110 protein-coding genes and 3 pseudogenes (1 of these 113 cut by a window edge) are annotated in these 113,865 nt (G+C 62.4%); 62 read left to right on the top strand and 51 right to left on the bottom strand.

Translation table 11 applies throughout. From position 1 onward, the window contains the following. The 5 genes from infB to pnp form a co-directional block, all read left to right on the top strand. Positions 1–1,040, top strand: the final stretch of a protein-coding gene (infB, locus tag R3E49_RS13595) for a translation initiation factor IF-2 (protein ID WP_371295537.1). 1,642 nt of this gene lie to the left of the window's left edge; the window shows 1,040 of its 2,682 coding nt (coding positions 1,643–2,682); the start codon falls outside the window, past its left edge; its stop codon occupies positions 1,038–1,040. Between the two features lie 11 nt (positions 1,041–1,051). Continuing rightward, the gene (rbfA, locus tag R3E49_RS13600) at positions 1,052–1,453 is read left to right on the top strand and encodes a 30S ribosome-binding factor RbfA (protein WP_290737776.1); all 402 of its coding nucleotides are present in this window, start codon (positions 1,052–1,054) and stop codon (positions 1,451–1,453) included. A 41-nt stretch (positions 1,454–1,494) separates the two neighbouring features. Then, a complete protein-coding gene (gene truB, locus R3E49_RS13605) occupies positions 1,495–2,382 on the top strand; it encodes a tRNA pseudouridine(55) synthase TruB (RefSeq protein ID WP_371295538.1) in 888 nt (295 codons plus the stop codon). Between the two features lie 104 nt (positions 2,383–2,486). Next, positions 2,487–2,756: a 30S ribosomal protein S15 gene (rpsO, locus tag R3E49_RS13610; protein WP_027950504.1), complete on the top strand. Its 270-nt coding sequence runs from the start codon at positions 2,487–2,489 to the stop codon at positions 2,754–2,756. A 60-nt stretch (positions 2,757–2,816) separates the two neighbouring features. Beyond that, entirely contained in the window at positions 2,817–4,946 is a 2,130-nt protein-coding gene (pnp, locus tag R3E49_RS13615; RefSeq protein ID WP_371295539.1) for a polyribonucleotide nucleotidyltransferase, read from the top strand. Between the two features lie 67 nt (positions 4,947–5,013). Here the strand turns inward: pnp and R3E49_RS13620 are convergent, their stop codons facing one another. From R3E49_RS13620 to dksA, 11 genes are all read right to left on the bottom strand, one after another. After that, positions 5,014–6,396, bottom strand: coding sequence for a GntP family permease (locus R3E49_RS13620; protein WP_371295540.1), 1,383 nt, complete (start codon positions 6,394–6,396; stop codon positions 5,014–5,016). A gap of 93 nt (positions 6,397–6,489) precedes the next feature. Then, entirely contained in the window at positions 6,490–7,374 is an 885-nt protein-coding gene (gene panC / locus R3E49_RS13625; RefSeq protein WP_371295541.1) for a pantoate--beta-alanine ligase, read from the bottom strand. A 229-nt stretch (positions 7,375–7,603) separates the two neighbouring features. Next, the gene (gene panB, locus R3E49_RS13630) at positions 7,604–8,395 is read right to left on the bottom strand and encodes a 3-methyl-2-oxobutanoate hydroxymethyltransferase (RefSeq protein WP_371295542.1); all 792 of its coding nucleotides are present in this window, start codon (positions 8,393–8,395) and stop codon (positions 7,604–7,606) included. 8 nt (positions 8,396–8,403) lie between these two features. Then, entirely contained in the window at positions 8,404–9,087 is a 684-nt protein-coding gene (locus R3E49_RS13635) for a deoxynucleoside kinase (RefSeq protein WP_290737757.1), read from the bottom strand. Next, positions 9,084–9,611: a 2-amino-4-hydroxy-6-hydroxymethyldihydropteridine diphosphokinase gene (folK, locus tag R3E49_RS13640; RefSeq protein WP_371295543.1), complete on the bottom strand. Its 528-nt coding sequence runs from the start codon at positions 9,609–9,611 to the stop codon at positions 9,084–9,086. Before folK ends, R3E49_RS13635 begins: the two co-directional genes overlap by 4 nt. Further along, positions 9,611–10,924 (bottom strand): polynucleotide adenylyltransferase PcnB, encoded by a 1,314-nt coding sequence (gene pcnB / locus R3E49_RS13645; protein ID WP_371295544.1) that lies wholly within the window; start codon positions 10,922–10,924, stop codon positions 9,611–9,613. The genes folK and pcnB overlap by 1 nt, the downstream gene beginning before the upstream one ends. A 427-nt stretch (positions 10,925–11,351) precedes the next feature. Beyond that, positions 11,352–12,779 (bottom strand): sigma-54-dependent transcriptional regulator, encoded by a 1,428-nt coding sequence (locus R3E49_RS13650; protein ID WP_371295545.1) that lies wholly within the window; start codon positions 12,777–12,779, stop codon positions 11,352–11,354. 65 nt (positions 12,780–12,844) lie between these two features. Continuing rightward, positions 12,845–15,844: an ATP-binding protein gene (locus tag R3E49_RS13655; RefSeq protein ID WP_371295546.1), complete on the bottom strand. Its 3,000-nt coding sequence runs from the start codon at positions 15,842–15,844 to the stop codon at positions 12,845–12,847. Beyond that, the gene (locus R3E49_RS13660; RefSeq protein WP_290737743.1) at positions 15,834–16,010 is read right to left on the bottom strand and encodes a hypothetical protein; all 177 of its coding nucleotides are present in this window, start codon (positions 16,008–16,010) and stop codon (positions 15,834–15,836) included. Before R3E49_RS13660 ends, R3E49_RS13655 begins: the two co-directional genes overlap by 11 nt. A 66-nt stretch (positions 16,011–16,076) precedes the next feature. Continuing rightward, complete coding sequence (gluQRS, locus tag R3E49_RS13665; RefSeq protein WP_371295547.1) at positions 16,077–17,009, bottom strand: tRNA glutamyl-Q(34) synthetase GluQRS; 933 nt, start codon at positions 17,007–17,009, stop codon at positions 16,077–16,079. Positions 17,010–17,091: 82 nt separating this feature from the next. Next, positions 17,092–17,565, bottom strand: a complete 474-nt coding sequence (gene dksA, locus R3E49_RS13670; protein ID WP_290737737.1) for an RNA polymerase-binding protein DksA — start codon at positions 17,563–17,565, stop codon at positions 17,092–17,094. A gap of 219 nt (positions 17,566–17,784) precedes the next feature. Here dksA and R3E49_RS13675 point away from each other — a divergent pair, with 219 nt between their 5' ends. From R3E49_RS13675 to R3E49_RS13685, 3 genes are read left to right on the top strand one after another with little or no spacing between them, the layout of a single operon-like run. Then, on the top strand, positions 17,785–18,960 hold the full coding sequence (locus tag R3E49_RS13675) for a pyridoxal phosphate-dependent aminotransferase (protein WP_371295548.1): 1,176 nt from the start codon (positions 17,785–17,787) through the stop codon (positions 18,958–18,960). After that, entirely contained in the window at positions 18,960–19,679 is a 720-nt protein-coding gene (gene sfsA / locus R3E49_RS13680) for a DNA/RNA nuclease SfsA (RefSeq protein ID WP_371295549.1), read from the top strand. Before R3E49_RS13675 ends, sfsA begins: the two co-directional genes overlap by 1 nt. Then, a complete protein-coding gene (locus R3E49_RS13685) occupies positions 19,673–20,368 on the top strand; it encodes a M15 family metallopeptidase (RefSeq protein ID WP_371295550.1) in 696 nt (231 codons plus the stop codon). The genes sfsA and R3E49_RS13685 overlap by 7 nt, the downstream gene beginning before the upstream one ends. A 72-nt stretch (positions 20,369–20,440) precedes the next feature. On the opposite strand, the gene ppa is transcribed toward R3E49_RS13685, so the two are convergent. Both ppa and R3E49_RS13695 read right to left on the bottom strand, forming a co-directional pair. Continuing rightward, on the bottom strand, positions 20,441–20,986 hold the full coding sequence (ppa, locus tag R3E49_RS13690) for an inorganic diphosphatase (protein WP_290737725.1): 546 nt from the start codon (positions 20,984–20,986) through the stop codon (positions 20,441–20,443). Between the two features lie 56 nt (positions 20,987–21,042). Further along, on the bottom strand, positions 21,043–22,305 hold the full coding sequence (locus R3E49_RS13695; protein WP_371295551.1) for a 6-phosphofructokinase: 1,263 nt from the start codon (positions 22,303–22,305) through the stop codon (positions 21,043–21,045). Between the two features lie 217 nt (positions 22,306–22,522). Here R3E49_RS13695 and mpl point away from each other — a divergent pair, with 217 nt between their 5' ends. The 4 genes from mpl to R3E49_RS13715 are packed head-to-tail and all read left to right on the top strand — an operon-like array spanning position 22,523 to position 27,342. Then, the gene (gene mpl, locus R3E49_RS13700) at positions 22,523–23,851 is read left to right on the top strand and encodes a UDP-N-acetylmuramate:L-alanyl-gamma-D-glutamyl-meso-diaminopimelate ligase (protein WP_371295627.1); all 1,329 of its coding nucleotides are present in this window, start codon (positions 22,523–22,525) and stop codon (positions 23,849–23,851) included. Next, positions 23,851–26,472: an RND family transporter gene (locus R3E49_RS13705; protein WP_371295552.1), complete on the top strand. Its 2,622-nt coding sequence runs from the start codon at positions 23,851–23,853 to the stop codon at positions 26,470–26,472. The genes mpl and R3E49_RS13705 overlap by 1 nt, the downstream gene beginning before the upstream one ends. Beyond that, positions 26,472–26,729, top strand: coding sequence for a YkgJ family cysteine cluster protein (locus R3E49_RS13710; RefSeq protein ID WP_371295553.1), 258 nt, complete (start codon positions 26,472–26,474; stop codon positions 26,727–26,729). The genes R3E49_RS13705 and R3E49_RS13710 overlap by 1 nt, the downstream gene beginning before the upstream one ends. 13 nt (positions 26,730–26,742) lie before the next feature. Continuing rightward, positions 26,743–27,342 carry an LON peptidase substrate-binding domain-containing protein gene (locus tag R3E49_RS13715; RefSeq protein ID WP_371295554.1) on the top strand — a complete coding sequence of 200 codons (600 nt, stop codon included), beginning with the start codon at positions 26,743–26,745 and terminating at the stop codon, positions 27,340–27,342. 16 nt (positions 27,343–27,358) lie between these two features. On the opposite strand, the gene R3E49_RS13720 is transcribed toward R3E49_RS13715, so the two are convergent. From R3E49_RS13720 to R3E49_RS13740, 5 genes are all read right to left on the bottom strand, one after another. After that, positions 27,359–28,006, bottom strand: a complete 648-nt coding sequence (locus R3E49_RS13720; protein WP_371295555.1) for a tetratricopeptide repeat protein — start codon at positions 28,004–28,006, stop codon at positions 27,359–27,361. A 56-nt stretch (positions 28,007–28,062) separates the two neighbouring features. Then, positions 28,063–29,748: an alkaline phosphatase gene (locus R3E49_RS13725; protein ID WP_371295556.1), complete on the bottom strand. Its 1,686-nt coding sequence runs from the start codon at positions 29,746–29,748 to the stop codon at positions 28,063–28,065. A gap of 64 nt (positions 29,749–29,812) precedes the next feature. Next, positions 29,813–32,167, bottom strand: a complete 2,355-nt coding sequence (locus R3E49_RS13730; RefSeq protein ID WP_371295557.1) for a TonB-dependent receptor domain-containing protein — start codon at positions 32,165–32,167, stop codon at positions 29,813–29,815. A 150-nt stretch (positions 32,168–32,317) separates the two neighbouring features. After that, complete coding sequence (locus tag R3E49_RS13735) at positions 32,318–33,268, bottom strand: M56 family metallopeptidase (protein ID WP_371295558.1); 951 nt, start codon at positions 33,266–33,268, stop codon at positions 32,318–32,320. Then, positions 33,258–33,692 carry a BlaI/MecI/CopY family transcriptional regulator gene (locus R3E49_RS13740; protein WP_371295559.1) on the bottom strand — a complete coding sequence of 145 codons (435 nt, stop codon included), beginning with the start codon at positions 33,690–33,692 and terminating at the stop codon, positions 33,258–33,260. The genes R3E49_RS13735 and R3E49_RS13740 overlap by 11 nt, the downstream gene beginning before the upstream one ends. A gap of 70 nt (positions 33,693–33,762) precedes the next feature. Between R3E49_RS13740 and R3E49_RS13745 the strand changes: the two genes are divergently transcribed. From R3E49_RS13745 to R3E49_RS13760, 4 genes are all read left to right on the top strand, one after another. Further along, positions 33,763–35,865: a TonB-dependent receptor gene (locus R3E49_RS13745; RefSeq protein WP_371295560.1), complete on the top strand. Its 2,103-nt coding sequence runs from the start codon at positions 33,763–33,765 to the stop codon at positions 35,863–35,865. 93 nt (positions 35,866–35,958) lie between these two features. Continuing rightward, positions 35,959–36,915, top strand: a complete 957-nt coding sequence (locus tag R3E49_RS13750) for an isopenicillin N synthase family dioxygenase (protein WP_371295561.1) — start codon at positions 35,959–35,961, stop codon at positions 36,913–36,915. Beyond that, positions 36,915–37,334, top strand: coding sequence for a hypothetical protein (locus R3E49_RS13755; RefSeq protein ID WP_371295562.1), 420 nt, complete (start codon positions 36,915–36,917; stop codon positions 37,332–37,334). The genes R3E49_RS13750 and R3E49_RS13755 overlap by 1 nt, the downstream gene beginning before the upstream one ends. A gap of 113 nt (positions 37,335–37,447) precedes the next feature. Beyond that, entirely contained in the window at positions 37,448–39,598 is a 2,151-nt protein-coding gene (locus tag R3E49_RS13760; protein WP_371295563.1) for a TonB-dependent siderophore receptor, read from the top strand. Between the two features lie 15 nt (positions 39,599–39,613). Here the strand turns inward: R3E49_RS13760 and R3E49_RS13765 are convergent, their stop codons facing one another. The 4 genes from R3E49_RS13765 to pyrC all read right to left on the bottom strand — a co-directional run bounded on the left by R3E49_RS13765 (position 39,614) and on the right by pyrC (position 46,165). After that, on the bottom strand, positions 39,614–40,627 hold the full coding sequence (locus R3E49_RS13765) for a dihydroorotate dehydrogenase-like protein (RefSeq protein ID WP_371295564.1): 1,014 nt from the start codon (positions 40,625–40,627) through the stop codon (positions 39,614–39,616). Between the two features lie 5 nt (positions 40,628–40,632). Beyond that, positions 40,633–44,283, bottom strand: a complete 3,651-nt coding sequence (gene nifJ, locus R3E49_RS13770; RefSeq protein ID WP_371295565.1) for a pyruvate:ferredoxin (flavodoxin) oxidoreductase — start codon at positions 44,281–44,283, stop codon at positions 40,633–40,635. A 197-nt stretch (positions 44,284–44,480) separates the two neighbouring features. Beyond that, positions 44,481–45,116: a ribonuclease T gene (rnt, locus tag R3E49_RS13775; RefSeq protein WP_290737679.1), complete on the bottom strand. Its 636-nt coding sequence runs from the start codon at positions 45,114–45,116 to the stop codon at positions 44,481–44,483. Then, on the bottom strand, positions 45,113–46,165 hold the full coding sequence (gene pyrC, locus R3E49_RS13780) for a dihydroorotase (RefSeq protein WP_371295566.1): 1,053 nt from the start codon (positions 46,163–46,165) through the stop codon (positions 45,113–45,115). Before pyrC ends, rnt begins: the two co-directional genes overlap by 4 nt. 127 nt (positions 46,166–46,292) lie before the next feature. On the opposite strand from pyrC, the gene R3E49_RS13785 reads away from it, so the two are divergent. Further along, a complete protein-coding gene (locus tag R3E49_RS13785; RefSeq protein ID WP_290737673.1) occupies positions 46,293–47,513 on the top strand; it encodes an argininosuccinate synthase in 1,221 nt (406 codons plus the stop codon). A gap of 177 nt (positions 47,514–47,690) precedes the next feature. After that, positions 47,691–49,340: a mechanosensitive ion channel family protein gene (locus tag R3E49_RS13790; protein ID WP_290737670.1), complete on the top strand. Its 1,650-nt coding sequence runs from the start codon at positions 47,691–47,693 to the stop codon at positions 49,338–49,340. A gap of 24 nt (positions 49,341–49,364) precedes the next feature. Here R3E49_RS13790 and R3E49_RS13795 read toward each other — a convergent pair whose 3' ends face one another. Then, positions 49,365–50,627 carry a cytochrome P450 gene (locus tag R3E49_RS13795; protein ID WP_371295567.1) on the bottom strand — a complete coding sequence of 421 codons (1,263 nt, stop codon included), beginning with the start codon at positions 50,625–50,627 and terminating at the stop codon, positions 49,365–49,367. Positions 50,628–50,642: 15 nt separating this feature from the next. After that, positions 50,643–51,953 (bottom strand): amidohydrolase family protein, encoded by a 1,311-nt coding sequence (locus R3E49_RS13800; protein WP_371295568.1) that lies wholly within the window; start codon positions 51,951–51,953, stop codon positions 50,643–50,645. A gap of 254 nt (positions 51,954–52,207) precedes the next feature. On the opposite strand from R3E49_RS13800, the gene R3E49_RS13805 reads away from it, so the two are divergent. Both R3E49_RS13805 and R3E49_RS13810 read left to right on the top strand, forming a co-directional pair. Next, the gene (locus tag R3E49_RS13805) at positions 52,208–53,014 is read left to right on the top strand and encodes a class III extradiol ring-cleavage dioxygenase (protein ID WP_371295569.1); all 807 of its coding nucleotides are present in this window, start codon (positions 52,208–52,210) and stop codon (positions 53,012–53,014) included. Between the two features lie 38 nt (positions 53,015–53,052). Continuing rightward, the gene (locus tag R3E49_RS13810; RefSeq protein WP_371295570.1) at positions 53,053–53,595 is read left to right on the top strand and encodes a DUF924 family protein; all 543 of its coding nucleotides are present in this window, start codon (positions 53,053–53,055) and stop codon (positions 53,593–53,595) included. 55 nt (positions 53,596–53,650) lie between these two features. On the opposite strand, the gene R3E49_RS13815 is transcribed toward R3E49_RS13810, so the two are convergent. Further along, positions 53,651–56,770, bottom strand: a complete 3,120-nt coding sequence (locus R3E49_RS13815) for an error-prone DNA polymerase (protein WP_371295571.1) — start codon at positions 56,768–56,770, stop codon at positions 53,651–53,653. A gap of 3 nt (positions 56,771–56,773) precedes the next feature. Then, entirely contained in the window at positions 56,774–57,760 is a 987-nt protein-coding gene (locus tag R3E49_RS13820; protein ID WP_371295572.1) for an integron integrase, read from the bottom strand. Positions 57,761–58,097: 337 nt separating this feature from the next. On the opposite strand from R3E49_RS13820, the gene R3E49_RS13825 reads away from it, so the two are divergent. The 23 genes from R3E49_RS13825 to R3E49_RS13935 all read left to right on the top strand — a co-directional run bounded on the left by R3E49_RS13825 (position 58,098) and on the right by R3E49_RS13935 (position 69,507). Beyond that, positions 58,098–58,703, top strand: a complete 606-nt coding sequence (locus R3E49_RS13825) for a PIN domain-containing protein (protein WP_371295573.1) — start codon at positions 58,098–58,100, stop codon at positions 58,701–58,703. A gap of 190 nt (positions 58,704–58,893) precedes the next feature. Continuing rightward, positions 58,894–59,127 carry a CopG family transcriptional regulator gene (locus R3E49_RS13830; RefSeq protein WP_290737629.1) on the top strand — a complete coding sequence of 78 codons (234 nt, stop codon included), beginning with the start codon at positions 58,894–58,896 and terminating at the stop codon, positions 59,125–59,127. After that, positions 59,114–59,377, top strand: a complete 264-nt coding sequence (locus tag R3E49_RS13835) for a type II toxin-antitoxin system RelE/ParE family toxin (protein ID WP_371295574.1) — start codon at positions 59,114–59,116, stop codon at positions 59,375–59,377. Before R3E49_RS13830 ends, R3E49_RS13835 begins: the two co-directional genes overlap by 14 nt. Before the next feature lie 69 nt (positions 59,378–59,446). Then, entirely contained in the window at positions 59,447–59,914 is a 468-nt protein-coding gene (gene arsN2, locus R3E49_RS13840; protein ID WP_290737623.1) for an arsenic resistance N-acetyltransferase ArsN2, read from the top strand. 37 nt (positions 59,915–59,951) lie between these two features. Next, positions 59,952–60,440: an AAA family ATPase gene (locus tag R3E49_RS13845; protein WP_371295575.1), complete on the top strand. Its 489-nt coding sequence runs from the start codon at positions 59,952–59,954 to the stop codon at positions 60,438–60,440. 334 nt (positions 60,441–60,774) lie between these two features. Continuing rightward, positions 60,775–61,188: a hypothetical protein gene (locus R3E49_RS13850; protein ID WP_290737617.1), complete on the top strand. Its 414-nt coding sequence runs from the start codon at positions 60,775–60,777 to the stop codon at positions 61,186–61,188. Positions 61,189–61,290: 102 nt separating this feature from the next. After that, positions 61,291–61,662 carry a hypothetical protein gene (locus tag R3E49_RS13855; RefSeq protein WP_290737614.1) on the top strand — a complete coding sequence of 124 codons (372 nt, stop codon included), beginning with the start codon at positions 61,291–61,293 and terminating at the stop codon, positions 61,660–61,662. 128 nt (positions 61,663–61,790) lie between these two features. Continuing rightward, complete coding sequence (locus R3E49_RS13860; RefSeq protein ID WP_371295576.1) at positions 61,791–62,198, top strand: DUF2784 domain-containing protein; 408 nt, start codon at positions 61,791–61,793, stop codon at positions 62,196–62,198. A gap of 125 nt (positions 62,199–62,323) precedes the next feature. Further along, complete coding sequence (locus R3E49_RS13865) at positions 62,324–62,782, top strand: hypothetical protein (protein WP_371295577.1); 459 nt, start codon at positions 62,324–62,326, stop codon at positions 62,780–62,782. 146 nt (positions 62,783–62,928) lie between these two features. Beyond that, positions 62,929–63,351: a GNAT family N-acetyltransferase gene (locus R3E49_RS13870; RefSeq protein ID WP_371295628.1), complete on the top strand. Its 423-nt coding sequence runs from the start codon at positions 62,929–62,931 to the stop codon at positions 63,349–63,351. Continuing rightward, positions 63,344–63,751 carry a GFA family protein gene (locus R3E49_RS13875; RefSeq protein ID WP_371295578.1) on the top strand — a complete coding sequence of 136 codons (408 nt, stop codon included), beginning with the start codon at positions 63,344–63,346 and terminating at the stop codon, positions 63,749–63,751. Before R3E49_RS13870 ends, R3E49_RS13875 begins: the two co-directional genes overlap by 8 nt. 383 nt (positions 63,752–64,134) lie before the next feature. Next, positions 64,135–64,452 carry an antibiotic biosynthesis monooxygenase gene (locus tag R3E49_RS13880; protein WP_371295579.1) on the top strand — a complete coding sequence of 106 codons (318 nt, stop codon included), beginning with the start codon at positions 64,135–64,137 and terminating at the stop codon, positions 64,450–64,452. A 46-nt stretch (positions 64,453–64,498) separates the two neighbouring features. Continuing rightward, positions 64,499–65,284, top strand: a complete 786-nt coding sequence (locus R3E49_RS13885; protein ID WP_371295580.1) for an N-acyl homoserine lactonase family protein — start codon at positions 64,499–64,501, stop codon at positions 65,282–65,284. A 151-nt stretch (positions 65,285–65,435) separates the two neighbouring features. Continuing rightward, complete coding sequence (locus R3E49_RS13890) at positions 65,436–65,828, top strand: VOC family protein (RefSeq protein ID WP_371295581.1); 393 nt, start codon at positions 65,436–65,438, stop codon at positions 65,826–65,828. Between the two features lie 33 nt (positions 65,829–65,861). Continuing rightward, positions 65,862–66,158, top strand: coding sequence for a 4a-hydroxytetrahydrobiopterin dehydratase (locus R3E49_RS13895; protein WP_371295582.1), 297 nt, complete (start codon positions 65,862–65,864; stop codon positions 66,156–66,158). Next, positions 66,148–66,396 carry a TIGR03643 family protein gene (locus tag R3E49_RS13900; RefSeq protein ID WP_371295583.1) on the top strand — a complete coding sequence of 83 codons (249 nt, stop codon included), beginning with the start codon at positions 66,148–66,150 and terminating at the stop codon, positions 66,394–66,396. The genes R3E49_RS13895 and R3E49_RS13900 overlap by 11 nt, the downstream gene beginning before the upstream one ends. Before the next feature lie 73 nt (positions 66,397–66,469). Further along, positions 66,470–66,724 (top strand): VF530 family DNA-binding protein, encoded by a 255-nt coding sequence (locus tag R3E49_RS13905; protein ID WP_371295584.1) that lies wholly within the window; start codon positions 66,470–66,472, stop codon positions 66,722–66,724. Positions 66,725–66,743: 19 nt separating this feature from the next. Further along, on the top strand, positions 66,744–66,944 hold the full coding sequence (locus R3E49_RS13910; protein WP_371295585.1) for a hypothetical protein: 201 nt from the start codon (positions 66,744–66,746) through the stop codon (positions 66,942–66,944). Between the two features lie 37 nt (positions 66,945–66,981). Then, positions 66,982–67,353, top strand: a complete 372-nt coding sequence (locus R3E49_RS13915) for a hypothetical protein (protein ID WP_371295586.1) — start codon at positions 66,982–66,984, stop codon at positions 67,351–67,353. 68 nt (positions 67,354–67,421) lie between these two features. Further along, complete coding sequence (locus R3E49_RS13920; RefSeq protein WP_290737584.1) at positions 67,422–67,742, top strand: DUF6122 family protein; 321 nt, start codon at positions 67,422–67,424, stop codon at positions 67,740–67,742. Positions 67,743–67,829: 87 nt separating this feature from the next. Further along, positions 67,830–68,723 carry a neutral zinc metallopeptidase gene (locus tag R3E49_RS13925; protein WP_371295587.1) on the top strand — a complete coding sequence of 298 codons (894 nt, stop codon included), beginning with the start codon at positions 67,830–67,832 and terminating at the stop codon, positions 68,721–68,723. A 38-nt stretch (positions 68,724–68,761) separates the two neighbouring features. Beyond that, positions 68,762–68,959 carry a CPXCG motif-containing cysteine-rich protein gene (locus tag R3E49_RS13930; protein ID WP_290737578.1) on the top strand — a complete coding sequence of 66 codons (198 nt, stop codon included), beginning with the start codon at positions 68,762–68,764 and terminating at the stop codon, positions 68,957–68,959. 98 nt (positions 68,960–69,057) lie between these two features. After that, the gene (locus tag R3E49_RS13935) at positions 69,058–69,507 is read left to right on the top strand and encodes an SRPBCC domain-containing protein (RefSeq protein ID WP_371295588.1); all 450 of its coding nucleotides are present in this window, start codon (positions 69,058–69,060) and stop codon (positions 69,505–69,507) included. A 3-nt stretch (positions 69,508–69,510) separates the two neighbouring features. On the opposite strand, the gene R3E49_RS13940 is transcribed toward R3E49_RS13935, so the two are convergent. Continuing rightward, positions 69,511–69,879, bottom strand: a complete 369-nt coding sequence (locus R3E49_RS13940) for a DUF2306 domain-containing protein (protein ID WP_290737573.1) — start codon at positions 69,877–69,879, stop codon at positions 69,511–69,513. A gap of 101 nt (positions 69,880–69,980) precedes the next feature. Here R3E49_RS13940 and R3E49_RS13945 point away from each other — a divergent pair, with 101 nt between their 5' ends. The 10 genes from R3E49_RS13945 (at position 69,981) to R3E49_RS13990 (ending at position 79,050) form a co-directional block, all read left to right on the top strand. Beyond that, positions 69,981–70,784, top strand: a complete 804-nt coding sequence (locus R3E49_RS13945; RefSeq protein WP_371295589.1) for a ZIP family metal transporter — start codon at positions 69,981–69,983, stop codon at positions 70,782–70,784. 11 nt (positions 70,785–70,795) lie between these two features. After that, a complete protein-coding gene (locus R3E49_RS13950) occupies positions 70,796–71,320 on the top strand; it encodes an MliC family protein (RefSeq protein WP_371295590.1) in 525 nt (174 codons plus the stop codon). Next, complete coding sequence (locus tag R3E49_RS13955) at positions 71,317–73,974, top strand: amidohydrolase family protein (protein WP_371295591.1); 2,658 nt, start codon at positions 71,317–71,319, stop codon at positions 73,972–73,974. The genes R3E49_RS13950 and R3E49_RS13955 overlap by 4 nt, the downstream gene beginning before the upstream one ends. Continuing rightward, positions 73,971–74,312: a zinc ribbon domain-containing protein YjdM gene (locus tag R3E49_RS13960; RefSeq protein WP_371295592.1), complete on the top strand. Its 342-nt coding sequence runs from the start codon at positions 73,971–73,973 to the stop codon at positions 74,310–74,312. Before R3E49_RS13955 ends, R3E49_RS13960 begins: the two co-directional genes overlap by 4 nt. Next, complete coding sequence (locus R3E49_RS13965) at positions 74,309–74,791, top strand: nucleoside deaminase (protein WP_371295593.1); 483 nt, start codon at positions 74,309–74,311, stop codon at positions 74,789–74,791. Before R3E49_RS13960 ends, R3E49_RS13965 begins: the two co-directional genes overlap by 4 nt. A gap of 11 nt (positions 74,792–74,802) precedes the next feature. Next, complete coding sequence (locus tag R3E49_RS13970; protein WP_371295594.1) at positions 74,803–75,720, top strand: glutathione S-transferase family protein; 918 nt, start codon at positions 74,803–74,805, stop codon at positions 75,718–75,720. Positions 75,721–75,741: 21 nt separating this feature from the next. After that, the gene (locus R3E49_RS13975; RefSeq protein WP_371295595.1) at positions 75,742–76,203 is read left to right on the top strand and encodes a YkvA family protein; all 462 of its coding nucleotides are present in this window, start codon (positions 75,742–75,744) and stop codon (positions 76,201–76,203) included. Between the two features lie 122 nt (positions 76,204–76,325). After that, positions 76,326–77,423 (top strand): alkene reductase, encoded by a 1,098-nt coding sequence (locus tag R3E49_RS13980; protein WP_371295596.1) that lies wholly within the window; start codon positions 76,326–76,328, stop codon positions 77,421–77,423. A gap of 69 nt (positions 77,424–77,492) precedes the next feature. After that, positions 77,493–78,653, top strand: a complete 1,161-nt coding sequence (gene chrA / locus R3E49_RS13985; protein WP_371295597.1) for a chromate efflux transporter — start codon at positions 77,493–77,495, stop codon at positions 78,651–78,653. A gap of 109 nt (positions 78,654–78,762) precedes the next feature. Next, positions 78,763–79,050, top strand: coding sequence for a ferritin-like domain-containing protein (locus R3E49_RS13990; RefSeq protein ID WP_290737545.1), 288 nt, complete (start codon positions 78,763–78,765; stop codon positions 79,048–79,050). Between the two features lie 32 nt (positions 79,051–79,082). On the opposite strand, the gene R3E49_RS13995 is transcribed toward R3E49_RS13990, so the two are convergent. Both R3E49_RS13995 and R3E49_RS14000 read right to left on the bottom strand, forming a co-directional pair. Beyond that, the gene (locus tag R3E49_RS13995; RefSeq protein ID WP_371295598.1) at positions 79,083–79,418 is read right to left on the bottom strand and encodes a hypothetical protein; all 336 of its coding nucleotides are present in this window, start codon (positions 79,416–79,418) and stop codon (positions 79,083–79,085) included. 181 nt (positions 79,419–79,599) lie between these two features. Continuing rightward, a complete protein-coding gene (locus tag R3E49_RS14000) occupies positions 79,600–81,027 on the bottom strand; it encodes a DNA polymerase Y family protein (protein WP_371295599.1) in 1,428 nt (475 codons plus the stop codon). A 202-nt stretch (positions 81,028–81,229) separates the two neighbouring features. On the opposite strand from R3E49_RS14000, the gene R3E49_RS14005 reads away from it, so the two are divergent. Further along, positions 81,230–83,110, top strand: coding sequence for a DUF885 family protein (locus tag R3E49_RS14005; protein WP_371295600.1), 1,881 nt, complete (start codon positions 81,230–81,232; stop codon positions 83,108–83,110). 27 nt (positions 83,111–83,137) lie between these two features. Here R3E49_RS14005 and R3E49_RS14010 read toward each other — a convergent pair whose 3' ends face one another. The 4 genes from R3E49_RS14010 to R3E49_RS14025 all read right to left on the bottom strand — a co-directional run bounded on the left by R3E49_RS14010 (position 83,138) and on the right by R3E49_RS14025 (position 85,815). Beyond that, complete coding sequence (locus R3E49_RS14010) at positions 83,138–83,344, bottom strand: DUF2788 domain-containing protein (RefSeq protein ID WP_371295601.1); 207 nt, start codon at positions 83,342–83,344, stop codon at positions 83,138–83,140. 47 nt (positions 83,345–83,391) lie between these two features. Beyond that, positions 83,392–83,829, bottom strand: coding sequence for an OsmC family protein (locus tag R3E49_RS14015; protein ID WP_371295602.1), 438 nt, complete (start codon positions 83,827–83,829; stop codon positions 83,392–83,394). A 104-nt stretch (positions 83,830–83,933) separates the two neighbouring features. After that, positions 83,934–84,662 carry a translesion DNA synthesis-associated protein ImuA gene (imuA, locus tag R3E49_RS14020; RefSeq protein WP_371295603.1) on the bottom strand — a complete coding sequence of 243 codons (729 nt, stop codon included), beginning with the start codon at positions 84,660–84,662 and terminating at the stop codon, positions 83,934–83,936. A gap of 139 nt (positions 84,663–84,801) precedes the next feature. Beyond that, the gene (locus R3E49_RS14025; RefSeq protein ID WP_371295604.1) at positions 84,802–85,815 is read right to left on the bottom strand and encodes an AraC family transcriptional regulator ligand-binding domain-containing protein; all 1,014 of its coding nucleotides are present in this window, start codon (positions 85,813–85,815) and stop codon (positions 84,802–84,804) included. A gap of 105 nt (positions 85,816–85,920) precedes the next feature. Here R3E49_RS14025 and R3E49_RS14030 point away from each other — a divergent pair, with 105 nt between their 5' ends. Then, the gene (locus R3E49_RS14030; protein ID WP_371295605.1) at positions 85,921–87,132 is read left to right on the top strand and encodes an alkane 1-monooxygenase; all 1,212 of its coding nucleotides are present in this window, start codon (positions 85,921–85,923) and stop codon (positions 87,130–87,132) included. Here R3E49_RS14030 and R3E49_RS14035 read toward each other — a convergent pair. The 3 genes and pseudogenes from R3E49_RS14035 to R3E49_RS14045 form a co-directional block, all read right to left on the bottom strand. After that, positions 87,087–87,809, bottom strand: a complete 723-nt coding sequence (locus R3E49_RS14035) for an NAD-binding protein (protein WP_371295606.1) — start codon at positions 87,807–87,809, stop codon at positions 87,087–87,089. The two genes, R3E49_RS14030 and R3E49_RS14035, sit on opposite strands and share 46 nt — an antisense overlap. Before the next feature lie 21 nt (positions 87,810–87,830). After that, positions 87,831–88,034 (bottom strand): annotated as a pseudogene (locus R3E49_RS14040) (integrase core domain-containing protein); the annotation flags it as partial. A 12-nt stretch (positions 88,035–88,046) separates the two neighbouring features. After that, positions 88,047–89,087 (bottom strand): IS110 family transposase, encoded by a 1,041-nt coding sequence (locus R3E49_RS14045; protein WP_371295607.1) that lies wholly within the window; start codon positions 89,085–89,087, stop codon positions 88,047–88,049. Between the two features lie 57 nt (positions 89,088–89,144). Between R3E49_RS14045 and R3E49_RS14050 the strand changes: the two are divergent. Then, positions 89,145–90,313 (top strand): annotated as a pseudogene (locus tag R3E49_RS14050) (IS256 family transposase). Positions 90,314–90,382: 69 nt separating this feature from the next. Further along, positions 90,383–91,048 carry an IS30 family transposase gene (locus R3E49_RS14055; protein ID WP_371295608.1) on the top strand — a complete coding sequence of 222 codons (666 nt, stop codon included), beginning with the start codon at positions 90,383–90,385 and terminating at the stop codon, positions 91,046–91,048. A gap of 272 nt (positions 91,049–91,320) precedes the next feature. On the opposite strand, the pseudogene R3E49_RS14060 reads toward R3E49_RS14055, so the two are convergent. The 7 genes and pseudogenes from R3E49_RS14060 to R3E49_RS14090 form a co-directional block, all read right to left on the bottom strand. Beyond that, positions 91,321–92,279: pseudogene (locus tag R3E49_RS14060) on the bottom strand (IS3 family transposase); the annotation flags it as partial. A 51-nt stretch (positions 92,280–92,330) separates the two neighbouring features. Beyond that, positions 92,331–93,200, bottom strand: coding sequence for a cation:proton antiporter (locus R3E49_RS14065; RefSeq protein ID WP_371295609.1), 870 nt, complete (start codon positions 93,198–93,200; stop codon positions 92,331–92,333). A gap of 43 nt (positions 93,201–93,243) precedes the next feature. Then, a complete protein-coding gene (locus R3E49_RS14070) occupies positions 93,244–95,394 on the bottom strand; it encodes an acetyl-CoA hydrolase/transferase C-terminal domain-containing protein (RefSeq protein ID WP_371295610.1) in 2,151 nt (716 codons plus the stop codon). Positions 95,395–95,513: 119 nt separating this feature from the next. Next, complete coding sequence (gene holA, locus R3E49_RS14075) at positions 95,514–96,518, bottom strand: DNA polymerase III subunit delta (RefSeq protein ID WP_371295611.1); 1,005 nt, start codon at positions 96,516–96,518, stop codon at positions 95,514–95,516. After that, the gene (lptE, locus tag R3E49_RS14080) at positions 96,518–97,018 is read right to left on the bottom strand and encodes an LPS assembly lipoprotein LptE (RefSeq protein ID WP_371295612.1); all 501 of its coding nucleotides are present in this window, start codon (positions 97,016–97,018) and stop codon (positions 96,518–96,520) included. Before lptE ends, holA begins: the two co-directional genes overlap by 1 nt. Before the next feature lie 17 nt (positions 97,019–97,035). Next, positions 97,036–99,630 carry a leucine--tRNA ligase gene (leuS, locus tag R3E49_RS14085; RefSeq protein WP_371295613.1) on the bottom strand — a complete coding sequence of 865 codons (2,595 nt, stop codon included), beginning with the start codon at positions 99,628–99,630 and terminating at the stop codon, positions 97,036–97,038. A 149-nt stretch (positions 99,631–99,779) separates the two neighbouring features. After that, a complete protein-coding gene (locus R3E49_RS14090; RefSeq protein WP_371295629.1) occupies positions 99,780–100,247 on the bottom strand; it encodes an Rrf2 family transcriptional regulator in 468 nt (155 codons plus the stop codon). Positions 100,248–100,323: 76 nt separating this feature from the next. Here R3E49_RS14090 and R3E49_RS14095 point away from each other — a divergent pair, with 76 nt between their 5' ends. From R3E49_RS14095 to R3E49_RS14110, 4 genes are read left to right on the top strand one after another with little or no spacing between them, the layout of a single operon-like run. Further along, the gene (locus R3E49_RS14095; RefSeq protein WP_371295614.1) at positions 100,324–101,730 is read left to right on the top strand and encodes a cytochrome ubiquinol oxidase subunit I; all 1,407 of its coding nucleotides are present in this window, start codon (positions 100,324–100,326) and stop codon (positions 101,728–101,730) included. Position 101,731: 1 nt separating this feature from the next. Continuing rightward, positions 101,732–102,736, top strand: a complete 1,005-nt coding sequence (cydB, locus tag R3E49_RS14100) for a cytochrome d ubiquinol oxidase subunit II (RefSeq protein ID WP_371295615.1) — start codon at positions 101,732–101,734, stop codon at positions 102,734–102,736. Then, positions 102,736–102,870 carry a hypothetical protein gene (locus R3E49_RS14105; RefSeq protein ID WP_339638142.1) on the top strand — a complete coding sequence of 45 codons (135 nt, stop codon included), beginning with the start codon at positions 102,736–102,738 and terminating at the stop codon, positions 102,868–102,870. Before cydB ends, R3E49_RS14105 begins: the two co-directional genes overlap by 1 nt. 28 nt (positions 102,871–102,898) lie before the next feature. After that, positions 102,899–103,879, top strand: coding sequence for a DUF3365 domain-containing protein (locus tag R3E49_RS14110; RefSeq protein ID WP_371295630.1), 981 nt, complete (start codon positions 102,899–102,901; stop codon positions 103,877–103,879). Between the two features lie 50 nt (positions 103,880–103,929). Here R3E49_RS14110 and R3E49_RS14115 read toward each other — a convergent pair whose 3' ends face one another. From R3E49_RS14115 to miaB, 7 genes are all read right to left on the bottom strand, one after another. Next, positions 103,930–105,177, bottom strand: a complete 1,248-nt coding sequence (locus R3E49_RS14115) for an amidohydrolase family protein (RefSeq protein ID WP_371295616.1) — start codon at positions 105,175–105,177, stop codon at positions 103,930–103,932. Continuing rightward, entirely contained in the window at positions 105,174–106,535 is a 1,362-nt protein-coding gene (locus R3E49_RS14120; RefSeq protein ID WP_371295617.1) for an amidohydrolase, read from the bottom strand. The genes R3E49_RS14115 and R3E49_RS14120 overlap by 4 nt, the downstream gene beginning before the upstream one ends. Before the next feature lie 90 nt (positions 106,536–106,625). Next, the gene (gene lnt, locus R3E49_RS14125; protein ID WP_371295618.1) at positions 106,626–108,137 is read right to left on the bottom strand and encodes an apolipoprotein N-acyltransferase; all 1,512 of its coding nucleotides are present in this window, start codon (positions 108,135–108,137) and stop codon (positions 106,626–106,628) included. Positions 108,138–108,140: 3 nt separating this feature from the next. Further along, positions 108,141–108,986, bottom strand: coding sequence for an HlyC/CorC family transporter (locus R3E49_RS14130; RefSeq protein WP_371295619.1), 846 nt, complete (start codon positions 108,984–108,986; stop codon positions 108,141–108,143). Further along, positions 108,983–109,465 carry an rRNA maturation RNase YbeY gene (gene ybeY, locus R3E49_RS14135; protein ID WP_371295620.1) on the bottom strand — a complete coding sequence of 161 codons (483 nt, stop codon included), beginning with the start codon at positions 109,463–109,465 and terminating at the stop codon, positions 108,983–108,985. The genes R3E49_RS14130 and ybeY overlap by 4 nt, the downstream gene beginning before the upstream one ends. Continuing rightward, positions 109,462–110,403, bottom strand: a complete 942-nt coding sequence (locus tag R3E49_RS14140) for a PhoH family protein (protein ID WP_371295631.1) — start codon at positions 110,401–110,403, stop codon at positions 109,462–109,464. The genes ybeY and R3E49_RS14140 overlap by 4 nt, the downstream gene beginning before the upstream one ends. Positions 110,404–110,540: 137 nt before the next feature. Then, positions 110,541–111,893: a tRNA (N6-isopentenyl adenosine(37)-C2)-methylthiotransferase MiaB gene (gene miaB / locus R3E49_RS14145; protein ID WP_290737483.1), complete on the bottom strand. Its 1,353-nt coding sequence runs from the start codon at positions 111,891–111,893 to the stop codon at positions 110,541–110,543. A 201-nt stretch (positions 111,894–112,094) separates the two neighbouring features. On the opposite strand from miaB, the gene R3E49_RS14150 reads away from it, so the two are divergent. Continuing rightward, the gene (locus R3E49_RS14150) at positions 112,095–112,439 is read left to right on the top strand and encodes a DUF1820 family protein (RefSeq protein WP_371295621.1); all 345 of its coding nucleotides are present in this window, start codon (positions 112,095–112,097) and stop codon (positions 112,437–112,439) included. A 58-nt stretch (positions 112,440–112,497) separates the two neighbouring features. Here R3E49_RS14150 and R3E49_RS14155 read toward each other — a convergent pair whose 3' ends face one another. Then, positions 112,498–113,775 (bottom strand): aminotransferase class I/II-fold pyridoxal phosphate-dependent enzyme, encoded by a 1,278-nt coding sequence (locus R3E49_RS14155; protein WP_371295622.1) that lies wholly within the window; start codon positions 113,773–113,775, stop codon positions 112,498–112,500. Positions 113,776–113,865 lie beyond the last annotated feature (90 nt).

Consider the following 113,865-nt stretch of genomic DNA (forward strand, 5'->3'; position numbering starts at 1 on the left):
TGCTTGACGCGATCCTGTTGCAGGCTGAGGTGCTCGAGTTGCAGGCGCCGCGTGACGTACCGGCGCAGGGCATCGTGATCGAATCGCGGCTGGACAAGGGCCGTGGGCCCGTGGCGTCGCTGCTGATCCAGAGCGGCACCCTGCGCCAGGGTGATATCGTGCTGGCAGGCCTGCAGTACGGCCGGGTGCGCGCCATGCTGGACGAGAATGGCAAGAACATCACCGAGGCCGGGCCGAGTATTCCGGTCGAAATCCTCGGTCTCGACGGTACCCCGGATGCCGGTGACCTGTTCGCCGTGGTGGAGAGCGAGAAGCGCGCCCGTGAAGTGGCGCAGTTCCGTCAGGAAAAGACGCGCGACAGCAAGCTGCAGCGTCAGCAGGCCGCCAAGCTCGATAACATGTTCGAGAGCATGACGGCTGGCGAGAAGAAGACGCTGAACGTCGTGGTCAAGGCCGATGTGCGCGGCTCCCTGGAAGCGATCCAGACCGCCCTGCTGGATCTCGGCAACGACGAAGTACAGGTGAACATTGTGTCAGGCGGCGTCGGCGGCCTCGCGGAAACCGACATCACCCTGGCGATCACGTCGGGCGCCGTGGTGTTTGGCTTCAACGTGCGCGCCGATGCGTCCGCCCGTCGTCTGGTGGAAAACGAGGGCGTGGATCTGCGTTACTACAACGTCATCTACGATCTTATCGACGATGTGAAGCAGGCCCTCACCGGGATGCTGGCGCCGGAAATGCGCGAGGAAATCCTCGGTATTGCCGAAGTGCGCGATGTATTCCGCTCGCCGAAATTCGGTGCGATCGCCGGCTGCATGGTCATCGAGGGCACGGTCTACCGTTCACGCCCGATTCGCGTGCTGCGTGACAACGTGGTCATCTACCAGGGCGAGCTGGAGTCATTGCGTCGCTTCAAGGACGATGCCAGTGAAGTGCGCAACGGCATGGAGTGCGGTATCGGCGTCAAGAACTACAACGACGTCAAGCCCGGCGACCTGATCGAAGTGTATGAAGTCAAGGAGTTTGCCCGCACTCTGTAGGCGGCCCTGTTATGGCGAAGGAATACAGTCGGACCCAGCGGGTTGCAGATTACCTGCAGCGCGAACTGGCACAGCAGATCCAGCAGGAACTGCGCGATCCGCGGATCGGGATGGTGAGCATCACGGGCGTGGACGTGAGCCGCGACCTGGGGCACGCGAAAGTGTATTTCACGCGCCTGGGTAGCGACTGTGCCGACGAGGCGCGTGAAGCCGCGGAGGTGCTGAACAAGGCGGCGGGGTATCTGCGCAGCCAACTGTCCCGCGACAGCAATATGCGCAGCGTTCCGCAGCTGCGCTTCTATTTCGACAGCAGCGTGGGTCGCGGACGGGATATGGAAGACCTCATTCGGCGTGCGGAGCAGGCGGACCGGGCCCTGGGTCTGCGCGACGACGAGCCGGGCGACGCATCCTAGTGGGCCGTCAGCGTAAAGGTCGCCCGCTGGATGGAATACTGTTGCTGGACAAGCCTGCGGGGCTGAGCTCCAACCAGGCATTGCAGCGTGCCAAGCGCCTGTACTTCGCCGCCAAGGCGGGGCACACCGGCAGCCTGGACCCGCTGGCGACCGGGGTACTGCCCCTGTGCTTTGGCGAGGCGACGAAGTTCTCCCAGTACCTGCTGGACGCCGACAAGGCCTATGCCAGCACGTTTGTGCTCGGGGAGCAGCGCAGTACCGGCGATGCCGAGGGCGAGGTGCTGGCCGCGGCCGACGCCAGTGCCCTCACGCGTGAGCAGGTGGAGGAGGCGCTGGGCGCCTTTCGCGGCGCGATTGAGCAGGTGCCGTCGATGTATTCGGCGCTGAAGCACGGCGGACAGCCGCTCTACAAACTGGCGCGCAAAGGCCAGGAAGTGGAGCGCGCAGCGCGGCCGGTGGTGATACACCGGCTGGAATTACTGGATTTCCGCCCGGGCGAACGGGCGGAGGTCGATGTGGCCCTCGAGTGCAGTAAAGGCACCTATGTGCGCTCGATTGCCGAGGACCTGGGCACCGCCCTGGGCTGCGGTGGCTATGTGAGTGCGCTGCGGCGCACCCGGGCAGGCCCGTTCGGGCTGGACCGATGCGTCACGCTGGCCGCGCTGGAGGCATTGAAAGACGCCGAGCGCCTGGCGGATATGGACGCGTTATTGCTGCCCGCGGATACGGCACTGGACGCGTTGCCGACGGTGCGGCTGACCGAGTCAGGCGGGTATTACCTGCGCCAGGGGCAACCGGTCATGGTGCCAAATGCGCCCCACAATGGTATGGTGCGCGTCGCTCTGGAAACCGGCGAGTTTCTGGGGGTAGGCGAGATATTGGACGATGGGCGCGTTGCGCCGCGTCGCCTGATAGTCACCGGGAGGTGACGCGAACCTGTCTGTAAATCTGCACGGACAGGCTCTTTTTATTGATCTCCACCGGGCTGTGTAAAAGCGGGTGGAACACGCAGATTACTTGAGAGGAAACAGACATGGCTTTAGAAGCTGCAAAAAAAGCAGAAATCGTAAAAGAGTACCAGACGAGCGAGAGTGATACCGGATCGCCCGAAGTTCAGGTCGCGTTGCTGACAGCCAACATTATCCAGCTGCAGGACCACTTCCAGGCGCACAAGCACGATCACCACTCACGCCGCGGCCTGATCCGCATGGTAAACCAGCGTCGCAAGCTGCTGGATTACCTGAAGCGCAAGGATGTGACGCGCTACGCCGAGCTGATCAAGCGACTGGGTCTGCGTCGATAAGCGGTACCACATACCGGGGCCCTGTGCCCCGGTTGTCATATTCAGCATTGGAGAAATAATGTGAATCCAGTTAGAAAGACCTTCCAGTACGGTGGCCAGACAGTCACCCTGGAAACGGGTCGTATTGCCAGGCAGGCAACCGGCGCGGTTCTGGTTACCGTCGAAAACACCTCGGTTCTGGTTACGGTTGTGGCGGAAAAAAGCGCCAAGCCGGGCCAGCCCTTCTTCCCCCTTGCCGTGCACTACACGGAAAAGGCTTACGCGGTCGGCAAGATCCCCGGCGGCTTCTTCAAGCGCGAAGCACGCCCCAGCGAAAAGGAAACCCTTACCTCACGACTCATCGACCGCCCCATCCGGCCGCTGTTTCCCGATGGCTTCATGAATGAAGTGCAGGTGATCTGCACGGTGATGTCTGCGGACAAGCACATCGATCCCGATATACCTGCGATGATCGGTACCTCGGCGGCGCTGGCCATTTCCGGCTGCCCGTTCAATGGCCCGATTGGCGGCGCGCGCGTCGGCTTCAACGAGAGCACCGGCTACATGCTCAACCCCACCTATGACCAGCTGAAGGACAGCAAGCTGGACATGGTTGTGGCAGGCACCGAGCATGCGGTACTGATGGTCGAGTCTGAAGCGAAGGAGCTGTCGGAAGACCAGATGCTGGGTGCCGTACTGTTTGCCCACCAGGAAATGCAGGTGGTGATCCAGGCCATTCGCGATCTGGCTGCCGAAGCCGGCAAGCCGCGTTGGGACTGGCAGCCGCCGGCGGTGAATGAAGAGCTCACCGCTGCCGTTGAGGCACAGGTCAAGGCGGAGCTGGGCGAGGCCTACCGTATCACCGAAAAAGCGCTGCGTTACGAGCGCGTTGCCGAGGTGCGCAAGGCCTGTGTGGCGGCCCTGGCCGTTGAGGGCGGGCCGTCCGAGGACGACATCAAGGACGTCTTCAAGGCCGTCGAGAAGAACCTGGTGCGCAAGCGTATCCTCGCTGGCGAACCGCGTATTGACGGTCGTGATACACGCACCGTGCGGGCCATTGCCTGCGAAACCGATATCCTGCCCAAGGTGCACGGCTCTGCGCTGTTCACCCGTGGCGAGACCCAGGCTATTGGTGCGGTTACCCTGGGCTCGACCCGGGACTCACAGATCATCGACGCACTGGAAGGCGAGCGCCGTGATCCCTTCATGCTGCACTATAACTTCCCTCCCTACTCGGTAGGTGAAGCGGGCCGCGTGGGCTTCACCAGCCGTCGCGAAATAGGCCACGGACGCCTGGCGCGCCGCGGCCTGGCCGCTGTGCTGCCGAACAGCGAGGACTTCCCCTACACCATCCGTGTGGTGTCGGAGATTACCGAATCCAACGGCTCCAGCTCGATGGCCTCGGTGTGTGTGGGCTCCATGGCCATGATGGCGGCTGGTGTGCCACTGAGCGCGCCGGTGGCCGGTATCGCCATGGGCCTGGTCAAGGACGGCAACCAGTTCGCGGTACTGACCGATATCCTGGGTGACGAAGATCACCTGGGCGATATGGATTTCAAGGTTGCCGGTACGGCAGCGGGTATCACCGCCCTGCAAATGGATATCAAGATCGAAGGTATCAATGAGCAGATCATGGAGATTGCCCTGCAGCAGGCGCAACAGGCTCGCCTGCATATCCTTGGCCAGATGAACGCTGTGCTGGCCGAGCCACGTCAGGTGCTCTCGGACAACGCGCCGAGCATGCTCACCCTGAAAGTCGATTCCGACAAGATCCGCGACATTATCGGCAAGGGCGGTGCGACCATTCGCGCCATCACCGAGGCCTCGGGTGCTACCGTTGATATCGACGATGACGGCACGGTCCGCGTCTTCGGTCAGGACAAGGCGGCCCGCGACAAGGCGGTGGCCATGATTGAAGAGATCACGGCCGAAGCCGAAGTGGGTGCAGTCTACAAGGGCACCGTCGCGCGCATTGTTGATTTCGGTGCCTTCGTCAACATCCTGCCGGGCAAGGATGGTTTGGTACACATCTCGCAGATCGCCCACCAGCGCGTCGAGAACGTGTCCGACTACCTGAAGGAAGGCCAGGAAGTGGAAGTGAAGGTGCTGGATGTCGACCAGCGCGGCCGTATCAAGCTGTCCATCAAGGAATTGCTTGAAGACGATGCCGGCGCCGATGCTGAAAGCGGCACCTCCTCCGACGAGGGCTGACCCGCAAGCACCGGGACAAGGGCGCTTCGGCGCCCTTTTTTGTGCCCAACAGTTTGCCTGGCCACGTCTACCAGAGGCTGGCGACGGCCATACAGGTGAGCACCGCCAGCACCGGTATCACGACCGTGACAACACCCATGTCGCGGTAGGCTTCGCGGTGCGTCAGCCCGGTGATGGTCAGCGTGGCGACCACGGCTCCCGAGTGGGGCAGGGAGTCGAAGCCACCGGCGGCGATCGTGGCGAGGCGGTGCAGTGTCGCCGGCGCGATGCCCATGTTCAGGTAGCCCTCTGCCATGGTGGACATGAATATCTGCAGGCCGCCCGAGGCAGACCCCGTGATGGCTGAAATCACACTGATGGAGGTGAACATGGACAGCAGCGGAGGCAGGCTGGAGTCCAGCATGACGCCAGTGAACTGGGCAAAGCCCTGGGTTTGCGTGACCACGCCGGCGAAACCGATCACGGCGGCGGTATTGATGAGCGGGATGATGGCATCCTGCGTGCCCTCGCCGATACTGTGCAGGGCGTGGCGACGTACTGCCGGGAACATGAGCACGGTCAGCAGGGTGCCGGCAAACAGCGCCAGGCTGGGCCAGATCACGGGCTGTGCATTGGCGAAAGCCAGCAGCGTGTAGGCGCTGCTGTCGCCCTCCCCCAGGAATGCGGTGAGCATCCGCGGGAGCAGGATTGCCCCCAGGACCAGAACCGGTGGCAGCAGTGCCAGTGTCCAGTGCGGGTAGCTCGCTTCGCCGGGGTCCTCGGCGAGGTGCCGGTCACGCGGCCCGGCGACAAAGCCCTCGCCATTCGCGGTGGCCCGCAGGCGCTGACTTTCCAGATACCACATGCCCAGGCCGAACATCAGGGCGCTGGCCAGAATGCCGAGCCAGCCGCCAGCGAACAGGTCGGTGCCCAATGCAACAGAGGAGATGACGTTGTGGATGGACGGGGTGCCAGGCAGTGCGGTCAGTGTGAATGTCCCCGCGCCGAGTGCGAGGGCGGCACAGAACAGTCTCTTGGGAATATTGGCCTGCTGCAGCAGTTTGATGCCCAGTGGATACATGGCGAAAATCACGACAAACACCACCACACCGCCGTAGGTGAGCAGTGCCGTTGCCAGCACCGTAATCCACAGCGCACGGCTTGGTCCCAGTTTACGGACCATGGCGAGGGCGATACTGGACGCTGCGTGACTGTCTCCCATGACCCGGCCGAACATGGCACCAGCAGCGAACAGCAGGAAAAACCTGCCCGCAAAGGTAAACGCGCCCAGTGGGCCGAAGGCGAAGTATTCCCCCAGGCCCTCCGCCAGAGGCAGGCCATTGCTGACAATTACTACACCCGCGCTGAGCAACGCGGCGAAAACGATATTGATACCGCGCAGAGCCAGCCAGATGAGCAGTGACAGTGCGACGAGAAGCCCGGCGTAGCCGAGAGTGCTGCTGAGAGCCATGCGAGAGGTCCCTTGTTATTATCGTCCGTGTCGCAGTATATCCCCAGGCCCGCGCGGGGTAGGAATGTCGGCGTCAGTGGTTCGCGCAGGTGTTCAGGGTGAGGCGAGCATGCCCCAGTCGGAGACGGGGTTCAGGGTGAGCCTGACGTTGTCGATCAGGCGTGTGGAACCCAGCCGCGCGGCCGCGAGAATAGCGATCTCTTCGGTGTTTTCGTTCACCGCACGCAGTGTGCGAGCATCGCGAATGGCGAAGTAATCCGGTTCGAACCCGGCCTGCAACAGTTGCATGCGGGCGTGGGATTCAAGCTGCAGGAAATTGTCGAAGCCGCAGGCAACCGCGTCGCGGCAGCTGACCAGCGTGGCGTGGATCAACGGTGCCAGCTTGCGCTGCTCCTCCGACAGGTAGCCATTGCGCGAACTCTTCGCCAGGCCATCGGTATCCCGCGCGGTGGCAACACCTTCAATCTGGATCGGCATGCACAGGTCGGTGACCATCTTGCGGATGATGGTGAGTTGCTGGAAATCCTTTTCGCCGAACACCGCCACATCCGGCTGTACGATGTTGAACAGTTTGCTGACCACGGTGGTCACGCCGGTAAAGTGGCCCGGCCGGCTGCTGCCACACAGGGTTTCCGACAGGTCCGGTACCTGCACCTGGGTTTGCAGTGCCATGCCCTCGGGATACATTTCCTCGACGTCGGGCAGAAACAGGTGTTGCACGCCCTCGCTGAAGAGCTTTTCCTTGTCGGCAGCCAGTGTGCGCGGGTAAGCGTCGAGGTCCTCGTTGGGGCCAAACTGCAGCGGATTGACGAATATGCTGACGACAACGACATCGGCGAGCGTGCGCGCCCGGCGCACCAGTTCAAGGTGGCCCTCATGCAGATTGCCCATGGTGGGCACGAAGGCAATGCGCTGGCCCTGTTGGCGGCAGCTCCGCAGGGCGGATTGCAGCGGTGCTATGGCAGTGTACGTTCGCATATCTACATGACCCCCGAAACACGGTAAAGGGTGACGCAAGACCGGAACTAGCTGGTCGTTATGGGCCGCAGATGGTTACCCATCGACGAGCGGACGGGCAGTATGCCCCAAGCGCACACACCCGGCAATGGATCGAAATCAAAAGTCTGGACGATTTTGTTACCTGCGGAAGCAGGTTGAGGTGAGGGTAACACCGCTGTTACACAGGCCTGTGGTGGCGCGGCATGGCTCAGCTGTAGCTGTGTTCTTCACGTGGGTAGGCACCGGATTTGACGGCCTGCACAAAGGCGGCGAGCGCTTCCTGTATGCTGTTGCTGCCGGCCATGAAATTCTGCACGAAGCGCGCGCTGTGGCTGGAAAGTCCAAGCATATCGTGCATGACCAGCACCTGCGCGTCCGTGCCTGCGCCGGCCCCGATACCGATGACCGGGATATCCAGCTTGTCGCTGATGTCCGTGGCCAGGTGGGAGGGCACGCATTCCAGCACCAGCAGGCTGGCGCCCGCGTCCTGGATTTCGACCGCATCGGCGAGAATGGACTTGGCTTCCTTGGGCGTGCGCCCCTGCACGCGGAAGCCGCCCAGCGCATTGACTGACTGTGGCGTCAGCCCCAGGTGAGCACAGACCGGTATGCCGCGCTCCACGAGCATGGAAATGGTGTCGGAAAGCCAGGTACCGCCCTCCAGCTTCACCATCTGCGCGCCAGCCTGCATCAGCCGGGTGGCATTGGCCATTGCCTGCTCGGGCGTGCTGTAGCTCATGAAGGGCATGTCCGCGATCACCAGAGACTCCGGTGCACCACGCACCACACATTCCGTGTGGTAGACCATATGATCCACGGATACCGGAATGGTGCTGTCGTGGCCCTGCAGCACCATGCCCAGCGAATCGCCTACCAGAATGGTTTCAGCGCCCGCCTCGGATACCAGCCGGGAGAAGGTGGCATCGTACGCGGTGATGCACACAAACTTTTCCCCGGCGGCCTTCATTTTGTCGAGGGTGCTGATGGTGATCTTGCCCATGCGCTGCACTATCCAAAGAACGTGGGATTGAAGTAATGGCGGCCGCTGCGGATGTCCAGCAGGTAGTCGACCAGGTGCCGGTAATCATCCTCGCCCTGGGCGAGGTCGATTTCGCTGGCGTTGACGATAAGTAAAGGAGCTTCATCGTAATACAGAAAAAACTCACTGTACACTTCGTTCAGGCGCTCCAGATAGTCGCGTTCGATCGCTCTTTCATGCTCGATACCGCGTTGGTGAATGCGGTCGAGAAGGATGTCCGTGGGTGCCTGCAGGTAGATGACGAGGTCCGGCGTGGGTGGCTCGATACGCAGTTGCTCGTAGACTCGCTGGTACAGCTGGAACTCGTCACTGTCGAGATTGACCCGCGCGAACAGCGGGTCCTTCTCGATCAGGAAATCAGACACCCGGGATTCGGCGAAAATGTCGCCCTGTCGCAGGTCGTTGATTTTCTGCGCGCGCTGAAACAGGAAGAAGAGCTGGGTGGCGAGCGCCGCGTGGCGCTGGTTGCCATAGAAACGTTCGAGGAACGGATTCTGGTGCGCCTCTTCCAGCAGCATGGGATAGCCAAAGGTTGCCGCCAGGCGGCTCGCCAGGGTGGTTTTACCAACGCCGATCGGCCCCTCAACGGCAATGTAGCCCGGTGGCGTGCGGCCCTTCAGGTCGACGCCAGTGGTGGGGGTGTCTGTACTCAAGGTCCGGGCTCCCGTGTGTCCTGCAAATGATAGTCCAGCGTGACCGCGCTGCGCGTCAGGCCGGTGGCCGGGCACTGGGCCAGCAGGGTTGCCAGCGAGCCGAGTCCGGGTACCACAAGGCCGTCCGGGTAAATATCGAGGAGAGGATAAAGGACGAAGTGACGTTCCGCCATGCCCGGGTGGGGAACCTGTAGCCTCGGCAGGCGGATCTGCTCTGCGCCGTACAGCAGGATATCGAGGTCCAGTGTGCGTGGCCCCCAGCGCACGGTGCGCTCGCGGCCCTGTGCCCGTTCAATGTCCTGCAGCGCATTGAGCAGGGGGAGTGGGCCCAGCGCTGTGCGCACCATGAGTACGGCGTTCAGGTAGTCGGGCTGCTGCCCCGGGCCCACGGCGGCACTGGCATAGACGCCGGAGCCGGCAGTGATGTGCGTTCCAGGCAGCCTGCGAATGGCATCGACCGCTATTTGCAGCTGCCGCGCGGGGTCGCCGAGGTTGCTGCCCAGCGCGATACAGGCGTCGGGCATCAGGGCGAGGGCGGGCGCCGTTTGCGCGGGCGCCGCCGGCGCGCACGGCCGCTGCCGTCGTCCCCCGCGTCGCTGGGCGTTTCCAGCATCGGCAGATTCTGGTTCTCGGGGCGCTCCTGGAATTCGGTCCAGAATTCGCCCACCCCACCGGTGTCCTCTCCAGCCTCCTCACGCAACAGCAGGAAATCGTACGCGGCGCGGAAGCGGCGGTTTTGCAGCAGTTCGCGTGCCTTGCGGCTGTCGCCTCGCTGCAGGCGAAGCTGGAATTCCCAGATTTCGCGCATGGGCTGGCTGAAGCGGCGCGGAATGGCAATGGTGGCTACCGCGCTGGCGATCACCTGCTGCGCGGCGCTGTGCATGGCCGGCACGGGGGGCTCACCGCGCTCGCGCAGTTGTGCCGCAAGTCTGCTGGTCACGGGCCACAGCAGGGCGGCCAGCAGGAACGCCGGGGTAACGGGCTTCTCCGCCTTGATCCGCGTATCAGTGCTGCGCATCGCGGCCCTGACCAGCGCCATGGCGGTCGGGTCCCGTCGCAGTGCTTCATCGCTCTCGGGGAACAGATACACCAGCAAGTCGTGTTCCAGTAATGCATCAAAGGTACGCTCGGCGTAGCCGGACAGGAACAGCTTGAGAAACTCATCGAACAGTCGCGCGGAGGGAATTTCACGCAGCAGGGAGGCGCAGCGGGGAATGGCGGCAGCCGTCTCGCTGTCCACACCGAATTGGAGCTTGGCGGCAAACCGCGCCACCCGCAGCATCCGCACCGGATCTTCGCGGAAGCGCTGTTCCGGGTCACCAATGATGCACACGCTGCGCCGTTCGAGGTCCTGCATGCCGTGCACGTGATCGTAGACAGCGAAGCTGGCGGCATCGTAGTACAGCGCATTCACGGTCAGGTCGCGGCGCACGGCGTCCTCTTCCAGGGTACCGAACACGTTGTCGCGCAATAGCAGGCCCTGTTCGGACCGGTGGGAGGGGCCCTTGACCTTGCCTGAGCGCGCTGGTGGCTCACCATCGTGATGGCCGCGGAACGTGGTGACTTCAATGATTTCGCGGCCCATGCGCACATGCACGATGCGGAACCGGCGGCCGATGATGCGCGAGCCGCGAAACAGGGCATGTACTTCTTCGGGGGTAGCATCGGTGGCGACGTCGAAGTCTTTGGGGTGCCCGCCGAGCAGCAAGTCGCGCACGGCGCCACCCACGAGGTAGGCCTCATGGTCTGCCTGGCGCAGTCTCGCCATGACTTTCAGGGCGCCGTCGCTGATGTTCTTGCGGGATATACAGTGTTGGTCCCTGGGAATGACCTTCAAGCGGGAGTTGCCTTTTGCGATGGAAAAACAGCGGCCAGTTTAGCACAGGCGAAAAGCTGTGGTCTTCAGGGTTTGAGGGCGTATGCAAGCGACAGGGAAGACAGTTGTCTTCCCCATCCAGGTCACAAACGAATCGTTATTGTTATGCGGGCGCCGTTGTTCTTATAGCGGCTTCTGAGCCTGGAAATCGAAGGGGAAGAAACCTTCCCCATCCAGGTCCACAGTGTCTCTGTTATTGTTATTAGGGCAAGGGTGTTATTGTTATTGTTGCTGCCGGGCGGAATAATGCAGGTGGCGTGCCAGAAAATTAAAAAATTAATAAAAACAGTGTGTTAATAAAATTCGAAGGAGTTCCCTGGCGCACAAAAATTTATGTTTGTTACGCATCTACTCCGCTATATGTTACAGCGGAGGATGCGGGTAACGCTCAGGAGCCCGTTTTCCGGCGACGGGTGGACGCTCCGCCGCTCTTCTTGCGTGGAATCTCAAAGCGCTGGCGGCGTTCCCAGAGGCACTTGCGGCTGATGCCGAGCTTCTGGGCAAGCTCGGTCTCGCTCATGGAATCCTGGTGTTCAAGGACAAAGCGCTGGAAATAGTCCTCCAGCGACAGGTCTTCCGCAGGATCCGAGGTGATGTTACGCGGCGCGTGGTAGGCGGTTTGTATCGCCTGTCCGCCCTGGCCACGAATGCGGTTGACGTTGACCAGTTCCAGGTCGATGCCCAGGGCTTCATTGTCGATTTCCGCATCTTCTGACAGCACCACAGCGCGCTCAATGGCGTGTTCCAGTTCGCGCACATTGCCCGGCCACTGGTAGGTGGTGATGGCCTGTATTGCTCGCGGCGAGAGTGTCATGTGGCCCTTGCCAAGGCGTTCGGACTGGATTTCCAGCATCCGCTCGGCCAGCTGCAGTATATCCTTGCCGCGCTCGCGCAGTGCGGGAAGCTGCAGGCGCAGGACGTTGATGCGGTAGTAGAGATCCTGTCGGAACAAGCCCTCTGCGGACAGGGCATGCAGGTTGCGGTGCGTGGCGCAGATCAGCCGTACGTTGACCTTGCGCGAGTGTACCGAACCAATGCGGCGGATTTCGCCCTCCTGGATAAAACGCAGGAGTCGCGCCTGGGCTTCCATGGGCAGCTCGCCAATTTCATCGAGAAACAGGGTGCCGCCGTCGGCTGCTTCGATAAGTCCCATGCGGCTGGCGTTGGCCCCGGTGAAGGCGCCCTTTTCATAACCGAACAGCTCGGATTCAATCAGCGTGTCGGGAATTGCCGCACAGTTGACGCAGATGAGGGTCTTGTCGGCGCGCTGGCTGTGCTGATGCACACTGCGTGCTACCAGTTCCTTACCCGTTCCGGTTTCCCCCTGCACCAGCACGGTGGAATCCGTGGGGGCGACCTTACGGATATGTTCGGACAGGGTCACCATCGCCGGGCAGTTGCCGATAATCCCCGTGACCGGGAGACTGCTGCCCGTAGTGGATGGCGCGGCGTCACCGCGGCGGGTGGGGTGGTCGGCGATGATGCGCTCTACGGCTGCAACCATGTCGCCGTGGTCAAAGGGTTTGGCGATGTAGTCCACGGCGCCCATACGCATGGAGTCGACCGCCGAACGCAGGCTCGCGTAGCTGGTCATGATCAGGACAGGGACGTCGCCGGCTTTCTTGATCAGGTCAGTGCCCGGCGCACCGGGCAGACGCAGGTCGGAGATAATCAGGTCGAAGTCTGTCAGTGTGTGCTTGGACTCCGCTTCCTGCACCGACGCCGCCTCGGCAACGCCGTAGCCATTGCGCTCCAGCAGACGCCGCAATGCCGTGCGAATGACCGACTCGTCCTCTACCACCAAAATCTGTTGCATGCGTTGTTACCTCCTGAACGCAAGCTACACAACATACCCTTGCTGCCCATTTTTTTCCAGTCGGTTCAGGCGCTTGGGTTGTCACCGAGTGTTACAGCATCGTGGGTGCCATAGTGCCCGCGCGGTAGCTGCAAGGTGAATCGTGTACCCGGTCGCTCTGCGGGCCCGACCGGGCTCTGGATGTGAACAGAGCCCTGCATGTCTTCCATGATGCTGTAGACCAGGGCCAGTCCCAACCCTGTGCCCTCGCCGGGCTCCTTGGTGGTGAAGAAGGGTTCGAATACCTGGCTCTGCAGGGACGCCGGGATGCCGCTGCCCTCGTCCTCAACCGCGATGGATACGCGCTCCGCTTGCGCAAGGGCGCTGACCGTAACCCGGGCGTCCGCCGGGCTTGCATCGCGGGCATTGCCCAGCAGGTTCACGAAGACCTGCAGCAGGCGCTGGGCATCGGCGTGTACCAGCAGTTCACGGTGACAGTGGTTCTCGAAGCGCATGGGTCTGGCCTGGTGGTCCAGTTGCAGCAGATGAATGGCCTCGTCCACGCAATCCGCAAGGTTGCAGGGCTCCAGGTGTACATCGCCGGCGCCGGAACCCACGTGGGAGAAATTGACCAGGGAGTCGACGATGCGGCTGATGCGGTCTGTCTGCCGGAGAATGTCCTGCGCCGCACTGCGCACTTCTGCAGGGTCATCCTCATAGGCGAGATTCTGCGCCAGGCAGGCGATGCCGGTAACCGGGTTGCCGATCTCATGCGCGACGCCGGCGGCGAGGCGCCCGATCGAGGCCAGTCGCTCGCTGTGCAGCAGTTCCTGCTCCAGTCGCTCGTAATCTGAGATGTCCTCGATCAACACCAGTTGATCACCGTTGTGTGCCCCACCTGCGCTGGCCTTGTGCAGGCTGACCCAGCGCGTTGCGCCATCCTCCAGCACCACCTCCCGCTTCAACACCGTGTCGGCGCCCTCGCTGAGAAATTGCCCGATGACCTGCCCCCAGGGTGGTGGCAGGGACTCCAGCAAAGAGCCGAGCACCGCGCTGGAGGCAATGCCGGTGATGCTCTGCATGCTGCGGTTCCATAGCAGCAGCTCACGGTCCGGCGCCAATGAGCAGACCCCGATGGGCAGGTTGTCCAGTGTTTTGCGGTAGTGCAGGCGCAGGTTGTCGAGCTCTGCGGCGAGGCCGGTGAACTGCCCCCCCGCCCGGTCCAGCCGGCGTTCGATGAGGAACAGGTCCTCGCTGCTGCCGCCCGGGTTGTTGTCGAAGGGGATGCAGCGGCTGACGATGGAATGGGCCACGGCAGGCCCCAGCAGGCCCGACAGATTGGCTTCGATACGGCTGCGCAGCCGACGCAGCGCGTAGGGCCGGGATTCGCTGTGGTCAAACTGCAACTCGCGCAGGGCCCGGGACACCTCCAGCTGCGCCGTTGCCTCACCCAGTGCCAGCGCAAGCTGCTCCGTGAATTCCTGCGCACTGCGCAGCGTCAGTGTGCGTCGCGGTGAGCGGCTCAACACATCCATGGAGCAGATTTCCGCAGCCACGCGCTCCTCATCCGAAGGTTGGCTGAGCAGTGACACCAGCACGAACAACGCCACGTTGACGCCCAGTGCGGCAAGGCTCGCTGCGGCCCAGGCGGTGTCGGTGCCGGCGAACCAGCGTTCGGCAAGGGCCGCCATCCAGGCGGGCTGGTCGATGCCCAGTACCGGCAGCAGCAGCAGGACGAACCACAGCAGCAACCCGCCAGCGAGGCCGCTCACCAGTCCCTTGCGATTGGCCCCGGCCCAGTAGGGTGTGGCGACGATCCCAGGCAGGAAATGCAGCGTTCCGGAGAACGCCACCAGGCCAAGCTGCGCGAGGCTGTGTTTGCCATTGACGGCGACGAAGAAGCCGTAGCCGGCGAGGATCAGCAGCGCAATCAGGGAGCGGCGCAACCATTTCAGCTGGTCGTACAGCGACTGGTCGGTGCGAATCTGCAGCAGTTGCCGGGGCAGAATCAGGTGGTTCAGGCACATGTTGGCGAGTGCCAGTGTGGCGACGATGATGGCGGTGCTGGCGGCAGACAGCCCCGCTACGAACGCCAGCGCGGCAAATCCGGGCGACTGCAGGCCGATGCCGATAGCGAGCCCGGTGTAGCCCGCTGGCAGGTCGTGCGGCAGCCGCATACCGGCCCAGGCCAGTGGCAGCACGGGCAGTGCCAGTAACAGTAGATACAGGGGCAGGCCCCAGCTGGCGGCCCGCAGGTCCTGCGACTCCTTGTTCTCGGCAAAGGCCATGTGGAACAGGTGAGGCATGCACACGGCGCCGGCGAAGAACACCAGCAGCAGCACCCGCGCCGCGTCTCCGGCGACGGGCTGTTGGATCACCGCCTGTGCTGCCGGGGTGGCCGCGAGCCAGGCCTCCAGCCCTGCAAATCCGCCGAACACCTCCTTCACCGCAATGTCCATCATCAGCAGCATGGCGGCCAGCTTCACCAGCGACTCGAAGGCCACCGCGGTCACCAGGCCGATATTGCGCCGCTGCGAGGTGAGGTTGCGGGTGCCGAACAGGATGGCGAAGATGATGATAATGAGGCAGAACATGAGTGCCAGGGTGTCCTGCCGCTGTGCTGCGGGCATCAGCCGGTCCGGTGCGCCCGCAAGAATGTGAATGCTGTCGGCCACGGCCTGGATCTGCAGCGCCAGCAGGGGCATCAGGGTCAGGCACATCGCTAGCGTCACCGCACCGCCCACGCGGTGACTGCGGAAGCGGAAGGTCAGCACGTCGGCCAGCGAGGCCAGCTGGTACACCCGGCACAGTCGCAGCAGTGGCAGCAGCAGGAGGGTCGCCATGAGAAACATCAGCACCACGCCGGTGTAGTAGAGAAGAAAGCCGTAACCGAAGCGGTAGGCGAGCTCGAAGATGGCATTGCTGGCGATGGCGCAGGCAATCACGGCCAGTGACAGCACGTAGGTGGCCGGGTGGTGGGTGATGCGGCGCGGCAGGATGCCGCGGTCTGCAAGGTGGGCCACAAGGAACAGCACCAGCAGGTAGCCGACGATGGCGAGCAGGATCTCCGGGAGGCTAAAGCTCATCGGTATGGCGTCGGAACTGGTTGGACCAGGCGGCAACAATCGCCGCCAGCCAGAGCAGGAAAGGCCGGTACCAGCCGGCATCCGCGGCCCACAGCCACTGCTCTATGGCGGGCATGAAGATGAAGGCCAGCCCCATGAGCAGGAGCAGGGCGCGGTTGATGTACATGTAAAGGCCCCGTCGTCGCCGTGGTCATGGATACTACGCAAGCTGCATCGCACGGTAAAGCGCGTGTCAGTGCGCGGCAGTTGCTGACACCACAGGCTGTGCGGGCACCGCGGCAGGTTCCCAGTGCGCCAGAGCAAACGCGAGCAGCGCCTCGACACTGGAGACCTCTGCCGGTGGCGCTGTCTGGCCGAGGGCGGCAAGGGCGGCACGCAGGTTGTGAGCCGGCGCCGTGGCCTCGAGTGGTGGGGCCAGATTCTGCTTGCTCAGCTTCTGTCCGCTGCGGTCCGTGAGCACCGGGATGTGGGCGTAGCGGGGAGATGCGTAGCCCAGCAGCTGTTGCAGCAACCGCTGCCGCGGCGTGGAGTCGAGCAGGTCGGCACCGCGTACCACGTCGGTAATGCCCTGGGCCGCATCGTCAACGACCACGGCGAGCTGGTAGGCATAGAGCCCGTCCTTGCGTCGCACAACAAAGTCGCGCAGCGTCGCGCCCAGTGGCCAGTCCTGCTCTCCTTGCCAGGTGTCCTGCCAGTGAGCCGAGAATGTGGCAGGTACTGAGACGCGCAGGGCATATGGTGAGGCGGGTCTTTCCGGCGCGCCCCGCTGATGGCAGCCCCGCTGACGGCAGCCCCGCTGATGGCAGCCCCGCCTGCAGTCACCCATGGGTCCGAGTTCACGGCGGCTGCAGGCGCAGGCGAACAGGTGTCCGCCCGCCTGCAGCGCGGCGAGCGCGCTGTCGTAGGCGGCACTGCGCTGGCTCTGCCAGAGCACGCTGTCATCCCAGTGCAGTCCGTGGCGCTGCAGGCAGTGCAGTATCGCGTCGGCGGCGCCCGCCTGTTCGCGTGGCGGGTCAATATCTTCAATGCGTAGCAGCCAGCGGCCCCCGGCGTGACGCGCCTCCAGCCAGCTGGCGAGGGCGGCGAGCAGCGATCCCAGGTGCAGGGGGCCAGTAGGAGAGGGGGCGAAGCGGCCGCGGTAGGCGCTGTGGCCGGCGGTGGACATGGAAGGGATGATACGTCGTCAGCGCAGGACGGCCGCTGGCGGCCCGCCTGCTGCGAGCCGCGCGGTGCCTGCGTTCGGGCTGTTAACCCTTTTCCTGCCTTTCCTTGATTTCATCAAGGGTCTTGCAGTCAATGCACAAGGTCGCCGTAGGCCGGGCTTCCAGCCGCTTGATGCCGATTTCCACACCGCAGGCATCGCAGAAGCCGTAGTCATCCTGATTGATGCGCTCGATCGTGCTGTCGATTTTCTTGATCAGCTTGCGTTCACGGTCCCGGGTGCGCAGTTCAAGGCTGAATTCCTCTTCCTGCGTGGCGCGGTCAGCGGGGTCCGGGAAGTTCGCGGCCTCGTCTTTCATGTGGCTGACGGTACGATCCACTTCCTGCATCAACTCCGACTTCCAGTTGAGCAGGATGCTGCGGAAATGCTCCAGCTGCTTGTCGCTCATGTACTCTTCGCCGCGCTTCGGCTTGTAGGGCTCGAAGTTCTTGAACTCCGTGCTCGCTGAGGTACTCGCGCTGGCGGTTTTTGCCGGCGCTTTCTTTGCTGCTTTGGGCATGGCTGGGTCCCCATATGGATCGGGTGGTTCGAAAACCCACCGGAGTGGGCGCGTCGACGCGGGGCGCCGGCGATTAAGCGCCGAGAAACTACCAGATATCACCTCGCTTCGCCACAAAATTCGCAGCTGCGGAGCGCGTCTGCAGGTACGACATTCCCGGTGCTAACACCACGCGCCCGGCGTTGCTAGAATGGGCTCTTTGCCCAGCGTGGGGAGCCAATGACAACACCTTCCAGGGAATTCCGTTTCGCCGACCGCATTGCCGATATCGAACCGTTCCGTGTCGTGGAGGTGCTTACCCGGGCGTCTGAACTTGCCGCCGCCGGGCGCGACATCGTGCACCTGGCGGCGGGGGCACCGGATTTTGTGACCGCCGCACCCATCGTCGAGGCCGGTCACCAGGCGCTCGCCGATGGGCACACCCATTACTCGCCGTCGGGCGGTTTACCCGCGCTGCGGGAGGCGTTGTCCGCACACTATGCCCGTGAATACGGCCTTGATATCGACCCCCGGCGCATCATGGTGACGCCGGGCGCCTCGGGCGCCCTGTTGCTGCTGAGTGCGCTGCTGCTCAACCCCGGTGACGGCATGCTGTTGACTGACCCCGGTTATCCCTGCAACCGGCATTTCATGCGCCTGGTCGAAGGACGCGGACAGCTGGTGCCGGTGGATGCCACGACCCGCTTTCAACTCACCGGTGCCCTCGCGGCAGCACACTGGCGCGAGAACACCGTGGGCGCGATGGTCGCCTCGCCTGCCAACCCCACCGGCACCTCTCTCTCGCTGGCAGAGCTGGCGGACCTGTCCGCCGCGGTGCGCGCGCACAACGGCCATCTGATCGTGGATGAGATCTACCATGGCCTGGGCTATGACGGCCCCACGCGCTCGGTTCTGGAGGTGGATCCAGACGCGTTTGTGGTCAACAGCTTTTCCAAGTACTTCGGCATGACCGGGTGGCGGTTGGGGTGGCTGGTGGCGCCCGAAGCCGCTGTACCCGGCCTGGAGAAGCTGGCCCAGAACCTGTTCATCTCCATGTCCACCATGGCCCAGCACGCGGCGCTGGCCTGTTTTCAGCCGGGTACCCGCGAAATTCTCGAAGCGCGGCGGGATATCTTCCGGCAGCGCCGCGACTTCCTGTTGCCGGCGCTGGAGAACCTGGGGCTCACCGTGCCCTGCCGGCCTGACGGCGCCTTCTATATTTACGCCGATGCCGCACGGTTTACCGACGACAGCGAAGCGTTCTGCTGGCGTCTGCTGGAAGAACACGGTATCGCGCTGACGCCGGGCGCCGATTTTGGCCACGTCCGGGCGCGGGAGCATATCCGGTTCTCCTACGCCACCAGCATGGAGCGTCTTGAAGAGGCGGTCAGCCGCCTGTCCCGGGTACTCGGCTAGTGCAGTTTCCGCCGTTGCTGCAGGGCCGCCTGCTGCGGCGCTACAAACGCTTTCTGGCGGACGTTGAACTGCCCTCGGGTGAGGTCCTGACCGTGCACTGCCCGAACACCGGCGCCATGACTGGTTGTGCGGAGCCTGGTGCACGGGTCTGGCTGTCGCAATCGGCTAATGGCAAGCGCAAGTACCCGCACACCTGGGAACTGGTGGAGACGTCACGTGGACTGGCCTGTATTCACTCTGCGCTGGCCAACCGGGTGGTGAGGGCGGCCCTGGAGGCTGGGGTTGTGCCCGGCTTCGAGGGCTACCCGGACATTGCGGCGGAAGTGCCCTACGCCGGTGGCAGCCGCGCCGACCTGTTGCTCAGCGGCCCCCCGGGGCGCGTCTTCGTGGAAGTGAAAGCAGTGACCCTGTGTGTCGAGGGTGGGCAGGGTCTGTTTCCCGATGCCGTCAGCGAGCGCGGCCGCAAGCACCTTGATGCCCTGCGCGAGGTGCTCGACGCGCGTACCCGCAGCGTGCTGCTGTTCTGCGTGTTGCACGGTGGTGTTGTGCGTGTCAGCAGCGCCGGCACGATCGATCCCGGCTACCGCGACGCTCTGCGGGACGCCATGGCTGCGGGCGTGGAGGTGTTGGCCTGGCAGGCGGATGTATCCCCCCGGGGGCTGGCGCTGGCACGCCCGCTGCCGTTTTCGCTGGATCCACCGGGGTCGCCGCCATGCTGAGCGTTGCGCAGCTTACCGGTCGCGACGACAGCCATCTGGTAGAGGTCGACAGCGGACACCGGTTGCAGCCTGACGCGGCGGCCGCTTTCCAGCGCCTGCGGGTCGCGGCCCGCGCAGCCGGTTTTGAACTCGCTATTGCCAGCAGCTACCGCTCCTACGCGCGCCAGTGCCTGATCTGGAATGGCAAGGCCCGTGGGGAACGCGCGGTCCACGATGAGGCGGGCGCCCCGCTGGATATTCGCAGCCTGTCGGCGACGGCGCGTCTGCACGCCATCCTGCGCTTCTCCGCCCTGCCGGGCACCTCGCGTCATCACTGGGGTACGGATCTCGATGTGTACGATGCGAGGGCCGTGCCGGCCGGGTACAGCGTGCAGCTGACGCCAGCAGAGGTGGCACCCGGTGGTCCATTTGATGCGCTGCATCGCTGGCTGGATGAACGTATGGCCACGCATGCTTCGGAGGGTTTCTTCCGTCCCTACGCGCAGGACCGCGGGGGGGTGGCGCCGGAACGCTGGCACCTGAGTTTTGCGCCGCTGTCCCGTGAGCTGGCAGGGTGCATTACCGCCGAGACTCTGTGTGAGTGCTGGGATTGCGCAGCGGAGCCGCTGGCCTTGCGTGATGAGGTCGAAGCGGAACTGCCGGCGCTGTTGGCGCGCTATGTCGCCGTCGCGGACAACTGGTGTGAGTGAACCCGGTGTGCCGGGTGAGCGGTAGGGAAGCCGGGGCGCGGCACGGGGCCGGCCCCGGTGATCGCAATGGGATCAGCGGTCGATCTGGCTGGTCTCGTCGAAGTTGCGCACGGCATCGACGATCGCCTTGCGCGCTTCGTCGGCGGTGCCCCAGCCTTCAATCTTCACCCATTTGCCCTGTTCCAGATCCTTGTAGTGCTCGAAGAAATGCTGGATTTGCTGGATCAGCAGCGGGGGCAGATCGGTCGCTTCCTTGATGTCCTTGTAGGCCTTGCTGAGTTTGTCGGTCGGCACCGCGATCAGCTTGGCGTCGCCGCCGGCTTCGTCGGACATATGCAGGATGCCCACGGGGCGGCAGGGGATCACGCAGCCACTGATCACGGTGTGCGGCGTGTGGACCAGGACGTCCAGCGGGTCACCATCGTCTGCCAGCGTGTTCGGGATGTAGCCGTAGTTGCAGGGGTAGAACATTGCCGCGGTCATGAAGCGGTCTACCATGATGGCGCCACTGTCGTGGTCAACCTCGTATTTGACCGGGTCTGAATGTGCGGGGACTTCGATGATGACGTTGATTTCATCGGGAATGTTCTTCCCGGCGGGCACGAGGTGCAGGCTCATGGGCTTTCCTGTGGTAAGTGGTTGCTAATTGGGCTGCGGAGTATAGCAGGCTGTGTCTAAACCTTGAACGCCGACTTTAGCTTGCGTGGCACCGGCGTCAGGCGCAGCCGCACGTAGCGCGGCAAGCCGTTGCGGTAGTCCGGGTAGGCTTCGCCGGCGATCAGGGGCGCGAGGTAGGCTCGCGCTTCCTCGGTAATGCCGAAGCCGTCGCGGCTGATGTAGCTCCGGGGCATTTTCTTTTCCCGATTGGCGACCGCCTCCAAGGGGGCTTCGCCAATGTGCCAGCTGTACTTCTTTCCCTTGCCGCGCACGATGGCGGGCATGACAGCGTTGCGGCCCTGCAGGGCCATTTCAACGGCGGCCCGTCCGACGGCGTAAGCCTGGTCGAGATCGGTTTGTGAGGCGATGTGGCGAGCAGAGCGCTGCAGGTAGTCGGCAACCGCCCAGTGGTACTTGTAGCCGAGTTCCTGTTTGATCATGTCAGCGAGGGAGGGCGCCAGTCCACCCAGCTGGCTGTGGCCGAAGGCGTCGGTGAGCCCCGATTCGGCGAGGAAACGGCCCTCTCGGTCCTGCGTGCCCTCCGAGGCGACGATAACGCAGTGCCCCCAGCGCTTGACGGTGCGCTGCACCCGCGCGAGGAACCTGGCACGGTCGAACGCCACCTCCGGGAACAGGATGATGTGCGGTGCATCGCCTTCCTGCTCCGCGGCCAGGCCCGCGGCGGCGGCGATCCAGCCCGCGTGGCGGCCCATAACCTCCAGAATGAACACCTTGGTCGAGGTTGCACACATGGACGCCACGTCCAGCGCCGCTTCCCGCGTGGAGACGGCGACGTATTTGGCTACCGAGCCAAACCCGGGACAGGTATCGGTCAGGGGCAGGTCGTTGTCGATGGTCTTGGGAATGTGAATCGCCTGCAGCGGATAGCCCATGGACTGGCTGAGCTGCGATACCTTGAGACAGGTATCGGCGGAATCACCGCCGCCGTTATAGAAGAAGTAGCCGATGTTGTGTGCACGGAACACCTCGATCAGGCGCTCGTACTCGGCGCGGTTTTCTTCCAGGCTCTTGAGCTTGTGTCGACAGGAGCCGAAGGCGCCGGCGGGGGTGCTAAGCAGGCCGCGAATGGCTGCTGGCGTCTCCTTGCTGGTGTCGATCAGGTCTTCGCGCAGTGCGCCGATAATGCCGTTGCGGCCAGCATACACCTTGCCCATCTGTTTGCGGTTTGCCCGCGCGGTTTCGATAACGCCACAGGCGGAGGCATTGATAACGGCGGTAACACCACCAGACTGGGCGTAGAAGGCATTTTTGACAGGCATAGTGCGTCCGTAGTGAACCCGGCGCCTCTGGCGCGGGAAGTATCATTCTGGTCAGGTCGCGATGATACGGGAAACTGGCGCGCTTGTAGACCGTGGCTGTGACAGTTCCTGACGATGACTGCTGCGGCTGCCGGCTGCGTGCTAAACTGCGCCGCTTTAGAAACGGGAGCGGCGCTTGAGCGGGCACATTCATATTCTGGGTATTTGCGGCACGTTCATGGGTGGGATCGCCTTGTTGGCGCGGGAGCTCGGCTATCGGGTCACCGGTTCCGATGCCAACGTGTATCCGCCCATGAGCACACAATTGCAGGCCGCGGGTATTGAGCTCATGGAGGGCTACGCCCCCGAGCACCTGCAACCGGCGCCCGACACCGTTGTCGTCGGGAATGCGATGCGCCGCGGCAACCCTGCGGTCGAGTACCTGCTAAACGCAGGTCTGCCCTACACCTCGGGGCCGCAGTGGCTGGCGGAGCACGTGCTGCGGGGCAAATGGGTGCTGGCGGTATCCGGCACCCACGGCAAAACCACCACCAGCAGCCTGCTGGCCTGGATTCTCGAAGACGCCGGCCTGGCCCCGGGCTTTCTCATCGGCGGCGTACCGGCAAACTTCGGCCAGTCGGCGCGCGGCACTGCCGGCAATTTCTTTGTGGTAGAGGCGGATGAATACGACACCGCGTTCTTCGACAAGCGCTCCAAGTTCGTTCACTACCGGCCTCGCACGCTGACCATCAACAATCTCGAGTACGACCACGCCGATATCTTCCCCGACCTCGCGGCTATTCAGCGCCAGTTCCATCACCTGCTGCGCTGTGTGCCGGGTGAGGGGTTGGTGATTCACCCGCAGGGTGTGGGCGCGGTCGATGAGACCCTGGCAATGGGGTGTTGGACGCCGACCCAGGCGTTTGCCCTGAGCGGATCGCCGGACTGGGCGGCGACGCTGCTGGCGGCCGATGGATCCCGTTTCTCGGTGCGCGACCCGTCCGGGGCGACAGAGGAAATCGCCTGGGGGTTCCTTGGGCGACACAATGTCGAGAACGCGCTGGCGGCGCTGGCGGCGGCGCGTCATGTTGGTGTGCCGCTGCAGCAGGGCGCGCGGGCAGTAGCCGCATTTCGCGGCGTGAAACGCCGGCTGGAACTGCTCGGCGACGTGGGTGGCGTGATGGTCTACGACGATTTTGCCCACCACCCCACGGCGATTGCGACCACGCTGCAGGGGGTGCGGGCCAGCGCCACCGGGCGCGTGATTGCCGTGGTTGAACCGCGCTCGAATACCATGCGTATCGGTCAACACAGGGACGCCCTGGTCGCATGCACCCGCGATGCCGATGCCGTGTACTGGTTTCAGCCCCCGGGCATGGACTGGTCACTTGACGCCCTCGCTGCCGAAAGTCCCGTGCCCGCTGCGGTGTCCAGTGATGTGGGCGAACTGGCCAGGCGGGTGGCCCGGGACACGCGACCGGGTGACCGGGTGGTGATCATGAGTAACGGCGGCTTCGGTGGCATCCACCAGCTTCTCCTCGACGAATTAAAGGCGGCAACCTCCTGATGCGCTCACACTCTCTGCTTCACGCCTACGACGCGCTGGTTCTGCGCAGACCCTGGCTCTCCCTGGGCCTGGTGGCACTGCTGCTGGCGCTCAGCGCTTCCCAGCTGGGCAAAATCAAGCTCGATGCCTCCGCCGATTCTTTGATGTTGCAGGGCGATCCGGCACTGGATTTCTTTCGCGAGGTCTCCGCCGAGTACGGGGCGGAAGACTTCCTGCTGCTGACCTGGCAACCGGAGGCACCGCTGCTCAGCGACGCTTCGCTGGACCCGCTGCGGCGGATGGCGGACGAGTTGCGGGCACTGCCGCGCGTGTCCTCGGTGGTGACGGTGTGGGATGTGCCCCTGCTGGAGAGTCCGCCGGTCAGCCTCTCGGACATCACCTCGGGTGACCCCCTGCCCAGCCTCAACGACCCGGATGTGGACCGCGCGATGGCGCTGGAGGAGTTCACCACCAGCCCCATTTACGCCGAGTTGCTGGCCAGTCGCGCCGGGGACCTGACTGCGGTGCAGGTCAACCTGCAGCGCGACACGCGGTACTTTGACCTGTTGCAGCAGCGTGACGCCCTGCGTGCCAAGGCGGAGGCGGGCACCCTGAGCGCTGCCGAGCAGGAGGCCCTGCACGCCGTTGAAGTTGATTTCAAGGCGCATACGGCGCAAGCCCTTGAGCAGCAGAGCGAGCTGGTGCAGTCGGTGCGCACGATCGCCGACGGGTATCGGCAGCATGCCCGGATTTTCGTCGGCGGGGTGCCGATGATCACCGCGGACATGGTTAGTTTTGTGCGCAGCGACCTGGTGCTGTTCGGCAGCGCGATACTCGGGGTGATGCTGGTGGTGCTGGCGCTCATTTTCCGCCGCGTCCGCTGGACCGTGATTCCGCTGGCAACCTGTATCGCATCAGTGACCGTGATGCTGGGCCTGCTGGGTTGGCTGGACTGGCGCATGACGGTTATCTCGTCGAACTTCGTCGCCGTGTTGCTCATCATCAGCCTGGCGATTGCGATACACCTGGTGGTGCGCTATCGGGAGTTGCACGCGGAGGACCCGGAGGGGGATCTGCACGATCGCGTGCTGCAGACTGTGGCCCTGATGGCGGTGCCCTGCGTCTACACGGGTATCACCACCATCGTGGCGTTCATGTCGCTGGTGGTGTCCGGCATCCAGCCGGTGATCGACTTCGGCTGGATGATGACAGTGGGCATTCTGGTGGCCCTGTTCCTGGCTTTCGTTATGGTGCCCTGCCTGATCGAAGTGTGGCCCAAGGGGCGCCCGTTCCGTTTCCGTCAGGAGGGCGAGCCCCTGACCCTGCACTTTGCCCGGGCCACGGAGCACTTTGGCAGGACCATCCTGGTGGCCACTGCGGTGGTGATCGGCCTGACCGCCCTCGGCATCTCCCGCCTGCAGGTGGAGAACCGCTTCATCGATTATTTCAAGGAGACCACCGAGATCTACCAGGGTATGGAGCTGCTGGACTCCCGGCTCGGTGGCACCATTCCGCTGGATATCATTTTTTCCGGTCCGGAAGCGGGCGCCCCGCTGCCCGGCCTGGAGGATATGCAGCCGGCTCCCGAGCCGCCCGCGGAGGACGATCCGTTCCTCGATGACGAGATGGCAGATTTCGAGGTGGCCGGCGACCCGGGCGCGGACGAGTGGGGCGATGAGTTTGGCGGCGGCTTCGATGAGTTCAGCGGTGGCGGTGAAAGCTTCACCCCCAGCTACTGGTTCAGCCTCGAGGGCATGCGTGTGCTGGATGCCGCGCACCAGCATGTCGCCCGTCAGGAGGAGGCGGGCAAGGTGCTTTCCCTGTCCACCACCTTCGCGGTGGTCAAGGACCTGCTGGGAGAGGATATCGGCAGTGTGGAGCTGGCGCTGGTGCAGAAAAGCCTGCCAGCGGATGTTGCCGAACTGATGGTTGACCCCTACTTTTCTGAATCCAAGGAGCAGGCGCGGATTACGGTACGGGTGAAGGAAACCAGTGAGGAACTGCGTCGGGATGCCTTCCTGTCGCGCCTGCACAGCGAGCTGGTGGAGGTGACCGGCATGGCGCCGGAGCGCATCCGCTTCACCGGCATGCTGGTGCTCTACAACAACGTGTTACAAAGCCTGTTCAAGTCCCAGATTCTCACGCTGGGTGCGGTCTTTGTTGCCATCATGCTGATGTTCCTGCTGCTGTTCCGCTCCCTGTCCCTCGCCTTTATCGCCCTGGCGCCCAACATTGTGGCGGCCGGTATGGTGCTCGGTGTCATGGGGCTCGCTGGCATTCCGCTGGATATCATGACCATTACCATCGCCGCGATCGTGGTGGGCATCGGCGTTGACGACTGCATTCACTATGTACACAGGTTCCAGCGCGAGTTCCCGCTTGATCGTAACTACCTGGCAGCCATGTACCGGTGCCACCGAAGCATTGGCCGTGCCATGTACTACACCACGGTCACCGTGGTGATCGGCTTCTCAATGTTGACGCTGTCCAATTTCAACCCGAGCATCTATTTCGGGCTGCTGACGGTGCTGGCCATGACCGTCGCGGTGATTGGCGCACTGCTGCTGCTGCCGAAACTGATTCTGCTGATGCGCCCGCTGGGCCCCGAGGCCGACACAGCGCCGGTGCCGGGGGGCGGCTGATGCAGTGTCGAGCCGGCTGCGGCGCCTGCTGTGTGGCGCCCTCCATCGTCACCCCGTTTTTTGGCATGCCGCAGGGCAAGCCTGCGGGTGTGGCCTGTGTCCATCTCACGCCGGGGCGTCTCTGCGCGTTGTTCGGGGACCCGCGGCGGCCGGCCGTATGCAGCGCTTTTCAGGCCGACATCGCGGTGTGTGGTGACAGCCGTGCGGCCGCGCTGGCCAACCTGGAGCAGCTGGAAATCCTCAGCCGCCCTGACTGAACAGGAGTTCCTGATGTCCGCAACAGAACTGCCCCTCTTTCCGCTCTCCGCGGTGTTATTGCCCTACGGCAAAATGCCCCTGCAGATTTTCGAGCAGCGCTATCTGGACCTGATTCGCGACTGTATGAAGAGCGGGACCGGCTTTGGTGTGGTCTGGCTGCGCCGCGGCGAGGAGGTGGCGCCCAAGGGGTCCCGCCAGCAGTTGGGCGACCTCGGTACGCTGGCCCGTATCGTTGACTTCGACCAGCTGCCCAACGGCTTGCTCGGGGTGACGATTGAGGGGCGGGAGCGCTTTCACCTCAGTGGCACGCGGGTGGCCGCCAATGGCCTGGTGCTGGGTAACGTCGTGTTTGAGCCCATGCCGGAGCCGGCGGCACTTGATGAGGCCTGGCTGTCCCTGAGCGAAATTCTGGAGAACCTGAAGCAACATCCGCATGTGCGCCGGATGGGCCTGGAGATCGACTTCGAAGACGCCTGGCAGGTCGGTTATACCCTCGCCCAGCTGCTGCCGCTGGAGGAGTCGCTCAAATACGCGCTGCTCAACGCCGGCGATATCGAGGCGTTGATGGATCAGCTCGACCTGATCCTGAGCGATATCAGCGGCGAGGGTTGAGCGCCGCCGGCTCCTGTCAGTCCGCGGACAGCTTGCTGAGCAGGGCTTCAGCCTCGGCTTTGCGGGTGGCGTCGGCCGCGTCTCTGCCGGGGCGTGGCGCTGCGTTCAACACCCGCTGCAGGTGCGCCTTCGCGCGCTCGGTTTCGCCCTCGCTGACGAGGAATTCGGCGAGGAAGAAATTGCTGTCGATGCCCTCGGGGTTGGCCTCAAGGCCGGCTTCCAGGTACTTCAGGGCCTTTTTGCTGTTGCCAAAACCTACCGGCCAGCCGGGCACCCGGGCGTACAGCGTGCCCAGGCTGACCAGCGCAGCGCCTTCACTCACCGTCGGCTCAATAGCCACCGCGCGCTCAAAGTCGTCTCGCGCGGCCTTGGCGTAGCCCAGTGCGTCCAGACCACCGACAACACCGGCGAAAGATGAGCGCACGATGCCACACCAGGTGAGGGCCTGCGCGTCATCGGGCTGGGCCGCCAGCAGCGTGTCGCAGCGCTCCAGCAACTCGCCATAGGCCGCTTCCTGCTCCTGTGCGGCCAGCTCGAAATTGACATGCTCCCACTGTGTGCGCAGTGCAGCCACTTCCGCCTCAACCGAGCCAAGGCTCGGCAGGGCGGTGACAGAGAGTGCAAGGGTGCACAAAAGGGCGGTGCAGGATCGGAACAGTTTCATGGCAGAAGTCTCCGTTGTTGTTGTCGCAACTATACGGATAAAACCTTAGCTCAGTCTTAGCCTTCTTCGTGAACAGCATAGTGCAGATGCGGACCATCGTGGAGCACTGCCACGCTGCGCAGGGTCTGAGTCCTGTAGTCTCGGCTCAAAATATTGTCTACGCCGACGAAGTCGGCTCGAAGTTGCGCTTCAGTAACACGCACGCGGAGGTAACCGTTGCTGATGCCGTCAGTCCACTGAACCTCTGGGTTGCTGGTAATCAGACGACTGTCCATCAGGCGGGCTCCCTCTGTACCAAACTCCAGAAAGTCGCCGGGTGAGGTGATGCCCGTGGTCCCGAGTTCTACGCCCATCGGGTGCCCCTCGTCAGTGTGAAGTGTATTTTGCCAGAAGCTGTGACTGTCTCCTGTCAGCACTACCAGATCGCTGGCACCTGCATGGCGACAGCTCTGGTAAAACGCCTCTCGCGCTCTCGGGTAGCCGTCCCAGGGGTCCAGGTAAAGTGGCAGGCCGAGTTCGCCCAGCCGCTGGAAATACCTCGCACGCTGCAGGCTATCACTTGATACTCGCGCCTCGAGGTAGGCCATATCACTGTCCGAGAGCCTTGGTGAGGCCATCCTTGCCATGGGGATCTGGTTGCCGATCAGGCGCCATGGGCGTCCAGCCGCTACCGATTCGGCCAGTGCCCCCGCGGCGAAGGCTTGCATCTCCGCGGACAACATGTCCCGACCGGGTACGCCCACAATCTCACTGAGGAATCGCTCAGCAGCGGCCGGTGTCATCTCCCCCAGAGTCTCGATGTCGTAGTCGACCTGTTGCGAGCGGCCCGTATGCCGTGTCTCCAGGGTCACCAGCGACGCCAGGTTGCCGAAGCGGAAGTGCCGCCAGTAGGCTGCGGGGTCGTCATCTGGGCCGGGATCTCGCACGGGCATCCATTCATACCAGGCCTGCAGCGACACTTGGCGCCGCCTGTCCCAGCGTCCTTCCGTAGCAGGCTGGTGGTTCTCGGCTCCATCTCGCCAGGGATTATTGGTGGATTCGTGATCGTCCCAGAGTGGAATCAGTGGGTGCGCGGCGTGCATGACCTGCGACTGCGAGTCAGCCTTGTACTGCGCGTGCCGCAACCGGTAGTCCTCAAGAGAGACCATCTCGCGTGGAGGCACATGCTGGCGGCCCAGCTGTGCACCGATTCCCCCGCCGTAGCCGTCTGGGCCATATTCGTACAGATAGTCGCCAAGGTGCAGAACGAAGTCGATTGAGTCATCCCGTGCTATCGCTTCATAGGCGTTGAAATAGCCAAACGGGAGGTTGGAGCAGGAGGCGACCGCGAGTCCCAGCGCGTCCAGTGCGCCGCTGGCCAGGGTGCGCGTACGGCCTGTCGGTGATGAATGCTGGTTGAAATGAAAGCGGTAGTAGTAGAGGGCCCCGGGGGCCAGGTCACTGACAACCACTTTCACGGTGTAGTCGCGGTGCGGCCCGGTGGCGACGGTTCCGCTCCGCAGTATGCTGTCGAAATCAGGAGTTTGTGCCAGTTCCCACCGACATTCGGCAGACTGTATCGTGGTGGTCAGGCGTGTCCAGAGCACAACAGAGTTGTTTTCCGGGTCGCCGCTTGCAACGCCATGCCGGAAGGGGTTCCCTGGGTCGGCCGACACCACGGGTACACGCAGACCTGCGGGTAGCAGCAGGCTGGCGGAAAGCCCCGACAGCATCTGACGTCGAGTGAGTGGCAGGCGCTTCATTGGTATCTCCTTGCGTCAATAAAAAAAGCCGACCCGAAGGCCGGCAAGCACGCTTTCTAGGGTCTTAAAGGTCTACGGTCAATGAGGCGGATACAGTACGTGGGGCCCCTATCCATGCTCCCTCACCGGCGATGCCGCCGAGGTAGTCCTCATCAAAGGCATTATTGATCAGCAGCGTAACGCTCCAGTTGCCCCCACCATTCAGCGTGAGATAGGCGTCAACAGTCGTGTAACTATCAGCAACCCAGCTGTTGTCGAGGCGTATGGGGCGTTCACCCGTGTGCTTCCCACTGATGCCTGCAGCCAGTCTGTTGCCGGTCCAGTCCAGCGACAACACCAATTGCTGGTCGGGGATGCCGACCACATCGTTCCCTGGCTGAATGCCCAGGCCTGCGTCAACCGCGGCGTCCCCTGTGCCGACGTAGCTGGCATCGTTCAGGGTGAAGGCGCCGTACAGGGAAAGGCTGTCGCTGATCTGGAAGTCGGCTGTGAGCTCAAGGCCGTCCGATTCAATGCCGCCGGCATTGAAGTAGGTGCCGTTGGTGCCAATCAGATAGTCCGGCCCCGCAGCGCTTTCCGGGCTAAGAAAAATAATGCGGTTCTCGAAGTCGATCTGGAATGCCGTGGCACTCAGCAGCAAAGGCCCATTTCGGTAGCGCAGGCCGGCCTCCAGGTTCTCCGCGGTCTCGGGCTCAAGGGCGTCGAGGTCAGACTCGGGACGCTCCAGGATTTCGTCGTATATGGCCTTGAAATTCTCGGCATAGCCGGCGAACACTTCGAGTCCCTCTAAGGGCGTTTCCCAGAGCACGCCACCTGAAAACAGGATATCCGAATCAGAGTCCACTTTGACATCTGTGGTCTCGCCAAAGTTGTCCCGGCGCTCCAGGTCAACCAGGAACTGCTTGATGCCCAGGGTGAGTTGCAGCGATGCGATTTGCACGCTGTCTTCCGCGTACCATTTCAGGACCTCCTGCGGATAAGTGCGATCGTACTGCGTCCAGTAGGGCTGGTTGTCGAACTCGATACCCACACGCGCATCGGTAAGCTTCTGCCATGTGCGGGTTTCATCGCGCTGCTGATCTTCATACCAGAGACCGGCGCGTAGCGTGTTGTCGAGGCCACCGAGGTCCAAAGTCCAGTCGCCGTCGAGCATGAAACCGTACCGCTCCTTCTTGTAGTTGGTGTGGCGATAGGATTGCACCGGAATGGCGCCGGCGGCGTAACAGGCGGGATCGTACTCGGATCCTGCGCCACCGTAGGGGAAGGTAATGGAGGATGTGCACCCCGGACGCGGGCTCAGGGCGTTGCCGGCGCCGTCGACGAAGAAGATGCGTCCCAGCGCACTGCCGCCATTGATGCGGGCATTGCCCAGTACTTCTGATTGGGGACCGGCGCCATCGTTGACCACATCCACCAGGTAGGGAGGAATCCAGTCGCCGCGACCTTCGTTGTCATGGTAGTAGCCGCCGAATGCCAGGCGCAGGCCGCTGCTGATTTCCATGTTGGCCTTGATATAGGCCAGCATATTTTCGCGCAGTGTAGACCACCCCCGCCGGTAGACCTGGTCTACGTAGGGAACACCGGTCCAGATGTCTGTGAGTCGATCCCATTCGGGATTACTGATGAATTCATCGGGGCTAAACAGGCGCTGATAGTTGTCCTCGTGCGTATCATCGTAAGACGCATAAGCGGTGATATCAGTGTTTCCCAGCTCGATAATCATCTTGCCAGCCAGGTGATCCCGTTCGTTCTCTGCTGCTCCATTGACCCAGTCACTGGCACTTTGGTGAGAGGCAGAGAACCATGCACGAAGGCCATTCCTGAGACGACCGGTGTCTACACGCGCGTAGTAGCGTTCAGCGTCATACTCGCCGGCGGAGCCCTGAAAACGGACACGCGCCTCTTCCTCGGGGTCGTCTGATACAAAATCAATGGTGCCGCCCAGCGCATCGAGTGCGCGTGAGGCGATGTCTGCTGTGCCCTGGGAAACAGTCACGGTGCGCAGGTTGGCGGTATCCAGATAGCGGTTAGCCTTCGCGCCACCACCGTAGCTGCTGCCTCCATTGGGGATGCCATCCAGCGTTGTGCCGATCTGTTGTTCGTCAAGGCTGTTTTGGAAGCCGCGTACTGCAATGGTAGTAGACCAGTCGTCAAAGCCGTAGGCGTCGCCTTCCTGAATTGAAACACCAGGAAGGTTGTCGATAAGCGCGTTTACACTGGTCATTGGAGACTGCTGCATTTTCATGCTGTCTGTCACCATGTTGTTCCCGTAGTACTGGCTGCGAGCAACGACGGTGATTTCTTCCAGTGAGTTGTTGTCACCTTGCGCGCCTGCGGCGGCAGTGAATGAGAGGCCGCCGGTCAGCGCCAGGCGCACGAGAAGCACACTCGGACGACGAGAAAAATTCGGTTGATACATACCCTTCCCCAGTTCATTAAAACGTTGGTGTGAGGCGCGGCGTCAGGCTGGTGTATTTTTCGTGCAGCCCCTGTGCCGGCAACCAGCAATTTAGGGGTTGGATATGAACGCGCCGTGAAGCGGGGATGATGCTTTTGTGAAGCTAGTGAATTACGACAGAAGCTCAATGCAGGCGTGCGCCAGCGCTGTGCCTGCCCAGATTTGCAGCAGCCACAGTCCGGCGATGGCGAGTAGTACTTGAGGGGATGCTGTGTTTCGGGGAGCTGTCAGGAGCGCCTTGATACGTGATCGCGCCGCGCTAACGGAGCCTGTGGCGCCGCCCTCGCTGGCTGCCGAGGCCGGCAGTCCCTCCAGTCGGGCAATAACCCTTGCCACGAGATCGGCATCGCCACTGACATCGACTGCGGCCCAGTCGCAGGCCATCTCGGTGGCCGTGTGGTAGTCGCTGAGCAGCTGCTGCCGGCGGTTTTTGGGCCAGAGTACGGTGGCGATGGCAAGGCCTGCGCGGCGCAGGTTATCCCTGCGCCTTTGGTGTGCGTATTCATGTGCCAGCACAACTCGCAGCTCCCGGGCAGAAAGGGCGTCCAGCATGCTGCGGGAGACGTACACCTGTGGTCGCCACCATCCGACGCACCAGGCCCCGGGCGTCGGCCCGTCGATCACCTGGAAGCGTTGCGTGGCGGCGGCCCGTGACAGGGAAAACAGTGTTCTCAAGCGCCGCTGCACACGCCACGCCAGCAGCGCTACGGCGGCACACAGGGCCAGGGCAAGCCCGCCGGTCACCGCCGCCACGCCGACGCGCAGGGCAGGGTGTGCCTCCGACAGTGGTGGATGCGGCGCGCAGTTCAGGCCGTGGCAGTGTACGGGTATCAGTGGCGCCGAAAGTGCCGGATTAAGCACCAGCCAGGTCACTACGCTTGCCGCAATCGGTGGCAGCAGCCCCCACAGCAGGCGCAGGTCCGCCGCGTTGGCGGCGGAGACTGCTGCACTACGCCGTTGCAGCGGGGGGTAGAGCAGGGCGTGCGTGATCGATGAGAGCGCAAACACGCCGCACCAGATCAGCACCGCGTCCGCCACCGGGGGCAGCAGTTCAGTCATCATCTGCAGCGTTTCTGTCGCCGCCACGCAGTGCCGCAATCGCCGATGCGGTCGCGGCGTCGTCGTCGGCAACATAGCGGGCAAAGCCGGCTATCACGGGTAGCAGGTCGCCACCGGCGATATCCTGCGTGATGTCGCGCAGGAGAATACGGATCAGTTCCTCGCGGTCGATGGTGTGGCGGTAAACGAAGGCACGCGCCTCCTTCCTACGGCTCACCAAACCCTTGCGGTACAGCCGCTCCAGGGTGCTTTGCACGGTGCTCAGCCCGATGTCCGCGGCTGGCATGGCATCCAGAAGCTGCGTTGCCGACAGGCTTTTTCCGCGCCACAACAGGCTCATCACGGCCAGTTCGCGCTCCCCAAGGTGGGGTGCGCGACGCGGGCGAATGCCAAGGTGACGCAGCAGGCTGTGTTTCTGTTCGGTCATGAAAACCGACCTGTTATCGGTGTTGGTGGGGTGTGTTACACAATGCCACTGAAACAGGGAGGAGTGTAGCGTGATCGGGAACGTGACGGAATCAACAGGATGGCGGGGGCTGGCCGGGAGCGCTGTGCGGGCGGGCGCGCTGCCGGCGCTGCTGGTGGGCCTCAGTCCGGCTGCTGCGGGGCAGACACTGGAGACCGTGACCGTGGAGGGGCGGCGCGTCAGCCTGGTGGGTGAGGCGATAACGGCGTCGGAAGGCGTCATCGGCCGCCGGGAGATCGCCCTGCGGCCGCTGCTGCGCACGGGCGAGGTGCTGGAACTGGTGCCCGGCATGGTGGTCACGCAACACAGCGGCACGGGCAAGGCGAACCAGTATTTCCTGCGGGGTTTCAATCTTGACCATGGCACTGACTTTGCCACCTTCATCGACGGCATGCCGTTGAACCTGCGTTCCCACGGTCACGGCCAGGGTTATACGGATCTGAACCCGGTGATTCCCGAGGCGCTCGCCACGATTGCCTATAAAAAAGGCCCCTATTACGCGGACGTCGGCGACTTCAGTGGTGCCGGCAGTGCTGAAATGCGGACGGTGGACCGGGTGGACGATGGCCTTGCGGAAATCACCTGGGGCGAGGACGGCTACCAGCGGCTGGTACTGGTGGACAGCCAGCGCGCCGCCGGTGGTGACTGGCTGTATGCCCTGGAGGGCAATCGCTACGATGGCCCCTGGCGCGGCGTGGAAGAGGACCTGTCGCGTGTGAATCTATTACTGAAGCATTCGCGCGAGCTGGCCGGCGGCAGCCTGAGCCTGACGGCGATGGCCTATGACAACAGCTGGAACAGTGCCGACCAGATTCCGGCCCGGGCTGTCACCCAGGGCATCATTGATGACCTGGGTGTCATCGACGACACTGTCGGCGGTGAATCCAGCCGCTACAGCCTGAGCGCGGCCTGGCGCAGTGATGTCTGGCAGGCTGAGGCGTGGCTGGTGCGTTACGACCTGAACCTGTGGTCAAACTTTACCTATTTCCTCGATGACCCGGAGCGCGGCGACCAGTTTGAACAGGTCGACGAGCGTCTGCTGTACGGCGGTCGCCTGCGCTACAACCTTGTGACCACGCTTGCCGGGCTGCCCATGACGCAAACTTTCGGCGTCGAACTGCGCGTGGATGACATCGATGAGGTGGGCCTCTATCGCAGCGTTGCGCGACAGCGCACCGGGCCGGTGCGCAGCGATGCCGTGGAGGAGTCCAGCATTGGCTTGTTCTGGGAGCAAAAGCTGCAGTGGACCCCGCGCCTGCGCTCCGTCGTCGGGCTGCGTTATGATCACTTCGACTTTGACGTCAGCAGCGCCATCGACCGCAACATCAACGGCGTCGACCTCTCGGCGAATGGCGGTCGCGCCACCGATGACCTCTGGTCACTCAAGGGCAGTCTGATTTATAGCCTGAGCGACGACTGGGAGACCTATGTATCCGCCGGACAGGGCTTTCACTCCAATGATGCCCGAGGCACCACCGTCCGCATCGATCCCGCCGATGGCGCGGTCATTGATGCGGTTGACCCGTTGGTGCGCTCGCTGGGCTACGAAGCCGGTGTGCGAGGTTTCTGGCGCGAGCGCCTGAACACCTCGCTGGCGGTCTGGTACCTGGAGTTGGACAGTGAATTGCTGTTCGTGGGAGACGCAGGCAACACCGAAGCCAGCGGGCGTTCCGAGCGCAACGGGGTGGAAATCACTGCCTATTATGCTCTCTCAGAGGCCTGGACGCTGGACCTTGAATACGCCTGGACCGATGCGCGTTTCGCAGACGCGCCACGCGGAGAACGGGCCATTCCCGGCGCTGTCGAGCATGTTGCACAGGCGGGCATCAGCCTGGACGATGGTGAGGACTGGTTCGGCAGCCTGCGCCTGCGCTACTTCGGCGAGCGTCCGCTGGTGGAGGATGCGAGTGCCACATCCGATGCCACCTTCTCGGTCAATCTCGGGCTGGGTCGACACCTGGGTGACTGGACCCTGCGCGCCGATGTGCTGAACCTGCTGGATAGCGATGACCACGACATCGATTATTTCTACGCCTCACGACTGCCCGGGGAGGCAGAGGGTGGCGTCGAGGACCAGCATTACCACGTGCTGGAGCCGCGCACTGTGCGCTTGACCGCCGCCTATCGCTTCTAGCGGTCGGTGCGGCCGCGCTTTTACACGATCCCGCGTCCGGTTCTGGGGCATAATGCCGGTGTACCCAGCCGCTATTCGGGAGCCACGCCTGCGATGCCTTTGACCGATGTCCCCGTGATTGACCTCGCCGCCCCGCGCGCCACGGTTGTCGCCCAGCTGGCGCAGGCCGCCGCAGACCCGGGATTCTTCCAGGTGGTCAATAGCGGCCTGGACGCTGCGAGGATGGCCGATACCCTGGCCAGTGCGGCGGCCTTTTTCGCCTGTGACCCCGCGGTAAAGCGCGCTGTCTCACGCACGTTGGAGAATCCGTTCGGTTATTACGACCGGGAGCTCACCAAAAACCTGCGTGATCGCAAGGAGATTTTCGATTTCGCGCCAGGTGAAGACACGCCCTGGCCGGCGGAGATGCCCGGCCTGCGTCCTGCGCTGACGGTTTTCGCGGCGGAGTGTCACTCACTGGCACTGCGCCTCACGGCCCTGCTCTGTGAAGGGTTGGGTCAGGCCCCAGACAGCATGTTGCAGCAGCTTGCGCCGGACCACAGCAGCTTTCTGCGCCTGAACCATTACCCGGTCCACGACCTGCTGGCCGGGCAGGGCGTCCCTCCGGGTCCGCTCGGCATCAGTCCGCACACGGACGCCGGTGTGTTGACCGTGCTCCTGCAGGACAGTGTGGCCGGGCTGCAGATGCAGCAGAACGGTGCCTGGGTGGATGTGGCGCCAGTCGCGGACGCGCTGACGATCAATATCGGCGACATGCTGCAGGTGGCAGCCAACGACCGGTACCGGGCGCCGCTGCACCGGGTGCGTGCCAGTGAGGGTGAGTCGCGGCTGAGCATCGCCTACTTCCTCAACCCGGGCTATCACGCACTGATCGAGCCGCTGCCCGGCCTGCTGTCGACAGCCTCACCGCCCTGCTATCGCAGCATCCCGTGGCAGGAGTTTCGCGGGTTGCGTGCCCTCGGGGATTTCGGGGATTACGGTGAGGAAGTGCAGATCAGCCATTACCGGTGTGACGGGCCGACGGCCGTGACGGCAGCGGAATCAGCCTGATGGATACCTTCACCCGCCGCTATGTGATGTTACTGCTTGCCCTGCTGGCCGCCGTCGCGGTGGCCTGGTTGCTGAACCGTGACGGGCGCGTGGCCGAGATTAATGCGTGGCTCGCCGCAGACCCGGAGTTGGCGGCCTACCCCTATCAGTTTACCGTCCGGGACATTAACAACGGAGTGGCGTTTGTCAGCAGCCCGCGCTCGGCGCAGGTGCCGGTCATGCGCTTTCTGCACAGCGCCTTTCCCGCTCTGCAGGGCAAGGATGTGCAGCACCCGGACATGATGGCGGCCCAGGACAGGCTGGTGGCGGTGCAGTCGCGGGCGGCGGAGCTGGTGCAGACCCATCCGCAGGTTAATGCGGTGCGCTGGGTGCTGGACGAGCGCTGGTTTTCCGAGCGAGGTATCAGCGTGGCGCCGTGAGGCGCCTGCCCCGTCCGGGCGAACAGTGAGAATATCGCGTCTGCCGCTTGCAGGCGGAGTAGGCCTTATGATGTAATGCGAATCATTCGCATTATCAACTAAGGTATCCCCCTATGCTTCGCCCACACAATACCCTCGTCCTCGCCACCAGCGGAATCCTCTCATTCGCCGCGCCTGCCGCGCTCGCCGACAGCGAGCCAGCGCTGGAGACCGTGGTTGTCACCGGTAAACTGTCGACTTTTGGGGCCACCAAGTCGAACATTCCCATTCTGGAAACCGCGCGCTCGGTCGCCGTCATTCCCGCGGAGGAGTTTCTCGAGCGCGGTGCGCTGACGCTTGACGATACCCTCAACTATACCGCGGGCGTGGTGGGCGATACGTTCGGTTTCTCCACCCGGGGAGATTTCCCGCGTGTGCGCGGCCTCGATGTGCCAGAGTACCTGGATAACATCCAGGTGCTGTTTGGCAACTACAACAACGCCCGCTCCGATATCTACACCCTGGAGCAGGTGGAGGTGCTGAAAGGGCCGGCGTCCGTGCTGTACGGGCAGGGCTCACCCGGCGGCGTCCTCAACACGGTGAGCAAGCGTGCCGGCCGGGATGCGGCAGAGCGGGAACTGGTGCTGGACTATGGCAACCATGACCGGCTACAGGGCGCCGCCGACATCGGCGTGCGCCTCAGCGAGAGCGGTGACTGGAACGGACGCCTGGTGGCTGTCTACCGCGACAGCGGCACCCAGCTCGATGTGGTGGATGACGACGCCCTGGTGCTGGCGCCGTCCATCACCTACGAGACTGACCGCGCGCGCTACAGCCTGCTGCTGAACTACACCGAGCGCGAGGGTGACACGGCGCACCAGTTCCTGCCGCTGTCGGTCAGCGGCTGCGCAAGTGGCAACGTGAGCATCTCGGAGCCGAACATCTGCGCGGGCAGTGGCGGTGAAGAGGTGCCGGCCTCGCGTTATGTCGGCGAGCCGGGGTTCAACCGCTACGACACCGAGTCGCTGTCGGTAACGCTGTTTGGCGAGCAACGCGTGAACGACTGGCTGGCCCTGGAGGGCACTGCCCGCTATCGGGATAACGAGGCAGACTACCGGCAGACCTGGGTGGCGTTCCTGGGCGCGGGCAATCCGCGCACGGGGCCGGACGGCACGGCGCTGCAGCGCAGCTGGTACGATGCCCCCGCGTCTTCCGAGCAGTTCGCGCTGGATGCACGCGCGCGTCTGAACCTGCAGACCGGCCCTGTCGACCACGAGGTGCTGGTGGGTGTGAACTACCAGGATGTGAGCACGCTGCAGGAGGCCGCGTTTCTCTCCCGACCAACGACGTTTAATGTGCTGCGCCCCGTCTACGGTGCTGACCCGCTGCCTTCAGCCTCTGAGCTGGACGCGGCGCGCAGCCGGCGAAGCAGCGACATCGAGGCCATCGGCTATTACCTGAACACGCAATCCAGCGTGGGCAACTGGGTGTTTACCGCGGGGCTGCGCTACGACGATGTCGATACCGGTAATGGCGCCGTCACCCAGCGCGACGATGCCACCTCCTATGCGGTGGGTGCACTGTACAAGACGGCACTGGGGCTGAACCCCTATATCAGCTATGCGGAATCCTTCCAGCCTGTGGTGGGTACCGACGCGTTGACCAACGCGCCCCTGCAGCCTCAGGAAGGCGAGCAGACGGAGCTCGGCATCAAGTTCCAGCCGCCGGGAACCCGCAGCTACCTGACTGCGGCCTATTTCGACATCGAGCAGTCGAACCTGCCCAATCCCGCCGCCCTGCCCAATGCCAGTACCCAGCAGGAGGGGGTTGCCACCATCACCGGTTTTGAGGTGCAGGCGCAGACGGTGGTCGGTGATGTGTATCTGGATCTGAGCTACAGCGTGCTGGACACCGAAAGCCCTGACGGAGCGCGATTCCCCAGCATACCGGAGGAGCAGGGTTCGGTCTGGGCCACCTGGCGCCCGGCTGTCGGCGCCCTGAGCGGGTTCAGTGTCGGTGCCGGCCTGCGCATGGCGGGCGGTAATGAGAGCAGTGGCACGGCATTCCTTGCCGCCAACGCGTTCGCACCCACCCCCGTGGTGGTCAGGACCGACGGCTACACGCTGGTGGATGCGATGCTGGCCTACGAATTTGCCCGCGCGTCGGTGTCCCTGAACCTGCGCAACCTGTTGCAGGAGGAGTACTACGGTACCTGCCTGGCGCGCGGCGACTGCTTCCCGGGTGAAGAGCGCACTGTGGTGGCGCGTGTGACCTACCGTTTCTGATGCCGCCGGTGCCCGCTAGAAACGTACGCTGTCCGGCGGCGTGTAGCGGTCGAGTACGTCGATGTAATTGCCGCGGCTGTAGTCGCCTGTGGACGGTGCATGCCGGGCACTGAGGCTGCCGCGCAGCTGGTTCACGGAGGCGTAGTCGTGCGTCTCCAGCCACAGGGAGAGGGCCTGTAGCACTGTGCGTGCGGCTTCGGGGCCCTGCTGCAACAGCACGCTGCAGAGTTGCACCACATCGGCGCCAGCCAGCAGGGCCTGCACGGTTTCCGTGGTGCCATGAAAACCGCCGGTCACGGCAATCTGGCAGTCGCTGTGACCGTGCAGGAGCGCCGCCCAGCGTATCCGCAGGCGCGCCTCGGCGGGGGAAGAGAGTTCCAGTCGGGGACGGATGTCCAGGGTATCGAGGTCTATCTCCGGCTGGTAGAAGCGGTTGAACAGGCTCACACCGCGAGCGCCGGCAGCGCCCAGTGCACGCACCAGATGCAGCGGTGCGCTGAACTGTGTGCCGAGCTTCACCGTCACCGGAACCTGCACCTGCGCCGCTACTGCCCGGGTAATGTCGATATAGCGTTGCTCGACCACGGCAGCGCTGTCCTCCGGGTTGTGGGGGATGTGCCATGCGTTCAACTCCAGCGCATCTGCGCCCGCCGCCACGAGCTGCTGCGCGCATTCCAGCCAACCGCCGGTGGTGATGCCGTTGAGACTGGCGATGACCGGAATCTCCAGAGCCTGCTTCAGCGCGTGCAGCTGGTCTACATACTGTTCCTCGGTGGAGCGAAAGCCCTGCGGCAGGGGGCGAAAACTCTGTGCTTCGCCATGCCCCAGAGATTGTTCGTCCAGGAATCGATCGAGCAGCGCGTGCTCCTGCAGAATCTTCTCTTCGAACAGGGACGGCATGACCAGCGCGGCAATGCCTGCCTCCTGCAAGCGCAGCGCGCTGTCCACGGAGCCGGTCAACGGTGAGGACGACGCCACCAGCGGATTGTTCAGGGTGAGGCCCAGATACTGTGTGCTCAGGTCAGCCATGGTGTTCACTCCTTGGGCTGGTCGTTGGCGGGCTGCGGATCGACCTTGCGCAGTTGCGCGCGTGGGGCGCTCAGCGTGGCGGCCTCGCTCCAGTCCAGACCGGCAAGTTGCTGGTAATGCCGGTAGCGCAGGTTGACCTCGCGCTGGGCCTGTTCCAGAAACGCCTCGGCGGCCTCGGGGTGCGTGTGCCAGAGCATGCTGAAACGGGTCTCGGAGGCGGTGAAGTCGCGGTAGGGCAGACTGGGTGCCGGCGAATCGAGCTGCAGGGGATTCTGCTGGCGCTCAATCCGCGCAGGGTCGAAACGAAACAGCGGCCAGTGCCCGGTTTTCACCGCCAGCGTTTGCTGCTGGTGGTTGTGGCTGAGGTCCACCCCGTGGGCGATGCAGGGACTGTAGGCGATGATCAGCGAGGGTCCGTCGTGTGCTTCGGCCTCAAGAAACGCCTTCAGCGTCTGCGTGTCCTTGGCGCCGTAGGCAATGTGCGCCACGTAGACATTGGGATACTCCATGGCCAGCAGGGCAAGGTCCTTCTTGGCGATGGCGCGGCCGCCGGCGGAGAATTTCGCCACCGCCCCGCGGGGGGTGGCCTTGGACGTCTGGCCGCCGGTATTGGAGTACACCTCGGTGTCCAGTACCAGGATGTTGAGGTTCTCGCCGGAGGCCAGCACGTGGTCCAGACCGCCGTAGCCGATATCGTAGGCCCAGCCATCGCCGCCGATGCACCACACCGATTTGCGGCACAGGTTTTCACTCCGTGTCAGCAGGCGCCGTGCCTCTGGCGTTTGCATCTCCTGCAGTGCGGCGTTCAGGGCGACAACCCGTTCACGCTGCTCGTGGATACCGGCTTCGTCGGACTCATCGGCCTCCAGCAGCGCCGTGGCGAGGCCGGACGGCAGGGCGGCGGCGAGACCGGTCAGCAGGGCACGCGCCTCCTGCACCTGCTGGTCGATGGCGATGCGAAGTCCCAGCCCGAATTCCGCGTTGTCCTCGAACAGGGAGTTGTTCCAGGCGGGGCCTCGTCCCTGCGCATTCACTGCCCACGGCGTGGTGGGGAGGTTACCGCCATAAATGGAGGAGCAGCCCGTGGCGTTGGCCACCACCATGCGATCACCAAAGAGCTGGCTCGCGAGGCGCAGGTAGGGTGTTTCCCCGCAGCCGACGCAGGCACCGGAGAACTCGAACAGCGGCTGCGTGACCATGGCGCCGGGCAGGGTGTTGATCTTGAGCTGAGCGCGCGGGTATTCCGGCAGTTGCAGGAAGAACGCCCAGTTGGCCTTCTCGTCCTCACGCAGGGGATCGATGGGCGCCATGTTGAGCGCCTTGCGGCTGGCGTTGCTTTTGTCGCGAATCGGGCAGATGTCCACACAGAGGGTACAGCCGGTGCAGTCCTCAGGTGACACCTGATAGCTCATCAGCAAGCCGGCGGGGTAGTCCTTGTTGCGCGTGGGCGCAGACTTGAATGTGGCAGGGGCGGCGTCCTGGTACTGCTCTGCAAAGACCTTGCTGCGGATCACGCTGTGCGGGCAAACGAATGCGCACTTGCCGCACTGTGTGCACAGGTCGGCTTCCCACACGGGAATCTCCAGTGCGAGGTTGCGTTTCTCCAGTGCCGCGGTGCCCAGCGGGAAACTGCCGTCCTCGGGCAATGCGCTGACCGGTATCAGGTCACCGTCGCCCGCCATGATGCGACGTGTGAGCCGAGACACGAACTCGCCGTCGTCTTCCCTGGCGGCCACCGGGTCGGCCACGGCGCGCCTGACCGGGCCGGGCGCGACGGCGTGCAGGCCTGCCAGCGCCGCGTCAATGGCCCTGAAATTACGCTCGACAATGCGCCGGCCGCGTCGGCCGTAGCTTTTCTCCACGGCCGACTTGATCGCCGCAATGGCCTGCTCCGCGGGCAGAATCCCGGAGATGGCAAAAAAGCAGACCTGCATGATGGTGTTGATGCGTTTGCCCATACCGGTATCGGCGGCCACCTGGTAGGCGTCGATGCAGTGCAGCGCGATGTCCTTGTCGACGATCTGTTGCTGCAGCGTCGGCGACAGACTGTCCCACAAACGCTCCGCTGGCAGCGGTGAATTGACCAGGAAGGTGGCCCCCTGTGCGGCCCGTCGCAGCATGTCGGTTGTGTGCAGAAAGGCGGGCTGGTGGCAGGCGATGAAATTCGCCGAATTGTCCTCAATCAGGTAGCGGGCGCGCACCGGGTTGGGCCCGAAGCGCAGGTGAGACACGGTGGTGGCACCGGACTTCTTTGAGTCGTAGACAAAATAGCCCTGTGCGTGCAGGTCGGTCTGCTCGCCGATGATCTTGATACTGTTTTTGTTGGCGCTGACTGTGCCGTCACTGCCAAGGCCATAGAACAGCGCCTGCACGCTGTGGGTGTGGGCATCGGTGCGGAATGCGCCATCCCAGGCCAGGCTGCTGTGACTGAGATCGTCGTGGATCCCGATGGTGAATGCGTTGCGCGGTGTCGGGCTGTCCAGCTCATCAAACACGGCCTTCACCATGCCCGGTGTGAATTCCTTGGAAGACAGGCCGAAGCGCCCGCCGATCACCCGCGGTATCTGCGGGAACCTGCGCTCTGCGAAGGCGTCCTGGGCCAGTGCTGTCAGCACGTCCTTGTACAGGGGTTCACCGTCGGCACCGGGCTCCTTGCACCGATCCAGCACGGCGATAGCGCGTGTGCTGTGAGGCAGGCTGGACAACAACGCTGTGGCATCGAAGGGCCGGAACAGGCGCACCTTCAGCACGCCGACGGGTTCACCCCGGGCAACCAGGAACTCGACGGTTTCTTCCACGGTATCGGCGCCCGAGCCCATCAGCACGAGCACCCGCTCGGCCTGTGGGTGGCCGACGTAGTCGAACAGGCGATACTGGCGCCCGGTGAGCTGCGCAAACTCATCCATCGCACCCTGCACAATGCCGGGGAACGCCTGGTAGCGTGGATTCACCGATTCCCGTGCCTGGAAGAACACATCGGGGTTTTGCGCGCTACCGCGCAGTACCGGGTGGGCCGGAGACAGTGCCCGCTGGCGATGCGCGGTCACCATCTCGTCATCGATCATGGCGCGTACCACGTCGTCACCCACGCCGATGATTTTGGCGATCTCGTGGGAGGTGCGGAAACCGTCGAAGAAGTGCAGCAGGGGAATGCGCCCGCGCAGGGTCGCCGCCTGGGCGATAACGGCGAAGTCCATGACTTCCTGTGGATTATTGGCCGCGAGCATGGCGAAGCCGGTGGCCCTTGCCGCCATCACATCGCTGTGGTCGCCGAAGATGGACAGCGCCTGACTGGCCACCGAGCGCGCTGCGATGTGAAAGACCGTGGGGCTCAGCTCACCGGCAATCTTGTACATGTTGGGCAGCATCAGCAGCAGGCCCTGGGAGGCGGTGAATGTGGTGGTCAGCGCGCCCGCCTGCAGCGCGCCGTGAATGGCGCCGGCGGCACCGGCCTCGCTCTGCATCTCGATCACGCGGGGCACACAGCCCCAGAGATTTTTGCGCCCGCCTGCGGACCACTCGTCTGCCCATTCGCCCATGGTTGACGCCGGCGTGATGGGATAGATGGCGATGACTTCGTTGGTCAGGTGCGCGATGCGCGCCGCGGCCTCGTTGCCATCGATGGTCAGCGTTGAGTTGCCTGGTGTCTGGGTCATGAGAAACCGTTCTCCCTGCGGGGTCAGCCGCACCGTGTAGCAGCGACTGTCACTATAGATCAGGCAGGGCGGTCGGCTATTGACCTGCGTCATGCCAGTGCAGTGTCACGCCGCGAGGTGGCTATGCGATGCGTGGGGGTGGGTAGTGCCCGGTGTGGCGTGCCGGTGAGGGGTGCTGCAGGGCGTGCGACGCAGGCTCAGCTGTAGCTGGGCATCCAGCCGCCGCAGTCTTTCCAGCGATTGACGATCTCGCAGAACAGGTCGGCGGTGCGCTCCGCATCGTAGGCCGCGGAGTGCGCCTCGGCGTTGTCGAAGGCGATGCCGGCTTCCTTGCAGGCCTTGGCCAGCACGGTCTGGCCGTAGGCGAGGCCCGCCAGGGTGGCTGTGTCGAAAAACGAGAAGGGGTGAAACGGATTGCGCTTGATGCTGCAGCGCTCTACGGCCGCATTGACGAACCCGGCGTCGAAGTGTGCGTTGTGACCGACCAGGATGGCGCGGTTGCAGCCCTGGTCGCGAATCTCCTTGCGCACAATGCGGAACAATTCACCGAAGGCGTCCTCTTCGCTCATGGCCTCGCGAAACGGGTGCCAGGGGTCGATGCCGGTGAAGTCCAGTGCGGCCTGTTCGATGTTGGCGCCTTCAAAGGGTTTTACGTTGAAGCTCCAGGTGCGGTGTACCCCGAGGTTGCCGTCCTCATCCATGCGCACAATGGTTGCGGCGATTTCCAGCACGGCATCGGTCGCGGCGACGAAGCCGCCGGTCTCCACATCCACCACCACCGGTAGAAAGCCGCGGAAACGGTCGCAAATGCGATGTTCTCCCTCGTCGCTCAACGGCCTGTGGCCTCGCTGCACACCTGCCACTGTACCGATTCGCCTGCGCGTAGTGGGGTCAGGTGGGTGTCGGCGAGGGGAAGCTGGGTGGGTACGGTCCAGGCGGCCTTGCGCAGGGTGATGCGGTCCGTGTTGCGGGGCAGGCGGTAGAAGTCCGCGCCGAAGTGGCTGGCAAATCCCTCCAGCCGGTCCAGCGCGCCGGCGGCGTCGAAGGCCTCGGCATACAGTTCCAGGGCGGCGTGCGCCGTATAGCAGCCGGCGCAGCCACAGGCGGTTTCTTTGCGCCCGGTGGCGTGGGGCGCCGAGTCGGTGCCGAGAAAGAAGCGTGGGCTGCCGGAGGTGGCGGCGCGCAACAGGGCTTCCTGGTGCGTGTTGCGTTTCAGCACCGGCAGGCAGTAGTAGTGCGGGCGAATGCCGCCCACCAGCATGTCGTTGCGGTTGAGCAGCAGATGGTGCGCGGTGATGGTTGCCGCGACATTGCCCGGTGCCGAGCTGACAAAGTCGACTGCATCGGCGGTGGTGATGTGTTCCAGTACCACGCGCAGGCCTGGGAAGCGCTGCACAATGGGTGCCAGGTGACGATCGATGAACACCTTTTCCCGATCGAAGATATCCACGCTGTGGTCGGTGACCTCGCCGTGGATAAGCAGTGGCAGGTCTGCGTCCTGCATGGCTTGCAGCGTCGGGTACAGGGCGTCCAGTTCAGCGACGCCGGCCTCCGAGTTGGTGGTGGCACCGGCGGGGTACAGTTTTACCGCGTGTACGAAGTCGCTGTCTGCGGCGCGGCGAATTTCCCCAGCGTCCGTGGCATCGGTCAGGTAGAGGGTCATCAGCGGCTCGAAGCGGCGCGGCAGGTCGGCCATGGCGGCGAGGATGCGCTCCCGATAAGCGCTGGCGGCGGCCACCGTGGTCACCGGCGGGGTGAGGTTGGGCATCACGATAGCGCGGCCGAAATAGCGTGCCATGTCGGCACAGGTATGCGCCAGGGCGCTGTCGTCGCGCAGGTGGACGTGCCAGTCATCGGGGCGGAGAAGAGAGAGTTCAGTCACGGCAAACCACGGCAGGAAATGTCAGCGGAGATGGTAACGTAAAGGGCAGGCCACGGGAATACGGGCTGGGAATCCCGCCCTGCCACGCGTAAAATAGGCGTTTTGGCGCCTCAAAGCGGAGCAGTTTATGTCAGATGTGAAAAAGGTGGTTCTGGCCTATTCCGGCGGCCTCGACACTTCGGTGATCGTGCGCTGGCTGCAGGATCACTACGGTTGTGAGGTGGTCACGTTCACCGCCGATATCGGTCAGGGCGAGGAAGTCGCCCCCGCCCGTGCCAAGGCCGAGGCCCTGGGGGTCAAGGAAATCTACATCGACGACCTGCGTGAAGAGTTCGTGCGTGATTTTGTGTTTCCCATGTTCCGCGCCAATACCGTCTACGAAGGTGAGTACCTGCTCGGCACTTCCATCGCGCGCCCCCTGATCGCCAAGCGGTTGATCGAGATTGCCAATGAGACCGGCGCCGATGCCATTTCCCACGGCGCCACCGGCAAGGGCAATGACCAGGTGCGCTTTGAACTGGGTGCCTACGCGCTGAAGCCCGGCATCAAGGTGATTGCGCCCTGGCGGGAGTGGGATCTCACCTCCCGCGAAACGCTCATGGCCTATTGCGAAGAGCGAAATATCCCGGTGGATTACAGCAAGAGCAAAAAGAAGTCGCCCTACTCAATGGACGCCAACCTACTGCATATCTCCTACGAGGGCGGCATTCTGGAAGACCCCTGGTCCGAAGCGGAAGAGGACATGTGGCGCTGGAGCGTGAGCCCGGAAGCGGCGCCGGATACCCCCACCTATATCGAGCTGGATTTTGAGGGCGGCGATATTGTGGCCATCGACGGCGAGCGCCTGAGCCCGGCGACGGTGCTGGAGCGCCTGAATGTTGTCGGCGGCGCGAACGGGATCGGTCGCCTGGACCTGGTGGAAAACCGCTACGTGGGCATGAAGTCCCGCGGCTGCTACGAAACGCCCGGCGGCACCATCATTCTCAAGGCGCACCGTGCCATCGAGTCCCTGACGCTGGACCGCGAGGTCGCGCATCTCAAGGACGACCTGATGCCACGTTATGCCGAAATGATCTACAACGGCTACTGGTGGTCCCCCGAGCGGCGCATGCTGCAGGCCGCGATCGACCAGACCCAGGCCGTTGTGAACGGCAAGGTGCGCCTCAAGCTCTACAAGGGCAACGTGATCCTCGCCGGGCGTCAGTCGGCGGACAGTCTGTTCGACGCCAGCATTGCCACCTTTGAAGACGACGCCGGTGCCTACAACCAGAAAGACGCGGAGGGCTTTATCAAGCTCAACGCGCTGCGCATGCGCATCGCGGCCAACAAGGGGCGCAACCCGGCGTGAGTCCCGTGCGGGGAGAGTTCGTCGCATTGTTGCCGGATACCGACCTCGGCGGCGCTACCCGTCTGGCGGAGTAGTTGCGCGCGCCTGTTTGACTCTGGTGCTCGCCGCAACTCCGGGTTATAAAGCCAGGGGTATCTACCCGCCCTGTGCGGGTGTCTATCTGTCGCGGGTGCCGGTATGCGTGTTTTGCTGTTTTTCCTGATGTCTATGCTGTCCACCACTACGGCCTGGGCCGATGCCGATGCCGGTAGCAGTGGGGCCGCTTATTCGTCCGAGGTGTTCTTGCATGAGGCCGCGCGTGACGATGGCGTCATGACCGCGTCTGTGGTGCTGGATGGTGAAACCCTGTTCCGTGTGCGGGGCATCTCCGCGGCACCGGCGTCTGACCGGGCAGCGAGTATCCGTGAGGCGATAATCAATCTGGCGGATGATCCGACGCTGGACGCCCATGCAGGCGAGGTGGTGAGCGGCGGAGACAGGGTGGTCATCCGCATCGCAGGCCAGCGTATTGCAACGCTGTACCCGGCCGATGCCGCACTCGAGCAGGCCCCACTGGGCGTGCTGGCTGAGGCCAGCATGAACCGGATTGCGAATGCCGTCGTCCGTTACCGCGAAGAGCGCAGTCACCCGCGGCTGCTGGCCAGCACCGGCCTGCTACTGGTCATCACGCTGGCCGCCGGTGTATTGCTGTACGCCGTCAAAGCACTGTTCGGCTGGTTCAACCGCCTGATTGAAAAGGCCGTCAAGAAGCGTATCCAGGACATTGAGCGCGCGTCGCACCGGATTATCGACGCGGCACAGCTCTGGAGCTGGCTGGGTGGCGTGGTGCGCGGTACGCGCGCGCTGGCGCTGGTGGCCATCGTACTCGGCTGGCTGAATGCGTCGCTGGGGTTGTATCCGTGGACGCGCCCCTTCGCCAGCAATCTGTTCCATCTTATTCTCAACCCGCTGCAGAAAATGGGTACAGGGCTGCTGCAGTCGCTACCGGACCTCGTTTTCCTGGTGCTCCTGGTTATCGTGGTTCGTGCCGTGCTGCGCGCCACCAAGGTGTTCTTCGAGCGCGTTGATCGGGGCCGCATTCGCCTCGAGAATTTCGATCGCGACTGGGCCATGCCCACGTATCGCATCATGCGCATTCTGGTTATCGCCTTTGCGCTGGTGGTGGCCTACCCCTACATTCCCGGCTCGGACTCCGAGGCCTTCAAGGGCGTGAGTATATTTCTTGGTGTGGTGTTCTCCATCGGCTCGTCGTCGTTTATCGCCAACATGATTGCTGGCTACAGCCTGACCTATCGCGGCGCATTTCGCGAAGGCGACCGGGTGCGTATCGGTGACCACATGGGCGAAGTGGTGAACGTGCGGGCGCTGAGCACGCAGTTGCGGTCCCCCAAGAACGAGGACGTGAACATTCCCAACTCTGAAGTGCTTGGCTCCACCGTGGTCAACTACAGCAGTTTTGCCCGCGAGAAGGGCGTTATCCTGCACACCGATGTCGGCATCGGTTACGACGCACCCTGGCGGCAGGTGGAGGCCATGTTACTGATGGCGGCGGCGCGCACCGGCGGACTCGAAGCCGACCCCGCGCCCTTCGTGCTGCAAACGCAGATGGGCGATTTCACCGTCATCTACCAGCTCAATGCGTACTGCCGGGATGCCACGCGCATGCTGCAAACCTACAGCGACTTGCACGCGAACATCCAGGACGTGTTCAACGAGCACGGGGTGCAGATCATGTCGCCACACTACGAGCGGGACCCGGAAGTGCCCAAGGTGGTGGCCCCGGAAGACTGGTATCCGGCACCCGCGAGGGCACCGGAGCAGAGCTGAGGCGGGCCATGCCGGCCCGTCGGATCAGCGCAGGCTATAGCGCACCGGCATGGACTTGAGGCCGCCGACGAAAATGGCCTTGACCCACTCGGGTTCGCCGTTGAACTGCATGTCTTTCAGTCGCGGCAGTAACTCCCGGAAGAAACAGCTCACTTCCAGTGCGGCCAGGTGCTGCCCCAGGCACATGTGGGAGCCGTAGCCGAAGGCGAGTTGCTGCTTGGGGTCGCGCAACAGGTCGAGCCGGTTCGGGTGGGCAAAGGCTTCCGGGTCGCGGTTCGCGGCCGGATACCAGAGGGCGATGTTATCGCCGGCGTTGATCTGCTTGCCGTGCAACTCCAGCGACTCGGTCGCGGTGCGCACCATGTGCCGCACCGGTGATACCCAGCGGATAATCTCCTTGGCGGCGCCGATATCGAGCTCAGGTCGTTCGCGCCAGAGCGCAAGCTGGTCGGGATGTTCCAGCAGCGCCTTCATGCCGCCGCCGATTGCCGCGGAGGTGGTGTCGTGCCCGGCGGTTGCGGTGATGATGAAATAGCTGGCCTGATCGAGCACGTTCATCGGTTCGCCATCCACCTGGGCATTCGCGAGCACCGTGGCCAGGTCGTCTCGTGGGTGCTTCTTGCGGTCCTCGATGACCTCGCTGAAATAGGCGCCGAAATCGTTCAGCACATCCAGCCCCGCCGTCTGGCTGTCAGCGCGCTGCAGGGACGGGTCCTGGCTGCCGAACATTTCCTGCGTCAGTTTGAGCATGGTGGCCTCGGATTCGCGCGGCAGGCCGAGAATGGAGAGGATAATGCGCAGCGGGAACAGCAGGGCGATGTCGCGGACGAAGTCGCATTCGCTGCCCATCTCCTGCATCTTGTCGACAAACTCTTTCGACAGCGCTTGCACTTCGGCACGCAGTGATTCGATGCTGCGGGGCAGGAACCACTCCCGGGTGACCTTGCGCAGCTTCAGGTGCTTGGGCCGATCCATGTGAATCAGTGTTTCCAGGCCGTTGCGGGTGCCGAAGCGTTCCAGCAGTGCTTCTTCAAAAGCCGTGGGAATCAGTACCGTGCGCGGTGCGCTGAGAAAGCGGTCGTTCTCGCTGCCGATACGCTTGATATCGTCGTAGCGTGACAGCGACCAGAAAGGACGATACTCAGGGTGTTCGACACGGGCTACCGGATCGTTGGCTCGCAGGTAGTCGAACAGCGCATACATGCTGCGTTCGTCACCCATGATATGGGCGTTGAGCACATCGGCGGGCTTGAAGGGAGGTGTTTGCTGCTGGCTGGCACCGGTCACGTTGAGCTCCTGTTGTTAGCGCAATTGATGTTTGTAGATCTTGCCGCCTTTCATCACAAAGCCCACATCCAGCAGGCTGCTGATGTCATCCAGGGGCGAGGTTTCGAGCGCGATGATGTCAGCGTGCTTGCCCGGTTCCAAAGTGCCCAACGTGCCGGACATGTCGATCAGGTCGGCGGCGCTCACGGTGGCACTGACGAGGATTTCCATCGGGGTCATGCCGGCTTCCTGCATAAGCACGGCTTCCTGCGCATTATCGCCGTGGCGGGAGACGCCGGTATCCGTACCAAAGGCAACCTTCACTCCGGCCTTGTGGGCCTTGGCAAAGTTGGCCTGCATATCGTTGCCCACGCGAATGGCCTTCTCGCGAATGGCGGGGCTCATGAAGTCGGACTCGGTGGCCATAATCTTTACCGTGTGGCCCGCCAGCAGTGTGGGCACCAGATAGGCGCCAGTGGACTTGAACAGTTTGATCGACCTCGGTCCGACATAGGTGCCGTGCTCAATGCTCGCCACACCGGCTTCCAGCGCAGCAATAATGCCGTCCTCCTGGTGGGCGTGGCTGATGACCTTGCGTCCCATCCGCTGGGCGGCCTGCACCACCTCGCGCAGCTCGTCCATTTCCATCTGCTGCCCAGTACCGGTAGCGCGGTCCGTGAGTACACCCCCCGTGGAGGTGATCTTGATCAGGTCGGCGCCGTACTTGATGGCGTTGCGGGTGGCGCGGCGGCAGTCGTAGGGCCCGTCACAAACGGTGGGCCGCGTGTAGAACTCCATCAGTTCCGGTTTCATGCCGCTGACGTCGTTGTGCCCCCCGGTGACGCCCACGCCACCGGCGGCGATGATGCGCGGGCCGTCAATCCAGCCCTGGTTGATGGCATCGCGCAGGGCGTACATTTCCTGCGGGCTGGAGCCGGCGTCCCGCAGCGTGGTGAAGCCTGCCTGCAGGGTGCGCTGGGCGTACATCAGCGAGCGCATCTGCATGAGCTGGCTGGACTCCTTGAGTGTCTGACGGTCGTCGTCCGGGCCCAGTTCACCTTGCAGGTGAACGTGCATATCCATCAGGCCGGGCATGACGAAGGCGCGCTTGAGGTCGACGACACTGGCGCTGGCATCGAGGCTGGCGGGGTCACGGTAGCCTTCCAGGACCTCGCTGACCATGCCATCGCGAATCACCAGGGTCTGTTCCTGCAGGGGCGTCTCTCCCGGCACGGCGAGCAGAGTGCCTGCGTGAATGACGGTGGTGGCGGCATGCGCCGCGGCGACTCCGCCGAGTAAAGCAGACAGTGTGAGTGCTCGCCTCAGGTTCTGCAGCAGCCAGCGCATAAGGTTCTCCTGTGGGGCCAGTGATTTTGCAATGCGCCGCAGTATGCCAAAACACGGGGGGTTCGGAAGGGTCATTTGTGGCCACAATACGTTTTGTCGGTCAAATGCACCGTTTACCCCTGCGCCAATGACAATGGCCGCTGCGCTTGTCACAATTGAATCCTGCAATTCTGCCCACGCGCGAGGTCGCGGGTCATGGCCGTACACAGATCACGTATTGCACCAGGTCAGCTGGCAATTCCCCGGATGCCAGTGTGACGGGAAATGATGCCACGTTGACGCGCCTGTTCATCTCCCATGGCGGCGGGCCGCTGCCTCTGCTCGGGGATCCCGGCCACGCAGAGCTGGTGTTGACGCTGCAGCGCATTGCCCGTGAGTTACCGCGCCCGAGCGCCATTATTGTCGCCAGTGCGCACTGGGAGGCGCCCCAGCCGACAGTGACTACCGGCGCCGCGCCTGAACTGTTCTACGACTACTACGGTTTTCCCCCGGAATCCTACGCCATTGAGTATCCGGCTCCCGGGCATCCCGCACTGGCGCAGAAGGTTCTTGACGCGCTGCAAGGGGCGGGGCTGGCGGCGCAGGCAGATGCCGGCCGTGGTTTTGACCACGGCCTGTTCGTGCCGCTGAAAATCCTCTACCCGGAGGCCGATATCCCCTGCATTCAGCTGTCCCTGCTGGCGTCGATGGATCCGGAAGCGCATGTACGCATGGGGCGCGCTCTGGCAGCACTGGATGGTGAAGGCGTGCTGTTGATTGGTTCAGGGTCGTCATTTCACAACGTGCAGGCTTTTTTCGGTCAGAGGGAACCGGCGCTCTACACCCGTAACCGCGCCTTCGAAGACTGGCTGGTCGACACACTGGCCGAGGCCCCGCTGGAGGACGCGGAGCGCGAAGCGCGCCTGCTGCAGTGGGAAAACGCACCCCACGCCCGTTTCTGCCACCCGCGGGAGGAGCATCTTTTGCCGCTGCTGGTGTGTGCCGGGGTAGCGCCGGGGCCGGCGACGCGGGTTTGGCGTTTCGGTTCCATGGGCATGCAGGGCAGTTGCTTTGCCTGGTAGAGTGAAATGGCTTTCCGGGCGGCATTGCGGAGGGGAAGATGGTACAGCCTGAAGACATTCTCGAGTTCTGGTTTGACGAGCTGAAACCGGCGCAGTGGTGGGCCGTGGATGCTGCACTGGATGCCCAAATGCACGAGCGATTCCTCCCCACGCTGGAGCAGGCGGCGCGCTGCGAGTTGGCGCCCTGGCGCAGCACTGCGTGCGGACGCCTGGCCGAGGTGATCGTACTGGACCAGTTTTCCCGCAATATCTTTCGCAATGCGCCGCGTGCCTTTGCGCAGGACCCGCTGGCGCTGGGCCTGGCGCAGGAAGCGGTGGCCGGCGGCGCGCTGCAGGCGCTGGAACCTGCTCAGCGCAGCTTTTTGCTGATGCCGTACATGCACAGCGAGTCGCGCTGGATACACGAGTTGGCAGAACCCTTGTTCAAAGAGTGGGCGGCGGCCAACAATTACCGTTTTGAACTGCGACACAAGGAAATTATCGACCGTTTTGGTCGTTACCCTCACCGCAATGCAATTCTCGGGCGTGAGTCCACGGCGGAGGAGCGCGAGTTTCTCACCCAGCCCGGTTCCAGCTTCTAGCGCGCAGCATCTGAAGGGCGTCAGAGCGCACTGAATGGTGGGGCGCCGAGGTGCATCAATGAAAGTCCCGTGATTGCACGGGCAGCGATGCCAGGGCGCTGCTGTGGTCTTCCAGCGCGCCGGCTATGATGTGGGTGACACCGTCCCGGTGTTCCAGCGTGCCTTTTACCAGTAGCAGCCTGCCGTTCATCAGCGCCGCGCGAAAATGCGCCTGGGTGCGCGGCCACACCACGATATTGCTGTTACCGGTTTCATCCTCCAGCGTCAGGAACAACACACCAGAGGCAGTGCCTGGACGCTGGCGGCAGGTGACCAGGCCGGCAATCCGCACAAACCCCCGGTGACTGATGCGGCCCAGGTCCGCATAACGGCTGCAGCGATCAAAGGGCGGCTGCTGCCGCAACAGCGCCAGGGGGTGGGCGCGCAGGGTGAGGCCGGTGGCGCGGTAGTCCGCCAGTACCTCTTCCGCCACCCCTGGCGCGGCCAGCTGCACACCGTCATTGAACCAGGTGCCCGGCTGCCGCTGCTCCTCCTGCAGCAAGGGCCGCGGCTGCTCCAGCGCCATGATCTGCCATTGCGACTGGTGGCGGTTGCCGCTGAGCGAAGCCAGCGCATCGGCATCCGCCAGTGCCTCCATGTCCCCGCGCGCCAGCGCGGCTCGCAGTCGCAGTTGGCTGACCTGCTGAAACGGCGCTTGTCGGCGCGCCTCCATCACGCGCTGGGCAGCATCATGTCTCAGGCCCTTGACCAGCCGCAGCCCCAGCCGTATTGCCGGTTGGCTGCTGCCGTCGCTGTTTAGCAGGCGGTGGTCCCAGCTGCTGTGGTTCACATCGGCTGGCAGCACCGTCACCCCGTGGCGTCGCGCATCCTGCACCAGCTGGGAGGGGGAGTAGAACCCCATCGGCTGGCTGTTCAGCAGGCCGACATAAAACGCAGCGGGGTGGTGGCATTTGAGCCAGGCCGACACCCACGCCAGCAGGGCAAAGCTCGCCGAGTGCGATTCCGGAAAGCCATAGCCGCCAAAGCCCTTGATCTGCTCAAACAGACGGTGAGCAAAATCCTGCGCGTAACCGCGGGCAATCATGCCCTGCACCAGCTTGTGCTCGAAGGTGAGCAACTGGCTGTTCTTGCCCCAGTTGGTGATGGCACGGCGCAGCTGGTCGGCCTCGCCACCTGAGAAGCCGGCGGCGACCATTGCCAGCCGAATCACCTGTTCCTGGAAGATGGGAACCCCCAGTGTGCGGTCCAGCACAGCGCGAATGGCTTCACTGGGGTAAGTGACCGCTTCCAGACCCTGCCGCCTGCGCAAATAGGGGTGCACCATGTCGCCCTGGATGGGGCCTGGGCGCACGATGGCGATCTGGATCACCAAGTCGTAAAAGCTCGCCGGCTTGAGCCGCGGCAGCATGGTCATCTGGGCGCGGGATTCTATCTGGAACACGCCGATGGAATCCGCCTGCTGCAACATGCGCCAGGTGGCTGCATCGTCGCGTGGTATATCGGCGACCCCGCGGATGTGGGGGTGATCGCGTGCGACCAGCGCCAGGCTTTTGCGAATCGCCGAGAGCATGCCCAGGGCGAGGATATCCACCTTCAACAGCCCGAGTGATTCAATGTCCTCTTTGTCCCACTGGATGACCGTGCGCTCCGCCATACTGGCGTTTTCCACCGGCACCATCTGGGAGATGGGCCCTCGACTGATCACAAAGCCGCCCACGTGCTGTGACAGGTGGCGCGGGAAGCCGAGGATCTGCTGCACCAGCGACTGAAACAGCGTCGCCACCTCGCCGTGACTGGCAACGCCCTGCTCCTGGAAACGCTTGTGCAGGTCGGCGCTGCGGTCCCACCAGGCGAGGGACTTTGCCAGGTCCTCAACGAACACCGCATCCAGGCCCAGTGCCTTGCCCACATCGCGCACCGCGCTGCGTGCGCGATAGGTGATGACCGTAGCGGCGAGTGCTGCGCGGCGTCTGCCGTACTTGCTGTAGATGTACTGGATAACCTCTTCGCGGCGCTCGTGTTCGAAGTCGACGTCGATATCCGGTGGCTCATCCCGTTCGCGGGAAATGAAGCGCTCAAACAGCAGTGACACCGCCTCTGGCGATACCTCGGTAATGAACAGGCAGTAGCACACCACCGAGTTGGCTGCCGAGCCGCGCCCCTGGCACAGAATGCCGCGTTCCCGGGCGAAGCGCACAATGTCGTACACGGTGAGGAAGTAGTACTCGTAGGACAGCTCATCAATAAGCTGCAATTCGTAGTCGATGCGCTGCTGTATGTCCGTGGGTACCCCTCTGGGCCAGCGCACCGTGCAACCCGCCTCGACCAGCTGGCGCAGGTAGCTGCCCGCACTCTGCCCGGGTGGCACCACTTCCTCCGGATACTCATAGCGCAGCTCGTCCAGGCTGAACTGGCAGCGGCCGGCGATATCCAGCGTGGCGGCGAGCAGGGCGGGCGGGTACAGCTTGGCCAGTTGTTGCGGACGACGCAGGTGCTGCTGGCTATTGGCCAGCCGCCGTCGCCCCAGCTGTGCCACGCTGGTGTTGTGGTACAGCGCTGTGAACACATCGTGCAGCGGCTTGCGCGACGCTACGTGCATCCGCACCGCGCCGCAGGCAACCATCGGCAGGTTCAGCGTGTGAGCCAACGCGTGCAGGCGGCCATAGCGGGCAATCTCGTCGTTGCCCAGCACGTGGGTGACTCCGAGCCAGACCCGCCCCCGGCACAGCCGCGCCAGCTGCTGCCCGTAGCCGAGCTCCGCCGTCGACGGGTTGCTGCCTGTATCGTCCACGGCAGCGCCTGTGGGCTTCCAGATGATCAGGCAGCGCTTGAGGTGAAAAATGACATCCCGCAGCGCCACCCGGTACTCGCCTTTCGGGCTGCGCCGCCGGGCCAGGCTGATCAGGCCGGACAGCTCACTGTAGGCCGCACGGGAAGGTGCCAGCGCTACCAGCTGCAGCCCCTCCACCAGGTTCAGTTCACTGCCGATAATGAGCTGGATACCCGCCTGCCTGGCAGCGATGTGAGCCTTTACTACCCCCGCGAGCGAGCATTCATCAGTGATGGCTATGGCCCGATACCCCAGTTCTGCCGCGCGCTCAACCAGCTCCTGCGGGTGCGATGCCCCGCGCAGGAAACTGTAGCAGGTGAGGGTATGGAGTTCGGCGTAGGGCATGAGTTACGGACCATCCAGAGGGCTGACCACGCCCATGGCGCCTCGCCGAATCACATGGGTGTAGATCTCTGTGGTACGGACGTCACTGTGACCCAGCAACTTCTGGATGGTGCGCAGGTCGTAGCCCTGCTGGAGCAGGCGTGTAGCGAAGCTGTGCCGGAAGGTGTGGCACTTGATGTGTTTGTTGATACCCGAGGCCCGCCTGGCCTTGCAGAGGGCCTTGCGCAATGCGGATTCATGCAGATGATGGCGCCGTAGCACCCCGGTTCGCGGGTCTTTACCTATGCCTGTTGAGGGAAACAGGTACTGCCAGGCAAGCTCTTTGGCTGCATTCGGATATTTGCGGGCCAGGGCGTAAGGCATATAAACCTCGCCATAACCAGCCCTCAGGTCCTGCTCGTGCTGACAAGCTACCCGCGTGATCTGTTCCTCAAGCAGTGGCCTCAACTGATCCGGTAGGATGGTGGTGCGGTCCTTGTCGCCCTTTCCCGAGCGCACGGTGATTGTAGACAGCTCGAAATCAACATCCTTGATGCGCAGCGACAGCATTTCATTGAGCCGCATGCCGGTACCGTAAAGCAGCGCGACCATGGTGCGGTGCAAGCCATGAAGGTGCTCGATAACCAGCATGGCTTCCTGATGACTCAGCACTACAGGTAGCCGAGGCTGGACCTTCGCCCGGGAGAAGCTCAGGCCCTCGACAGCTACCCCCATGAATTTCTTGTAGAGATAGACCAGTGCGTTCAGCGCTATATGTTGTGTTGAAGGTGAACATGATCGCTCGTTGGCCAGTGCGCTGAGAAACTGGCAGATATGAGCATCTGAGAGCCTGGCTGGGTGCTGTTTGCCGTGGAACAGGATATAGCGCCTGATCCAGTGGATGTAAGTCTTCTCGGTCTTCCAGGCATAACCTGCATCCCGCATGTGACGGCGGACCTGGTCGAGTAGCCTGGGCGAGTTGGGGGAGATGGCTGGTCTGATGTCGTCCATGGTTGTTGATCGCCAATACTGTACTTATATACAGTAGTCTGGTGCGGACGGATTGCAAGCGGCTTTTCACCAAAAAGATGTGAGACGGGTCAAGTGGTTTGAGGTAAGTTATTGAATTTATCTAAATAAACGCCACATGACCTGGGCGAATTTGATGTCTTGCTAACCTCCAGATGCTCCGACTAACACGCGGCTCTTGCGACCCAGGTCTCTCAGGTTGTTGATTCAGTGGGGGATGTCACCTTTGAACTCGCACGGCGTGCTGGAGTTAGCAAGCGGGGTGTTATACGGTCTGGTCTTTCTAATAAGCTGTTAGGGCCAGAAAAGGACTGAGCAATTGAAGAACAATTACGTCCTGATCGATTACGAGAATGTCCAGCCGAAAAGCCTGGAAGTGCTAAAAGGCCACGAGTTCAAGGTCATTGTTTTCGTTGGAGCAAATCAGGCGAAAATTCCCTTTGAGCTCGCATCGGCTCTGCAAGCCCTTGGCAGCAATGCGGAGTACGTGAAAATTGGAGGCAACGGGCCGAATGCTCTCGATTTTCATATTGCGTTCTATATCGGCCAATTGGCCGAAAAGGATCCGAATGGTTACTTCCACATCATCTCAAGAGATACTGGGTTTGATCCTCTGATCAAGCATCTCAAGGAGAGGAAGATTCTCGCTCAACGCGAAAAGGAGCTTGCTGAAATACCGCTGTTAAGGATTTCCAATGCCACGTCGGTTGCAGAAAAGATCGAGGCAATCGTCAAGAGCTTGGCTGCCCGTGGGCACTCGAGGCCGCGCAAAGTCAAAACACTATCCAACACCATCAATGCATTGTTTCTGAAGAAGCTCGAAGAAAGCGAACTGGAAGCAATCATTGAGCAAATGAAGAAGCAGAAACTGATCGTCGTTGAGAATGAGAATGTCAGTTACAAGCCGCCGATCAGTCAGCCCTAACAAGGCGGTCAAGTCGTTCGCCTGCGGCTCACTCGGACGTTCAGCACTCCGCGCCTGCTCGGGCATGGCTTCGCCATTTTTGCCCGATCAGTCGCTCCGTACTGAACGCCGCTTACCTGGGCGTTAATTGCCCTCTTGAGCGTCAAAACGCTATAGCGCTATAATGTCTTAACGCTGTCTGGAGGTCATTATGAGTAATTTATCAAAGCGTTCAACTATCTATTTTGAGCCAGATATCCACCAAGCCCTGAAAGTACGGGCTGCTTCATCACATTTGTCCATGTCAGAGCTTGTTGACGAGGCGGTCCGCCTTCTTATGAATGAAGACCAAGAAGATTTGGCCGCATTTTCTGAGCGAGAGGGCGAAAAAGAGATCAGCTATGACGCCTTGCTTAATGATCTAAAGAAGCATGGCAAAATTTAAACTTACCTTTAAGAAGTCTGTTGCCAAAGACTTACGGAGCATCCCGTCAGCTGACGTTCAGCGCATTCTACAGAGAGTCGAAATGCTGGCGGATAACCCCAGAGGGGAAGGGTGCGTCAAGCTTTCAGTCCAGGAACGGTATAGGGTGCGCCAAGGCGTTTACCGTGTTGTCTACGAAATCCGTGATGAATCTCTCATTGTTTTGGTGGTAAAAGTTGCGCACCGTTCAGCGGTTTACAAGGGCAATTAACAAGGCCATATTGCGGACAAATTCCAGTTGCCGCAAATGGCGGCGTTAAGCAGTCGGGCGCGTCGCCTAATGCAAGAGATAAATTTCAGTATTGAAGTGAAAGAGCTTCTGGAATCCTATGGGCTTCCCGTAGCCGATATCCCAGGGAATGACCAAATTCGGCTTTTTGGTATTAAAGCGGATGGGGCGCTTACCGCAGTCGTTGGTATAGAGGTTTATGAGGAATATGCCTTAGTTCGGTCGCTTGCCGTTAAGCAGCAGTTCCGGGGGAGCGGGATTGGACGAAACCTGATCGCTTCATTGGAGGACTGGGCGAGAACAAAGCGTGTGGCCAGGCTGTTTCTATTGACCGAAACAGCGGGCCGCTTCTTTGGGTATCAGGGATACAGGCCTATTCCGCGTTCCGAAACACCGCAAGTGATAAAAGATACATCTGAGTTCTCAGGTATATGCCCTGGTTCTGCGGAGTTAATGATCAAAGAGTTGATTGCTAGCAATGAGTCCACCGCGTACCAGGACAAAGCCGGCGCCAGTTAATTCGAGCGTTATGTGCCATTAAAGCTTCGGGGGCATCTTGAGTAAGATTCTGGTTTTTGGAAACTCTGGTTCTGGTAAGTCCACGTTTTCCAAGCAGATTGCACGGAAACTCGGTTTGGCTCACTTAGATTTGGATGTCTTGGCATGGCTTCCGACAGATCCACCCAAAAGAATGCCTATTGAAGAATCTAAAGAAAAAATTAATGATTTCATAGCCGAGCATGAAAGTTGGGTGGTTGAGGGGTGCTATACCGATTTATTGGAACTCCTGAAACATGAGGCATCGGAAGTTGTATTTATGGATCTAACTGTTGAGCAATGTATCGCCAATGCCAAGAGTCGTCCATGGGAGCCGCATAAATACACGTCCAAAGAAGCGCAGGATGCCAACTTGGATATGCTGATAGATTGGATTAAGGACTATACATTCAGATCAGACTCATTTTCTTATGAATCGCATCGTAGATTGTATGAATCGTTCCATGGAAAAAAGATTGCTTATACGGAGAATCAAGCCCACACATGACGATGCGCTGTAGATCGAGGGCCAACTTCGTGCACTTTATGCGCTGTCGGTTAGCTCCGAATTTCGCGCACAAAGTTAACCGCGCCTAAGCGCGGCGTTAGGTGTAACCGGTGACCGCCGGTGAGAGTTGTCTCCACAGTTCGCAGAGGTTACGGAGTACTTCGACACCCACCTGGCGGGATCGGTCTTCGGCTTCGTATAGGATCCACGTTCCCGGTCAACTCTCCCTTGTCTATCAATCAACAGAGATAGGCGAAAGAGAAGGCTAGTTTGGCGTCGACCACGCGCAGTAGTCTAACGATCACGATCCAATATCGAGAGACAGAGGCACCAGATGATAACCGCCTACCAGATAGCCATCGTATCCGCCGGTGTATTCTTCCTCAACGGCCTGGTGACGGGTGTCTGGAAGTATTTGCAGATAGCCGCGAGCGACAACGCTCAGGCACATCCCTATGTGGATATCGCCCACAGGGCCTCATTGATGTACAGCTTCGCCACGATCCTGATTGCCGTGTTCGTGGACATCAGCCAGCTTCCAAACATGGTCGAGATTATGGCAACGCTTGCGCTCATTGTGTACTTCGCGCTGGCAATCGCCATCTACATGATCCACGGCTATCTCGGCGACACTGACAATCAGTTGCGCGAGATTAACGCTGTGACCCGCTGGTTCATGTGGACGCTAATAGCCGCCGAACTCGGCGGGTTTCTGATCTTGTTCTACGGCGTTCTGGTGGCCCTTTAAATCCGATTGATCGGCTGGTGATATCGCTCCATGCCGTAGGCAGATGTTAATCTGCCCGCAAGCGATTGGCGGTTTCGGTACTACCTGATGAGACCAAAGGGAATGAATACAATTCAGAGACTGATGCGTTCGCTCTTGCTTGCCTCTGTCGCACTGAACATCAGTGCATGCGATCAAGTCTTCACTGAGCCGCTCTTTGAAGCGGATGGCAAGCTTACCGTCGCCGAGCTGGACTATTTTCTCGGGGGAATGAAAGAAGCGGCCAACCTCAGTGAAGAGATGGACAGCTGTATCAAGGCGCAGGCAGAGCGTCGCGCGGAGATTGCGGGTGACCCGCAGACCATCGATCCAGAATCGCTGTCGCTGCCAGAGGAAAGTTGGGTGCCTTTGGGAAAGTCGGATAAGCGCATCATTCTGGCTCAGCTAGTCGTGACGGAGGCCAGTGTCTTCTGTTCGACAGGGCAAGAAATGTGAGTGCCTGGCAGCAGGGCAAGCTGGCAGTGGACTAGCATCACTTTGATGGGCCATCGAATCACGGCGCTTTTTGGCTCTCGCCAGCTCACCTCAGAGTCCGCTGCAGGGCCTCAAAGGGAGATCCGCTCTTGACCTATCAAGCACTTGCCGATGCCGTTCTTCTGCTGCACTTCGGCATTGTCCTCTTCGTCGTGTTGGGGCTCCCGGTGGTCATCATCGGCAACCGGGCAGGGTGGGGCTGGGTAAATCAGTTCGGGTGGCGCCTGGCCCATCTTGTTGCTATCGCGGTGGTCGCTCTACAGGCCTGGCTTGGACAGTACTGCCCGCTCACTGTTCTGGAGTCATGGCTTCGCGTCCAGGCGGGCGGCGCGGGCTACACGGGCAGCTTTATCGAGCACTGGCTGCAAAGCGTGCTGTATTACGAGGCGCCTTTGTGGGTTTTTGCGATTATCTATACTGCCTTCGGCCTCGTGGTGGCATGTGCGTGGTGGCGTTACCCACCTCAGTCGGGCAAACAGAAGGACCGGCAGGCTTAGGTATGGAAGCGTGAGCGACAGTGCGTGTGAAGCGCTCACCTTTTTCAGACTATGAGCAGCGAACGCATATCGATGCCGTAATGAAGCGGCGCTTCCTGGTTTGGCAAGCGTCCCGGAGACTCCCTGTGAAATTCGACATATCGAGCAACCTCAGAATCAGCTCCGAAGATATTTCCCGGCTGTTCACCATGGATGCTGTGAACCGGGAGTTGGGTCCGCTCATCCGCATGACCGTCCCACGGGCGTGGGCCGACAAGCCCATCGCCGAGTGGCCCACCGGCAGAGTGCTTTTCTCCAGCTGGATACTCCTGTTCGGAGTGCTGCCCGTCGATCGTCACACGTTCTTTTTCCAGCGCATCCACCCGCAGCAGGGCTTTTTAGAGGCATCGAGCTCTCTCGCCAACGCGGTGTGGCGGCACCAGCGGGAAATCACCCGGAGTGGCGCATTCTGCAGAGTCACGGACACAGTGGAGTTCCAGCCCAGATTGCCGTTCCTGGGCCGGGTTTTGGCACCGGTTTATCGCTTCGTTTTCAGACACCGCCATCAGGTGCTAAGGTCGCACTATGATGTGGGCGACGGCTGATTCAGCCATTCGCCAGCGCGACGTTGCGGGAGTTCGACCGATGCGCCCCCGGATGTCATTTCCATATCAGCAGCAGGTGGCGGGTGTTGAGTACACAGAATCAGGTTTCTCTCCGGGAGATTACGGCGGAAACGGTCCGGGCCGTGATGCAGCTCGCAGTAGCTGACGATCAGAACCGGTTTGTCGCACCGAATGCCTGGTCGCTGGGGCAGGCCTTGTTCTCGCCGGAGGCGTGGTATCGGGCGATTTATTGCGAAGAGGAGCCTGTGGGTTTCGTGATGCTTTCGGACCAGTCTCGGGTGGTTCCGATAGTTGAGGACCCGAAGGTGGAGGTGTGGCGATTCATGGTCGATGCGAGGCACCAGCACAAGGGTATCGGGCGGGCCGCGATGCGCCTGATCATCGAGCATGTGCGACGCAGGGGTCTGTTCAGGGCGTTGGGGATTTCCTATGTACCGGGTGAGGGAAGCCCCGAACAGTTCTACCGCTCCCTGGGCTTCAGGCCCACGGGCGAGGTGGATGACGGGGAAATTGTCATGACGCTGTCACTCGGGAATGACGATGACTGAGCACGCCGGATCTTGCCTCTGTGGCGCCGCGAAGTTCGTGGTGCACGGGGATTTCGACAGCTTTTACCTCTGTCACTGCCAGCGCTGCCAGAAGGACACGGGGTCTGCCCACGGGGCAAACCTCTTTTCGCAGTCAGCCACACTGACCTGGCTGGCCGGTGCGGATCAGGTGACGTCCTTCACCCTCCCCGGTACGCGGCACAGCAGAAGCTTTTGCAGCCGCTGTGGTTCGGCTTTACCGGGCGTGCAGTCTGCGGGATTGCTCGTCGTTCCCGCAGGGTGTCTGGACACGCCGCACCCGCTGTGGCCAACGGCGCACATCTTCACCTCCAGCAAAGCCGCCTGGGATGGCCAGTGCGATGACGTACCCGCATTTGAAGGGCTCCCAACCCATGTTTAGAGGCCAGGGGCTGACCAGGCCACGATGTATATCGTTACTCGGTGCGCTGGTGTTCGCCGTTGTGGTTGCACTCGGGTCACATCTCTCTCCGGTGCTGGGCTATGTGTTTGCCCTGCTGGCGCTTGTCATGATTGTGGTTGCATTGCACATGCAATCAGTATGGCCCACACAATCGCGGCAGGAGCATGCCTTGGCCTTCGCGCTATTCTGGGGAACAATGCTCGGGGGTGTGGTACCGTTTATCGTGGCAGCCCTTCTGGAAGGAGGGGTGTCTGCGGTGATGAGCATCTTCACCTCATAGTCGTCGCACCCGCGGCGTTGCGGAGTTCCGGTGTGGCGAGTGAAACCAGTTGCCTTGTCCGTAAACCACAGTGGTGAAGCCTATGTCAGATATTGCCAGTACCCCCCGGCCACCGTATTACGCGGTGATCTTCAGTAGTCACCGCACCGAGGGTGATAATGGCTACGCGGAAATGGCGGACCGCATGGTTGACCTGGCGGCCCTGCAACCCGGGTTTCTCGGCATCGAGTCCGTGCGTGACGGCTTGGGCCTGACCGTATCCTATTGGGACAGCGTTGGGGCGATACGGGACTGGAAGCGGAACGCTGAGCACCAGGTAGCACAAGAGCGGGGTCGGAGTGCATGGTATTCAGGGTTCAAGGTCAGGATCGCCAGAGTAGAGCGGGACTACGGACTTTGAGTAGACTCTGGCGTGACAGATTCACCACTCTGATGCGGAGCACATAATGAAGCAACAGGCGCTGCGAATCTGGCCGCTGCTCACGGGCACACACCGTTATGAGAAGGTTGTATCGACCCGCAACCGGGGCCACGGCCAGTTCATCACCGCGCCCATTCTGGCCTACCTGATCGAGACTCCGAATGGCCGCATTCTGTACGATGTGGGCTGTGATTATCAGAAAATTGCCACCCCGGAACTGCGCTCGAAATACTACGACCCGATGCGTGATTTCTTCGACCCGCCGGTGATGGACGACAGCCAGCGCATACCCAGCTACCTGCAGCGGCTCGGCCTGACCGCCCGGGATATTGACCTCGTATTTCTCGGCCATCTGCACTTCGACCATGCGGGTGGTCTGTGTGATCTGCCGGGCTGTGAGGTTCACGTACATGCTGACGAGGTGCAGGCGGCCGCGACGCGGCTGGACAGCGGTGTTTTCGCCGACGAGGTGGCCGGTGCCAGTGGGTGGAACCTGCAGAGCGCGGAATACGAGGTTGCTCCCGGCGTCCATGCCCTGTGCACGCCGGGGCACACCGCCGGCCATATGTCGCTGTTCATCGAACTGCCCAAGGGTCGGCCGGTGATTCTGTGTGGCGACGCGGCGGACCTGACCGAAAACCTTACCGACGAGGTTGCACCGGGCTATTGCTGGCAGGACAACGAGGCACTGGCCATCAGCAGTATCAGGCGCATGAAATCGATCGCCGAGCGTGAAGGCGCAGAGCTGTGGCCAAATCACGATTTCGAGTTTTACCGGGGCCTGCCGGCGTTTCCTGCCTGGCGAGAGTAGGGGTAACGGTGCAACCCTGCGGATGCCAGGCCGGTGGTGCTGTTTCTGCGTATACCGATGACCCGTCGCCGGGCCTGGGGTAGGATAGGCGCACGGCGCAGGCGACAGGCCGGAACGTAACAGATTCCAGAACCTATACGGAGAATACACGATGCTGAATCATGTCATGATTGGCTCTGACGATATCGAAAGATCCAAGCGCTTCTATACTGCCGTCCTGGGTGTGCTTGGCGCAGGCGCACCCATTGAGCACAAGAACGACACCGGACAGACGCGTCTGTTCTTCATGCACGATGGCTCCACCTTCAGTGTGAGCGAGCCCATCAACGGCAAGCCGGTCACCACCGCCAACGGCTCAACCATCGGCTTCGTCTGCAATTCGCCGGAGCAACTCCAGAAGTTCCACGATGTCGCCGTTGCCAATGGCGGCACCAGTGTGGAGGATCCACCCGGTCCCCGCGAAAGCACCATGGGCGTGATGTACCTGTGCTATTTCCTGGACCCGGACGGTCACAAGATCTGTGGTATCCATCGGCCCAGCTGAACGCTTTCCAACAGCCATTCCCGGGAGGTGAGCATGGTACAGCCCTGCGATGGAGACGTTCTGGAAGCCTCGCTGGCGGCGCTTAACGAGCAGGCGTCGGCGGCATGGTGTCTGCAAAACGGCAAGCTGCACCGTGAGTTCAAGTTTCCCGATTTCGTCTCGGCCTTTGCTTTCATGACACGGGTGGCACTGCTTGCCGAGCGGGCGAATCATCATCCCGAGTGGTCCAACGTCTACAACACGGTTGTGATCGACCTGACCACGCACGATGCGGGCGGTATCTCCCCGAAAGATTTCGACCTGGCGCGCGAGATCTCGCTTGCTGTCTGAAGAGGAGACATCGCGCGTTATCGAGATGGCCTGGGAAGACCGCACGCCCTTCGAGGCGATCGAGTCGCAATTCGGGTTGAACGAAGCCGGCGTGATTGCACTGATGCGCGTGAGCCTCAAGCCGGGCAGTTTCCGGCTTTGGCGAGCGCGAGTAACCGGCCGGGTGACCAAGCATGCCAGGTTGCGAGCGCCCGGTGTCTCTCGGGGGTACTGTCCCACGCAGTACAAGCCCCGGTAGTTGCTGCGGCGTCGGTGGTTTCACCGGTTCGCGGCCTGTACCATAGGCGATACCGCTTCCCGGGTGACGGCTCTTGACGACGACCAGACAGCAACCCAATAACCCACTGCATGGGATCACCCTTGAAAAGGCGCTGACCCGGCTCGTGGCGCATTACGGTTGGGACGGCCTCGCGCTGAGGATCGATGTGAACTGTTTCAAGAGCGATCCATCTATCAAGTCATCGTTGAAGTTCCTGCGCAAAACCGAGTGGGCCCGCAACAAGGTTGAGCGCTTATACGTTTCGACTTTCGATTCGCAATCTCCCTGGGGGTATTCCCAGCGCTGAAAGCAGGAGCACTGTATTCATGAGGTTTATCACTACCGTGGCAGTGCTGGCGCTGCTGGCCGCCTGCAGTAATGAACAGATGTACTCCGCGGTACAGCAGAACCAGCAACTTGAGTGTGCCAAACTGCCGCAGAACGCGTACGAAGAATGCATGCGCGAAACCGGAATGTCCTACCGTGAGTATGAGCGGAAACGCCAGGAACTTCTCAAGGATGACTAACCCGCCGCCGGCGCTGTCCGGCTGTTGAGCGCCGTCTATGGTGTCGAAAGCAAAGCTCTACGCCCAATTGGACCGTTTGGAGGACGAGCTGGAGGAGCGGCTGGTCATGCATCTGGAGGCGGCAGCAACGGGTGCCAACGACTTTGCCTTCTGTGCAACGGATTTCAGAGCAGCCTCGCGACCCAACGATCGCATCGACGCGGAGGCCGACGCCCTGGTGCATCTCGGCCGACGGATCCTGACCCTGAGAGAGAAGCTGGGTGAGTCATCGGCGGGCACCCCCGCAGAACGTCTCTGCTGGTATTGCCGCAAATGGGGCGAGGCGGGAGATGACGGGCGGAGAGCCGCACGGGAACTCGCGAGCGATTTTCTGCAGGAGATCAACCAGCGTCTGGCAGGCGAAGACTGAGTGCGGGTCCCGACCCGTAAGTGTTCACGCCATGCGCAGTGGCGGCGACAGAGGTGCCGCGTGTATACATGCTGCACATAGCGCTGCATTTTCTGGTTCCCCTGCTGGTGGCACGGCTGTTCTTCCGCCGCCGTTGGCAAACTGCGTTTCTGGTGATGGTCGCCACCATGCTGGTTGACCTCGATCATCTGCTGGCACAACCTATCTACGACCCCGGCCGCTGCAGTATCGGCTTTCATCCATTGCATCAACTGTGGCTGATTGCTGTGTATGTGCTGCTCAGCCTGTTTCCCGCCAGCCGCCTGGTGGGCCTGGGTTTGTCGGTGCACATGCTGCTGGATGCAGCGGATTGTCAGGTGACCAGCGGGGTTTGGGTCCACCCGGGATGATCTCCCTGGACCGTCCTCGTTGTCCGCCGCGGTCTGTCTGGTCTATTCTCTCCCTTTCGTTGGATGGATGTCGCACAGGGGCAGGGTATGGATTGGCGCGGCAGGCGGCGCAGTAGCAACGTTGAGGATCGGCGCGGTCAGCCGGTCCGCGCCGGCGGCGTGCCGGGCGCTATGCTCTTACTGCGTATTCTGCCCTGGCTGCTGCGCAGTAAGGCCGGGCGCGTCATGCTCGGGTTGGGTGTGGTCGCGTTTGTTGGTGCCCGGATGCTGGGTATTGACGTGTTGCAGGTTGCGCCAGACTCGGGCCCGGCGGCCACAGCGGCGCCCATCAGCGCGCAGGAGCAGGAGCTGGCCGAGTTTGTTGCGGTTGTGCTGGCAGATACCGAAGCCACCTGGCAGGCAATATTCGACGCATCCGGCGCCACCTATGAAGAGCCGGTGCTGGTGCTCTTTCGCCAGCGGGTTGCCTCTGCCTGTGGTTCGGCCAGCGCCGCCGTCGGCCCTTTCTATTGCCCCGCGGATCGCAAGGTCTACCTGGATCTGAGTTTCTTCCGCGACCTCGATCGCCAGCTGGGGGCGCCCGGCGACTTCGCCCAGGCCTACGTGATTGCCCATGAGGTGGGGCATCACGTGCAGACGCTGCTGGGCATCAGCCAGCGGGTGCGCGCCAGTGGGCAGGGCAGGCCCGCCGCCGACGTGAATGCGCTGTCGGTGCGGCAGGAGCTGCAGGCGGATTGCTTTGCCGGAGTCTGGGGCTATGCGGCGCAGCAGTTCCGGCAGATGCTGGAGCCGGGTGACCTTGAGGAGGCGCTCCGCGCCGCGTCCGCCATTGGCGACGACCGTTTACAGCGCCGCAGCGGTGGCGACATTGTTCCCGACAGCTTCACCCACGGTACGTCGGCGCAACGGGTAGCGTGGTTCCGCCGCGGTTTCGAGACTGGCGATATGGGGCAGTGCGATACCTTTGCCGGCCCCGTGTAGCTGCGTCTACGCGATCATTCACGCATCAGGAGGGCCGGATGTCGGCTTTGCACCAACAGCACATAGACTGCCCGTATTGTGGCGAGTCCATCGAGGTGCTGATCGACGAAAGCGAGGCGGGTCAACAGTATATCGAAGACTGCCAGGTCTGCTGTCGCCCGATTCTGTTCCACGTTGCCATGACCATGGATGGCGAGCTGTCGGTCTCAGTCCACGACGAGAACGAAGCGCTCTGAGCGCGTTGGTGTGTGGTGTGGTTAACCGCGTTATGATGGCCGGCCAGGCCGCAGGAGTGCGGCCGACTTGAGCGGTGCGGCTGCTCCTGAGGATCATTATGTTTGAAATTCTGCTGACGGAAGAGATTCAGGCCCCCTCTGAGGTGGTTTGGGAGGTGATCACGAATACCGCGGCCTATCCGCAGTGGAACACCTTTGTCGTTGCCTGCGAATCCACGTTCCAGGTGGGAGACCCGATCCACATGAAGGTCCGGGTCCTGCCGTTCATGGTGCAGCCGCAAACGGAAACGATCTGGCGCAATGAGCCGGGCCGCTTGCTGGATTACGGTATCAAGGCTCCGCTCGGCGCACTCGCGAGTACCCGTCAGCATCGCCTGTCAGCAACACCCTCGGGGGGCACGCATTACGAGTCCCTGTTCCGGCTGGAGGGGTGGTTCTCGCCCGTGGTGGGATTGCTCTTTGGCGCCCAGCTGCGCCGCGGCTTTGGTGAGATGACCCGCGGCATTGCGAACCGCGCAATGGACGTCAATGCCGCGGTCCGGGCCTGACGCTCAGGTGAAGAAAACACTGTGCAGCAGGCGCCCCGGGAGGGCGATCGCGCCAATCGCGGCGCCCACCGTACCCAGGTAGGCGCCGACGGCAAAACCGCGGTGGCGCCTGATGTTGCCGCGCCGAACCGCGATGACGGATACCACCACGCACACCAGCACCCAGATGGACAGCAGATGGATGGGCCCGTAGCCCATGAACAGGTTGCTGGGGCTGGTCAACCAGAATGATGAGAGGGCTGCGACGACCATCGCCAGCATCCAGGACCAGCCGATCCAGCGGTGGGTTGGCGTGCCTTTCGCAGAGGCCAGTTGCAGGCCCCCGACCGCCAGCACCCAGAGTGCCGCCGCAAGGTGTATGTAGACACTCATGGCGCGGCGGGAGTGCTTCCCGGTCTGTTGTGAACACGCATGATCTACGCCTCCTGATGATACGCTGAACTGCATGGTAGAGTGCGCGCGCCGACGCGGCAATGGCCTTGCTTGCGACCACCGAGCACCTCCCGCACAATGCAGGGCATTACGCTGCAACCCGATACCGCATCGCCGTGGCCACTGACGGAATTCTCTACATTGTTGTGCTGACCTTCGCCGCGGGCCTCTGCATGCCGTTGGGCGGCTGGATCGCCAGTTTCGAACGCATCCAGCGGCGCTGGCTGGAAAAGGAGGTGCGCCACTTTCTGATTGCCCTGGGTGGTGGCCTCTTGCTGGGTGCGGTGTACGAGGTGCTGCTGCCGGAGGGCCTGGCCCGGTTTGGCAATTCCGTTTCTGCGGTGCTGCTGTTTGTCGCGGGTGGCCTCTTGGTGTTTTTGCTGGAGCGGCTGCTAGCCGCGCGACGCCGCGAGGCGCCTCAGCTACTGGGTATGTTGCTGGACTATGTGCCGGAGTCCATCGCACTCGGGGGGTTGATTGCAACTGATCCGTCGCTCGCCCTGGTCCTGGCCATTGTGATTGGCCTGCAGAACCTGCCCGAGGGTTTCAATGCCTATCGCGAGCTTGCGGCGGCGGGGCGCGACTCCTCTGCGAAAGTCCTGAGCCGGATGTCGCTGCTGACCCTGCTGGGTCCTTTGGCCGGACTTTCCGCGTATTTCTTTCTGGCCGATCTGCCGGCGGTGCTGGGGGCCATCATGCTGTTATCGGCCGGCGGTATCGTCTATCTCATGTTTCAGGACATCGCACCCCAGGCGCACCTGAACCGCCATTGGGCTCCACCGCTGGGCGCGGTGTTGGGGTTTGCGTTTACACTGTTAACGTCCCTCTGGTTGGGGCACGGTTAAGAGGTGATGCCATGTATCGTTTCCTGAGTTGTATGTCGCTGCTGCTTGTCACTACGGCCTGCACCGGTGCAGACAGCCCCGTGCCGTCAATGGCACTGTGCTCCGATGGCTGGGCACAGGGCGTCGAGTCGCAGTTGCAGACTGGCGATGGGCAGGGCCACGGGCCGGATATCGGCTCTGACGAGTGGCAGTCCGTTGTCGAGTTCCGGCTGGGTATACGCGATCTGCCCGGGCTGCCGGAGCGCGGCTCAGCGGCATGGTGTGCCTATGTCGACGCGCTGGCGATCAACAAGTCGCCGGTAATTTTCGTCTGTGAAGACGCAGCGGCGACGAAACTGGCCGTGCACTTCTTGCCCACCGAGCCGCGCACGCTAGTTGCCCGGAGCGGTGATCGCCTGGCATTGATGACACAGCAACGCAGTGCGAGCGGCGCGAAGTATGCAGGTGACGATGGGGCGCTCTGGGAGCACCATGGTGAGGCCACGGTAACCTGGGGGACGGGCGCGCCGGAGATGCGCTGTGAGGTGGCACAATGAGTTTCGGTGGCCTCTGCACGCGTGTGACGACCGCGTTCGTCAACCACCGTTCATCGGTCAGCGCACTGCACCGTGTGGCAGTGCTCACAGTTCTGGCCCTGTTGGCCGCCTGCAGCAACTACCCCGTGGGTAATCCGCAGGCAGACGTGTCCTTTGACCGCTCCGGGGGCGCGCTGCCGCTCTCCCCGGTGCCCCTGTTCCCCGTGGTGGAAGTCACCGTCAACGGGGTGCCGGGTTTCCGCTTTATCGTCGATACCGGTGCAACGCCCACGGCCATATTCCTGCACCAGGGGACTCGTCGCCTGGGCCTGCGGGGCACGGAAACCATCGGTGTGGGCGGTTCCGGCGGTGATGCGGAGAGAGCCCAGGCCTTTCTGGCCACCGATGTCGACCTCGAGATCGGCCCCGTAGCCTTGCGGGGCATGACAGTCGCCGTCCTGCCCGCCGCCACCCTGCCGCCCCTGGGTACCGATGCCGATTTTGCGATTGATGGCGTCATTGGCTACGACCTGTTCTCGCGCTTTGCGATCGAGGTGGATACCGCGGCCGGAACCCTGCGTTTCCTCGACTCCAGCGATGTGCAACGCCCGCCCTCCGCGGTTGAGCTGCCTTTGGCGGTTCGCGACTATGACGCCTACGTGCAACTCCCTGTTGTGCTGGAGGATCAGCAGGAGGAGGTGCTGTCTGACCTGCATCTGGATACCGGTATGACCGGCTGGATGTCGTTGATCCCGGATAGTGCCCCCGCCCTGAAGCGGCCCGAGTCGGGTTGGCTGAACACCGGGCGCGGCGTACAGGGCGATATTCAGAGCCTGCAGCAGTTTGGCAATGCGGTTCGCGTCGGGGACAAGGTGCTTGGCCCGTTCCTCACCAGCTACTCCGATGATGGCACCAGCATGGGCCGCCAGGGCCGCCTCGGCTCGCGCCTGCTATCCCGTTTCACCTATACGGTGGATTATCCCGGTGAGCGTCTGCTACTCGTTCCGCGTGCCGACAGCTTTCGTGAACCAGAGCGCGGCTACCTTGGGCTCTGGGGTGTGCCGCACCAGGGCGGTATGCGGGTATGGGTAGTGCAGCCCGGCTCCCCGGCAGACCTCGCCGGCATGCAGCCCGGACATTACCTCACTGTGAACGGCGAACCCTTTGCCGGAATGAGCTGGCCGGCGATGCATGACGCGCTGAACGGTGCACCCGATACGGTGGTCGAGCTTTGCCGAGCCACAGCTGAGGCGCCGGATTGCCGCACGGCGGTGTTGGCCGACGCGGCGGTGCCTCCGCCATTCCTGCCCGGGGAGGCCACTGTCGTCTTGCACGGCGTATCAGTGCTGAATTTCAGCGCGGAGGGGGCAGCGCTGGCGGTGGATCAGTCAGTGGTGATTGCCGCAGGCAAGATTCTGGCGGTCGGCGCTGCGGGCAGTGTTGAGGTGCCCCCGGGGGCGCTAAAGATCGCTGCCGACGGGCAGGTGTTGATGCCCGGGCTGGTCGATATGCACGTGCATGTGTGGGACGAGGCCGAATTGCCCGCCTATCTCGCCTATGGCGTTACCACCGTGCGCAATGCTTCGGGGATGCCCTTTCTGCTGGATCTGGGGGCGGCGGTGACGGCGGGTCACCTCGCGGGGCCCGACATTGTGACAACCGGGCCGATTCTCAACGGTAGCGGCCCCAATGCGCAGCTCAATCACGTGATCGTGGAAACAGCGGCGGATGCGCGTGCCGCGGTGCTGCGCCAGCATGCACAGGGGTATCGGCATCTGAAGGTGTACTCCAATCTCGCCCCGGACGCCTACGCAGCCATCCTTGCCGCTGCGGCGGAGCTGGGCATGAGCGTCATGGGCCATACGCCCGAAGGGCCACGCCTCGACGGCATACCGGCACAGCGCCCTTTCGTGATTCCCTTCGCATCGGTGCTCGATGACGAGCTGGCCAGCATTGAGCATGTGGAAAGCATTGTCTGGCACGGACTCGGCGAGCGACTTGACGAAACCGCGATGTGTCAGCTTGCGGAAGACATCGCTACTGCCGGTGTACCCGTGACCCCGACGCTGGTGGCTCACCATAATCTCCTGCAGGTTGCACGCAGTGATGGCGCCTATCTGCAGCGTGAGGGTGCAGATACCCTGAACCCGTTCATCGCGCAGATGGAACAGCCGGTGTATCAGTTCTGGAGCGCCCAGCCTGCGGATTACCGGGTAGAACAGGATGCGTTTTACCTGCGGGCGACGAACTGCCTTTATCAGGCGGGTGTGACCCTGCTGGCCGGTTCCGACGCAGGCATTTTTGTCAACGTGCCGGGCCTGTCGCTGCTGGATGAGCTGGAACTCCTGCAGGCGTCCGGCCTGCCGTCGGCCGACGTGCTGCGTGCTGCTACGCTGAATCCCGCGCAGGTGATGGGTCGCGCCGACAGTCATGGCCGCGTGGCGGCCGGGTTCGAGGCCGATCTGCTGCTTTTGCCCGGCAACCCGTTGGAGGACCTGTCGGTGTTGCGCCAGCCGGTGGCTGTGATCAGCGATGGGCGCTGGTATGATCGCGATGCGCGCTCGCGTCTGCTGCAACACGCTGCGGCAGCGCGTTCCCTGCAGCGCAGCGAACAGCGTGTCCTGCAGGCGATGGCCGCGCAGGGTACGTCATTGGAAGGTATATCAATGCCATGAGTAATCTGCCGGCCTGCCCCGAATGCCATTCACCCTACGCCTACGAACAGGGCGCGTTTCTCGTGTGCCCGGAATGCGGACATGAGTGGAATCCCGCCGACGCCGCTGACCCCGCCGATGAGCAGCAGGTCGTCTACGATGCCAACGGCAACCCGCTGGCGGATGGCGATACGGTCACGGTCATCAAGGACCTCAAGGTAAAAGGCTCTTCGCTGGTGGTGAAAGTCGGGACGCGCGTGAAGAATATTCGCCTGGTGGCGGGCGACCACGACATCGACTGTAAAATCGACGGAATAGGTGCAATGAAGCTGAAATCCGAATTTGTGAAGAAAGCATGACGGCCCCGCCTGAAGCCGAGCGTTTCATGCGCCGTGCCCTAGAACTCGGTCGCCACGCGGCAGATACCGGGGAGGGTGGTCCCTTCGGCGCGGTGATCGTGCGTGACGGGGACATTGTGGGTGAGGGCTGGAACCGCGTGATTGCGTCCAGCGACCCCACCGCACACGGTGAGGTGATGGCCATTCGCGACGCCTGCGCACAAGCGGGCCTGTTCAGCCTGGAAGGCTGTGATATCTACACCAGCGGCGAACCCTGCCCGATGTGCCTTGGCGCCATTTACTGGGCCCGCCTGCGCCATGTGTATTTCGGGTTTTCCATTGAGGACGCGGAACGCGTGGGTTTCGACGACAGGCGTTTCTACGCCGAACTGGCACTGCCGCCTGCGCAGCGTGCTGTGGGCCAGACGCAGGTTCTCGGCGAGGAGGCCTGCGAGGTACTGGACGCCTATCTGGGCCAGCCTGATCGCGTGCGCTACTGAGGCAACAGTCTGTGTCAGAACTTATCCTGCATCACTACGCGCTGTCTCCCTTCAGCCAGAAGATTCGCAGCATGCTGGGCTATACCGGGCTGGCATGGCAGTCCGCCCTGACGCGAGAGATGCCACCGCGCCCCGGGCTGGCGCGCCTGGCGGGTGGCTACCGCAAGATTCCGGTGGCGCAATGTGGCGCCGATGTGTTCTGTGATTCACGCACCATCGCAGCTGAAATTGCCACCCTGGCAGGCAACCCGGCACTGGCGCTGGAAAACCTTGATGAGGAAGCCACTGCCTGGGCGGCGCGGGCAGATGGCGAGCTGTTTTTCCCCTGCGTGCTGACCGGCGGCACCCGTACACTGCAACGCAAGGTGCGGGAGCAGATGTCCTGGCTGGATATCGGGCGCTTCATGCTCGATCGACTGTCCATGGGCCGCAAGGCGGCGGTCAGGATGCCCGGGCGCAGCGAAGCGCGGGCGCTGGTGATGCAACACCTCGCCGCCATCGAGGCGCAGCTGCAGTCGCACTTCCTGTTCGGTGCCGAGCCCAATCACGCCGACTTCTCCACGTACCACGGCCTGTGGTTCATGCGGGAACTCGGTCAGTCGCCGTTGCTGGAGGACTTCCCGCGTACCCTTGCGTGGATGGCGCGCATGGGGCGCTTCGGCGTTGGCAGCCCTCACGAGATTACCGTGGATGAGGCCCTGCTGGCGGCCGCAGCGGCGGGGCCGCGTCCGATCCCGGCGGCACAGCGGCGCGGCGCGGATGTGGGCAAGCCAGTGCGCATTGCGCCGCAGGATTACGGCCAGACGCCGACGGATGGCGTGCTGGTGGGTGTTGCGGCCCAGCGCTGGATTCTGGCGCGCGAGGTGCCTGGCCTCGGCACTTTGCATGTACACTTTCCACGGCAGGGTTATACCCTCACGCGCGTGTAAGTACGGACAGACGAGCAGGCGATGGATGACAGGAATACAACCCGGCTGAAGCAAAGCCGCGCCTACGCCCGCGCCAGCCGTCGGGCGCGGGTGGTTATGGAGCAGCCGGGTGGGTTGTCGGCGCTGGCGGCGTCCGCCGGCAAGAAGGCGGCGGCCCGCAGCGGCGCGCTTGCCGGGATCTGGCAGTCGGTCCAGGATGCCCTGCGGCTGGTGCGCGCCTATGCCAGCGGCACTTACCGGGAGATACCGTGGCAGTCATTGCTGATGCTGGTGGCCGCTGTGGTGTACTTCGTCATGCCGGTGGATGCCGTGCCCGACATACTGCTGGGCTTTGGTTTGCTGGATGATGCGGCGATCTTGGGCTGGACACTGCGCACGCTGGACGGTGACCTCAAACGCTTCCGCGCCTGGGAGGCACGCAACGAACCCGCGGCGTCCGCTCCCGGCGCTGACCGAAGTGCGGCGGGGTATACCGATATCTGAAACGCAGGTACGCTCGCAGTACTGCCAATCTATTGAACCAGCGGTCGATGATGCGCCTGCAAGCGCGACACATTTGATCGTCGCTGGCTACCATGCAGGCTTCACGCCGACAGGACTCCACTATGACACTGGCCATGCTCCACCCCGTTCGCCTCGGGGCGATAGAACTTAAAAACCGCATCATCATGGCGCCCATGACCCGTGCCCGTGCGCCCTCCCGCGTGCCCACGCCGTCGATGGCCGAATACTACCGTCAGCGGGCAGGTGCGGGCCTGATCATCACCGAGGCGACGCAGATCTCACAACAGGGCACGGGTACCCTCGCCACACCGGGGATTCACACGCCGGAGCAGATTGCGGGTTGGCGCGCGGTCACAGAGGCGGTGCATGGCGCTGGCGGCCGCATCATCTGCCAGATATGGCACTGCGGGCGCGTGTCGCACAGTGTATTCCAGAAAGACGGCGCAGCACCCGTGGCGCCCTCCGCGGTACGGGGAACCATTCGCACCTTCACGGAAGAAGGCTTTGTGCCGACATCGCAGCCGCGCGCACTCACACTGGATGAAATCCCCGCCGTGGTGAACGACTTTCGCCAGGCCGCCCGCAATGCCCTGGACGCGGGCTTTGACGGCGTACAGATCCACGGCGCCAACGGTTATCTCATCGATCAGTTCCTGCGCGATGGGGTTAACCAGCGCGAGGATCGTTACGGTGGCAGTATCGAGAACCGTTGCCGGTTTTTGCTGGAGGTCACGGACGCCGTCATCGACGAGGTGGGCGCGGACCGCACCGCGGTGCGCCTGTCACCCTTCTCGACCACCTGGGATTGTCATGACAGCCAGCCGGCACCGCTGTTCCAGCATGCCATCGCGCAACTTGAGCCGCGCGGCCTGGCGTTTCTGGAAATTGTTGAGCGTGTCTATGAATCCTCCGTCAGCGGCAGTGCCGTAGAAGTACAGGAGGGTTTCGGCATTGATGACCTGCGGGCGGTCTATCGCGGCCCGCTGGTGCTGAATGGCGGCTACAACCGCGAACGCAGCGAAGCGGTGCTGGCGGCGGGCGGTGCGGCGGCGGTGTCCATTGCGCGGCCCTATATGTTCACGCCCGACCTGGTGGAGCGGTTTGCGATCGACGCGCCGCTCAATCCTCCGGGGGACGACGCCGCGGTCTACGGCGGCGGCGATGCGGGTTATATCGATTTTCCGACTCTGCAGGGCTGACGGCGGCCCTGTGGGCTCTGTCGCCACTGGGTGACCGTCGTTTGTGCTAGAGCGGTGCAGGGGAGCTGAATGGCAGCGGTGTTTGACGTGTTCTGGCGCTTTCTGCTGCTCGGCTGTGTCAGCTTTGGCGGGCCGGCGGCGCACATCGGCTATTTCCAGCAGGTTTTTGTCCAGCGTTTGCACTGGTTGAGCGCCGCTGACTACGCGCAGCTGGTCGCCCTGAGCCAGTTCCTGCCCGGGCCGGGGTCCAGCCAGGTCGGCTTTGCGCTGGGTCACCGGCGCGCCGGATTGCCGGGTGCACTGGCGGCATTTATCGGATTTACGCTGCCGTCCTTTTTGCTCATGCTGGGCGTGGCCCTGTTTGCAGCGCAGTTTGCCGAGGCCGGCTGGCTGGATGGCCTGGTGCGGGGCCTGAAGCTCCTGGCCGCGGTGGTGGTGGCAGAGGCGGTGCGCAGTATGGCGGGGATGTTCTGCCGTCACTGGCTGGGGGCCGCGCTCGCGGTTGCCACGGGTCTGTTGCTGCTGTGGAGTACGGCGGCGTGGTTACCGTATCTGGCGCTGCTGGCGGCTGCCCTGTTGGGGGCCGCAGTGCTGCCTGCGCAGGTCGATCCGGCGGCGCGGCCACCCGCAGCTGTGGGGCCGCGCTGGCCACCGCTGGTCGTGTTTTTCCTGCTGTTCGCGCTGCTGCCCGTGCTGGCCGATGTCAGCGCGGAGTGGCGGCTGTCCAGTCAGTTCTATCACAGCGGCAGCCTGGTGTTTGGCGGTGGCCACGTGGTGTTGCCCCTGCTGCAGCAGCAGGTGGGTGACGCGTTGGGCGAGGACCGTTTTCTGCTGGGGTATGCCGCGGCGCAGGCGGTGCCCGGGCCGATGTTTTCCCTGGCGGCATTCCTCGGAGCTGAACTGCTGCCTGCGAGGCCGGTATGGGGTGCCTTGTTGGCCACCCTGGCGATTTTCCTGCCGGGATTTCTGCTGGTGTTGGGTTTGCAGACGGCCTGGCGCGCGGTGGCGGCACGCCCGCGCGTGCTGGGCCTGGTCGCGGGGGTCAATGCGGCGGTGGTGGGTCTGCTTGCTGCCGCCTGGGTGAACCCGATTGCCGGCAGTGCCCTGCACGGCTGGCTGGATGTGCTGCTGGTCTCGGCGGGCTGGGCAGTGCTGCTGCGCTGGCGCCCGCCGATACTGGTGCTGGTGGCGGGGTTTGCCGGCATCGGCCTGCTGATGGGGGCCGCATGAGCTGCTGTCGCAGGCCGCGCTTTGGCACTGGCCCCATCCCGCGTTACACTGGCCGAACATGGTTGTGAGCAGCGTTTGCTGTTGTCTTTAACTCTACAGGAAGCCCATTATGTCCAACGAAGGTTATCACGAACCCATTGCTGAACTGAGTGACGAGACCCGCGATATGCACCGCGCTATCGTGTCCCTGATGGAAGAGCTGGAGGCGGTGGATTGGTACAACCAGCGTATGGATGCCTGCAAGGATCCGGAGCTCAAGGCGATACTGCGACACAATCGCGATGAGGAAAAAGAGCACGCGGCCATGGTACTGGAGTGGATTCGCCGGCGTGACCCGGTGATGGATAAAGAGCTCAAGGACTATCTGTTTACCGACAAGACCATCGCGCACGAGTAAGCCGGCAGCGTCCCTGGCTGCCGGCGCGGCAGTCAGGGCATTGAAATGCCCATCAGCTGCCATTCACCCGTCTGGTCATCGTGTTCTGTGTAGCGGTATTTGACCTTCGCGCCATCGGGCGCGTTTTCGATCATGGCGTTCTTGGGCTCCTTGAACTGGATGCGGTTGCGGCGCTCAAGCTGGCACTTGCTGCCGGATTCAGCCCTTTGCGATGAATGGAACGCCACATAGACGTCGCGCCCCATCTGTTCGGCCTTTTTCTTGTCCACGGTCCCTTCCAGGATGCAATCCTGTGTCACTTCTGCGACGCTGACTACGGAAAACAGGGGCAGGCTGGCGATGATCAGTGCCTTGCTGATGAACTTCATGGTGTACCTCCTTGCGGCGTTTCCCAACGCCATTGTTATAGTGGCAGGCAACTGTGCCGCAACCTGCGTGATCATGTACTTAGCTTAGAGCGAATACTGCCTGTTCATCTATCGCTGTCACCTCAATGTCACAATAAATTCACATTTGTAGTGTAGGCGGTATTGCGCAGACGCGGGGGTTTCAGGCAAACAGGCCGTGCAGGTACCAGCAGCGCTGGCGGCGGTCGTGGAAAAGCCAGTAATACTGACCGCCACGGCCCCGTGCAATGTAGTAGTCGCGGCTGACAGGCTGTTGCCACCAGAGGTCCTCGATGCGCTCGGGGCCCCCCACCAGCTGCAGTCGCCCTCCCCAGTACAGTTCGCCACCATTGCGGCGCGGCAGGGGCTGTGGTTCGGGCAGCAGCCAGAATGGCCGGTGTGCACCCGTGGGTGCTGTTGTGGGCACCTCGCCGGGGTCGGTGCTCACATGCAGGGCGCGTTCCGGCAGGTGTTCATCGCGACAGCCAATGGCGCATATCGCCTGCAGGCCCAGCCGGCTGCGCAGTCGGTCCAGCAGGGCATGCAGGGGTTCGCGCTGGTTGCGCGGACTGAACAGGTCGATGTCTGCGCTGTGCCCGGCGAGCAGTTCATGGCACTCCAATACCAGCCCTTCGATGCCGGTGCGCAACGTGAGGGTGTCCAGCTGCAGGCGGGTGAGCTGGTACCAGGTGCTCCAATCGCTGTGACGACTGCTGCTGCGCACTTGCAGGCTCCGGGACTGGCGGTCCACGGCCACCAGCCGCCAGTCGATGCACCCACTTTGCAGCTGTGTCTGGCGCAGGAAACCGCACAGTGCATGCAGTAACTGCTCCACGGCAGGCAGCAGTTCCGCCGTGTTTTTTACCTCATAGCCGAACCAGTACTGGTCGCTGAACTGCTGTGGCGGCTGATAATCCGGCTCAAGGTCGTTTTCCCGGCCGGTTACCTGACGCAGGTAGTGTACGAACGGCTGCCCGCAGCGGCGCGTGAGCGCTGCCTCGGGCAGGTCCAGTACGTCGGCGAAACGGCGCAGCCCGGCGCGTTCCAGTGCTGCGACAGCTTTCGGGAATTCGTCCAGCAGGCCCAGGGGCAGGTTGCCGATGCGTTCCTGCCAGGCCTCGGTGTGGCGCGTGTCACAGCCTTCCTCATGAAACGATAGCAGCCAGGCGGCCTTGGGTGTGGGTGCGAGTCCGGCCTCGACCTGGTAGCCGCGGGCCTGCAGGGCGCGCTGTACCTCCTGCAGCAGGTTGTTCAGGCCGCGGTGCAGGGTGAGGCAACTGCCAATTTCCAGTTGCAGGCAGTCGTCTCGCCAGGTGTACAGGCGCGGGCTGACACTGTAAGCCCAGCAGCATAACTGTTGCAGGCAGTCCTGCTCGAGGGCACGGTTGCGGGGCAAAAGCTGTACGGGCAGGTCCTGCGCCAGTGCGCGCACGCTGGCGGTTGTCATGCCGGCCCGCACACCCAGGCTGCTGGCGCAGTCGTTGGCGCGCAGCACACGCTGCTGCTCCAGCACCACGACGGGCTGTGTTTCGTCCAGTGTCTGGCACTGCACTGGCAGCTGTGGAAAGCGCAGGCACAGCCAGAGGCTCACAGGACCTCCGGGCGCAGGTGCAGAAATGGGAGGGGCAGATACCCCAGACTAATGCTGTGCATATATACAGTATTGCGCAGCCCCCGGCCCCCTGTCCAGCCCGAAGTATGTTTGGCCTTGGCGGCCAATTCCGTCATCATGGCGCCCATTTCCTGCACCCGGCGGGTCGCGGGAGCCCCTTTTCACCATTATTGAGGTTGCAATGACACTACAGAAATACAAGCTTGCCGTGCTGCCCATGGCGCTTTCCACACTGTTGGTAGCCTGCTCGCGCGATGAAGCGCCTGAACAGGCTGCCGCGCCAGAGGTTGTTGATGTCGCCGCCGTGACACCGGACGCCGTGCCGGAAGCCGCCGAGACGGCAGCATTTCGCACCTACCTTGAGGAAAACTATGCGGTGGATATGGCGCGCCTGCCGTATACCGCCAGTTACCGGGGAATCAAGACCAACCACGACCAGTGGGATCCCGTATCCGAAGAGTTCCTCGATGAAACCCTGGCGATCAACGAGGCCCGGTTGCAGCAGCTGGCTGACTTCGACCGCGCAGCGCTGTCACCCGCGGAGCAGATCTCCTACGACCTTTACAGGCTTGACCTGGAACGGCGCATTGCCGCGGATCGCTTCCGTCACCACCAGTTCGTGATTGACCAGTACCGCGGCCCCCATACCGAGGCGGCGAGCAGGTTGGTGAATATTCATCGCGTGGGTGATCTGGCGGACGCAGAAGCCTATATCGGGCGCCTGAATAACATCGCAGTCTGGTTTGATCAGGTGATCGAGCAGATGGCCATCCGCACCGAGAAGCAGCTGCTGCTGGCCGACTGGCAGTATCCGCAGATCATTGAGGCGGCGCGCAACGTGATTCAGGGGGCGCCTTTTACCGATGAAGGGGGTGACTCCACGCTGTGGGCCGACTTCCAGGGCAAGGTCAATGCGCTGGACATCATCCCGGAGCAGCGCGCGCGCCTGCTGGCCGAGGCACGCAAGGCCCTGCTGGAGTCAGTGCAGCCGGCCTACGAGCGCCTGATTGCTGCGGTTGAAGCGCAATCCGCGCTGGCCAGCGGTGACGACGGGGTGTGGAAGTTCGATAACGGCGAAGCCTTCTACGCGGAACGCCTGCGCTGGTTTACCACGACTGACCTCAGCGCCGAGCAGGTGCACGCCATTGGCCTGCGGGAAGTTGCCCGCATTCATGACGCCATGCGTGAGGTGATGCAGGCGGTGGCGTTCGATGGCGACCTGCGGGCGTTCTTCGAGTTCATGCGCAATCACCCGCAGTTCTACTACCCGAACACAGAAGAGGGGCGCGCGCAGTACCTGGCGCAGGCCGAGGCGGCGATTGATGCCATGTACAAGCGGCTACCGGAGCAGTTTGGCCTGCTGCCGCAGGCGGATCTGGTGGTCAAGCGTGTGGAGGCCTTTCGCGAACGCTCGGCAGGCAAGGCTTTCTACAATGGGCCACCGACGGATGGCTCGCGCCCCGGCATCTATTACGCCAACCTGTATGACATGAACAGCATGCCGATCTACCAGCTGGAGGCCCTGGCCTATCACGAAGGCGTGCCGGGCCACCACATGCAGCGCGCCCTGTCGGCTGAGCGGGAAAACCTGCCGGAATTCCAGCGCTATGCCAGCTTTACCGCCTTCACGGAAGGCTGGGCGCTGTACACGGAGGAACTGGCCAGCGACATGGACATGTATTCGGATGCCTATTCCGAGTTTGGTCATCTGGCCATGGAGCTCTGGCGCGCCTGCCGGCTGGTCGTGGACACCGGCCTGCACAGCAAGCGCTGGACGCGGGAAGAGGCCATTGAGTATCTCGTTGAGAACACGCCGAATTCGCGTTACGACTCCACCAAGGCGATTGAGCGTTACATCGCCATGCCGGGCCAGGCCACGGCGTATATGATTGGCAAGCTGCGGATTCTGGAGCTACGGGAGAAAGCCCGTGCGGCGCTGGGTGAGCAGTTTGATATCCGCGCGTTTCATGACGAGATGCTCAGGCATGGTCCGGTATCCCTGTCCATTCTGGAGCAGAACATAGAGCGCCTGGTGGCCGATACGCTGGCGGCAAAGGCCTGACGCAGGCACCCTGTTCGCCGGCGTCGCTCAGACGCCGGCGTTCTCCAGCAGCCAGGTTATGATGACCTTGATCAGGAAGCCAAAGATTCCCATCGCCAGCCCCACGTACAGCATGATGGTGCCGAACCTGCCGGCATTACTGCGTTTCGCCAGATCCCAGACGATGAAAACCATGAATGCGATGAGCGCGCCAACGCCCAGAGTGACGCCGTAGTCGCTTAACCACTGGTCCACGCCGGGCTACTCGCTGTTTACAGCAGGCAAGCGTTCAGCGGCGCTGTTCAAGCGGCTGTGTCGACGCTGGCGTGCAAGTGCATGTTGCTGTTCAGAGAGTTGCTCACCAGGCAGTTGGCTTCCGCTTTTTCCAGCAGTTGTTTGGCCCGTTCGGCGTCGGTGCCCGCAGGCACGGTGAGCTGTGCGGTGACGGTAATGTCGGTAAAGCGTGTGACGCGGTCAACGCGGTCCAGCGTGCCTTCGGCGCTGCACTGCAGTGCCACCCAGTCCAGCTTGGACGCGCGGGCAATGGCGCGGAACGTGAAAATAAAGCAGTCGGTCACGGCTCCAACCAGCAAGGCCTCCGGAGACCAGTTGCCACCGGGCCCGCCAAACTCCTTGGGTGGTGCGGTGTCCAGCGCCGGGACGTCCTCGCCGGACAGTGTGACGCTGCCTTCAGCTGTGGCTGTAGCGGCAACCCGGTAGTGGTGAGGAAATTCCTGCATGCGCGTTCTCCGTGACAAGGCTGTACAAAGATGACTTCCCGAGGGCAGTTCATCCACAGGCCCCTATGCTAGCGGTCAGCCAGTCGGGAAACAATTGACCTGCCTCAACCGGCACTCATTGCGCTGCTGCCCGCCACGGTGGCGGGCCAGGCCGGCAGTTCCCACAGCTGTGGCTGGTGCGGCAGTTCGTCGCTGGGTGACAGGTTCACATCCACCTGCTGCTGGCCGCCGCGCTGTTTGAGGATATGCACCTTGCGGTATTCGCGCATTTGCAGGCGCAGGCCCACGGGCGAGCTTTCCGCAGCGGCCTGCTGTGAACGAAACAGTACACACAGGGTGTCGCTGTCCGCTGCGGCCAGTTGCAGTTTGCGCAGCTCGCTGTAGCGGTACTGGCTGTTGCCCAGCCAGCTGAAAACAGCGCTGCAGGTGCTGCTGCGCAAGGCCTGTTCAATGCTCCAGAGCAGGTCCTCGCGGCTGCGGGGGTGCACCAGCAGCACCTGCTGTGTGTCAATACCGCGGGCGGCCAGCAGGGGCGCATAGGGCGTCCAGGGGGGGGCGATAAACGCCTGCCAGCGCCCCTGCGCGCTGAGCCGCTCCATGGCGGGCAGGAACAGGCCCATGGCCCCCATGCCGGAGCTGTCGCTAAGCACTTCGACGGCAGTGGCTTCCGGCCACCCGCCCTGCAGCAGTGCAGCATCCAGCGCCCGGTAGCCTGTTTCCAGGCCACCGCTGTGGGCATCGCTGTTGGCTGAGTGTGGTAGCCCGCCGAAGTGACCGCTGCGTCCGCGCCAGGTATCGCGGCGGAGAATAACCTGTTCCAGTGCTTCGTTCATGATGGCTTGCCTCCGAAGATTCTCCTACTGTATGCATGTACAGTAGTTGCCCTCCGAAGGGAATGCAAGTGAATCTGCTGGCTGGTGACAGAGGGGTAGCCTGAACCTGCCTGTCTGGGCGACAGGTCGACACGTTGTACTACTGTCTTCGCCAGACGGATGGCGACAGGCCAAACCAGCGGCGGAAGGCGCGGCCGAAATTGGCCTGTTCCCGGTAGCCCAGAATGTCTGCCACATCGGCCACGCTGTAGCGCGCATCGCGCAGCAGTTCTGCGGCGCAGTTCTGGCGCAGCTGTTCCAGAATGTCGCGATAGCTCGCCCCGTCCTGTTGCAGGTGGCGGATCAGGGTGCGTGGCGTGAGGTGCAGGTGGTCTGCCAGCTGCGCCAGTGTCGGCGGCGGGGCAGGCTGCAGGCGACTGGCCTCGAAGTGGCTGCGCAGCAGCATCTGTACCCGCTGTGACGCACCCATCTGGCTGGACCTGCCCGCCAGGGTATCCTGGCAGCGCGCGAGGTTACTGCGGTATACCGCTTCGTCGTACAGGGGCGAGGGCAGGGGCAACCACGTGGCGGGTACCGACAACGAGGCGACTGGCGCAGCAAACTGCACCCGGGCCGCATAACAGGCCGCCAGCGCCTGTGGATCCCGTGGCGCTGCACCGCTGAACGCCAGTATCACGTTGTCCCCCACCGGGTGACCGAGGATGGCGCTGAGCAATGATTCCAGCACTTTGAACACAATGGCCTCGATCCAGTGGGCAAACAGCGGGTCACCGGTTTCATCCTGCATCGTGAGTAAAAAGCGGTCTGCCTGTGTTGCGGTGGTCACTGTCACCGTGGTGATGCGCACCGCGGTGTAGCGCGCCATGACATCCAGCGCCGCGCCCAGCGTCGGCGCGCTCAACGCAGCGAAGCCCAGTGGCCCGTGTGCCGCCATGCTGAACTGTTCGCCGAGCTCGGCAGGCCAGGCAGGTTGCGCCTGCTGGTGGGCGAAGTTGCGAAACAGGCGCGCCAGCAGGCGCCAGTCGATGTAGTCCTCACGTGCCAGCTGCGCTGCATTCAGGCCAGTGCCCTCCAGCAGCAGCGGCAGCGGGCAGCGGTCCGAGTGCAGCAGCAGGCGAGCGTAGGTGGCAGATACGTCCAGCGTGCGGGTCACAGGGCACCAGATGTCATTAAATGACTAATGATATGTCATTTAATGAAAGTCTGCCCGGGCCGCTCCCGTACTACACTGCGTGCAAATAACAGTAAGGATAGAGCAATGAGCGTCACCTACCGGCTGCAACACCCCGAGCAGGGGTTGATTGAATACACCGACCACAAGCGCTACCTGTGGATGTCGTCCCTCTTAATGCCGCTGTTCCCCCTGTTGGGCGTCGGCCTGTATTTTTACTGGGGCTCCGAATGGCTGCTGCTGGTGCCGCTGCTGTTCTCCTATCTGGTGATTCCCGTGCTGGATTACGCACTGGGTTCCGACACCAACAACCCGCCCGAGGAGATCGTGCCGCAGCTGGAGGACGATCGCTATTACCGGCTGCTCACCTGGTTCACAGTGCCCATGCACTTTGTGGTACTCATCGTCATTGCCTGGTTCGTGGGCACCCAGCCACTCAGTGCCTGGTCAGTGATTGTCATGGCAATCACCGCCGGCAGCTACAGTGGCCTCGGCATCAACACTGCCCATGAGCTGGGGCACAAGAAGCCGGAACTGGAGCGGCTGCTGGCCAAGATCGTGCTGGCGGTGCCGGCCTATGGCCACTTCTGCATTGAGCACAACCGCGGCCACCACCGCGATGTGGCGACGCCTGAGGATCCTGCCAGCGCTCGCATGGGCGAATCCATCTACCGGTTTGTCTGGCGCGAGATCCCCGGTGCTTTCCGGCGCGGCTGGGCGGTTGAGAGCGAGCGCCTGCAACGCCTTGGCAAAAGCCCCTGGAGCCTGCACAACGATATCCTGCAGTCCTTCGCCATCAGCCTGCTGCTGCAGGGTGGACTGTTACTGGCCTTCGGCTGGGTGATGGTGCCGTTCCTGGCTGTACACAATGTCTGGGCCTGGTTTCAGCTGACCAGCGCCAACTACATCGAACACTATGGCCTGTTGCGCCAGCGCGAGGCCAATGGCCGCTACGAGCGCTGCCAGCCGCACCACAGCTGGAACGCGAATTATATCTTCAGCAATATCGTGCTGTTTCACCTCGAGCGCCACTCCGATCATCACGCGAATCCCACCCGGCGCTACCAGAGTCTGCGCAATTTCGCTGACATTCCCGAGTTGCCCAACGGCTATTACGGCATGTATCTGCTCGCCTACATTCCGTGGCTCTGGTACCGGGTCATGGACCCTCGCCTGTTGGCCCTGCCGCATATCCGCGGCGACCTGAGCAAGGTCAATATCGATCCTCGCCACCGGGCGGCTATCGAAGCCCGTTACGGCGATGCCTCCGCGGCGGTGGACGTAGCCTCCGCGGGCTGAGCCTCCTCCAGCACATTGACCGTGCGGTCAGCCAGCCCGATGCCGGCCTGGTTCATGGTGAGGTAGGTGTGCGTCGCCCCGGCGTCGGTGATGCGCTCGACGTGATCTTCGTGCAGCGCGTGGGAGATGATCGGCCCGGTGAATCCCTTGGCGCGCAGGCTGCGCGCCGCTACCACCTTGGAGCCGATGTCATCCATGGCCAGTACCGCGGCCTTGATCTGACTGATATCCACACCGCGCCAGAAGTTGCTGTCCTCGGCATCGGCAAACACCACGTTGCGGCCGGCCTCCGCGTGAGCCCGTGCCTTGTAGGTATCGCCATCCAGCCCGGCGGGTTGCAGCCCCTGTTTTTTCAGCTGATCGTAGGCGGCGGTGCCGGTGCGGCCCATACCGAAAATCAACACGTCCGCATCCCCCAGGCTGGTGGGCTGCTCGTCGGGGTGTATGGTGATGCGCTCAAAGGGCTGCAGACGGGGTTCCAGGCGCGCGTAAAGGCGATGAGCCGTGCGGTTCAATGGCGCCGCGATGACGAAGGAGACCGACACGGCTATGGCCAGCGGCACAATCCACTCGGGCAGCAGTATCCCGGCGACGATGAGGCCGAACTCACTGTAGGCGGTCAGGCTGATGGCGGCGAGGAACGAGGTGCGCGCGCGCAGGCGGAACGCCGTGAGCAACAGGAAGAACAGCTGTAGTGGTCAACTAATCCCGGACAGTAGTTTAGGATTTTCCTCTGCTTCAGCAGGGGGTAATCCGTCGTTGTATTGATGCGGTCGCTGCCAGTTGTAGTAGCCCATCAGGTATTGGCCAATATCCTGCTTGGCGTCGGTCAGCGATGTATATCCCGTAGCGGGCACCCACTCAGATTTCAGGCTGCGCAGGAGACGCTCCATCGGAGCGTTGACGCTCCTATGTCAAGAAACGGCCTGTAGCTCACTCAGCTCCGCAGTAATTATCGGATACAACTCTCTAGCAATATATCGCTTCAGACAACGATGAATCTCTTTGGTAGAAAGCCCTTCCCCTGTGCGTCGTTGTACATAAACCCTTGTTCTGGGATCACTACGCATGCGAACCATGGCGATGGTCCAAAGTGCATTGTTCGCTGCCCTGCTTCCCCCTCGGTTTAGACGGTGTCGAACGGTTTTACCTGATGATGCTGGGAGCGGGTTCACACCGCATAGCGCCGCAAGAGAAGCTTCACTCTTCAGGCGATCTGGATTATCGCCGGCAACAGAAAGGAGAGTCGCAGCAGTATTGGGCCCAACCCCAAACCGGGATCGCAGTTTGCTCGCATGGATTCTTGTTAAGCGATCTAGTTCTGCATCCAGGTGGGCCACTTCTTTCGACAGAAACTGCCATCTCTTGGCGATGGATTTCAGAGCAACGGCAAGTGTCGATAAGTGGGGGGTGATACCCAGCCCACGCATTCTCAAACAGGCATTTACGCAGTCCTGGGCTTTAACCCGCCATAATTTCTCACGCACGTCCTGTGGCGCACTGACCAGCAATGCGCGAATCTGGTTTATCGCTTGCGTTCTAGCTTTCACAGCGCTTCGTCTGGCAACTGAAGCAATCCGCATTGCTTCACATGCTCCCGAGTGATTCTTCGGTGTTGCCGTAGCCGTACCTGATAAAACTGCCCTGGCTGCATTCTCTGCATCAGTGGGGTCGGATTTACCTTGTAGCCGTCTCTTTGCCCGATCCGACCGGTTAACTTCAAAAACTGTTATCCCATGTCCTTTTAGCGCGTCGGCCAATGCAGCCCCATAGGTGCCTGTTCCCTCAACACCCGCACGCCGAATATGGCCCAATGAAGATGCCCAATCAATGAGATCTAAATACCCTGTTGAGCTAACTGAGATAGATCGAGTGCCAAGCAACGTGAATTCAATTTGTAAGGTAGTGCACCATTCTTTCTGTAATTTTCCGGTGGCGTTGAAGAGCTGAGCCACCCGGTTATCCTTTCGATTGTGAATTTGGCGATTTACAAATCTAGAGGAAAAAACTGAATGGCTCAGCAATCACAGGATAGTGCGATTTACGATGCAGTGGAACTGCTCAAGGACAATGGATTCGACGGGGTTGCCGAGGCAGTCACCGTGCTGATGAACGCCGCGATGGTGGTGGAGCGCAGCGAATACCTCGGGGCCAGGCCCTACGAGCGCTCAGACGACCGCCGTGGCTACGCCAATGGCTTCAAGGGCAAGACCGTCAAGACCAGACTCGGGGAATTGCCGCTGAAGGTGCCGCAGACCCGGGACTGTGAGTTCTACCCCCAGAGCCTGGAGAAGGGATTGCGTTCGGAGCGGGCGTTGCTGCTCTCCATCGCGGAGATGTACGTCCAAGGGGTCTCCACGCGCCGCGTGAAGCGGATCGTCGAGGAGCTGTGCGGCATGGACGTCAGCTCCACTCAGGTATCACGGGCCGCTGCTGAACTGGACGAGTTGTTGACCGCGTGGCGCGAGCGCGACCTGGGACGCTATCGCTACGTGGTGCTGGACGCCCAGTACGAGAAGGTCCGCCAGGGTGGCCAGGTGCTCGATGCCGCCGTGCTGATCGCCTGTGGCGTGGATGCCGAGGGTCGGCGGGATATCCTTGGCTGCTCCGTGTCCCTGTCCGAGGCGGAGGTGCATTGGCGAGCCTTCCTGAGCTCGTTGAAGGACCGAGGGCTGTATGGCGTCGAGTTGATTGCCAGCGACGCCCACGAGGGCTCCAGGCGGCCCGCAGGGCGGTGTTCCCCAGCGTGCCATGGCAACGGTGCCAGTTCCATCTGCAACAGAACGCGGGGCAGTATGTACCTTCAGTGGCAATGCGTTCACCTCTTGCAGCGGATATCCGGGCGATCTTCAACGCCCCAGATCAGCATGAAGCCGAGCGCCTGTTGGAAATGTTTGTGGAGCGCTACCAGAAGACGGCGCCGAAGCTGGCGAACTGGGCCGAGGAGGCACTGCCGCAGGGCTTCACCGTGTTCAGCCTACCGCCCGCCCATCGGCGCAGGCTGCGGACCACGAACCTGGTAGAGCGATTGAATGAGGAAATCCGCCGGCGAACCCGTGTGGCCCGGCTGTTCCCCAACGAGGCATCTTGCCTGCGACTGGTGTCGGCGGTACTGATGGAAATTGCTGAGGACTGGCAGACCGCTGAGAAGCGGTACGTCATTTGTAAGTGCAACTCTTGACGAGTTGGTTAGAGGGCAAGCTGCTGTACTATTGAGCTTTCTCTCACCGACCAAAGTTAGAGGAGCACAATGAAATACAAACAGCTTACCCAAGAAGAACGATACCAAATTTCAGCCTTGTTGAAAGCAAATCATGATCGATCCGAGATAGCCATGATATTGGGGCGTAACAAATCGACCATCAGCCGCGAAATTCGGCGCAATACAGGGTTGCGAGGCTATCGCCCGAAACAGGCTCAGCGCTTGGCTGAAGAACGCCGTGTGGCGAAAAGCAAGCCCCGTATTAACAGTGAGACCTGGATCGCTGTCGAGTACCTGCTTACCCTCGATTGGAGCCCAGAACAGATCAGCCTTTGGCTCAAGACATTCTGTAGAGTTTCTATCAGTCATGAATGGATTTACCAGTTTGTCCTCCAGGACAAAGCCAATGGCGGGGACCTTTTTAAACACTTACGCTGCCAGAAACAGCGCCGCAAACGTTATGGCAGTTACAACCGTCGAGGTCAGTTGATCGACCGCGTCAGCATCGATGAGAGACCCGCCGAGGTTGATTTACGTTCCCGTATTGGCGATTGGGAGCTCGACACAATTATTGGCAAAGGCCATCAGCAAGCGATCGTCTCTCTGACTGAGCGTAAATCACGCTTCACGCTGATACAGAAGGTGGAGCGTAAAACAGCACAGCTCGTTTCCAATGCCATTATACCTGCGCCATTTATCGCTGCTGCCACATGAATATCCAGGTGGGTATCAACCCCCAGGATGACTTCGCTATCGATGTGTTTCCCTCGCATGGGTCTGCCTCCTGATTATCGGGGCATCACCAGTTCTGGTCGCAGGACAGGACACTCACGGTGCAGTACAAAGCTCCTATTAGGTCACAAGCGCCAGGCCCGGATACACCCGGAGAACATCAATACCAATCGACAGGTCAACGCAAAGGCATAAAGAGCCAATCCCAGCACGGGTCAGATCGGCATGATGTTCATCAGCATAGTAGACTGAGTGTCCCAGCAATTCCCGCGGCGGCTCATACTCTGTCGCATCCGGTAGCGCCATAACCGCTGTCGGAAGATGCGACTGGCGTACTGGCAGCCCTGGTCAGAGTGGAACAGCACACCTTCCGGCCGCCCTCGCTGCTCGTAAGCCATGTCCAGGGCCGCGGCCACCAGATTGGCATCGGGACGCCTCGACATAGACCAGCCAACAACACGGCGCCGGTGAAGATCCAGCACAACAGCCAGATAGTGCCAGCGTCCTTGGGCCCAGATATACGTAATATCACCACACCAGACCTGGTCTGGGTCCGCTACATCGAACTCCCGATCCAGACGATTCGGAATGTCCGGCCGCTCAACCGTCGCCTGCTTGTACTTATGCGGCCCCGGTTGTTTGCAAACCAGCCCTGATTCACGCATCAAACCGCGAACCTTGAATCGGCCAATGTGCGTACCCCGATCCCTCAGCATCGCCACGATACTCCGACTTCCGGCAGCGCCACGGCTGTCGTTAAACAGTTTGTTGACCTGGCTGCGCAACCGCAGTCGATCAACATCTATGATCTTCTGTCGCTGCTTGTAGTCGTAGTAGCTGGAACGCGGAATCTGGAAGGTACTGCAAATAAAATCGACCGATTCATGCTCTCTTAACTTGTCGATCAGCGCGAGTGATTCATCTCGTCGGACATCAAGAGAGCGGTAGCCTTTTTTAGTATCGCTTTCTCCCGCTCCAGTCGGCTCACCTGCCGTTCCAGTTCCTGGATGCGTTGCTGCTCCGGGGTCAGCGCCTTGGTCTTGGGCGTGACGCCGCCACGCTCGGCCCTGAACTGGTCGACCCAGCGCCTGAGCGCCGTCTCGCCGACATCCAGTGACCGGCAGGCCTCGGCTATCGAATACCCCTGATCAACCACCAGGGCAGCCGCCTCACGCTTGAATTCTGTTGAAAATGATCGTCTTGGTCTTGCCATTGAACACCTCTCTGGTGGCAATTTTACCACCCATGTTGGTGTCCGGTTTCATTAGACCACTACAAGCAGGCCCTTCAGCGGCAGCATCAGGCCTACGCCCAGCGCAAACAGCAGTGCATCGGCATCCGGCAGGCCAGACATGCCGATCTGCAGGAAGAAACCGACAAGGAACACCTCGCGCAGCCCCCACAGTGATTCGGCCAGTTCCTGTGAACGACGATGGTTGGATAGCAGGACACCCATCACCAGCGCACCGATTTCGGAGCTTAGGCCCATGGCGGTGAAACCCATACCGCCGATGACCAGAGCCAGCAGCATGCCCATCAGTACCAGCAATTCATCGTGACCGGCGAAGTCCAGCAGCCAGTACAGCAAGGGGCGCACGAATGGCAGCAGGAAAATACCCAGTGCCCAGATATTGGGACTCTGCCCGCTGAATACGGCGAGTACTACCAGGGCGATGATATCCTGCACGATGAGAATGCCGATGGCGGTACGGCCGTGAAACACCGCCAGCTCCCGGCGCGATTCGAGCAGCTTGGCGGCCAGTACAGTGGACGAGAAAGACAGCGCAATGCCCAGCAGCAGAGAGGTCTGCCAGTCGGTTTCCAGCAGCAGGTGCAGCCCCGGCGTGAAAACCGCAACACTGATGCTGAAGTGCAGCAAGGCACCGCCGAGCACCTGGGGCTGGGCGATCTGGCGCAGCTTCAGTTTCAGGCCCACCGTGAACAGCAGGATCAGCACGCCCAGATGGGCGACGTGGTTGAGAATGTCGCCACTTTTGCTGGGCATGCCGAGGCTGGGTCCCAGCAGGTTGATGGCAAAGCCGGCGGCGAGGAAGCCGACCAGCGGCGGCAGCCCCACCTGGCGCACGGCCAGGCCAAAAAAGAAGGCAAAGGAAATACAGACGACTTCGAACACGCAGTGGTCCCGGCGGCACTTTTTCGATGTTTAGGCCGCGATACTACCGTACTTTCAATAGCCCGTGTTCTTCCAGCTCCAACATCAGGAGCTGCTGCACGATAAAGTCGCGACTGCTGTCGGGGTGCATGAGGTGGATGCGCTCCAGCCAGGGTCTCGCGGCTTCCTTGTCGCCGCGGTGCAGCAGCGCGCGCAGGACTTCCCGCAGGAATGTCGCCGGCTCATCACTGAGTGCCTTGATGCGCCGCAGGCTGGCGCTCAGGGTCAGCTCTTCCGGGGTGAGGTCGGTGCCGAAGGGGTAGGCGGGCAGGCGTCCGTCTGCGATGTGTGAACTGAGGGCCTTGGCGATGCGGTAGGGCGTGTTGTTGCGCGCCGCCGCCGGCACTTCGTAGTCTGCCGGCAGTTTGCCCTGTTTGATGGCCCAGTCGGCCAGCTCCTGCTGGAAACGGCTGTCGGCGACGGCGATCAGGCGCCGAATAACCTCGGCGTCAGTCTGACCACGCAGGTCTGCAATGCCGTACTCGGTGACGATGATGTCACGCAGGTGACGCGGAATGGTGGTGTGCCCATAGTGCGTCACAATATTCGAGCGCAGTGCCTTGCCCTTGCCGCGGGTGCTGCGTATGCACAGCACCGAGCGGGCGCCGGGCAGGTCGTGGGCCATGGCGACAAAGTTGTACTGGCCGCCCACGCCGCTGATCACGGTACCGTTCTCCAGCGCGTCGGAAGTGACGGCGCCGCTCAGGCTGACCATCATCCCGGTGTTGATGAAGCGGGCATGGCGTCTCTGGGCGCAGTACAGCGGGTAGTCCAGCAACAGCTGGTTGGTGCGCAGTACGCTGGTCATGCAGATGCGTTCCTGCCCGGTGTCATCCAGGTCACGCAGTTTCTGGTAGAAATCCCGCGGCCCGAGGAAGAAGCCGCCGTGCAGCACCCGGCCATGACGCAAGCGCTGTCCTTCTCCGGCTTTCACGAGGGCGGCCCGCGTGGCAGGATTATCCATGTCATTGGCCAGAGTGGCACCTTGCAATGACAGCACACCGTCGTTGATCTGCAGCGTGTCCGGCAGAATGCCCCAGTACTGCAGGCTTTGCAGGCACTCCGGAGTCAGCTGCCCGGGCAGCACATTGCAGCGGCGCAGATAGTCCAGCAGGCGAGCATCGACGTCTTCTGAAATCAACCCGTCATTCAAACCCTGTTGTAACGCGAGCAGGTCGTAGACCCGGCGCTTCACGACCCCGGCTTCCATCAGGTGCAGCATGCCGTTGACGAACATCTCTGTGGAGACGTAGAGGCCCTGCTCGAACGGGCCGTGTTCGGTCTGGCAGCCGCTGTCGATACGGGTCAGCCTGTCGACTGCGTCCTGCCAGGCGGCGGGTTGTTGCTGACGCAGGATGAGCGCATGGGCAACCGCATCGCCCAGGGCACCGATACCGATTTGCAGGGTACCGCCGTCCACCACCAGCGTGCTGGCATGCAGCGCCGTGGCGTAGTCCGCGGCGGGCACAGCGGTGTTGGGCACCGCAAACAGAGTGCGGTGGTATCCCGGGTTTTCAACAACCCCGTCGAACAGGGTGGCGGGTACTTCTGCATCATGGCGCATGAAGGGGAGGTCCCGGTGCACCTGGGCAAAACAGAGGAAATCATCCCGCCCTTGTGCGCGCTTGTTGCGAATGACATCCAGCGCCACATCCGGATTGCAGGACAGGCTGAGTGACAGGCCTTCGTCTGTATCGCGCGCGGCCACCAGCTGCAGCAGCACGTTCACCCCGGCGGCCATCATGTCGCGGGCGATGTGCGTGTAGTTGCTGGAGATGTACTGCTGCTGCGCCGCGGGCATGTTTTTCATTGCGCCGGCCTTGAAGTACAGCTCGCTCACCTGGATGTTGGGCGGCAGGCCGCCGGCGCGCTGGGCCTCCATATAGGCCAGCGGTTCATAGTCGCCAAAAATACGCTGCACAATGGGGCCGGCCAGCTCCGCCTCGATGTGGCTGGCGGGCTTGGGCACTTCCAGCGAGAGTGCGGTATAGATATGCAGCTCGATGTCCGGGTCCTGCTCGGCACGCCGGAAAAATGCATTGAGCAGCTGCACCGGTTTGCCCAGACCGAGCGGGGCGCCGAGTCGAAGTGTTTTACCCAGCCTGGCGATTGTGTAATCGACGCAGGCTTCAGCTGTTGCAAACCGCTCTGTCATGGTCTTCTCGCTCTTTGCCGGTTTTTTGGTGCAGGAACAAGGCTATCAAAGCACAGGCGTCCGGGGGGTGTCTTGATCTGGCGCAAGGCCGGCAGCGGCCGTGTGGCCGGAACGGGAGATCAGCCGGCGAGGGTCAGCAGGAGGCGATCCAGGCGATCCCAGGGGTCACCGGCGGCATAGCCCTTGATGCTGCCATCCACCTGCAGTGCATCCTGCAGCAGGTCGCCCAGGGTACGGCTGCTGTGGCGTCGCAGGGCGCGGGTTACAGCCGCTTCGCGGCTCTTCCACACCCGGTGACTGTTGAGTACGGTGCTCAGCGGCTGGCCTGCCTCGATCTCCAGCTGCAGGGCATACAGCGTGCGAATTTCTCGCGCCACCGCCCACAGCAGTGGCACGGCATCGGTGCCCTCGGCACGCAGGCCGTGCAGCATGCGCAAGGTCGCTGTGGGGTTGCCGGCCAGCGCGGTATCGACCATGGAAAACAAGTTGTAGCGGGCGTTGTCCAGCACGGCGGTAGTGACTGTCTGCAGGCTGACGTTATCCCCGCCGGCCAGCAGTTTCAGCTTCTCGACTTCCTGCACGGCGGCATACAGATTGCCCTCGAGGCGCTCGGCCAGCAGCTCCAGCGCATCCTCATCGATGCCCAGACCCGCCTGGCCCAATCGCTGGCGCAGCCAGCGGGGCATGTCACCTGCGGTCACAGGCCACACCTGAACCACGGCGCCGGCCTTTTCCAGCGCCTTGAACCACTTGCTGTTCTGGGATTGGCGGTCGATTTTGCCGCTAATGACGAGGAGTACGTCGTCGCCGCTGGCCTGCTCCAGGTAGGCACAGAGCGCCTTGCTGCCCTCGGCGCCCGGCTTGCCGTCCGGGAGACGCAGCTCAATCACCTTGCGCTCGCCAAACAGGGACATTTCCGCGGCGCTGTGCAGCAGGGCTTCCCAGCTGAAGTCCTTGGGTGCTGTATCCAGCACCTCGCGCTCCGTGCATCCGGCGGCGCGCGCCGCGCTGCGCACCAGGTCGGCGCACTCCTGCAGCAGCAGGGGCTCATCGCCCGTCAGCAGGTAAACGGGCAGGCACTTGTCCTGCAGGTGTTTGGCGAGTTGCTCCGCCTTGAGCTGCATTATTGGGCAGCGGCGTGGAATCCGATCCGGCGCAGAATCTGTTGCGCCAGTTCGCCCCGCATCTCCGCCTGCAGGATGCGAATTTCTTCCGCTTTGCCCACGACATTGCTGGGATCGTTTTCCATCTGTTTGGTGACTAAGGCCTCCGAGGGTTCCATAGCGATCGACCCGTCCGGTGCGCGCACCGTAAAGCGGGTTTGCAGGGTGAGCTCGAACTCCGCCGCCCGCGCCTCTCGGGTGAGCGACAGATTGCGCTGGCTGAAGCGCTCAGGCTCTAGCTGCAGGATATAGGCGGCGTCCTTGCGGTCCACCCATTCGATGCCGTTGGCGGAGAAGCGGGAGCGGAGCTCCCGGGTGAATTCGCTGTTCGGGCTGCCGGTTTCCAGGTGCAGCTGTCGCCACTCGGCGGGGAGTCCGGTGGAGCTGGCAGCGCCCCGCAGCTGGAAACCGCAGGCGCTCAGCAGGATGGCCAGAAACAGGGTCGATGCTATGCGTACCATGGGTAACGTCCCGGCCATCAGTTGGCCACTATGTTAACGAGTTTCCCGGGCACCACAATCACCTTGCGCACGGTCACCCCCTCCAGGAAGCGCTGTACATTGTCCTGGGCCATGGCTTCTGCCTCCACCGCAGCCTTGTCCGCGTCCGCCGGCACGGAAATCTGTGCGCGGACCTTGCCATTGACCTGTACCGCCATATCAATGCTGTCGCGCACCAGCGCGGACTCATCCACAGCAGGCCACGGTGCGTCCAGCAGCGGGCCGGTACCATCCAGCAGCGGCCAGAGGTGGTGGCAGATATGAGGCACAATGGGGCTGAGCATCAGTACCACGGCCTGCAGGGCCTCGCGCACAACGCTGCGCGCCTCGGCGTGCGACTGGTCGAGTCGCGCGATGTCGTTGCACAGTTCCATGATGGCAGCGATCGCCGTGTTGAAAGTCTGCCTGCGACCGTAGTCGTCGCTCACCTTGGCGATGGTTTCGTGGGTCTTGCGACGCAGCTGCCGCTCCGCGTCGCCGGAGACTGCCGCGGGTTGGCCCGCCACTGCGCCCGCTTCGAGGTGTGCATGCACCAGCTTCCAGAGCTTGCGCAGAAAGCGGCTGGCGCCCTCGACACCGGCATCGTGCCACTCCAGCGTTTGCTCCGGCGGTGCCGCAAACATGGTGAACAGGCGCACCGTGTCGGCGCCGAAGGTCTCAACCGCGGAGTGTGGGTCGATACCGTTGTTCTTGGACTTCGACATCTTGGTCACGCCACCGGAGATTACGGCCTCGCCGGTAATGCGCTCCACGGCGCGCACCACGCGTCCGCGCTCATCGCGCTCGACCTCGACATCGGTCGGTGCCACCCAGACCCGGCTGCCACCGGGGCCCTCCCGGTAAAACGATTCCGCCAGCACCATGCCCTGGCAGAGCAGGCGTTCGAAGGGCTCGCTCGAGGTGACCAGGCCTTCGTCACGCATCAGCTTGTGGAAGAACCGGGCATACAGCAGATGCAGAATGGCGTGTTCAATGCCGCCGACATATTGGTCAACCGGAAGCCAGTAATTGGCCAGCTCCGGGTCCAGCATGCCATCTTCGAAATCGGGGCAGGTATAGCGGGCGTAGTACCAGCTGGACTCCATGAAGGTGTCGAAGGTATCCGTTTCACGCTCCACGGGCCTGCCGTCGAGCTCGTCCTGGCGCCACGCCGGGTCGGCCTTGATCGGTGAGATAACGCCGTCCATCTGCACGTCTTCGGGCAGCAGTACCGGTAATTTATGCGCTGGTACCGGAATTTCCCCGCCCTCGGGCAGGTTGAGCATCGGGATGGGCGCCCCCCAGTACCGCTGTCGGGAAACGCCCCAGTCACGTAACCGGTAATTCGTGGTGACCCGACCGCGCCCGGCTTGTTCCAGCCGGTCGGCGATGGCCGTAAACGCTTGCTCCGACGTCAGACCGTCAAACTCGCCGGAGTTGATCAAGGTGCCCTTGACGGTGGCCGCGGCCTGGCTGAGGTCGGCTTCGGCGCCGTCTTCTGCGGCTATCACGGGCCGTATCGGCAGGTTGTAGGTGCGGGCAAACTCCCAGTCGCGCTGGTCGTGCGCCGGTACTGCCATGATCGCACCCGAGCCATAGTCCATCAGCACGTAGTTGGCCACCCACACGGGCACCTGTTCACCGTTGAGCGGGTTGATGGCGCGCAGCCCCGTATCCAGTCCGCGCTTTTCCATGGTGGCCATATCGGCCTCTGCCGAGGACTGGGTCTTGCAGGCTTCGATAAAGGCCTGCAACTGCGGGTTGTCCTCTGCCAGGGCGCGGGTGACGGGGTGCTCGGCGGCGAGGCACATGTAGGTGACGCCGAACAGCGTGTCGGGCCGCGTGGTGTATACCTCGATGCGTTCCATGCCGGCGACCGGGGCGGTGAGGTCAAAGCCCAGGTCAACCCCGCGACTCTTGCCGATCCAGTTGCGCTGCATGGTACGGACCTGTTCCGGCCAGTGTGGCAGTTGCTCAAGGTCCGCCAGCAGTTCCTCGGCGTAGGCGGTGATGCGAATGAACCATTGGGGAATCTCCCGGCGCTCCACCAGCGCGCCGGAGCGCCACCCGCGGCCGTCGATCACCTGCTCGTTGGCGAGCACGGTCTGGTCCACCGGGTCCCAGTTGACCGTGGCCATTTTCTTGTACACCAGCCCTTTTTCGTAGAGCCGGGTGAAGAACCATTGCTCCCAGCGGTAGTAGGCTGGCTGGCAGGTGGCGAGCTCGCGCGACCAGTCGAAGCCGAATCCCAGGCTCTGCAACTGGCCTTTCATATAGGCGATGTTCTTGTAGGTCCAGGCGGCGGGAGCCGTATTGTTTTGCACGGCCGCATTTTCGGCCGGCAACCCGAAGGCATCCCAGCCCATCGGGTGCAGTACGTTCTTGCCGAGCATGCGCTGATAGCGGGAAATCACATCGGTGATGGTGTAGTTGCGCACGTGGCCCATGTGCAGTTTGCCACTGGGGTAGGGGAACATGGCGAGACAGTAGAATTTCTCCCGGCTGTCATCCTTGTGCACGGCAAAACTCTGCTCGGTCTGCCAGTATTCCTGGGCCGCCTGTTCGAGGATTTTGGGCTGGTAATGGGGGTCCATTGCTTCAGTGTACTCAACTGGTCCGGGCACGGGGCCCCTGGCAGCCGGCATGTGGCGGCTGCGGGTCCGGTGCAAAAAAACGCGATTCTATCAGTATTCAGTGCGGGCGGCGAAGGCCGCGGTGCGGGGTGTGCAGCCCGCGCCGCACATCAGGCGAGGTGCAGCAGAGGCAGTCGGTCGCGCAGTGCAGCCCCATCGCCGACAAGATCAGCGAGACTTGTATCATCAAGCTCCCGGTAGAACGCCTCCACGCCCCGGTGGAAAAGCCCCGTTAACTTGCAGGCTCCTGCCAGCGGGCAGCTGTTGGTGGCGGGGTTGAAGCACTCTACAAAGTCGCCGCTGTCCTCGAGTTTCCGCACCACCTCGCCAACCCGTATCCGCTCCGGGGCCATCCCCAGTTGAATGCCACCATGTCGTCCGCGCATGGTCGACAGGTAGCCCAGTTGCCCCAGATGCCGTGCGGACTTCAGCAGATGGGCTCTGGAGATATCGAAGGCGGCTGCGATGTCGGCGATGCGCACCAGCCGCCCTGGGTGGCTGGCACAATACATGAGAATGCGCAGGGAATAGTTGGTGTAGGCAGTGAGGCGGATAGCGGCGACTCCTGAAAAATTTATATTAGTGGTTGCTTATGTCGGCCGAATTATAAATACTATATTAAATATCACTTAATGCCGAAGCAAGGGGTTAACCGTGTTTGAATTTTTCGACGCATCGATGCTTGCGCGAATCCAGTTTGCCTTTACTGTGTCCTTTCACATCATTTTTCCCTCGTTTTCCATTGGCCTTGCCAGCTATCTGCTGGTGCTGGAGGCCCTGTGGTTGAAGACGGACAACCCCGTGTATCTGAACCTGTACAAATACTGGCTGCGGATATTTGCCGTGGCATTTGGCATGGGCGTGGTGTCCGGTCTGGTGATGTCCTACCAGTTCGGGACCAACTGGAGTGTATTTTCTGACAAGGCAGGGCCGGTCATTGGCCCGTTGCTTGCCTATGAAGTGCTGACAGCGTTTTTCCTCGAGGCGGGATTTCTGGGCATCATGCTGTTTGGCATGGAGCGCGTAGGTCGGCGGCTGCATTTCCTCGCCACAGCCATGGTTGCGTTTGGCACGCTCTTGTCAGCAACCTGGATCCTGTCGGTCAACAGCTGGATGCAAACGCCCACGGGCCATGCCATGAATGCGCTCGGGCAGTTTGTGCCCGAAGACTGGCTGGCGATAATCTTCAATCCCAGCTTTCCGTATCGTCTGGTCCACATGACGCTGGCTTCGTACCTGACCGTCTCGTTCGTGGTGGGTGGTGTTGGGGCGTGGCACCTGTTGCGGGACACGGCTAACCCGGAGGCGCGCAAGATGTTCTCAATGGCCATGTGGATGGCGACTTTCGTCGCACCGCTGCAGATTTTTGCCGGCGACCTGCACGGTCTCAACACACTTGAGCATCAGCCCATCAAGGTAGCCGCCATGGAAGGGCATTGGCAGCGACAGACCGGTGCACCGTTTCTCCTGCTGGCCTGGCCTGATGCGGCGGCAGAGGAAAACACGTTTGAGCTCGGCATTCCCTACGCGTCTGCACTGGTGCTCACCCACGATATCAACGGTGAGACTCCGGGCCTGACTGACGTACCGGTAGCGGACAGGCCACCGGTCGGGATGGTGTTCTGGTCTTTCAGGGTCATGCTGTTTATTGGCACGCTGATGGCACTGATCGGTGTGTATTCCGCCTGGCTGCGCTTGCGTGGCCGACTGTACGACACGCGGTGGTTGCAGCGCGCTGCCGTGTGGATGGGCCCTTCCGGCTTTGTCGCTGTGCTGGCGGGTTGGATTGTGACTGAGGTCGGGCGGCAGCCCTTCACCGTGTACGGGCTTCTGCGCACCAGCGAATCCCTCGCACCTGTGGATGCACCTGCGGTAGCGGCCTCGCTGTTGGCCTTCATCGTCGTGTATTTCGCCCTGTTCGGGGCCGGTACCTATTACATTATTCGCATGATGCATGCACCGCCTGATGGTCAGGGGCCCGAGGCGGGGGCTCCGCTGCGTGCTGCAGGCACAACCCCCGTGGCCTCCCTGAAAACAGCTGCCAGCAAAGGAGGCGCCTGATATGTTGGATTTACCCGTGATCTGGGCCGGACTGCTGGCTCTGGGCATCTTTATCTACGTGGCGCTGGATGGTTTCGATCTGGGAATTGGTCTGCTATTTCCATTCCTTGCCACGGACCAGGACCGGGATACTGCGATGAACACGGTTGCGCCGGTCTGGGACGGGAATGAGACCTGGCTGATCCTTGGCGGTGGCGGCCTGTTTGCCGCGTTCCCACTGGCCTACGCGGTTGTCATGCCCGCGTTGTACGCGCCATTTATCGTCATGTTGCTGGCACTGGTGTTTCGCGGCGTGGCGTTCGAATACCGCTGGCGCGACAAGGCGCATGAGCGGATATGGGACGCCAGCTTTGTCTTCGGTTCCGTCGTTGCAACCTTTATGCAGGGTGTTGTTCTGGGCGCATTTGTCCAGGGCATTGAAGTTGAAGGGCGCGCCTATGCCGGCGGCTGGTGGGACTGGTTGACCCCCTTTACACTCACGGTTGGTGTGGCGCTGTGTGCGGGTTACGCCCTTCTGGGGGCTGGCTGGCTGGTGTTGAAAACGGATGGAGCGCTACGCCAGCAGGCGTACCGTCTGGTTAAAAGAGCCGCCATGGGCACGTTCTTCTTTGTCGGCGTGGTCAGTCTGTGGACGCCGTTTCTGTCTCCTGACATCTTTGCGCGCTGGTTCACATTGCCCCATTTTTATTGGTTGGCACCCGTGCCATTGCTCACGATCGGCATCGCGGGCCTCGTGGCCTGGGGCATCCAGCGGCAGCGGGATGCGGTGATCTACCCGGCGACCCTGGGGCTTCTGGGGCTGTGTTTTATCGGCCTCGGTGTAGGCTTCACACCCTATATTGTGCCCCGCGCGATTACCGTCCACGAAGCCGCTGCACCTGATTCCAGCCTGCTCTTCATGCTGCTGGGCGCAGTGATCATGTTGCCGCTCATACTCGGTTACACCGCGTATTCCTACTGGATTTTCCGCGGCAAAGTGCGTCATGGCGACGGAGGCTATCACTGATGCGCGACATTGAAACGCGGCCTGAAGAGGGCAGCCTGGGCAGAAAATGGGCCTGGTTTATAGGCCTCTGGCTCTGCGGTGTGCTGGTGGTGGGCACTGTATCGGCTCTGTTACGCTGGATTTTGCTGCCGTGAGCACACGGAAGAAGGAGGCAATGTGAATATGAGGCTTTGCGTGATGGTGTTTCTGGGTGCCTGCGTCGTACCCCTGGCAAGCGCTGCACAGAACACTGTGGAGGTCGCCGGGCGGTCGGCCGACGCGGCGCTGGATCAGGCCCGACTAACAGCGGGCTTTCAGGCGCTGGAGTCGGCGTGCTTCAGTTGTCATAGCCCTGATGCGTCTGCAGGAAACCGCGTGGCGCCGCCCATGGCGGCGATCAAGAAGCATTACATTCAGCCGGGAACCTCCTACAAGGCTTTCCGGGATCGTCTGGTGAGTTTCGTGCAGGATCCCTCCGCGGAGAATGCGCGCATGCCCGGTGCCATCGACCGGTTTGGCCTGATGCCCAAGATGCCTTTTGACCAGGTGATGGTGGAGGAGATTGCCTACTACATCTACCACAGTGCGTTGGAGGCCCCGGGCTGGTTCGAACAGCATTTTCAGGCCGAACAGCAGCAGCGTCGGCGCCTGGGGCAATCGACGCTGGTGACAGACGCGGATTACCTGCGCCGCGGCAGAGAGGTTGCGATGCGTGCCAAGTCGACCCTCGGCAGTAGCCTCAAGCAGGCTATCAGCGCCGGCGGTCCGGTCGCGGCCATCGATTTCTGTCACGACAATGCGATTCCGCTGACCGAAGGGGCTGCGGCGGAACAGGGCGTTGCGGTTCGACGCGTCAGTGATCGCCCACGCAACCCCGCGAATGCGGCCACTGCCGCGGAGCTGGCCTACATGGCAACGGCGCGGTCTGCGCTCGCGGCAGGCACCGAACCGGCACCCGCCGTGCAGCGGGTGAAGCATGAGGTCGTGGCGTATTATCCGATCGTCACCAACGGCCTGTGTCTGCAGTGTCACGGCAGGCCGGGAGTGGAGTTGCAGGCCGAGACACAGGCCGCGCTGCGGGCGCGTTACCCCGACGATCAGGCGGTCGGTTACGGGGTCAACGAGTTGCGGGGTATTTTTGTCGTGTCCATGCCAGCGCAGTAGCTAGGGGCGGGAATCGCGGGTGGCCTGGCCACCCGCAGGGGCTGCCGGTCTCAGTGCGTGTAGGCTCGGGGCAGCGATGTGGCGGTTGTCAGGTAGCGATCGCGCAGCTCCGTCTGCCGGCTGCGCATTGGCTGCAGGCGGCCGCCGAGGATCACCTGCTCGGCCGATTCCACCAGCTCCAGCGGGTCTCCACTCCAGATTACCAGGTCGGCCGGGGCGCCGCGTTCGAGGCGGCCGCCGGGAAACCCGAATATCTCCGCCGGATTGCGTGTCAGTGCGGCCAGCGCGGCTTCGGGCCCGAGGCCATTGGCCGCGGCAACGCCGGCCAGCTGTCGCTGCTTGCGCGCATGGTGGGTGCCGGCGCCGGAAAAGCTGACTGTCACCCCAGCTGCGTGCAGCCTTGCGGCGTTGTCCAGCCGTGCGCCCAGCATGTCGAAACTGTCGGGCAGATTCTGCAGGGGATCCAGCAGCACCGGCACCTGCGCCTCGGCCAGGGCGTCTGCCACCATCCAGGCTTCGGCACCGCCTTCAATGACGGCACGCAAACCGTGGCGCTCGGCAAACGCGATGACCTGCAGAATATCGCTGGCGCGATGTGCGCTGAACACCACGGTCCCGCTGCGCTGGAATGCGTGCAGCGCGGCGCGGCCTTCTCGGGTCAGCAGCGTGTGGTCGCCGTGACGCGGCGTCGATTCGCTCTCGGCGATGGCCTGTTCCAGCACCATCCATTGCGCGGCGCGTGAACCGCCAGCGAGAGTGGACGCGCTTTCGCCCAGCGCGATGAAGAGCACGGGCTCGCCAACGAAGCTCCGGTAGCCGCCGTCCAGAACCACGGTGCGTCCCTGGCCGCCGATGATCGACCCACCGGCCATTGCGCCGAGGAGGCTGTAGCCGAAGCCCTCGATGCGGGTAATCGGAATCGGGCTGGAGTGCGGGTTGTAGGCACTGACCACGTTGAATTCGGGGCGCATGGGTGGTGAGCCCACCTGAGTGACCGCGGAGTCTACAGAGGGCCAGACCATATCGATTTCGTTCAGCCCCAGCGCCGTGATGCCGGCAAACAGGGCGGGGGTCACTGGTCGTCCGGCGGCGTCGAGCTCGGTGCTGTCTGCGGGCGCCCGCAGATGATTGCCAAGTTCCGCAATGCGCCCGTCGCGAATCAGGATGTCCGTAGCGGGCAGCGTACCGGCATCGGTCATCGTGTGTACCAGGGCATTGCGAATCAGTAAGGTGTTGCCGGCGGCCGCGGCCTGGCAGCAGAGCAGCAGTGTGGCGACGATCCATTTGAATCCATTCATGGCTGCACCTCCTGCAGCTGCCCCAACTCAAAGTCGGACACCGGTTGCCGGGCGGGGTCCTTGCGGTCATACAGCAGGGCCCCATCGATGAACACCAGGTCTGCCTTGCTGTAGATACTGAAAGGGTTGTCGCTCCACACAACCACATCGGCCATCTTTCCCGGGGTCAGGCTGCCGGTCATGTGCTCAATACCCAGTGAGCGTGCGGCGTTGGAGGTGATCCAGGCAATCGCGTGTTCAGGAGCGATATCCATGCCGGCGCGGCGGCCCTTGCCCATGGCCTTGGCCGCCTCCTGGTTAAGCCGCTGGATACCTTCAGGAGAATCCGAGTGCACGATCGCGCACCCCCCCGGCGGGCGGTCCACCAGGGCGATGTTCTCCTGAATGCCGTCATAGGCTTCCATCTTGAAGCCCCACCAGTCGGCCCAGAGCGCGCCGCAGACCTGCTGCTGTGCCAGTTCGTCGGCAATCTTGTAGGCTTCGACAGCGTGGTGGAAGGTGCCGATGCGGTACTCGAACTCCTCGGCCAGGGCCAGGATGGTCATCATTTCATCCGCGCGGTAGCAGTGCATGTGGACAATGATCTCGCCCTGCAGCACCCCGGCCAGGGTTTCCAACTTGAGGTCGCGCAATGGTGCGGTCGCTTCCTCGTCACCGGCGGCGAGCTGCGCTTCGTAGCGAGCCCAACGATCGATATAGTCCTGCGCGGCGATCCACTCGGCGCGGTAGTGGGCGACGTTGCCCATGCGGGTGGAGGGCAGCTTGTTGCGCTGCCCATACACGCGTTTGGGGTTTTCGCCGCAGGCCATCTTCAGGCCATGGGGTGCCCCGGGGAATTTCATGCCCTGGTAGCTGGTGCTGTAGACATTCTTCAGCGTGACGCCCCGGCCGCCGAACAGGTTGGCCGAACCGGGAAGGATTTGCAGGGCAGTGACCCCGCCGGCGAGAGCCTTGCCGAAACCCGGGTCCTGCGGCCAGATACTGTGTTCGGCCCAGATGTTCGCGGTCACAGGGTCGCTCATTTCGTTGCCGTCCTGGTGTGCATCGACAGAGGGGCTGGGATAAACACCGAGGTGGGAATGCACGTCAATCAGCCCCGGTGTGATCCAGCGCCCAGAGGCATCGATTTCCCGGGTGCCGGGTGGGACATCACCGTTGCCTACCCAGGCGATTCTGCCGTTCTCGAGCAACAGATCGGTCTGTTCGAGCCGCTGCCCTTCACCCGTGAGCAGGGTGGCGTTACGCAGCAGCGTGGGAGCTGAGATGAGCGGGGTGTAGGTGGAAGGGAAAGCGCTTTCTGCCTGCAGGGTGCCGCTGGCACTGAGCAAAAGCAGCGCTGCACAGGCCTGTTTCAGCATGCAGTGGGCTCCGGTTTGGTGGAAAGGGGCGCTTTTTACCAAACCGCAGACGAATATTCCAGTGTCAGTGGCGCTTTCTGTGTGCGGTGTTCAGTCCCGCTCGCGCCACACCGTGTGGTACACAACCAGCATCAGCAACAGCAGCAGCACGCAACCGCCAAGCACGGGTCGCGGACCGTAGATGGCTGCCGGCGTGCTGCCCAGCATGATGTGGGCCTCGCCGCTGAGCAGCGCTTCCTCAAACTGGGGGCTGCGCTGCAGGATCCTGCCCTGGTGGTCGATAATGGCGGATACACCGTTGTTGGTGCCGCGCAGCAGATAGCGCCCGCTCTCCAATGCACGCATGCGCGCCATCTGCAGGTGCTGCAGCGGGCCGATGGAGGCGCCGAACCAGCTGTCGTTGCTGATCGTCACCAGTACGTCCGCGTTGCGTGCGCCCCGAGCGACCAGCCCCGGGTAGACGATTTCGTAGCAGATAAAGGGCGCCACCCGCACGCCATCCGCCAACAGCAGGCTCTGTCCCGGTGGGCCGGCGGAAAAGCTCGACATGGGCATGTCGAAGAAGGCGATCAGGCCGCGCAGCCAGTGCTCCAGCGGCACGTATTCGCCGAAGGGCACCAGGCGCTGTTTGTGATACACGCCGCTGCCGGCGCCGAGTGCGACAATGCTGTTGAAGTAGTCTTTACTGCCCGGCTCCCGCCAGGGAATGCCGGTGATCAGGGTGCTGTTGCGGCTGGCAAAGCCCGCGGCTACCGGATCCAGGTAGTCGCGGGCCTGCTGGTAGAAGCGCGGCAGCGCAGATTCCGGCCAGACCACAATGTCGTGGTCGGCCTGCGCCACAATAGCGCTGCTGTGCTGCTCCAGAATGCGCGGATAATAATCCCGCTGCCACTTCAGCGCCTGTGGGATGTTGGGCTGGTACAACGCGACGCGCAGGGGTTGTTCGGTGGCGGGAACGACCCACTCCACGGTGCCCAGGGTGCGCCCGCCGAGCCACAGGATGGCCACCACGGTGAGGTAGGTGAGCAGGCCTGCAGGCTTTGGGTTGCGCCAGGCCAGGAACAGGCAGGAACCGCTCACCGCCACCGCGAAGGACAGGCCATACACGCCCACCGCGGGCGCCCAGCCTGCGAGCCAGGTATCGATATGGCCGTAGCCCAGGTAAAGCCAGGGGAAGCCCGTCAGCAGCCAGCTGCGCAAGCCCTCGAACAGCACCCACAGTGCGCCGAAACCGGCCAGCATGCCGCCGGGCAGGGGACGCACCCAGCGCGCGTAGCACCAGGCAAAAAGGCTGTGCAGCAGCGCGAGCCCGGCGCAGAACAGCACCGTGAGTAACGCAGCGAGCGGTACGCTGGCATAACCGTAGACGTGAATGCTGACGTAAACCCAGGACACACCGCTGCCGAACAGGCCCACGCCGAACAGCCAGCCGCGCCACAGGGCCTGTCGTGGTGTGCAGGTGCTGAGCAGGTAGCAGTAGAGGGCGCAGCTGGCGATGCCCGCAGGCCAGAGGTTGAAGGGGGCGAATGAGAGGGTGACCAGGCCGCCGGCCAGCAGTGTCAGCAGGGCTACCCAGGCCGGGCGCAGGCCGTGTTCAGGCATGGTTCAACTGCTCAGTGGCCGCATGCGCAGGCTGTGGATCTTGCGCTGGTCCGCGTTGATCACCTTGAATTCGAAGTTATCGATGCAGGTGACCTCATTGCGCGCCGGCATGTGCCCGAAAGCCTGTATTACCAGGCCGCCGATGGTGTCGAATTCCTCGTCGCTGAAGGTCGTGCGGAAATGCTCGTTGAACTCCTCGATCGGGGTCAGTGCCTTGATGAAGTAGTCGCCGTCGCCGATGGTGCGAATGAAATGGTCTTCGTCGACATCGGTTTCATCTTCGATATCTCCGACAATCTCCTCCAGCACGTCCTCAATGGTGACCAGGCCTGCAACGCCGCCGTACTCGTCGATCACGATAGCCATGTGGTTGCGGTTCTCCCGGAACTCCCGCAGCAGCACGTTCAGTCGCTTGCTTTCCGGCACCACAACCGTGGGGCGCAGCAGCGTTTCCATGCGGAACTCGCTGTGATCCTTGTTGAGGATTTCCGGCAGCAGATCCTTGGCCAGCAGTATGCCCTGGATGTCATCCGGGCTCTCGCCCACAACTGGGTAGCGCGAGTGGGCAGAGCGAATGATCTGCGGCAAGATCTCTTCCAGCGTCGAGTCTGCCTTGATCACCACCATCTGGGCGCGCGGGATCATGATGTCGCGGGCCTGCATGTCGCTGACCTTCATGGCGCCTTCCATGATGCTGCGCGCGTCCTGGTCGATCACTTCGTTTTCGGCGGCGATCGCCAGAACGCCCTCCAGATCGCGGCGATTGTGCGGCTCTGACGAGAACAGCAAGGCTATTTTTTCGAGCCAGGAGCGGTCTCCTGACTCGCTGCCAAATCGATCTTCGCTCATGGGGTAACGGGCTCCTCGGAGACGGTGTCTGGGTAGGGGCAGGGAAATCCAAGCGTGGCCAGGATGGCGGTTTCAAGGGCTTCCATGTCGGCGGCCTCGGCCGCTGCAACGTGGTCGTAGCCCAACAGGTGCAATGCCCCATGTACCGCCATATGGGCCCAGTGCGCTTGCAGGGACTTACCCTGCGCGGCTGCCTCCCGGGCCACTACCGGGGCACAGATCACGATGTCTCCGAGCAGTGCCAGCCCCAACCCTTCCGGCAGGTCAGCGGGGAAGGAAAGCACGTTGGTCGGGCCTTGCTTGCCACGGTAGCTCTGGTTCAGGTGGGCCATTTCATCTTCGCCCACCAGGCGCAGGCATAGTTCCGGTGATGGGCTGGGCGCGCGGCCCTGCAGGGTGGTGTGCAGCCAGTTCCTTAAGTCGTCTTCCTCGGGAACCGGCTCGCTACAGGCCGTCTGGATGTCGATGTGGCTGCTCATGGCCGGGTCTTGTCGAGGGTGGTCGCCCTGTCCTCAAACGCGTCATAGGCCTCGACAATGCGCTGCACCATGGGGTGGCGCACCACATCCTTGTTGCCGAACCAGGTAAAGCCGATGCCTTCGACCTCGGCGAGAATATTGCCCGCGTGGGTGAGTCCTGACTGGATGCCCTTGGGCAGGTCGATCTGCGTGGCGTCGCCGGTAATCACCGCCGTGGAACCGAAGCCGATGCGGGTGAGGAACATCTTCATCTGCTCGCGGGTGGTGTTCTGCGCCTCGTCGAGAATAATGAAGGAGTTGTTCAGTGTGCGCCCGCGCATGAAGGCCAGCGGAGCCACTTCGATGATGTTGCGCTCGATAAACTTGTTGACGGTTTCGAAACCCAGCATCTCGTACAGGGCGTCGTACAGGGGGCGCAGGTACGGATCGATCTTCTGGCTCAGGTCGCCGGGCAGAAAGCCGAGCTTCTCGCCGGCCTCTACGGCAGGGCGCACCAGCAGGATACGCCGCACACGCTCCTCCAGCAGGGCCTCCACAGCGCAGGCCACGGCGAGATAGGTCTTGCCGGTGCCCGCGGGGCCGATGCCGAAATTGATGTCGTGCTGCTTGATAGTGCGCACGTAACCCTGCTGGTTCTTGCCGCGGGGCTTCACCGAGGCGCGCTTGGTGCGGATCACCTGAATGGCTTCGACGGGGGCACCACCGGGCTCTTCGCTGAGCACTTCAACGCCCGCCTGCTGCAATTGCAGGTGCAGTGACTCCGGACTCAGGCCCACGCCCTGGCAGAGCTCGGCGTAGAGGCTTTGCAGCAGTCGCTCGCCCGCGGTCACGGCGGCCGCTGGGCCGCTGAGCAGGAACTGGTTGCCGCGCGCGGCGATGCTGATGCCGAGACGGGACTCGATCTGGCGCAGATGGCCGTCGAACTGGCCGCAGAGCATGGCCAGATGGCGGGTGTCATTCGGTTCCAGGGTGAGGCTTGACTGTGTCGACTCGGGGGTCGGAGATTCGCTGTTCAAATCGCTCGCGGGCCGCTAGGGCATGTGATCATGGGGTTAAGGATATACGCCTTGGCCGACTAGTCAACCGCACGCATCCGGGGTGATTGTGCCAGCTGGCCGCGCAGGGAATTGGGCAAAGCATCGACAATCTCCAAATCGGCGAATTCGCCGATCAGGCTCTGGTCGGTGCAGTGGAAGTTCACAACACGGTTGTTTTCGGTCCGACCCTGCAGTTCACCGGGGTCTTTCTTCGATACCCCCGTGACCAGAACCCGCTGCACTGTGCCGACCATGCGGCGGCTGATCGCCTGTGCTTCCTGCAGGATGCGCGCCTGCAGGATCTGCAGGCGCTGCTTCTTGACGCTTTCATCCGTGGTGTCCGGCAGCTCCGCCGCGGGGGTGCCGGGGCGCGCGCTGTAGACAAAACTGAACGAGGTATCGAACCCGATCTCCTCCACCAGCTTCATGGTGGCCGCAAAGTCTGTATCCGTCTCGCCGGGGAAGCCGATAATGAAGTCGGAAGAGATACTGATGTTCGGGCGTATGCGGCGCAAACGCCGAATCTTCGATTTGTACTCCAGCGCCGTGTGCCCGCGCTTCATGGCCATCAGGATGCGGTCCGAGCCACTTTGTACCGGCAGGTGCAGGTGGTCGACCAGCTGCGGGATCTCGGCATAGGCATCGATCAGGGCGTCGCTGAATTCCACCGGGTGTGAGGTGGTGTAGCGGATACGGTCGATCCCCGGAATGCGCGCCACCAGGTGCAGGAGTTCGGCGAAGTCCACGATCTCACCGAGGTGGTTGGCGCCCCGGTAGGCGTTCACATTCTGCCCCAGCAGGTTGACTTCGCGCACGCCTTCTCCCGCCAGATGCGCCACTTCAGCGATCACGTCATCCACCGGGCGTGAGACTTCTTCCCCGCGGGTGTAGGGCACAACACAGAAGGTGCAGTACTTGCTGCAGCCTTCCATCACGGAAACAAAGGCCGTGGGCCCCTCGACACTGGGTTCCGGTAATCGATCGAATTTCTCGATTTCCGGGAAGCTGACGTCGACCACGAGGGTGCCCCCCGGGCCGCGCTGCTCCATCATCTCCGGCAGGCGGTGCAGGGTCTGTGGCCCGAAGACCAGGTCGACATAGGGTGCGCGTTTTCCGATTTCGGCCCCTTCCTGACTGGCGACACAGCCACCCACCCCGATGATCAGGTCGGGGTTTTTCTGCTTCAGGTGTTTCCAGCGGCCGAGCTGGTGGAAGACCTTTTCCTGGGCTTTTTCACGGATCGAGCAGGTGTTGAGCAGCAGAACATCGGCGTCCTCGGGGTTGTCCGTCGGGGTCAGCCCATGGCTGGCCTGCAGCAGATCGCGCATGCGCGCCGAGTCGTACTCGTTCATCTGGCAGCCGTGGGTCTTGATGTACAGCTTTTTGCTCACTGGGCCTCGTCGGCGCACCACAGTCGGTGCCTTGCCGGTTGCTGGAAAAAGGCTGGGAATTATACAGATTCGACCCCGGGAAACATAGCGTCGAGCGGGCCCCGGTAGTGGTAATTTGTGATGGGAGTGTTAACATTGCGCCCCCCCGGATTCCGCGCAACCCCAGCGGGACCGCCCGGCGCAACGCCCCACGAGGACAGCATGGCCAACCAACCGGTGTACAAGGTGATATTCCACAACGCGAACCAGGTGTTCGAGGTGTTCGCGCGCCAGATCTACCAAAGCGATATGTGGGGTTTCATCGAGATCGAGGAATTCGTCTTCGGCGAACGCTCGCAGATACTTGTAGACCCCGGCGAGGAGAAGCTCAAGCACGAGTTCAGCGGGGTCAAGCGCAGCTATATCCCGTTGCAGGCGATCATCCGCATCGATGAAGTCGACAAGGAAGGGACCGGCAAGATTTCCGAGGTCGCTCCCGGCTCGCGCAGCAACGTGGCCACATTCCCCGTGCCCGGTATGCAGCCGCACCACAGCAGCGACGACTGACCTCGCAGGCGGGCAGTGCGCCCGCCGCTGTGAGGTTCCCGCCCCCGGCGGCCTCCGTTCAGCTACCCAGACGCTGCTTGATCGAGGCGATTTTCACGCACAACACAAACACATCCACGCTCGCCTGCACATCAGCCAGTGCCGGGAAACTCGGTGACAGTCGGATGTTGCTGTCTTCTGGGTCCTTGCCGTAGGGGAAGGTGGCGCCGGCGGGTGTTAGCTTTACCCCTACGTTGCCCGCAAGTTCGACGATGTTAGCTGCAAGGCCCGGCAAAGTGTTGAATGATACAAAGTAGCCGCCCTCTGGCGTGGTCCAGTGGCCCATGTCGCTGGACCCCAGCTCGCGCTGCAGGGTGTCGAGCACCGCGTCAAAGCGTGGCTTGAGAATTGCCGCGTGCCTGGCCATGTGCGTGTGCAGCGTGGCCTCGTCCTGCAGGAAGCGCACATGACGCAACTGGTTCACTTTGTCGGGGCCGATGGTCTGGAAGGCCAGGTGTGCCTTGAAGGTGTTGAGATTGCGCTCGCTGGTGCCCAGGAATGCGACACCCGCACCGGCGAAGGTGATCTTGGAGGTGGAGCCGAACTGGAAGATACCGTCCATGGTGCCGAACGCCCGCGCATGGGCCGTGATGCTGTCCAGTGCGGGTGCGTCATCCTGCAGGGTGTGGACCGCATAGGCGTTGTCCCACATCACGATAAAGTCGTCTGACGCGGTCTGCGGCAGCCGTGCCAGGCGTTTGACGGTATCCGGGCTATAGACGCAGCCGGTGGGGTTGGAAAAGCGGGGCACGCACCAGATGCCCTTGATGTCCGCATCAGTGCTGACCAGCGTCTCTATCAGGTCCATATCCGGGCCCGAGTCGAGCAATGGCACGGGGATCATCTCGATTCCCAGATATTCGCAGACAGAGAAGTGGCGGTCATAGCCGGGTACCGGGCACAGGAATTTCACCTGGTCGCGGTTGCCCCAAGCTGACTCGGCGCCGCGCAGACCTTCGCGCAGGGCAAAATCCATGACCTGGTACATGAGCGTCAGGCTGCTGTTGCCGCCAACCAGTGTCTCTTCGGGGGCTGTGCCCAGAACGCCGGCGAACAGCGCGCGCGCCTCGGGCAGGCCCTCCAGGCCACCATAGTTGCGGGCATCGGTGCCGTCCGCGGCCCGATAATTGCCCTGCAGAATGCCGTCCAGTGCGTCGGACAGTGTGACTTGCGCGGCGCTGGGTTTGCCCCGGGTGAGGTCGAGGTTCAGTTTTTTCGCTGCCAGGGCATCGTACTGTTCATGCAGGTCGGCAAGCGCGGCGCGCAGTTCGGCTTCAGTGGCCTGTTCAATATGCACTGTGGACTCCTGTGTCGGACGTGCGGTTAACGGGTCGGGCTCAGCCGCGAAGTATACTCCGCGCGCCGGCCACTGAAAAATGCCGCGGGA

This window comes from Haliea sp., assembly GCF_041395985.1.
Classification (GTDB): Bacteria; Pseudomonadota; Gammaproteobacteria; order Pseudomonadales; family Halieaceae; genus Haliea.

Bases quoted from the DNA above. Each gene is read 5' to 3' on its own strand.
- rbfA (WP_290737776.1), top strand. From the start codon at position 1,052: ATGGCGAAGGAATACAGTCGGACCCAGCGGGTTGCAGATTACCTGCAG.
- rpsO (WP_027950504.1), top strand. From the start codon at position 2,487: ATGGCTTTAGAAGCTGCAAAAAAAGCAGAAATCGTAAAAGAGTACCAG.
- R3E49_RS13620 (WP_371295540.1), bottom strand. From the start codon at position 6,396: ATGGCTCTCAGCAGCACTCTCGGCTACGCCGGGCTTCTCGTCGCACTG.
- panC (WP_371295541.1), bottom strand. From the start codon at position 7,374: ATGCGAACGTACACTGCCATAGCACCGCTGCAATCCGCCCTGCGGAGC.
- panB (WP_371295542.1), bottom strand. From the start codon at position 8,395: ATGGGCAAGATCACCATCAGCACCCTCGACAAAATGAAGGCCGCCGGG.
- folK (WP_371295543.1), bottom strand. From the start codon at position 9,611: ATGCCCGACGCCTGTATCGCGCTGGGCAGCAACCTCGGCGACCCCGCG.
- R3E49_RS13650 (WP_371295545.1), bottom strand. From the start codon at position 12,779: ATGCAACAGATTTTGGTGGTAGAGGACGAGTCGGTCATTCGCACGGCA.
- R3E49_RS13655 (WP_371295546.1), bottom strand. From the start codon at position 15,844: ATGAGCTTTAGCCTCCCGGAGATCCTGCTCGCCATCGTCGGCTACCTG.
- R3E49_RS13660 (WP_290737743.1), bottom strand. From the start codon at position 16,010: ATGTACATCAACCGCGCCCTGCTCCTGCTCATGGGGCTGGCCTTCATC.
- gluQRS (WP_371295547.1), bottom strand. From the start codon at position 17,009: ATGTCCACCGCCGGCCACAGCGCCTACCGCGGCCGCTTCGCCCCCTCT.
- dksA (WP_290737737.1), bottom strand. From the start codon at position 17,565: ATGCCCAAAGCAGCAAAGAAAGCGCCGGCAAAAACCGCCAGCGCGAGT.
- R3E49_RS13675 (WP_371295548.1), top strand. From the start codon at position 17,785: ATGACAACACCTTCCAGGGAATTCCGTTTCGCCGACCGCATTGCCGAT.
- R3E49_RS13685 (WP_371295550.1), top strand. From the start codon at position 19,673: ATGCTGAGCGTTGCGCAGCTTACCGGTCGCGACGACAGCCATCTGGTA.
- ppa (WP_290737725.1), bottom strand. From the start codon at position 20,986: ATGAGCCTGCACCTCGTGCCCGCCGGGAAGAACATTCCCGATGAAATC.
- R3E49_RS13695 (WP_371295551.1), bottom strand. From the start codon at position 22,305: ATGCCTGTCAAAAATGCCTTCTACGCCCAGTCTGGTGGTGTTACCGCC.
- mpl (WP_371295627.1), top strand. From the start codon at position 22,523: ATGGGTGGGATCGCCTTGTTGGCGCGGGAGCTCGGCTATCGGGTCACC.
- R3E49_RS13705 (WP_371295552.1), top strand. From the start codon at position 23,851: ATGCGCTCACACTCTCTGCTTCACGCCTACGACGCGCTGGTTCTGCGC.
- R3E49_RS13710 (WP_371295553.1), top strand. From the start codon at position 26,472: ATGCAGTGTCGAGCCGGCTGCGGCGCCTGCTGTGTGGCGCCCTCCATC.
- R3E49_RS13715 (WP_371295554.1), top strand. From the start codon at position 26,743: ATGTCCGCAACAGAACTGCCCCTCTTTCCGCTCTCCGCGGTGTTATTG.
- R3E49_RS13720 (WP_371295555.1), bottom strand. From the start codon at position 28,006: ATGAAACTGTTCCGATCCTGCACCGCCCTTTTGTGCACCCTTGCACTC.
- R3E49_RS13725 (WP_371295556.1), bottom strand. From the start codon at position 29,748: ATGAAGCGCCTGCCACTCACTCGACGTCAGATGCTGTCGGGGCTTTCC.
- R3E49_RS13730 (WP_371295557.1), bottom strand. From the start codon at position 32,167: ATGTATCAACCGAATTTTTCTCGTCGTCCGAGTGTGCTTCTCGTGCGC.
- R3E49_RS13735 (WP_371295558.1), bottom strand. From the start codon at position 33,268: ATGATGACTGAACTGCTGCCCCCGGTGGCGGACGCGGTGCTGATCTGG.
- R3E49_RS13740 (WP_371295559.1), bottom strand. From the start codon at position 33,692: ATGACCGAACAGAAACACAGCCTGCTGCGTCACCTTGGCATTCGCCCG.
- R3E49_RS13750 (WP_371295561.1), top strand. From the start codon at position 35,959: ATGCCTTTGACCGATGTCCCCGTGATTGACCTCGCCGCCCCGCGCGCC.
- R3E49_RS13755 (WP_371295562.1), top strand. From the start codon at position 36,915: ATGGATACCTTCACCCGCCGCTATGTGATGTTACTGCTTGCCCTGCTG.
- R3E49_RS13760 (WP_371295563.1), top strand. From the start codon at position 37,448: ATGCTTCGCCCACACAATACCCTCGTCCTCGCCACCAGCGGAATCCTC.
- R3E49_RS13765 (WP_371295564.1), bottom strand. From the start codon at position 40,627: ATGGCTGACCTGAGCACACAGTATCTGGGCCTCACCCTGAACAATCCG.
- nifJ (WP_371295565.1), bottom strand. From the start codon at position 44,283: ATGACCCAGACACCAGGCAACTCAACGCTGACCATCGATGGCAACGAG.
- R3E49_RS13785 (WP_290737673.1), top strand. From the start codon at position 46,293: ATGTCAGATGTGAAAAAGGTGGTTCTGGCCTATTCCGGCGGCCTCGAC.
- R3E49_RS13790 (WP_290737670.1), top strand. From the start codon at position 47,691: ATGCGTGTTTTGCTGTTTTTCCTGATGTCTATGCTGTCCACCACTACG.
- R3E49_RS13800 (WP_371295568.1), bottom strand. From the start codon at position 51,953: ATGCGCTGGCTGCTGCAGAACCTGAGGCGAGCACTCACACTGTCTGCT.
- R3E49_RS13810 (WP_371295570.1), top strand. From the start codon at position 53,053: ATGGTACAGCCTGAAGACATTCTCGAGTTCTGGTTTGACGAGCTGAAA.
- R3E49_RS13815 (WP_371295571.1), bottom strand. From the start codon at position 56,770: ATGCCCTACGCCGAACTCCATACCCTCACCTGCTACAGTTTCCTGCGC.
- R3E49_RS13820 (WP_371295572.1), bottom strand. From the start codon at position 57,760: ATGGACGACATCAGACCAGCCATCTCCCCCAACTCGCCCAGGCTACTC.
- R3E49_RS13830 (WP_290737629.1), top strand. From the start codon at position 58,894: ATGAGTAATTTATCAAAGCGTTCAACTATCTATTTTGAGCCAGATATC.
- R3E49_RS13835 (WP_371295574.1), top strand. From the start codon at position 59,114: ATGGCAAAATTTAAACTTACCTTTAAGAAGTCTGTTGCCAAAGACTTA.
- arsN2 (WP_290737623.1), top strand. From the start codon at position 59,447: ATGCAAGAGATAAATTTCAGTATTGAAGTGAAAGAGCTTCTGGAATCC.
- R3E49_RS13850 (WP_290737617.1), top strand. From the start codon at position 60,775: ATGATAACCGCCTACCAGATAGCCATCGTATCCGCCGGTGTATTCTTC.
- R3E49_RS13855 (WP_290737614.1), top strand. From the start codon at position 61,291: ATGAATACAATTCAGAGACTGATGCGTTCGCTCTTGCTTGCCTCTGTC.
- R3E49_RS13870 (WP_371295628.1), top strand. From the start codon at position 62,929: ATGCAGCTCGCAGTAGCTGACGATCAGAACCGGTTTGTCGCACCGAAT.
- R3E49_RS13875 (WP_371295578.1), top strand. From the start codon at position 63,344: ATGACTGAGCACGCCGGATCTTGCCTCTGTGGCGCCGCGAAGTTCGTG.
- R3E49_RS13880 (WP_371295579.1), top strand. From the start codon at position 64,135: ATGTCAGATATTGCCAGTACCCCCCGGCCACCGTATTACGCGGTGATC.
- R3E49_RS13885 (WP_371295580.1), top strand. From the start codon at position 64,499: ATGAAGCAACAGGCGCTGCGAATCTGGCCGCTGCTCACGGGCACACAC.
- R3E49_RS13890 (WP_371295581.1), top strand. From the start codon at position 65,436: ATGCTGAATCATGTCATGATTGGCTCTGACGATATCGAAAGATCCAAG.
- R3E49_RS13895 (WP_371295582.1), top strand. From the start codon at position 65,862: ATGGTACAGCCCTGCGATGGAGACGTTCTGGAAGCCTCGCTGGCGGCG.
- R3E49_RS13910 (WP_371295585.1), top strand. From the start codon at position 66,744: ATGAGGTTTATCACTACCGTGGCAGTGCTGGCGCTGCTGGCCGCCTGC.
- R3E49_RS13915 (WP_371295586.1), top strand. From the start codon at position 66,982: ATGGTGTCGAAAGCAAAGCTCTACGCCCAATTGGACCGTTTGGAGGAC.
- R3E49_RS13920 (WP_290737584.1), top strand. From the start codon at position 67,422: ATGCTGCACATAGCGCTGCATTTTCTGGTTCCCCTGCTGGTGGCACGG.
- R3E49_RS13925 (WP_371295587.1), top strand. From the start codon at position 67,830: ATGGATTGGCGCGGCAGGCGGCGCAGTAGCAACGTTGAGGATCGGCGC.
- R3E49_RS13930 (WP_290737578.1), top strand. From the start codon at position 68,762: ATGTCGGCTTTGCACCAACAGCACATAGACTGCCCGTATTGTGGCGAG.
- R3E49_RS13935 (WP_371295588.1), top strand. From the start codon at position 69,058: ATGTTTGAAATTCTGCTGACGGAAGAGATTCAGGCCCCCTCTGAGGTG.
- R3E49_RS13940 (WP_290737573.1), bottom strand. From the start codon at position 69,879: ATGAGTGTCTACATACACCTTGCGGCGGCACTCTGGGTGCTGGCGGTC.
- R3E49_RS13945 (WP_371295589.1), top strand. From the start codon at position 69,981: ATGGCCTTGCTTGCGACCACCGAGCACCTCCCGCACAATGCAGGGCAT.
- R3E49_RS13950 (WP_371295590.1), top strand. From the start codon at position 70,796: ATGTATCGTTTCCTGAGTTGTATGTCGCTGCTGCTTGTCACTACGGCC.
- R3E49_RS13955 (WP_371295591.1), top strand. From the start codon at position 71,317: ATGAGTTTCGGTGGCCTCTGCACGCGTGTGACGACCGCGTTCGTCAAC.
- R3E49_RS13960 (WP_371295592.1), top strand. From the start codon at position 73,971: ATGAGTAATCTGCCGGCCTGCCCCGAATGCCATTCACCCTACGCCTAC.
- R3E49_RS13965 (WP_371295593.1), top strand. From the start codon at position 74,309: ATGACGGCCCCGCCTGAAGCCGAGCGTTTCATGCGCCGTGCCCTAGAA.
- R3E49_RS13975 (WP_371295595.1), top strand. From the start codon at position 75,742: ATGGATGACAGGAATACAACCCGGCTGAAGCAAAGCCGCGCCTACGCC.
- R3E49_RS13980 (WP_371295596.1), top strand. From the start codon at position 76,326: ATGACACTGGCCATGCTCCACCCCGTTCGCCTCGGGGCGATAGAACTT.
- chrA (WP_371295597.1), top strand. From the start codon at position 77,493: ATGGCAGCGGTGTTTGACGTGTTCTGGCGCTTTCTGCTGCTCGGCTGT.
- R3E49_RS13990 (WP_290737545.1), top strand. From the start codon at position 78,763: ATGTCCAACGAAGGTTATCACGAACCCATTGCTGAACTGAGTGACGAG.
- R3E49_RS13995 (WP_371295598.1), bottom strand. From the start codon at position 79,418: ATGAAGTTCATCAGCAAGGCACTGATCATCGCCAGCCTGCCCCTGTTT.
- R3E49_RS14005 (WP_371295600.1), top strand. From the start codon at position 81,230: ATGACACTACAGAAATACAAGCTTGCCGTGCTGCCCATGGCGCTTTCC.
- R3E49_RS14015 (WP_371295602.1), bottom strand. From the start codon at position 83,829: ATGCAGGAATTTCCTCACCACTACCGGGTTGCCGCTACAGCCACAGCT.
- imuA (WP_371295603.1), bottom strand. From the start codon at position 84,662: ATGAACGAAGCACTGGAACAGGTTATTCTCCGCCGCGATACCTGGCGC.
- R3E49_RS14030 (WP_371295605.1), top strand. From the start codon at position 85,921: ATGAGCGTCACCTACCGGCTGCAACACCCCGAGCAGGGGTTGATTGAA.
- R3E49_RS14055 (WP_371295608.1), top strand. From the start codon at position 90,383: ATGAAATACAAACAGCTTACCCAAGAAGAACGATACCAAATTTCAGCC.
- R3E49_RS14070 (WP_371295610.1), bottom strand. From the start codon at position 95,394: ATGACAGAGCGGTTTGCAACAGCTGAAGCCTGCGTCGATTACACAATC.
- holA (WP_371295611.1), bottom strand. From the start codon at position 96,518: ATGCAGCTCAAGGCGGAGCAACTCGCCAAACACCTGCAGGACAAGTGC.
- lptE (WP_371295612.1), bottom strand. From the start codon at position 97,018: ATGGTACGCATAGCATCGACCCTGTTTCTGGCCATCCTGCTGAGCGCC.
- leuS (WP_371295613.1), bottom strand. From the start codon at position 99,630: ATGGACCCCCATTACCAGCCCAAAATCCTCGAACAGGCGGCCCAGGAA.
- cydB (WP_371295615.1), top strand. From the start codon at position 101,732: ATGTTGGATTTACCCGTGATCTGGGCCGGACTGCTGGCTCTGGGCATC.
- R3E49_RS14105 (WP_339638142.1), top strand. From the start codon at position 102,736: ATGCGCGACATTGAAACGCGGCCTGAAGAGGGCAGCCTGGGCAGAAAA.
- R3E49_RS14110 (WP_371295630.1), top strand. From the start codon at position 102,899: ATGAGGCTTTGCGTGATGGTGTTTCTGGGTGCCTGCGTCGTACCCCTG.
- R3E49_RS14115 (WP_371295616.1), bottom strand. From the start codon at position 105,177: ATGAATGGATTCAAATGGATCGTCGCCACACTGCTGCTCTGCTGCCAG.
- R3E49_RS14120 (WP_371295617.1), bottom strand. From the start codon at position 106,535: ATGCTGAAACAGGCCTGTGCAGCGCTGCTTTTGCTCAGTGCCAGCGGC.
- lnt (WP_371295618.1), bottom strand. From the start codon at position 108,137: ATGCCTGAACACGGCCTGCGCCCGGCCTGGGTAGCCCTGCTGACACTG.
- R3E49_RS14130 (WP_371295619.1), bottom strand. From the start codon at position 108,986: ATGAGCGAAGATCGATTTGGCAGCGAGTCAGGAGACCGCTCCTGGCTC.
- ybeY (WP_371295620.1), bottom strand. From the start codon at position 109,465: ATGAGCAGCCACATCGACATCCAGACGGCCTGTAGCGAGCCGGTTCCC.
- R3E49_RS14140 (WP_371295631.1), bottom strand. From the start codon at position 110,403: ATGCTCTGCGGCCAGTTCGACGGCCATCTGCGCCAGATCGAGTCCCGT.
- R3E49_RS14150 (WP_371295621.1), top strand. From the start codon at position 112,095: ATGGCCAACCAACCGGTGTACAAGGTGATATTCCACAACGCGAACCAG.